Here is a 107,534-nt window from a genome sequence, read left to right as displayed (position 1 = left end):
CTGCTTTTGGCCATTTTCATCGCCGTGGTGTGTACCTCGCCGGTGCACTGGCTGCACCGCCACGGCGTCGGTATGCGCATGGCGGCGCTAATCACGCTGGTGGTGCTGGCCGCCTTCTTTTTGTTGCTCGGCGTACTGGTGGTCAATAGTTTCAGCACCTTCATCGAGGCACTGCCGGATATCGAGGCGCGTCTCTACGAGCACTACTGGAGTATGCTCAATTCGCTCGCCGCTCGCGGCGTGGCCATCGACCCGGATCAGTTGAGCAGTGCCCTGGCGATGGAGGACGATGGCTCTTGGGTGGCGGTGCTGGTCAGCGAGGTCGGGGCGATCATGATGCAGGGCAGTATCGTGTCGCTGCTGGTCATGTTCATGCTGTTCGAGACGCTCAACTTTCGCTCCAAGGTGGCCCGGGCGCTGGAGAACCCGGCCCCGAGTCTAAAGCGCTTCGCCGAATTCAGCGCCACCTTGAAGCGCTATCTGGCGATCAAGACCGTTATCAGCCTGGCCACCGGCGTGTTGGTCTGGCTTTCGTGTTTGATGATCGGGGTCGAGTTTCCGCTACTTTGGGGCGTACTGGCCTTTGCGCTCAACTTCATTCCCAACATCGGCTCGGCGTTGGCGGCGGTTCCGCCGGTGTTGCTGCTGCTGGTCGCTCAGGATGGGGGGGTGATACAGGCGTTGATGCTGGCCTCAGCGTATCTGGTGATCAACTTTGTCATGGGGAATTTGATCGAACCGCGGGTCATGGGGCAGGCGTTGGGGCTTTCCACCTTCGTGGCGTTTTTATCGCTGGTGGTGTGGGGCTGGATCTTTGGCGCGGCGGGGATGCTGTTGTCGGTGGTACTGACCATGACGCTCAAGATCGCGCTCGACAGCCACCCGCAAACGCGCTGGATCGCCCATCTACTGGGGCCGGGCACGCGCCAGCTGCGCCGCAGCGTCAATAACGGAGGCGATCCCCGAAAGCCGCCTTGGCGGCGCAAAAAGCCGGACCCTGAGCCGCTAATCAAGAAGCCGGAAACCAGCGAGTAATCAGATAAACAGCGAGGCGCTTGAAAGCAGGGCTCTTGAAAGCAGAGTTTTTAAAAAAAGAGCCCAAACGCAACACGGGGCTACCGCGAAAGCGGTAGCCCCGTGTTGTTCTAGCGCCTTGTGAGCGCCTAGCGCTTGACGTTAAACCTTAGGCGTTCTGGTCGATGAACTGCGTCAGCTGGGACTTGGACTGAGCGCCGACCAGTGAGGCGACCTTGGTGCCGGACTTGAACAGCATGACGGTCGGCACGCCGCGCACGCCCTGCTCAGCGGCGATCTCCGGGGCATCATCGACGTTGACGCTGACCACTTTCAGGCCGTCGCCGCGCTCGGAAGCTACTTCGTCGACCACCGGTGCCATGACCTTGCACGGGCCGCACCAGGGGGCCCAAAACTTCAGCAGCACCGGCTGCTCGGCGTTGAGAACTTCCTGCTCGAAATTGGCGTTGGTGACATCCACATTAGTAGCCATTTACATCTCCTGATTACGTTGCTCTTACGATTCGTTGCCTTCACTGAGCAACGGCTATTACGCGATAGAATAGCGCATGATTATCGCGCCAGGTGCCACGATGGTAGCGCCCGCCGCCTAAACTGGCAACTTTCACCCGGCGCTTGCAGCCTTTGGTGAATAAATTATAGGGTGCCAGGCGTTCCTATTTCTTATACTATAAGGGAATTAGCGGGATATTTTTTATTCAAATTTATGCGCTTAGCGGTTTGGCCCGGTTTGGTCGCCGCGCGCGAACGTATGGCAGGAAGGGGCGCTTTGAGCAGCTTCTTCGGGACGCAAGGTAGACCACATGAAGCTACAGCAACTTCGCTATATCTGGGAAGTGAACCGGCACAATCTCAACGTCTCGGCCACGGCTCAAAGCCTTTTTACGTCCCAACCCGGCATCTCCAAGCAGATTCGCCTTCTGGAAGACGAGTTGGGTGTTGAGATTTTTGCTCGAAGCGGCAAGCACCTCACCCGCGTCACGCCGGCGGGGGAGTCGATCATCGAGCTGGCAGGCCAGGTGCTGAAGCTCACCGAGAACATCAAGCAGGTAGCTCAGGAGCACAGCGACGAGCGCCGGGGGAGCCTGGCGATCGCCACCACCCACACCCAGGCCCGCTACGCGCTGCCGCCGGTGATCAGCGCCTTCACCCAGAAATATCCAGAAGTGGCGCTGCACATGCAGCAGGGTACGCCCAAGCAGATCGCCCAGATGGTCAGCGAAGGCCAAGCGGATTTCGCCATTGCCACGGAGTCGCTGGAGCTTTTCACCGATCTGATTTTGCTGCCCTGCTACCGCTGGAACCGTTGCGTGCTGGTGCCCAAGGGCCATCCGCTCGCTGAACTCGATGGGCCGCTGACTCTTGAGGCACTCGCCGAGCACCCGCTGGTGACCTACGTGTTCGGCTTCACCGGCCGCTCGCAGCTCGACGACGCTTTCAAGGCCCGGGGGCTCACGCCCAACGTGGTGCTCACCGCCGCAGATGCCGACGTCATCAAGACCTACGTGCGCTTGGGAATGGGGGTGGGCATCGTGGCTCACATGGCGGTGGATGACGCGCTGGATAGCGATTTGGTGGCGCTGGAGGCGGGCCACTTGTTTGCAAGTTCCACCACCAAGATCGGCATTCGCCGCGGCACCTTTATGCGCGGCTACATGTACGATTTTCTCGCCCGTTTTGCCCCGCATCTGACCCGCGAGCGCGTCGATGAAGCGCTCAACATCGGCCCGCGCCAGGAGCAGGGGCTGTTCGACGGCGTCGAGCTGCCCGAGTACTGAGTACTTTGGCGATCGATAAGCACTCGTCAATCAAAAAGGCGCCGCTAAGCGGCGCCTTTTCATTAGAAACGGTGCGAGTTAGCACCTAGTGCTGTAGGTGCAGGCCGCACTCACGCTTCTCTTCCACTTTGGTGGGGTCGAAGTAGTCGAAGTTGTTGGGCAGATCGTGCGCCTGCAGGTACTCGTACATATCCTTCGCGCTCCAGTGCAGAAGCGGCGCCACTTTCAATAGCCCGTCGGCGTTTTGGCTCAGCGGCTGCATTTTGGCGCGCTCCGGCGTGTCCTCGGCGCGCAGCGCGGTCAGCCATACGTCCGGGCGCATCTCCTTGAGCGCGCGCTCGAAGGGCTCGATTTTGACCTCTTGCGTGAAGGCGTCGTGGCGAGGGTCGTCGATACCCGGCACCAAACCCTCGAGCGCTTCGCGGTGGGCGCGGGTGCGTTTGGGCAAAAAGCTGACGATATTGAGCTTCAGCCGCTCGATGATCTCGTTGGCGCAGCGGTAGGTCGCCTCGGTATTGTAGCCGCTGTCCATCCAGACGATCGGAATGTCCGGGCGCGCCTGGGTCACCATGTGCAAAATGACCGCCTCAAAGGGGCGAAAGTTGGTAGTGCAGATGGGGCGCTCGCCCTGTTTCAACGCCCACTCGATCAAGGCGTGTGGATCGTTGGCGTGATCGCGGTTCATGGCTTCCAGTTCTGACGACATATGGCCTCCTGCGCTTTAAACGAAACGTTAGGCGCTAGGCTATCAAAGGAGATAGTCTGCGCCCCAATACCGTTTGGTTTGGCTTTTATATTACTTTCAGGTGCAAACGCCCGGCACTTATTCCAGCGCACCGATCAGATGGCAGATTTTATCCAGCGTCTCGGTGTACTCGTCATTCGCTTGGGAGTCTGCCACCAGCCCGCCGCCGCCCCACACGTGCAGCATGCTCTGGTCCGCGACCATGGTGCGAATCGCGATCGAGGTATCCATATGGCCACGAACATCGACGTAGCCAAGGCTTCCGCAGTAGACGCTGCGCTGGCAGGGCTCGAGCTCGTCGATGATCTGCATGGCGCGAAACTTGGGCGCGCCGGTGATCGAGCCGCCGGGAAACGCCGCCGCCAAAAGCGATAGCGCCGACTGGTTCTCGGCAAGCGTGCCCTGTACCACGCTGACCAGATGGTGCACGTTGGGGTAGCTTTCGAGCGCGCAGAGTTTGGGCACGTGAATGCTGCCCGGGCGACACACTCGCCCCAGGTCGTTGCGCAGAAGATCCACGATCATCACGTTCTCGGCCCGGTCCTTGACGCTTGCCAAAAGCGCCTCGGCCAGCGCCTGATCCTCTGCCGGCGTCTTGCCCCGGGCGCGGGTGCCCTTAATGGGCCGGGTTTCGACCTCGCCGCATTCCACCTTGATGAAGCGCTCCGGTGAGAGCGACATGACGGCCTGATCATGCCAGGCCATGAAGGCGGAAAACGGCGTGGGGGTGGCGCGGCGAAGCCGCTGGTAGGCCTGCCAGGCGTCGCCTTCGAAAGGCGCTGACAGCCGCTGCGCCAGGTTGATCTGGTAGCAGTCGCCGGCGCGAATGTAGCGCTGAACCGCCTCGAAGCGCTCGACGTAGGCGCGCTGGTCGAACTCTGCCTCGAACGCTCCGGTCAGCCGGAAGTCACGTGGTTCGGGCGCTGGCGCGTCGAGCCACGTGAGCACATCGTCGCGCCGCGCGGGGTAGGCGAACAGCCAGGCTTTGCCGGCGTGATGGTCGAGCGTGATGCACCAGTCGTAAAGCCCCAGCCGCGCCGCAGGAAGCGTCGTGGCACTTTCATGGCGGCTGTCGATGCCCTGCTGGGCAAGGCCGAACTCGTAGCTCCAGTAGCCCATCAGCCCACCCAGAAAGGGAAGCTCGCTCTTTTCGGCCGGCACGGGAAGCTGTTCGAGCAGCCAGGCCTTGAGCGCGAAAGGCTCATCCAGTAGCGCTTTAGGCGGTGCGAGCGTGTCGGATTCGAGCTTTACATCGCCCTGTGCATCGATCTCGAGCGTGGCGATAGGGTCGCTGACCAGAATGTCGAAACGCCCGCTTTCGGCCACTGGGCGGCCGCTGTCGAGCAGTATTGCGCCTGGACGGTGCTTGAGGCGGGCAAACAGCGCCAGCGGGTCCTGGGCGTAGGGAAGGGCGGTAGTGGTGATCGACGCGCTCATGACTCGTTGCCTTGCGGTTGGGCCGCTTATTCTAGTGAGCGCGCTCGCCGAGAGCCAGCCACGCACCGGCTTCTTTTCCACGCGCTGTGCATCTCGCTTTCATTTTTACCTTGCTCACATTGTAGACATTTCGATGCTGCGTTTTTAGCTTCTCCCACCAAAGTGCCATAATAAGCGCTTGGAGCGCGGTTGACGCTCGCTGGGTCGCGGGCTAAAGTGCCGGTAACTCTTTTTATTGTCGACAATTAGCCATGACTGCTATTAGCAAAGTGCCAAAGCCGCGCGTTGACAGCGCCCCGGACTCCGATACGCCAGAGGTGCGCACCCTGGCCGAGCGGGTGTTTCACCAGTTGCAAAGTGCCATCGTGCGCGGCGAGCTGCCGCCGGGCAGCAAGATCACCGAGCCCGGGCTCTCAAAAAGCTACGGCATCTCCCGCGGGCCGCTAAGAGAGGCGATGCGCCGGCTCGAAGCGCATCGACTGATCGAGCGTGTGCCCCACGTTGGCGCTCGGGTCGTCAAGCTCTCGATGAAGGAGCTCATCGAGCTGTTTGACGTGCGCGAGGCGCTCGAGAGCATGGCCGCCCGCTTGGCCGCCGAGCACATGGGCGCCCAAGAGATTCAGGGGCTGCGCGACGTGCTGGCGGTGCACGAAAGCCAGTCGGATCTGCAGCGCGGCGAGGCCTACTACCAGCGCGAAGGCGATTTGGATTTTCACTACCGCATCGTGCTGGGCAGCCATAACAAGATGCTGATGAACCTGCTCTGCGACGATCTTTACTATCTCGTGCGCCTCTACCGCACCCAGTTTAGCGCCAGCGGCGCCAGGCCCCAGCGCGCCTTCGTCGAGCACCACCGCATCGTCGACGCTATCGAAGCCGGCGACGCCGAGCTTGCGGAGCTTTTGATGCGCCGACACGTCAGCGCCTCCCGCGAAAACGTCGCCGACCGCTACGCCGCGATGCTGGCCGACGGCCAGACCGATTCATAACGACGATTTTATAACAATCCTTTTCAGAACAATTTTTTCAAAACAACGCCGACAGGAGAGACCATGTCCACGCACGCATCTTCCTCGCTCACCCCGGGCGCCCGGTTTCGCCAGGCGCTGCAGGATCAGCGCCCGCTACCCATTCTTGGCACCATCAACGCCTATACCGCGCTGATGGCTGAGCGGGTGGGGCACAAGGCAATTTATCTCTCCGGCGGCGGGGTGGCCAACGCCTCTTTCGGACTGCCGGATCTGGGTATGACCACCATGAACGACGTGGTCGAGGATGCCCACCGCATCTGCGGGGCGACCGAGCTGCCGCTGTTGGTGGACATCGATACCGGCTGGGGCGGGGCGTTCAACATCGCCCGCAGCGTAAGAGAGATGGAGCGCGCCGGCGTGGCTGCGGTGCACCTCGAGGACCAGGTGGCGCAAAAGCGCTGCGGGCACCGGCCGAACAAGGCGATCGTCTCCCAGAGTGAGATGGTCGATCGCATCAAGGCGGCGGCGGATGCCCGGCGTGACCCGGATTTCTACCTGATAGCGCGCACCGACGCCTTCCAGAAAGAGGGGCTGGATGCCGCCATCGAGCGCGCCAACGCCTGCATCGAGGCCGGCGCCGACGCCATCTTTGCCGAAGCCGTGCATACCCTCGACGACTACCGCGCGTTCTGCACCCGCGTCGACGCGCCGATTCTGGCCAACATCACCGAGTTCGGTGCCACGCCCCTGTTCACCCAAGCGGAGCTTGGCGAGGCCGGCTGCGCCATGGTGCTCTACCCGCTGTCGGCGTTTCGCGCCATGAACGCCGCGGCGCTCAAGGTCTACCAGAGCATCCTCGACAACGGCCATCAGCGTGAGGTGGTCGACACCATGCAGACTCGCGACGAGCTCTACGATTTTCTCAACTACCACGACTTCGAGCAGAAGCTCGACGCACTGTTCACCGAGCGAGAGAGCTGATCAAAACGACTCATAAAACGACGATACAAAAGCGCGCCCATATAAGCATTGATTGAAAGCACTTATAAAAACGTACCTGTAAAAAGTACCTATAAAAAGCACTTATAAAAACTCTGAGGAGACACACCATGGCTGACAAACCGCTAGCAGGCGCCGGACTTCGTGGACAGAGCGCGGGCAGCACCGCCCTTTGCACCGTAGGCAAGACCGGCTCCGGGCTCACCTACCGTGGCTTCGATATCAAGGAGCTGGCCGAGAAAGCCAAATTCGAGGAGGTTGCGTACCTGCTCTTGAAGGGCAAGCTGCCCAACCAGACCGAGCTCGATCACTACATCGACAAGCTCAAGGGCCTGCGTGGCCTGCCCGGACCGCTCAAGGCGGTGCTCGAAGAGATCCCCGCCGATGCCCACCCGATGGACGTGATGCGCACCGGCACCTCGATGCTCGGCAACCTGGAAACCGAGGAGAGCTTCGACGAGCAGCAGGACGTCGCCGACCGGCTGCTCGCCGTGCTGCCCTCGATCATCTGCTACTGGTACCGCTTCAGCCACGATGGCGTGCGCATCGATACCGAAACCGACGATATCTCCGTAGGCGGGCATTTTCTTAACATGCTGCGCGGCGAACCCGCCTCCGAGCTGCACGCCCGGGTGATGAACGTCTCGCTCATTCTTTACGCCGAGCACGAGTTCAACGCCTCGACCTTTACCGCCCGCGTCTGCGCCTCGACGCTTTCCGACATGCACTCCTGCGTGACCGGCGCGATCGGCTCACTTAGAGGCCCGCTGCACGGTGGCGCCAACGAGGCGGCGATGGCGATGATCGAAGACTGGACATCCCCGGACGAGGCGGAGCGCGAAATGCTCGGCAAGCTCGAGCGCAAGGAGAAAATCATGGGCTTTGGCCACGCGATCTACCGCGAGGTCGACCCGCGCAACGAGATCATCAAGCAGTGGTCCAAAAAACTGAGTGAGGACGTTGGCGACACCACGCTCTACGCGGTCTCCGAGCGCTGCGAGGAGGTGATGTGGCGCGAGAAGAAGCTCTTCTGCAACGCGGATTTCTTCCACGCCAGCGCCTACCACTTCATGGAGATTCCGACCAAGCTGTTTACGCCGATCTTCGTCATGTCGCGGCTGACCGGCTGGGCGGCGCACGTGTTCGAGCAGCGCGCCAACAACCGCATCATTCGCCCGAGCGCCGACTACACCGGCCCCGAGAAGAGCGAGTGGGTGCCGATCGAAGAGCGCGAATAGGAGGCCACCATGAACAGCGACTACCGCAAGACGCTGCCCGGCGCTCTAATGGGCGGTGAGCCGGTCGACTTCTTCGACGCCCGCCAGGCCGTCGAAGACATCGCTCCCGGCGCCTACGAAGCATTGCCCTACACCTCGCGGGTACTCGCCGAGCAGCTGGTGCGCCGCTGCGAGCCGGCGCTTTTGACCGACGCGCTTTCCCAGCTTATCGAGCGCCGGCGCGATCTCGACTTTCCCTGGTACCCGGCGCGGGTGGTGTGTCACGACATCCTGGGCCAGACCGCACTGGTCGATCTGGCCGGGCTTAGGGACGCTATCGCCGAGCGCGGCGGCGACCCGGCCCAGGTCAATCCGGTAGTGCCGACCCAGCTAATCGTCGACCACTCCCTGGCGGTCGAGCACAACGGCGACGACGACCAGGCGTTCGAGAAGAACCGCGCCGTCGAAGAGCGGCGTAACGACGATCGTTTTCACTTCATCAACTGGAGCAAGCTGGCGTTCGAGAACGTCGACGTGATTCCGCCGGGCAATGGCATCATGCACCAGATCAATCTGGAGAAGATGTCGCCGGTGGTGCAGTGTCGCCAAATCGATTCCGGTGCGCAGGTCGCTTTCCCGGATACCTGCGTGGGCACCGACAGCCACACGCCGATGGTGGACGCGCTCGGGGTGATCTCGGTGGGCGTGGGCGGGCTCGAGGCGGAGAGCGTAATGCTCGGGCGCGCTTCGATGATGCGCCTGCCGGATATCGTCGGCGTGGAGCTTTCAGGCAAACTCGGCGCCGGCGTCACCGGTACCGACATGGTGCTGGCGATCACCGAATTTTTGCGCAAGGAGCGCGTGGTCGGCGCCTATCTCGAGTTCTTTGGCGAAGGGGCGGACGCGCTCAGCGTCGGCGACCGGGCGACGATCTCCAACATGACGCCGGAGTACGGGGCGAGCGCGGCGATGTTCTACATCGACGATCAGACCATCGACTACCTCAAGCTCACCGGGCGCGACGACGAGCAGGTCGCGCTGGTAGAAACCTTCGCTAAAGAGACCGGCCTTTGGGCCAGTGATCTTAAAACCGCCAAGTACGAACGCACGCTGCGCTTCGATCTTTCGAGCGTGGCGCGCACCCTGGCCGGGCCGTCGAACCCGCACGCCCATTTGCCGACCTCGGAGCTCGCCAGCCGCGGCATCGCGGTCAACTATGAGGCTGCGCAACAGGACGAGCTCGACGGCCGGCTTCCCGACGGCGCGGTGATCATCGCCGCCATCACCAGCTGCACCAACACCTCCAACCCGCGCAACATGGTGGCGGCAGGGCTCATTGCTCGCAACGCCAACCGGCTAGGGCTTTTGCGCAAGCCTTGGGTGAAGTCATCGCTGGCGCCGGGTTCGAAAACCGTGACGATGTACCTGGAAGACGCCGGGCTGATGAACGAGCTCGAAGCGCTCGGCTTTGGCGTGGTGGGCTACGCCTGCACCACCTGCAACGGTATGTCCGGCTCCCTGGACCCTGACATTCAGCAGGAGATCAAGGAGCGCGACCTTTACGCCACGGCGGTGCTCTCGGGTAACCGCAACTTCGACGGGCGCATCCACCCTTACGCCAAGCAGGCGTTTCTCGCCTCGCCGCCGCTGGTGGTGGCTTACGCCATCGCCGGCACCATCCGCTTCGATATCGAGAAGGACGTGCTGGGTGTGGATGACCGTGGCCACCCGGTCACGCTCAAGGATATCTGGCCCGACGACAGCGAGATCGACGCCATCGTCAAGGCCTCGGTCAAGCCCGAGCAGTTTCGCCAGACCTACATCCCGATGTTCGATATCGACAAGAGCCAGCGTACTCAGGTCGAGCCGCTCTACGACTGGCGCCCACAGAGCACCTACATTCGTCGCCCGCCTTACTGGGAGGGCAACATGGCGGCCGCCCGAGCGCTCAAGGGCATGCGGCCGCTGGCGATTTTGCCGGACAACATCACCACCGACCACCTGTCGCCCTCCAACGCCATTTTGCCGGACAGCGCGGCCGGCGAGTACCTTTTGAAAATGGGCCTACCGGAGGAGGACTTCAACTCCTACGCTACCCACCGGGGCGATCACCTCACCGCTCAGCGGGCGACCTTCGCCAACCCCAAACTCTACAACGAGATGGCGTTGGGCGACGACGGCCATGTGCGCCAGGGCTCGCTTGCGCGTCTGGAGCCAGAGGGCAAAGTGGTGCGCATGTGGGAGGCGATCGAAGCCTACATGGCCCGCAAGCAGCCGTTGATCATCATCGCCGGCAACGACTACGGCCAGGGCTCCTCTCGAGACTGGGCGGCCAAGGGCGTGGCGCTGGCCGGGGTGGAGGCGATCGTCGCCGAAGGCTTCGAGCGCATCCACCGTACCAACCTGGTGGGCATGGGCGTGATGCCGCTGCAGTTCGAACCCGGCACCACGCGCAAGACCCTGGCGCTGGACGGCACCGAGGTGTTCGATGTGGAAGGCGAGACAGCGCCGGGCGCGAAGCTAACGCTTTTGATCCACCGCGCCGGCGGCGTCGAGCGCGTGCCGGTGATCTGCCGGCTCGATACCGCCGAGGAGGTCACCATCTACGCCGCCGGCGGCGTACTTCAGCGCTTCGCTCAGGACTTTCTGGAGGCGACGCCGGCCTGATCTGGCATCGTTTGACACTCTTCACCCACGCCCGGCCCCGCGCCGGGCGTTTCAGGAGCACGCCATGACCACCAGCCCCCAGGTCGAGATTCCCGCCACCTACATGCGTGGCGGCACCAGCAAGGGCGTATTCTGCACGCTCGACGCCCTACCCGAGGCGGCAAGAGCGCCGGGCCCCGCTCGTGATCGCTTTCTGCTGCGCTTGATGGGGAGCCCCGACCCCTATGGAAAGCAGATCGACGGCATGGGCGGGGCGACGTCGAGCACCAGCAAGGCGGTGATTCTCTCAAAGAGCGCCTCAAGGGATCACGACGTCGACTATCTGTTCGGCCAGGTGTCCATCGACCGGCCCTTCGTCGACTGGAGCGGCAACTGTGGCAACCTGTCCGCCGCCGTTGGGCCGTTCGCGATTCGCGCCGGGCTCATCGACCCGGCGCGCATTCCGGATGACGGCGTGGTCGAGGTGCGCATCTGGCAGGCGAATATCAAAAAGACGATCATCAGCTGGGTGCCGATGACCGGCGGCCGGGTGCAGGAAACCGGCGATTTCGAACTCGACGGCGTAACCTTTCCCGCCGCCGAAATCCCGGTGGCCTTCGTCGACCCCGCCGACGGCGAAGGGGCGATCTTCCCCACGGGAAACGTGGTAGACGCCCTCGAGGTGCCGGGCATCGGCACGCTCGAGGCGACGATGATCAATGCCGGTATCCCGACGGTGTTCGTCAACGCCCGGGACATCGGCTACACCGGCACGGAGCTTCAGGAGGCGATCAACGGTGACGCCCAGGCGCTTGCCCGGTTCGAGGCGATTCGCACCCATGCCTCGCTCAAAATGGGGCTGGCCGAGAGCCTCGAAGCGGCGGCGGGGCGCCTGCACACGCCGAAGGTGGCGTTCGTGGCGCCTCCGGCGGATTACACCGCATCGAGCGGGCGAGCCGTGGCGGCGAATGAGCTCGACCTGGTCGTACGGGCGCTATCGATGGGTAAGCTCCACCACGCCATGATGGGCACCGCAGCGGTGGCGATTGCCTCGGCGGCGGCGATCGAGGGCACGCTGGTGAACCTTGCCGCCGGCGGCGGCGAGCGCGAGGCGGTCACGTTTGGTCACCCGTCCGGTACGCTGCACGTTGGCGCCAAGGCGAGCCTGGTAGAAGGCCGCTGGCAGATCGACCGAGCGTTGATGAGCCGCAGCGCCCGGGTGCTGATGGAGGGCCGAGTATTCGTCCCCAGCGATAGCCTGACAGCCGACTGAAGAAGGAGGTCATCATGAGTTTTGAGAGCAACGAACGCCCTGATTACGACGAAGAGCTTCAGCGGCTGGCCGACTACGTGCTGACCTTTACGTTGCCGAGCGAGGAGGCGCTGTCCACCGCGCGTTGCTGCCTGCTTGATACGCTCGGCTGCGGCCTACTCGCGCTCGGCTTTCCCGCCTGCACCAAGCTGCTGGGGCCGCGGGTGCCGGGCACCGTGGTACCGTTTGGCGCCCGGGTGCCCGGTACCGCGCTACGGCTGGACCCGGTCAAGGCGGCCTGGGACATCGGCGCTTTGGTTCGCTGGCTCGACTACAACGATACCTGGCTGGCAGCGGAGTGGGGCCACCCATCGGATAACCTGGGGGCGATTCTCGCGGTGGCGGACCACCTTTCACAGCAGCGCGTGGCCCGGGGTGAGGCGCCGCTTTACATGCGCGACGTGCTGCACGCGATGGTCATGGCGCACGAAATTCAGGGCGTGCTGGCGCTCGAGAACAGCTTCAATCGGGTCGGGCTCGATCATGTGGTGCTGGTCAAGGTTGCCTCCACCGCGGTGGCAGCACACCTTCAGGGCGCGAGCCGCGACGAGCTTCTTTCGGCGCTCTCCCACGCCTTCGTGGATGGGCAAAGTTTGCGCACCTATCGCCACGCGCCCAACGCCGGTTCACGAAAGAGCTGGGCCGCGGGCGATGCGACTTCGCGCGGGGTGTTTCTGGCGGATATCGCCCTGCGCGGCGAAATGGGTATCCCGAGCGCGCTGAGCGCCCCGCAGTGGGGCTTTTACGATGTCTTATTCAGCCACGCCAATCGCGATTTGAGCCTGAAACCCGAGGCCGAGCGTCGGTTTCGTTTTCAGCGCGAACTCGGCTCGTACGTCATGGAGCACGTGCTCTTCAAGGTGGCCTACCCTGCAGAGTTCCATGCCCAAACCGCCTGCGAAGCGGCGGTGGCGCTACACCCACAGGTCAAGGGCCGGCTAGAGGAGATCGAGCGCATCGAGCTGACGACTCACGAGGCGGCGATTCGTATCATTTCCAAGACCGGCCCTCTGGCCAATCCGGCTGACCGCGACCACTGCCTGCAGTACATGGTCGCGGTACCGCTGATGCAAGGCGCGCTTGCCGCCGAACACTACGAGGATGATTTTCACGCCGCGCATCCGATGATTGACGCGCTGCGCGCCAACATGGTGGTCAAGGAGGACCCGACGTTTTCCGCGGCGTATCTGGACCCCGAGCGGCGCTCGATCGCCAACGCGGTACAGGTGTTTTTTAAGGGTGGTTCGCATACCGAGCGGGTAACGGTGGAGTATCCGCTCGGCCATCAGCGGCGCCGCCATGAGGCGATGCCGCTGCTGATGGCGAAGTTCGAGCGCCACCTAAAGACGCGCTTTCCCGCCAAACGCTGTCAGCGATTGCTGGCGGTTTGTAACGACCAGGCAGGTCTCGAGGCGTTGCCGGTGGATCGTTTTATGGATTTGTGGGAGATGACGCCCTGACAGAACGCTCGTCAGGGCGGCGAGCGACGGTTCAGGAGTCGCTTTCGAAGGTGATTTGATCCTGCATGCCTTCGACCGTGGCGGGGCCGATGCCGCTGACGCGCGTCAGGTCATCGGCGTTTTCGAAGTCCCCGTTGGCGCTGCGCTCCTCGATAATGGCCGCCGCGCGGCTGGGGCCGACGCCGGGCAGCTCGGCGAGCAGCTCCTCGTCGGCGGTGTTGACGTTGATCGGCGCCATGGATTGCGCCAGTGCCGCGCCGCTCACGCCGATGCCCAATACCGCCGCTGCCAGTAATCCCTTGATCATCCGCTTCATGGTAAGTCCCCTTGAGATATCGATGGATTCTTTGCCGTCCGCCCGGTCCCCGCCGGCACGGCTCCTGATCAACCTGGCAAGGCTTTTGTCACCCCGCCGTCATCTCAAAGCGACGGCTTCTGTAAGCAGATGCCCAGGTTCGGTCCTGAGATCGCTTACACGAAAGCGCGGGGCAAGGCTGGTATAATGGCGCGGTTCAAACAAGGAGCGCGCCCGTGGCAACCGATTCTCCCCTCATCATCGCCCTCGATTACCCCTCGCTGGACCAGGCCCTGTGCATGGCCGACCAGCTCGACCCTGCCCGCTGCCGGGTTAAAGTGGGTAAAGAGCTTTTCACCCGCAGCGGCCCGGCGGTGCTCGAGGCGCTTCACGGGCGCGGCTTCGAGATTTTTCTCGATCTCAAATTCCACGATATTCCCAACACCGTGGCCAGCGCCGTGCAGGCGGCGGCGGAGCAGGGCGTGTGGATGGTGAACGTGCATGCCAGTGGCGGCCGGGCGATGATGGAGACTGCGGCCGAGCGACTGCGCCAGAGCGGTCTGAAAACCCACCTGATCGCTGTGACCGTGCTGACCAGCATGAGCGGCGAGGCGCTTAATGATATCGGCGTGAACGGGGCGCTCGACGAGCAGGTGATGCGGCTGGCAAGGCTGACCCATGAAAGCGGTCTGGCCGGGGTGGTCTGCTCTGCTCAGGAGGCTTCGGCGGTCGAGAGCATCTGCGGCGAGGCGTTCTTGAAAGTGACGCCGGGCATTCGCCCGCGCTCTGCCGCCCTCGATGATCAGTCGCGCGTCATGACCCCGAGCGCGGCGTTGGCCGCGGGCAGTACCCATATGGTCATCGGGCGCCCGGTCACCCAGGCCGAGGAGCCCATGGCGGCGCTCAAGGCTATCGAGGCCGACATCGCTGGCGCTACTCGCCCTCGATCCCGGTAATCGGTTTGATCGTGCCCCAGCGTCGGCAGCTGGGGCACTGCCACACCAGATGATCGCTCGTGAAACCGCAGTGGCGACAGCGCTGGCGCGGCCGGCCCTCGAGCAACGCGCCGGTGTGGTGTTTCAGCAGCAGCAGCCGGGTATCCGGCGAGGTCTTGCCGTTTAGCCGCTCGCTTTCCAGATACAAATCGATCAGGTAGTCGAGACCGCCCAGGCTCGGCGCCTCGCGCAGCCACTCGCCGGTGCGCTCGATGGCGCTGTCGACGCCGTCGCGGCGATGGACGAGTTCGCCCAGCGCCACGATCACGCTGGTGTAAGGCGCCTGACCCAGCAGCCGGTAAAGATGCGCCTCGAAGCCTGCCAGGTTTTCCAGGCGCTCGTAGGCGCGCTTTAAGGCAGTCAGCATGGTGGGTATATGCGCTATATCCTGATGGGGGATGCGCTCGAGCCAGTCGATCGCCCGCTGATAGTGGCCGTTTTCCATTTCGAGCTCGGCATAAAGCAGCGTTGCGCGCACGCAGTTCTCGTCCATCTGCAGCGCTTTTTTGAGATGTTTTCGAGCAAGTGCGCGGCTCGATTCGCCAATCCCCTCGATGGCAAGCTCGCACAGCCAGTGGGCGGCCGGGCGGCGCAGGGCGGGCTGCTGCTTGAGGATGGGGCCAACGGTCTCCAGCGCTTCCTGCCATTCGCGTTCACGGTCGAGCAAATCGAGCAGCAGGCGCTTGGCGTTCAGCCGGTAGGTGTCGTCGGTGGTGTGGTTGAGCAGCGTTTTCAAAAGCCGCTGGGCACGGTCGTGTACGCCGAGTGCGATGAAATCCTGGGCGAGTTCGAGCTGGATATGATCGTTGGTCGCGACTGAAAGGGCGGGGCGGGCGAGCAGGTTCTGGTGAATGCTGACGGCCTTGTCCGCTTCGCCCCGGGCGCGGAAGAGCTTGCCCAGGGCAATGTGCGTCTCTACGGTGTCGCTATTGACGTCCAGCGCGTTGATGAAGGTGTTGATCGCCTCATCGGGCTGCTCATTGAGCAAATAGTTGAGCCCGACAAAATACTCTTTCGACAGCGCCGGCGCTTTGGGTGCCGGTCGGGTGAGACGCTTGCCGGCGCGATGGCGTACGCCAAGCCCGAAGCCAATGGCCAAGGCAGCGAAAAGCACGCCGAGCAGCGCGACATCCTGCATTTAAGCCAGTTCCTTGAACTCCTGAGTGCGAAGGCGATCAAGCTCTTTTTGCTGGTGCTTGCTGTGTCGCTCACTGCGCGCCAAACGGGCTTTCAGTCGAACGTAAACACCCAGCATTGCCAGCATCCCCAGCACGACGCCGAGTGTCAGCGTGGCCAGAAGCCATACCGATAGCGAAATCGGGGGGAGTTCGGTCCAGATCAGATTCAGGGCAATCGCCTGCTGGTTGTTCACGGCAAACAGGATGCCGACCAGCAGCACCACGAGTAATACGATGGCTAGTAAAAGCCCTTTGATCCAGCGCATGAGAAGTTCCTGGTTTTAACGTGCAAGTTTTTACGTGCAGAGGGCTCTATTGTGTATGAGTCAGGGCGCGGCGTCATCCCCGACAATGCTCTCGGCCCGTCTCGAGTGGTTTGGCTTCAATACCCCAGCGCACGGCTAGCGTCGACCTGCTCGCGCAGCTCCTTGCCCGGTTTGAAGTGGGGGACGTACTTGCCCTCGAGATCCACCGGGTCGCCGGTTTTGGGGTTGCGGCCAACCCGCGGCTCGCGGTAGTGCAGCGAAAAGCTGCCAAAGCCACGAATTTCGACGCGGCCGCCGCTGGAGAGGGCGTCGGTCATGTCGTCGAGGATAATACGCACCGCCGTTTCGACTTCCCTGGCGGACAGCTCCGGTTGACGCATCGCGATTTGTTCGATTAATTCAGATTTGGTCATCGGTTGGCTCCCTGCAAACGTTAAAGGTCGTATGCGCTTACGGCCGCAATAACATCTACTTCAGCATACTGCGCATCGGGTGATAAAACAATTCGGGCAAAACAAGGTACTTTAGTTAAAACAAGGTTCTAGGTCGAATAACAGCATAGGCGAAGCCGGCCCCTGGCGCGACCCTTTGGCTCAGGTATACTGGCTTTCCATTCAAGACTTGATAGAGGTCCACGTTGAGCGATGACACTTCCCCGGAGGCCATCCTCCGTAAACGGCTTTATTGGCATTCGCGTCGCGGCATGTGGGAGCTGGATCTGCTGCTGATTCCTTTTCTCGAAAAGCGCTTCGATTCGCTTTCCAAAGAGGACCGGTTGGTTTATCAGCGTCTGATCGAGGAGGAGGACCAGGATCTCTTCGTTTGGCTGATGCACCGCGAGTGGCCCACCGACCCGGACCTGCGCCGGCTGGTACAGATGATCGTCGAGCATGCCGAAACCACCGATAACAGTGCCTATCGCACGCTCTAACTACCCGCCAGCGATCCATGCGCTGCTGGCATCGGGGCTTGCGGGCGTGGGGCTGACGTTCGCCCCGCCGCCTCTGGTGCTTGCCGTTTGGCTTTTACTGCTGGGAGTGGTCGCCTTGTACGCGGGCGCCCAGCCTGCGGGTGCGCTTTCGATTCAAGCGCTCGATGAGATGCTTTATGCGCGCTGGATAAAAGCGTGCGGCGAGCCCAGTGAAGCCGTTTTGCTTCGCTGTCACTATCTCGGGCCCTGGCTTTTGGGGCTGGACGTGGGCGGCGCGCGACTCTGGCTCTGGCCGGATAGCGTGTCGGCTAGCGATCATCGTGCGCTTCGCCGGCTGCTGCACCGCCCTGGCCACTAGCTCGGCTAACGGCCACGCGGATGAAAAGAGGTCAGGGTTTTGAAAATCGGGGGGGGGGTTGCGCAAACAGGTCGGACGATCATGAGGTGATACGTAAAGCAAGGCTTCGAGATCGTTCAATAGAAGGGGATAATGGATGGTGCCCGGAGCCGGACTTGAACCGGCACGGGGTTACCCCCGAGAGATTTTAAGTTCGTTTCTATAATTAACTGGGCTGCGCTTGCACTGCGGTTTCTTTATAAATCAATAATTTATAGTTACGCCATGCTGGCAATAACCGATATTGCCGCAGATACCGTGCGACCAAAATGCGACCACCAGTCTAAAGCGCTATGCTAGCCATAGCAGTTTGGATTGATAACGCCGATACGGCAGAGGAGTGGTGATGGATATGGATTCAGTTTTCCCGGCAATATTAGATAATGACAGCGATGAAATTAGAGCTGAGAAGTACCAAAAGCAGTCCGAAACATTTGATACCGAAATTTCGCCGCATATTTTTAACTGGATGTCAGATATTGCTGAATCGGCACACCGCGATGGAGAGAGGCGTGCGATAGAGAAGGTTGCGCGCCTCTTAATGACTGAATTGCCAAGCCCAGAATGGAGTGAAGACGAAGTAATCGAATGGCTAGAAGAAAATGTAGATAAGGAGGATCAATGACCATCGACACCACGATTGATCAATACCGCTCGACCAAAGGCGCGATGGAATCCATCATCGACCAGCACATGAATGCCGCGTTTGACGAGATACGCGCAGAGTTTGGCGACACGCCAACGTCGGTATCGCTGCATATTATTGAGCATCACGAGCTAGGGCAGAAATACCCTACAGGGCACTATTCAGGCTGCGACGTTAGCCTAGATGGAGAATGATCCGCTGCATCATCGCCGGAGGCCGCGCATTCAACGACTACGCGCTCATGAAGCGCAAGCTCGATGCGATATTTGCGAATCAGTCGTGCGTCGAGATCGTGAGCGGCGGGGCGAGCGGGGCGGATTCCTTAGGCGAGCGATATGCGCAAGAGCGCGGCTGGCCAATGAAGCGATTCCCGGCAGATTGGGATTTAGGGCGCAGGGCAGGGCCGCTCAGAAACGCGCAAATGGTCGCGTATGCAACGCATCTGGTGGCATTTCCGGGCGGTAGAGGGACGGCTGATTGCGTCAATCAGGCACGAGGGGCGGGATTGTTGGTGCGGGTGATACGTGAGCTATGAGGCGATCCAGTGGCGCAAAGCCATGGAACGGCGCGGCTGGCGGAAATTCACTGATGCCAGCTTGCCGCGCCGCGTCATCGAGTACCACATCATCCGGGGCGACCGACTCTATAGCGGGCGCTGCGATGCGTACAATCCGATCGGCAACGTCGCGGATCCCGGCTCCCAGGCCAACATACTGCGGCGGCGCGACCAGAATCGCGTCGGCGTGTGGCGCTTAGCACAGCGGCCCGCTGGCGAGCGCGGTCAGACCGTGCGTCCAGCGCCCTTATAGTCGGTCAGCTGCACCTGCTGATACCCCACCCGGCGCTCGACGCCGGTCTCGGTGTTTTTCACCAGCACCTGGGCGTGGCTGTACCGCGGTTACTCGAGCGCCTCGTATCGGCCCACGAACTCGGGCCCCGGCTTAGCGGCCACGAGAGTCCCTGGCGGGATGGCCTGCTGTACGGCAGGCGTCCATTTTCTCCCGGGCGGACCGGGCAGCATCGTTGAGTTTGTCGATCTGGGGGGGGGGATTGGGAAATGGCTTGGCTCCTGGTTTTTGGGCACAAAAAAACCGCTCTAGGCGGCGTCGGCGGCGAGCAGCGAGTAGCGAGCAGCGAGGCTAAACGCTCCAGTCCAATCCCTCGACGCTCGTTAGCTCGCCTGATTCAATCTGCGCGGCGTATTCCGCCTCCCGCGCAATCAGCTTGCCGCGCCTGTCACCAATTACGCGCAGCCCGTTTTCAACGCATGATAAAGGGTAGTCGCGGTGGAATTTCCCGGCTGAGTCCTTCCACTTCTCGAACGCCTCCCGGCCCTCCTCGCGGGCGAATTGTACCGACTCAAGCAGCGCTGCCCGATTTGCTGGATCACCAAAAAACGGTACGCCATTGATCACGACGCCCTCCAATTCGGCGAATTTCCTGCGAGACTCGAGATCTTGATAGAGCTTTGTCTTATTTGACTCAGCCGCCTCACCAGGGCTTACCATCCAGTCAGCCATTGCTATTGTCTCCTTTATCAACTAACCGAACCGTCCATCGTCCATCTGCCGGATCTCGCCAATATTCAGCATCGCCAGCAGACAGCATAGCTGACACCTCAGGATCAGTTGCAACAACATAACACTGCTCAGGGTCATAATCAGAAGCGTCAATCCAATCACCTTCCCACCAGTCCGAACAGCACCCAGGTATCTGATATCCCTTAGTCATCTGCCCTAGTATTACGTGCAAGACGCCGTTTTCCCAGAGCATCCCGTAAATGCCCGCGATATAAGTATCTTCATTGCCTACAAATACGGAACCCTCTGTAAACAAAGAAGTGTCAACGCCATTTATTAAGCTTCCGTTGATGTTGTAGGAAACCGGAGTAAGGCCTTTTGCTAAAAACTTGATCTTCATTTGTATATCCTCAATACCAGTAACCGAAAGCGATAGCGCTGTACGTTTGCCCCGTCTTTTTCCCGCTAAAACTAATTGCACCAATAATACAGCTACTATTGTTAGGGGCTTTTGCAACCCCCAATATATCTAAGTCAAGCCTTATTTGAACATGACAAACCGGCTCACTGAAAAATGGTAGCGGGTAATTCCATGCTGTTGCAGAGTTTGACCTGTAGGTGTTCCCATCCACCTGAATAGTGGCGTCTATAGTTCTACCAGCTGAGGAGGAAAGTCTGCAAACTAGCGTCCCGTCTGCATATTTTGTGTAATCGCCATCGCTATTACTACCTCGCTCAATTATCGCACCCGTAGGTAATCCCGATGACTGAGAAACTGTACCCAGGATATTTCTATTACTGTACATCCGCTGATCAGGATATACAGTTAATCCCTCCATTGTTCTGAGAGTCATTCCGTCATTTGAAAGAGCTAGTATTGAGGATTTGTTTGATGACGCCCTGTGCACAACAACTCCGGGCCAAAATGGGGCCAATGGTGTTGGCTCATTGCTGCTAGACAACCCAGCTCCTGCATAAAAATAGCTCTTTTCAGCCGGTGAGTTAAAATTTTCTAGCAATATACCGCTGCCGCCAAGCCCGTATGCCCCCCCCGCCATCAGGTCGCCACTACCACCAACAACGCCTCGGCTATATGCCTCACCAGCCTCATTCGCCAACCCGCTCCCTGGCGCATGAACAATATTCGCCGGGTCTATGCCTTGGCGATAACTATCTATGTCTTGAACGTCCTTATTAATGCTATCGACCGTGGTGTTAATATCGCGGCCTAGTTTTTCAAGCGCGGAATTCTGGCCGTTCTGTTTTGTGACTACTTCCGTAGTGTCGCCAACTTGGAAATTGTACTGCCGAAAATCAGGAACCGGATTAATAAGCGTGGCCATCATGCCTCCTCGAATACGTGAGAGTTTGCCCAGTTGTTGAAGTAGTTGTTTGTTTGCGAAAAGTTAGAGCGTCGTTTGGCGACAAAGGCGTAAATCGCTTCGGTAACGCCGCCCTGTTCGGGGCACATATTGACGTACACCTCTTTTCGCTTGCTGTTTGTCATTAAGTTGAGTGCTAGATCCTCCATGCCGGTTTTTTTCAGCATGTCGAGGTCAAACGAAATGACGCGGGCCGAGCCTTCGCCGACCGAGCGAAGTGATTTACCTGCTGTTCGCACTTGCTCGACGAATTCTTCAAGCTCGAAACCAAGCCCATAGGTCGCATTGTTCTCGGGGGAGTAATACTGGCCCGCGAAAATGCGCCCAATCTGCATATAGCCGTCCGGATTTTGCGGATCCTGAATCGTGATACGGTAGCTGTCGCAGAGCGTGATTTCCGGCAGCCAGATAACGAATTGGCGAACGGGTAGCATCGCTAGATTGCTCGTGCCCCAAGGGTCGACACCGACGACCCACTCGCCCAGCGGTTTGATCTCGGATGGCAAGCGAAACCCGGTATCAGCCACGACTGAGCCGCCCAAAAGCCCCTCAAACCTGACTCGGGCCGCAACGCTCAGGTTGTGTTGATAGATGACCAGCGAATTGAGGTAGGTCGCAGGCATCAGCGTTGCGGTAATGACCTGCTGGTTGAGATTGGCGGAACGCCACACGTAGCTACGCCCCGACCGCTGGGTGTATGCCGCCGGCAACGCGGCGCTCGTTGCTGTTAGCGCAGCTCGATCATGCACATTATCGAATATGATGCGCAGGTTTTGGCTCATAGCCAGACCTCCAGATTGGTTGAGCCGCCGCGCCGGGTGGGGGAGCGGGAGACAGCGATTAGTCGGCACGCGCGGGCGTTTAGCGGGGGCATGTCGATGGCGAGCGTCATGCCAACGTCAACGGGCGGTGTAAACGCCTCGATGCTGTACGTGTCGCGGCGGACACTGTGTAAACCAAGCAGTCGGTTTGTCTCGGTCACAATATCTGATTGACGCTGTATACATGTGTCCCGAGATACTTTTTCGACTAAAGGGTATCCACTGACCGATTGAGATGCCTTATGCTCACTCCATTCGCGCGTCAGCCGAGCGCGTTCGTCAGCGCTGACCACGCCCGCCACGTTGCTCAGCGTCTGATAGTTGCGCCGCCAGCGCAGTGTGAGCGATTGCCATGGCTGCTCAGTGCTGGAGAGCTGGATAGCGGCATCGACGATATCGTCACCCACCATCGTGAGCGTGGCTGACCCGGGAGCTTTGTGCTGCCGGACAATCAGCCGGCCGGTAGCATCCAGGAACCAGTAGGCACCCATGCCATCGCAAAGATCATCAAGGATCTGCCGGCCTGACACCTCGCTGTTGTAGTAGAGTCCCACGCGGTAGCCGGGCATTTCGATCTGCCCGACCGTGATGCCGTACTGCATAGCAACCCACTGAGCGACGCGAGCAGGGGTGTTCGTCTGCTCTTCGATGTCGACTGTCAGCGTTGCGTTATCGAGCCCTGCGCCGAGTACGAACGAGCCGTTTTGCAGGTTTGCCGTGTACGACACGCTGGCGTTGCCATTGGATTTTGGGCGCAGCGACGTGACCGGCAAAAAAGATGCTTTCCACTCATACGGATCAGGTTGCAGCAGATACGCCGGGGCGTTGTAGATGCTGCCGAGCGCGAGCGGTACAGGGCCACCATCGTTGGGTAACTGCCCGGTGTCTATAGGCTCATCCAGCCGAGCCGATTGGTCGTTCATCGCAAACCGTAGCTCACCCTGACGAGCGGTGATGATGCCACCGTTCACACCCTGGGCGAGCAGGCGGAAATCATCACGCGGCCAGTCCGGGCCGCCCAGATACAGACGTATCGGGTGACCCTGCCAGCGTAGCGGTATCCAGTCCGTGAGTGAGCCATCATCGACCATGGCAACCTCACCAAATCCGATCAGGCCATCTATCCGCGTTGATATGTCTATCGCCGCGTCGAGACAGTCGTCATAGATTCGATTAGGGTCGCTGTCGGTGGGTTTTGAGATAAAAGGCGCCGTGGCCACGTACTGCGTGCCGCCAGAATGGTCGAGCTCCGCGAGCAGTACTCGCGGGGCGTCGAGGTCCGACAGCCAAAGATCGTATTCAGCTGTCGTCATGCCAAAGCTCCTCTTTTCTGCAGCCGCATGGTACGGCTCTGATTCTCGGTTTCGCGTAGCTGAGCGTCGCGCTGGCGACGCGCTTCTTGAGCTGCTTTTGCTGTAGCGTTGGCAGTGTCCCGGGTGTTCTGGTTACCTTCGCCCAGCAGTCTCGCTAGCTGCTGGCCCTGTCGCTCAATCGTGCGCTGCATGTCGCGCATCACCTGCGTGACATCGCTGAAATTGAGCAAAGGAAATGCATGAAGCGCCGGGGCTACATCGGCGCGCAAGGCGCCCATTTCACCCATCAGCTCGGCGTGATAGTTGCCCGATGCATATGCACGGAACTCGTCAGCAATACCTCCGGCGCTCGGGGCGATGAACTCGCCTTGGTGCACTTGGGCTAGATGATCTCCAGGCAGGTCCCACGCGCCTGTGGCGTATGCTGGAATCTTGATTCCTGCATCCCTGATAAGACGCTCAGCCTCCGCGATGCGGTTGTCGGCTTTAAAATGCTCCATCCATTCCCGATTGGTCTTGCTCATCGACGCATCGGCCACGCGATCCCAGAACGGGCGAGGCTTTTTTCCGCCAGAGCTGCTGGAGCCACTATTTTTACCGCCGGGGTCCCTGCCTACGTGCTGCTGAATTGACTGCTCAATCGTGCTGAGCGATGCGCCAGACGACCACTGATTGATCCAGTATTGCAGCCCAGGAAGATCAGGAGCGCGACCGAGCGCCCTTTCATACATCTTGGTGATGTCAGAAATTGCGCTTTGACTGCTAGCAGGTTGCTGCTTAGCCCAGAGCTGAACGAGCGTGCTGCTGCTCGACGCGATAGCCTCCAGATAGCTCAGCTGCCCATCGCCGTTAGCATCAATCAAGCCGAATATTTGGCTCAGCGTTTCATCGGTGGCCATCCCATCAAATGCCCGGCTGAATTCGCCGTAATCAATGAGTCCGCTGGCATCAAGGTCAATCTCACTGAATAGCGGCAGAAGCGATTTGGCGATACCGCCGCCGAGCGCATCAAGCCGTGCATTGGTCAGCTCCTGGCGACTTATGAGGCCATCGCCATTGCGGTCAACCCTGGCAATGAGACGATTGATTTCAGCGTCAGTCGCATGCGGCCGCAGAGCAGCACGCACTTGGCTTTCAGTCAGAACCGTAGTACCAAGACGGCGCATTTCCTGATGAATGACGCTGTTTAAACGATCAGTAGCGCTCCACTCCGCTGTTGTAGAGCGTTCAATCGCTGATACAACGCCATCGCTATTCAGATCGAGAATGTTGGTTAACCGCTCGGTTTGCTCATCAATTGCTTTGCGGAACTCATCGGCCAGAAAATCTTCCGGCGTCAGCTGCTCGGGCAAGCGCAATAGCGCATCGCGAATCTCATCAATCCCATTAACAGCGCCAGTGCCGCTAGCGTACATTTCGCGCAGATTTTCGGCATAGCGGTCAGCGTACTGCGTGATCGACTGCTGGGCATTGCGGTCGCCGCCCAGCGCCTTTTCGTACTGCGCCCAGAAAGCAGAATCGGCAGCATCGAGCTGTTCACGCGGGGTTCCTAGGCCCGCATCCGAAGCATTCAGGCCGTCAATCCACCCTTGGATGCTATTACCTAACGACTGCCACTGCTCGCGAGCGCGGGCCATGGCATCGCGCTCTTGATTGATGGTGCGGATGCGCTCTTCTTGCTGACGATGCAGGCCATCCAGATAATCGCGTTCATCTTGAATGGCGTACAGTCGCTCCTGAATAGCTCTATTGCTGGGATCCAGCGCAGCTAATTCGCGACGACGCAACTCTTCTGTATCGCCTAGCGCTGTCAGCAACTGACGCTCCAGCTGCTCGCGCTCACGTAGGATATTGGCGGCATTATCGATAGCGCTGCCAGTTCCGTTAGCGGCATCAGTCGCTTTGTCGCTACTCGCAGCAATGTTGTCCAGCGCGCCACGTAGGGATAGTGCGCCGTTCGTTATTTGGCTGAACCAATAGGCCAGGCCAACAGCATCAGCCTCGCGCCCCAGCGCTGACTGATACTGCTGACGAATCGCGTCTTTAACAGCCTCGTTGCTCTGAGCGAGTGCGGGCGCAAGAGCCATCAGGTCATAAGCCAGCCGCTGGCCAGCCTCGCTGTTCAGGTTCTGCGCCTCTACTAGCCGACGAAGATGCTCAACGCTGGTGATGTTCTCGCTCGTCAACGCATTCAATGAACCTCGCACGTCCTCGAGGCTGTGCTGCATGCGCTCGTTATCGCTGAATACTGCCTGGTAGTAGGCCTGCTGAATGTTTGCCAGGTTCTCGACACCGCCTGCGTATTGCGCGAGTGCATCGGCCAGGCTGAGCGCGTTCTGCGCGCTGGCGTCGTATTGCAGATTGAGTCGGCCGCTGGCTGACTCAACGAGGCGCATGGCCTCGGTCGCTGTCACGACTCGGCTAGTCACTTCCTCGGCGCTCAGACCTAAACCGCGAAGAGACCCCGCAAACTGGTTATCAATTACGCCCGCAATGTGCAGCGTCCGGTTGGACAGCATGTCAGTGGCAGATTGCGCGTTGCCAGCGGTGACGATGAAGTGGTTTGCTGCCTGCGTCATCGCATCCAGCTGCTCAGGTGAGCGCGCCACACTGGCCAGCATGTCGTCCATAGCTGCGACGCTGGCCAGCCATTCGCGCTCCTGTTCGATACCGCCGAACAGTTCGTCGCTTCGACGGGTGCCTCGGCTGAATCCGACGGCGCCGAACGCGCCTTGGGCGTAGGAATCATGGCCGAATTGATCGGCGCTGCCGTAGGTGCTGACATTGAGGCGCGGCTTCGTTTCGCTACCGAACAATCCGCTGATCGCGCCAGTTATTTTACCGCCGAGCAGAGAGTCGATAGCCAGCCCGCCCGCAATCCACGGCATAGCCGCGCTGACGCCTGCGGTGATCGACGACATGATTCCCGCCGAGCCAATGGCACTGCCGGTCGCGGCATTGGCGTACAGGCCACCCGCAGAGGCGCCAGAGCCCATCAGAGAGGATCCGGCACTGAACACACCATGGGCCGCGCCGATGGTGTTACCGAAACCGCCGCGCCCGCCCTGCATTAGCCCCTGAATATCCTGGGTGAATCCGACCACAATCGGCTTCAGCGTGGCCTGGTAGGCCAGCTCAGAGAGTAGACGCTTAAATCCATCAAGAAGCTGATCGGCAAACGAATCGAACGAGTCGAAAGCGCCTGCAAAGGCATCGGCAAATGTCTCGTCGATGCGATTGGATGCCTCTTCCCACGCCCGGGCCATTTCCTGCGCGGCCGGGTCGGCCTCGAGCGCGAGCTGCTGCATCTCGTCGCGCACGTTGCCGATCATGCGGGTGTACTGCTCGCCGGTCACGTCGCCCCGGCGGTAGGCCGCGTTGATGTCGTCGATGGCTTTGGTGAGCTGCTGACCACGAGCGAAGGCTCGGTCGTACTGGTTGCTCAGATCCTCGACGCGCTTGATATTCGGATCAGCCGCGCGCACGGCTTCGTTGTAGTTCCGTGCAGCCTGGCCGATAGCAGCGTAGTATTCGAGTGCACTCTTGGTGCCGGCCTCATACGCCACCGTCAAACGTGCAACGGTGTCGTTGTAGTCCGCCATCGCAGCGCCGGCAGGGGATAGCTGCTTGTTCAGGTCAGCGTAGGCGCTGATCGAGTCGTCGAGCACGCGCTGGCGTTCGCGCTCGGCTTCGTTGGCGGCTTTGGTGGCGTCAGACAGTTTGTTGGTGGCCTCGCTCGCAAGGCGCGTTTGGTCGGCTGTCGTTTCGACGCGCTCGCCGTAGACCACCATGGCATTAGCGCTTTGCTCAATGCGGCTGGCTACTTCGCCCTTGGCGGCGGCGAGCCGCTGATTGATCTGGATAATGCGGCCTTCTGCCTGCTCAACAGCGCGTAAGCCGTTCAGCTCCGCTTCATACCCGCCGCGCTCCAGTGTCTGGAACATGGCCCGAGCGCCTTCACCCTGGGTACGCTCGGCGCGCAAAGCCGCCAGTTCTTCGCGAGCGTGCGCTGCCTTGAGCGTCGCTGCGTCCAGTTCGGCATGTAGATCGCTCAGAATGCCGGTAAAGCTATCGTTGGCTAATCCGCTCAGCTCGCTGCGGAAGTCCATAACCTGTTCTTCGGTCAGGCCCACGCGCTGGCTGGTGATGTTTAGCTCGTCGCGGAAGGCGTAGAGCAGTCCGCCAGCCCCGATGAGAAGGCCGAGGGGGCCGCCTACAAGGGTCAGCGCACTGGTCGCCGCTCGACCTGCCACAGCGAGGCCTCGGGCGGCTACGGATGCGCGGTTCATGGCCGCTGCCTCAGCGTTGATCGCCACCGTGTTGGCTGCGGATGCCTGAATAGAACGCTGACGCTGAATGTTCAGCGCATTCAAAGCGGCAGTATGCGCAGCCGTGCCTTGTGTCGCCCGCGCTTCAGCCATGGCTCGACCGAGCAAACGTTTTTCAGCCAGCGCTTCTGCGGCTGTCCTGCGAGCCACTGCGGACGCCGCAGACGCTTCGGCAGTAAGGCGCGCTTGTGCAGCGGTGACGCCTTGCATTTGCGCCCCGGCGGCGGACAGTAAGGCGGTCGTAAGACGTGCGCCCCCTACAATGGCTAGCACCTCAAGCGTCGATACCAGCGATTGAGCTGTAGCGAGGAATTTTTCGCCATCTTGGGTGCCGGCTGCCCACTCGTCACCCATACCGTTGAAGATTTGAACGACCCCGGTGCCGGTCTTGATCATAGCATCCAGCGTTTTGGTCAAACCTGAATCACCGAGCTGCAGGTTTGATTCAGCGATAGCAGAACCCAAGCCCTTGAAGGCGCCGCCAAGGTTGTTGGTCATGGTCTCGGCTGCCTGTTGGGCGAGACCATCAACCTCTTGAAGAGCTGCTATTTGTTCTCGGTAAGCTGGCAGCCCCTTAATCAGGGCATTAGCGCCTGCGGCTGCCGTTTCACCAAAGAGTTTTTGGCTTTCTGTTGCGCTTAGGTTCGCTCCTGCAAGCGTCTCAAGCACCGGGATGAAGCCGCGAGCTTCAATATCCAAGTCTGAGATAGCGATGCCTTGCCTCTTAAGCATTTCCACAGATTCGCTGGATATATTGCTGAGTCGTGCAAAGACCGCAACTAGACTTGTGCCCGCACGACTTCCTTTTGCGCCTGTGCCAGAGATTCTTCCTAGTGCCGCAACCGTTTCTTCGAGTGAAAGTCCGAAGTTAGCTGATTGGCCCGCTGAGTACGAAAGAGCTTCGCCCAGCGCAGATACATCGGTTGTTGCCGCCTGGCTTGTTGCTACAAGCACGTTACCTATGCGGCCAATGTCAGAAATCCGTAAAGACATTGCCTCTAGTACGTCTGTCGCAAGATCCGCCGCTTCACCCAAGCCCAGCATACCCGCTTGAGCAAGGCGCATTACTTCAGGCGTTGCGCCAAGAATTTCGTTAACTTCCAGACCGCCCTGAGCGAGAAACTTTTGCGCTTGCGCGGCTTGGTTGGCACCGTAAGCGGTTGTCGCACCCAGAAGGCGGGCCTGCTGCTCTAGACGCGCCAGATCCTCAACCGAGGCGCGAGCCACTGCCTGCAATCCCGATACTTCGGTCTGGAAGTCTACGATCGTGCTGATCGTGCTCTTGAAAGCGGCACCCGCACCGATAGCAGCAAAAGCCGCACCAAAAGCCATTGCTCCTTTCTGAAGCCCCGAGAAAGCTTTTTCGCCCGCAGCCTGCGTTCTTCCTAAATCGCTTTCCAGCCGCTTTAGTGAGCCTTGGGCGCTGCGGCTGTCAATTACTATGCTCAGCCTCGATTCGTAAGACATGCCGCCTCCAGAAACGAAAAAGCCCGCTCAAATGGCGGGCAATAAAAAACCGCCCGGAGGCGGCTGTGGGTCATTGTGTCGCTTTAGCTATTCTGCGCTCTTAGCTTTTCTCTGCATTGGACGCGGTAATCAATTTGCTCTTGCGTGATACCAGGTACTTTGTCGCTCGAAACATATAGCACTCCGTAATCTTCTGTATCTATTGTTGTCATATAGCGGAGGTGGCAGCCAGAGCCCCCCTCTAATACCGGTCCTGTTTCAACCACTCTATAGGGGAGGTTTTCGGTGTTTTCGGGCAGGCAATGGCCTTTGTCATAGGCTTCCCATAGGGAAGCCATTGCCTCGTCAGTAGCCTCGCCTATGCCAATCTCATAAAGCTCTACTGAGTCGCATATGTAGCTCGCGTATCTTAATACCCCTTCATCCCCAGCGGTAATAGATGTATCTGGCTGGGGAGGGTTGGGCGTGTATGCTTCATCACTGCATCCAATCAGCATCAGCGTGCTCAAAAAAAGCGCGACAACCCTCATCATTTGCCACCCGTTTTGCGGAAGTGGTAGGACAAGCGCGACCGGCGAAGAATGTCGGCAGATAGATCCATGTCTGTCTTGAGTAGCTGCCTGGCAGCCTCTTTCGAGAAAGGGATAGCGACGGTGTTGCCGTGCTGATCCTTGCCATCGACTTGTTGCCAGTCCTTCATGACCTCGTTAGCCAAAACGTCGCACTGCTTCCATACGATGTCCGTTTGGGCTTCACCTCTGGCTTTGCCGTCGCGCTCGATCTTCTCGATTCGCTCGGCAGCGCTATCGCTCAGATAGGCAATCTTGAACATGCCGCCACGGATATCGTGCCAGACACCGCCTTTTACCTTGGCCATGTCGTAGGCTGTCATGTCTAGGCTCATGCTTCCCCCTTGTTATTCGTATATCGACGGATCAAGCACGCCCATGATGACTGCCGTCATGGCCTCATAAACATCATTAACTTCGGAAGCATCCCTGAGCCTCGCCTCGACGCAATCAACATCTTGCCGATCTGCGGGGCAAATGCTGGCCAAATAAGAGCCATCTACTCGCTTTAAGCTGATCACTACCAGCACCCAAGCGCTAGAAAGTGAACTCTTGGACTCTTTGATTTTGACGCCTATAGAGGCTGACATAACATCGCCTACGAGGCTTGCCTGCTTATCCTGTGGTGATCGCTCAAACTTGTCGTAGCCTTTATATCCATAGGCCACTTCTGGCTTTTCATTCAAAGGCGCGCCGCCGGACACGTGATCCGCATATCCGCTTACCACCACATCAAGAATGCGTTTTAGATCAGAGAAGTAGGAATACTGGGCGTCCCTTTGATTCTTAAACGCTTGCTGCATATCTTGATACGACGCCATCGCGGAGGCCTCTTTTTCATAAAGTAGAGCTGTCATGTTATGCACACCTCGGGATGGCGTCTAGTTTTGCTGAGCAAAAGACTAAGGGCAGGGGAGGCCTAGGTGGGGTTTGGCGGGCTACTTAACCACTTCAAGCCCTCGGCTCTTGGCGGTGAGTCGTGCCTGTACTTGGTCGAAATCCTCGCCGGTTTCCATCGACGTAATGAGGACTTGCGCCATTGAGTGGCCATGCTTCTCCTCATAAGCCCTGGAGGCGGCTATAGACACCTTGGCAGCCACTGACGCCATTGCGCTAGATACAGTACTTACGCATGGGTTATGGGGCCGCCAGTCGGGGATAATATCAGCCTCAATATTGATACCCATCAGCACCTCAATGCGGGCCATCCAGTCGGCGTAATGAAGGTATACCGCTGTAGGCAACTGGAAGCGGTCATCGCCACCTACCGCCTGAGTACAACCCGCCTCCTGAAGAGGCGGGGTAATAACTTCACTCCAGACGCGCTGAATTTCTATGTGGTGACCATCTCTTTCAAGCGCTTCGTGTATCAGTCCAACCAGAAAGGGAAGGTTGATCATGGCGGTCATAACATCCTCGCCAAGCATGAAGCGCTCTATGGCTTGTTCTTTGGTCAGCCAGTCCATTACGCCACCTCGCTGATAGAGTAAGGCGCATCAAGGAAGGGGATGGGAAGCTGCCCCTCCTGCTCCACGATTTCAATTTGTTCTTCGAGGTCTCGCTTGTCTTGCTTCCAGCGGCTTAGCCCGCGCCCGCACAGGCTAGCGGAGTGCTGACCGGCTTTGTAGAGCGCCGTCAGTTCATTGCGGCGGTGATCATAGGAGCGCAATCGATCTGCCATCCAGTTGAAGGCATTGATATACGCTTCCTTAATCACATCAGCCTTCTCTCCAGTGAAGCCGAAGGCCAAGAAAAAGAACCCGTCACGCGTTATTTTGTAGACTGGCGTTCTCTTTCCGTTCTGCAACTTATTGATATGAAAGCAAAGCGCAAAATTGCGCTCCGCGAACTCCTTGGAGCATCTCAACGTCTTGATGCGCCTCAGCACATCTTTATGCCGCTTACCGAAATACTCAGCGATTTTCATTGAGGTAGTGACAGCAGCGCCATTATCGGCAGCTACCATGTGGGCATATTCTGATTCAGAGATGATGTGTTGCATCGTTAATACCTCTTAGCGATAGAGCCTGTTGCCCAAGAGATGCCAGCCCAAGAGAGGCCCGATGCAGCCACCGGCACTCCTCCAAGCTCCATCCTGAGAGACTCTTGGTTGATCGCGCCGGGCATGGCGCATACGAAAAAGCCGCCCGGTCAGGCGGCCTTGTTCTCGTCTTTCGGCTGATTGATTTCCCGAAAGGCGTCATCCATGGCGATTACCACAGATAGCGCCTCGTCGGGATCACACGGCCACTCCAGCCGCTCGGCTAGGTCAAGCACCGTAACCGGGTTGATCGGCGTGATACCGCTCATACCCGGCTGCCGTGTGCGGTGAAGTATGGAGAACGCATTCATCCAGAATGACGTGCGCTCATCCAACTCCGGGGCGTCCGGTTCGACGCCCAAGAACTCGCAGTCTGTTGCGTATTCCTCCTGCGCCTCTAGGAGGCTTTGGCCTTCGCGCTGGAACTGGCTTTGCCAGCGGAGGAAGCTCGAGGCTTTTTTGCTTGGTTATCGGTTTCTTCGCGGTCGAAGCGCTCGAGGTCGACGGCCTTTTGTGCGATGTACGGCACCACGTCCGGGCGGTTTTGCAGCAGGTCAGCCACGGCTTCGATGGAGTAGGCCACCGGCTCTTCTTCGCCGTCTGCGTTCAGCGCTGTTACATCGCGCCAATCGCGAATTAGGCCTTCGGCGACAAGTTGGGCCTCCTTGCGGTCCTCCTGCTCGGCGGTCAGCTCGCGCCCAAAATCCTTCTCGTAGCGCTTGTCCAGCTTGCGCTTCACGTCGCGATAGACAGCGTTGTGCATCCGGGCAATCTTGAACTCGCCGCCCAGAATTTCGCACCACTCGCCGTCTTCAAATTTGGATGCGTCGTATTTGTCAATGCGGAATGCCATGGGTATTTCCTCTATCCGTTAGAAGTATCAGTCCGTTAGAAAAGAGGCCCCGCGCCACGGACAAGCAGCGGCGGGGCCAAAGAGTTACGCGCCGGCTTCGGCGGGCACGGTGCGGGTTACGGTGATCATTTCGCCATTCTCGGCAACAGCCGCCGTACCCTCGATGCTCATGTCCAGAATGGCGTCGAGTGCGCCAGAAGGCGGCTCGGTGGACAGATCAACGTGACCCAGCGCGAAGTCGTAGGTGTAGCCGTTCGCGCCCATCATGAACGACATTTCGATGGGTTCGTTGGCGATGGAGCGGCGCCAGAGGTCGAGCGAGGACGAAGCCATGCGGACGGTGCCTGTGGTTGTGATATCCGAGCTACCTAGGAAGTGGTTCTGGAACTGCGAGCCGATGCACTGATCGGTTTGCAGGTTGGCGTTGATCGTCAGGCCCAACGATTTGAAGCAGGTATTGACCAGCGGCGCACCATCGACCAGCACGCCATTCAGGTTGCTCGATGCGTCGAAAATGATCGTGGTGGTTTCGTCGAGGAACGTATCGCTGCTCGGGTCGTAGTCAGCATCAACTGCGCGGCCCATGAATGTGATCTGACCGGTGATCTTCTGGCCGGAGTCGGCAGAAATCGAGAACTGACCCACTTCCATGTCGGTGAACATGATGTGCTCGTCGCTATCCATGTAGCTCTTGAGTACGTCGAAGCGCACCGGCGTAGTGCCGACGGTCAGCACGTTGTCGACCCAGCTCGTGCATAGAGCAGCGGCCAGAAAATCGTCGTATGAGCCAGCGCTCAGCTCTACGTCCAGGGTGCCGCCGGCGGTGATCGTCGTGACTTTTTGCCCCGAGCGCTGGCGATCCGAGCGAATCTCGTCTGAGCGCTGAACCTCAGTGCCCGCTGTCAGTGCGTCGTTGGTCCGGCGCAGGATTTGCCAGGGGCCGCTACTGCCGGCGGCGCGGTAGGCGATGCGCACCAAATTGGATGCTGCCATATCGTGTTACCTCGTGGTGGTGATACAAAAAAACCGCCACGAAGGCGGTTGGTGGTGGTGCTGGGTGGGCGCTATCCAGCCCGGAAGGGGCAGGTCACGTTGTATTGGTACCAGCCGTCAGTCGGTCCGACACGTTGAGCCGATGCTGCAAGCGTTTCGAAGTTGCCGTCCTGGTGGTACTCGAAGTGCTGGGCGAGCGAATCTGCTAGTAGGGCGGCTGGATGAGAACCCTGATGCTCGGGCGTAAAAATCTGAAAACTGATGAGCCCCGTTCGGCGAACGCAGGGAGCGCTACCGACGCCGGCGGTGAAGCTGCTGCCATGCTGGATCGTACAGCGCACCCATGCCGTGCTATTCCTGATGGCATTGGTAACGTCACGCGTGTCTCTCGCGTCCTGCGTGTTAGGTGATCGCGATCCGTCATAGAGCACCGGCACGCCATCCCACGACGCCAAGCGGGACTCAATGGCGATTCGGATGGATTCAAATGAGGGATTCATCAGCCAAATTTCTCGTTGAGGTCGTTAGCAGTCAGGCCGTATATACCCTGCGGCGCCTGCGTCGAGCTGCCGCTTTCCAGCACCTCGCCATAGGGAGTGGTATTCACGGCATAAAACACGTCGCCGGGGCGCAGGGCGGCAATAGCTCGCCGGGCATTGGCCAGAATCTCGCTGCGGCTAGGGTTTCGCCGCTCGGGGTCGTAGGTTTCGTCAGGCTCGTTGACCGAGAAGTTGTTGTTCGCCAGAAAGCGGCTCGTGTCCTTGGGCGACCGGTAGATAACGCCGCGCGCGGCTTCTTCTGATGCCGATGTCATCGTCACCATCATCTGCGCTCGAGACTGATCGGCAAACCCGCTGAGCGGGCGACTCCATCCTCTAGCCATCGTCTACCTCCGGTTCGTCGGGAATGAGCGATAGACCAAGCCGCTGCAAATGCTCGTTTGCCGATTCAAGACGGCCGCCCAGCGCAACCGCGATGATATCCGGCCCTGCCGGCTGATCATTGATCGACAGCATGGCCTGGCCGGCACGGGCTTTATCAAGGTCGGCATCAGGCGCGAAGCCGGGCGCTACTAACTCACTGCCGGCGCCGTCCGTGAATGCCTGCTTAACGACTGTCGAGGCCACGCTGTAGCGGTTTCCATCTGCGTCCTGGTAATCCACTGAGTCGAACGTGTTTCGATCTGCCGGAGACTCGCCCAGAACGAGCGCGAGCGCGTTGCCCAGCGCTATATGCTACTCAGGCACCGCAATCGTTGCGCGATAGATGTATTCCGTACTCATTGGCGTAACCCCGCTAGGTAATCAAGAATACGCTGCTCTTGAGACGCAGAAACCTTCACCTCCATCAACATGATCCCGTAAAAGTCCATGTCGACAGACGATCCGCCATCCGGGTAAGCAAAGATGGAGTTCACACCATCAAAGCCTGCCGTATTGGCTGCGGCGCTGTTGGTGTACTCCTGTAGCACGTCATTGGTTCTGATGCTGACTTGACCGCCGCTCACATTCACACGCTGAGAAGGCGATGCATTGATACTGATTCGCGCTGGGGTGTCGATGTACGTGAAACCCTTTCGCCAGTTGTGGTCACGGAAGTGGAAATATCCCGCCCCATTGCCTGACAGAAAGATCGATGTGCCAGACGTTGATTTGCTCACCGACGCTACAAAAAAGGCCCCGTTGTTCAGGTTTAGCGCGGGAATCCTGTAATAAGCACCGCCTGCCGCATCGATCCAGTGCAAGCCATTGCTCGTGCGGTAAACCCCGCGATTGGCGCTGACATCCTGAGTAGCGTGTCGATTGTTGCCACTAAGGTCGTCTATTCGCCCAACCGGGTCGCCATCCGCAATGACCGGGATCGTTGCTGCCGAGTCCTGCCAAAGCGCCTGCTGGCCAAGCACTGTTGGGCGAGGAATGTAGACCGAGCCAACCTGGCCGGCGCCGAATGAGTCAGCGATTATTGCAGACAGCTCGACATCACCATTATCGGGCGGCTGGGCGCTCCAGACGATCTGCCCACCCAGCCGGGCCTCGAGCGCGTCCTGCCCGCCGATGCGCAGAGCCTGAGCGTCGGCGAGCCTCATGCTGACACCAGCACGTAGAGGGTATTTGGATCTTCCTCGGCTGGGTATTCGGTCACCACTGCAATGGTGGTGAAGCCCACTGCCTGAGCCGCCGTATCGGCTTTCTGGCCTTGCTCAGCGGTTGCGAAGTCGCCGGTATCGGCGGCAGCGGCTGTGCCTAACGACGGCGTGCCTACCAAGTCATCGTATTGGCCGCTCGTTGCCACTGTCGCCAGTTCACCCGGCTGGACAGCGGTTTCTGCTATTTCGCCTTGAGCTTGGGTGGCGTAGTCCGTCGCTTCGGTGAATGCGGCATTGCCGAATACAGGCAGGCCCGACAAGTCGCTGTAGGCGCCCGATGTAGCCACTGGCGCTGCACTGGCGGCAGGTAGAGCGGCGTTCGCCGTGGCAATCAGGCCGTCAATATCAATCTGCCGGGTATCAAAATCAGCCATCAGGCGGCCTCCACTAGTACGTTGCCGTTCAGATCGGTCAAAACGACGTTATTTCTGTCCACCAGAACCAGCTCCATGAGCGGCGGCGTGCGCGTCCCGCGACATTGCAGCGACCACGTAACCCGCGCCGGGTCTTGCTGCACGTCGATGACTTTAAGCCCGTCGATGTAGTCGTCCACGGCGGGGGTGATGGGCTGACCATCAGCGCCAACCAGCTCGCTTTGCAGAATCGTGACTTTGACATCCGTCGATAGGATCAGCGATTGATCGACGATCTGCTGGCTGAAAGAGCCGAATACGCCGCGTCCACGGTAGGTCAGCGTTTCTTCCGCGTAACCCCCTACGTCCACGTCATAGTCATCGGTCGAGATAGTCCGACGCCCGCGCAACGGCTCGACGGCATCAGCCAGCCCGTCCTCGTCATCGAACGCCTCGGCGATGTCGGCCTGGATCTCGTCGCGTAGGCCCATGGCTACACCGTCCGTTCTTCAAACTCGATGCTAAAAACGCCCTCGAGGGCCATGCTTTCCAGCGATTCGATTTGAACGAAATACTCGCCAGCGGCGGCGACCAGCTCATCGGTCACGGTTTTGCCGATGGAAACCGCTGTTTTGTTGCTACTGCTCGAGCGTGCGCGTGTCACCAGGCTGACGATGCCGCCAATGGTGTCTACTGAACCGTCTCCACCCAGCTCTACCGTCGCGCTAGGCTGTCCACCAGCGCCGCCCGAATTGTTGCTGGCGAACAGGCCGCTGAGAGGCGACTCCATTGCCGACCAAGGACCGATACCGGTAGCGCCACGCCATGCGCGAAGTCGCGCCACGCCCAGGTCATTGTCGAGAATCATCGACGTAACCGTTACGTCGGATGGGAAGTTGAGGCGAATCCAGCGGCTCTCGCCAGCAGGCACGCTGTACTCGTAGAACGCCCGGTAGCGGACGCTGAGACCGGATGAACCAACGTCAACTTGCAACCGGCCCTCGGGAGTAATGATCTGCCGCAACAGTTTCAATATCGGGTAGCTCATGCGGGCACCTCTGTCGGGTCGCTGTCGTGGATCTCGACCGTCACGCCACCGGTGCGCTCAACCTGAACGCGCGCTTTAGCGCCGGGTGGGATCATGAACGAATCGACAGCAGGCATCCGATAAGCATGTCCGGCCACGTCGACCCATTCGCCGCTCTCTGCCAGGCACTGAACCTGCGCGGTGCCGTAGCTCGAACTCGACGCCGACGGCGCAAACTGGCCGCTCAGCACGATAAAGAACGGCTGGCTGTAGGCCGTAAACTCCTGCGTCACGCCGCTGGCGATCGGGTCGGACGTAAAAATAAGCATCAGTGGGCTCCATATCCGACGATGATCGACATTTTGGGGGCGACGTAGGGTTGGATGAGCGCTAGGGCAAACTGCAGTCGCTGGGGTAGCGATGCATTATCACCGAACGTCGCCGAGGCATCCGCGAACTTCTTCTGGCTTTCGACTTCGCCCGCCTTGACGCGCTTCTCAGTCACCGCGCCCTGGGCATGCTCGACGTAGAGCTGGCCCTCGGCGGCGGCAGCGGCCACTTCGCAGCCTGCGGTAACAATCTCAGCCGGTATGGGCTGGGCATCGCTCACACCCTTAGCGGTCAACCATGCGTTGGCCATGGCGACGTAGCGCGGCTTGCTGGCTGTTTCGGCCCACGTCTCGCCCAGATAGGCGTCAACGTCAGCAATCGTGATGTAGGTCGCCATGGCGCTCACTCATACTTGTCTTTGAGGTAGGCCAGCACTGCTCGTTCGTCACTTTCAGCCAGGTCGGTACCGATGCAATGAAAGTGCGCTGCATCGGTATTGATCTCGAATGGCTCTGCGCGATACTCGACCTCGATTTGGGCAAACTCATCATCCGCGATGCGGAAGTTGACGCTTCGCACATGCTCTACCTGCATGCCATCACGCTTCAATCGTGTTCCCGGTCCTGAGCCATCGCTCTCGATAGTGAATTGCGACATGCTGGCATCCTCGAATCTGGGAGGGGCGTTAAGCCCCTCGGGTTACTCGCCGGACTTCGCGTCCTGCTTGGTTTCCTGCTTGGCCGCTTTGGTGCGGCCATCCACCTTGCTCAGCACGCCGCGCTTGATCATGCGCTTGATGCCCGGATGACTTTCGTCAGCGGCCAGGGTCTTGCCGGGGGCGATCATCTCGCCCCCGTAGTTGATGACACCCACTGAATCGTTCTTGAACTCGGCCATTGGTTACGCTCCCACGCCTTTGGTGATGGACAGCGGACGGTAGATGTTCACGCCCGAGATTTTGGCGATACAGGCGATCACCATTTCCAGGTTGCGCTTTTCGGCCGGCAGCTGCTCGAACGCGCGCGGCACCTCGATAGAGAGGTTGTCCTCGTCGCGCTCATACATCAGCACCACAGAGTCATCAGCGCCTGACGCGCTGGGCTCGAGCTCGTAGGCGTCGATCATTTCAACGCCCGGATACTGCGCGCTGAACCGCGTCCAGACCGACTCGAAATTTCCGTTCTCGCCGTTGACGCTCTTGCGTGACAGCACGGTCTGGCGAGTCGGCGCGATGCCCAGCGTATTGGGAATGTGGTAGCCGTAGGACTGGATACGCACGGCGTCGTACATGGCGAACAGGTCGTCGAGGATCTGCAAGCCGGTGGTGGCCGGGTCGGTCCAGTTACCGGTGATGACGGTTTCGCCCACGTTCGGGTGGTTGGTGATGCCGTAGAAGCCGTGATCAGCATCGCCGACGAGGCAAACGCGGTTAATCAGCTCGTCGATAGCGCGACGGGCAGCGCGACCCTTACGCTCAGAAAGGGCGACACCCAGCGCCTGCGCTGTACGCATTTCGTCCAGGCTGTAGCCGTAGGCGTCACCCAGGCTTTTGAGCTTGGCGGTCGCTTCTTTACCAGAAACGTCAGCGCGGGGCAGATCGTCGGCGTAGTTCGAGATAAACACCGCCATGCCGACCATATCCCAGATGCGGTAGGTGAACGACTCGGCGTGCTCCGGCACCTCGGTGGACATGGGCACTAGGCGCAGGCCGCGCAGGGGCGCGGTATTTACGTCATAGATGCGAGACTTCACGTAGTCGAGCTGGCGGGCAAGGAAGATGCCCTGATCCTCGCGGATGCCAAGGAGGTCCGATGCCGACATGATGACCGCAAGGTCTGCCGCATCGTAGTTCATGTGGGTCTTGAAGCTCATGATTCGGGTTCCTTATGCGGTTGCGAACGGCGCGGCCAGTTCGATCTTGGCGATGACAGTGCCGTCCTGGAGGGTCTCAGCTTCGGAGCGGAATACGGCGTTGGGCAGGGCGGTACCGGAAGCGTCACCCACGGTGCCATCGGCGGCATACTGGACGGCGCCACCGTTGGTCACGGCGCCTTCGTCAGTTACCTGCGCCCATGCGAGGCCCTTGGTCAGCGTGGATACCATGTCGTACTGGCTGTAGCCGCCCAGCTTGGTGTGATCGTGCAGCGCAAGGCCCGCCAAACGGGTGCCGCCACCGGGGGCAACATTTCCATCAGCACCAACGCCGATCACCAGCCCGAAACCGATATCACCAGCCGCACAGAACGACTCAACGCGGTCGAAACCGGCGTCGGCTTTCATGCCAGCGAACGCCTTTTGCATTTGCGGGATCATTTCGCGTCTCCTTCAACTTTTTCGCCGCGTTGGCGGGCGATCATGCGTTCGCGGGCTGTCATGGCGCCGCTCTGGTCTTGCGCGCCGTCTTGGCGGGCGTTCAGGTTGCCGGTAACGGTCCGGCGCTGATCGGCGGCGTCGTTGCGGCGCTGCCCGGCATCCTTGGTCACGATGTCAAAGGTCGCATCGACGTAGGCGTCTGACTTGTCCGTCAGGTCGGCGTCAGCGCGCAATTTGGTAATGACCTGCTCCTTGATAGCGCGGTCGGTGGCGTCCTGCTTGATCTCGACGCCGTGCTCTTTGGCAGCGGCTTCCAGCTCGACGCGGGCGCGCGCCTCTTTCACTGCATCCTGCTTGAGCTGCTCGATCTCCTTGTCCTTGGCAGCCAGCTTGGCGTCGGCATCATCAGCGCGGGCTTTCTCGGTATCGCGCTGCTTCTCGGCGTCCAGAGCGTCAGCACGCGCCTTCGAGTACGCTTGTGCCACCTCGGGTGCGGCGTCGTACTCGAGACCGTTGTCGAGTCGTACTTTGTTCATAACGGGATCATCCTCGTCAGTGGGTGGTTCGGCATCGTTGCCAATGGTAGTCACGGCATCCGCCGCATCCAGGTTGAGGCGGGCGTTACCGGCCCGGCCCGCTGGCACAACCGCGAGGTGGTTAACGCGGATGTTCGTTTGGATCGCGTCGTAGCGCTCTCCGTTGTATTCGCCGGGGGTCTCGTCGAGGTCGACCGAGTAGCCGACAGATAGCTCTTTCCAGCCGTCTTGCTTTATCACCCGGGGATCATGGATCACGATGTCGCTGACGACGTTATCGCCGTCTTGACGACCCACCGTGGTCACTGTGCCTATCTGGTGCTGCTTAACGTTGGCGGCGTTCACCTTACCCGGGTGCCCCTTGGTGATGGGCTTGTTCCGGTAGCTGGCCAGCGAGTCGGCGTGAAACACGTCATCGGCCCGGCGCAGCTCGCGGCGGATCGTGCCGTTCGGCTGGCGGTAAACGAAAACGCCCGTTCGGGTAAGAACGGGCGCATCTTCGAGATAGTCGTCTTCGGTGTAGCGGGCCTTGAGCGGCACGCGATCATGGCGGTTGACTGTTGTCATTCAGTCGCGCCTCCTCTCTAGTGGGCCAGACACCTTCGGCACGGCACCGGCAATGAATGGGCATACCAGGGTGGCCATCGGGCGGCGGGTGAGACCACCGGAACACCTTGCCATTTCTGGCTCGGTGCTCAGGGCGCTCACGGCCGTCATCGATGCCGCGCCAGATGTACTCCTTGATGCCCACCGCCTTCTGCCTGTACTCGGTGATCTGGGCATTGAGTTTACCAATTTGATCCTCAGCTATGAGGTCAGCCCGATTCATGGGGTGCTTGTACTGCGCCCGGATCTCGTCTTTGACAGCGCTAGTGGGCAGACCCTGCGATATGGCACGAGTAACCACGCCTTGAAGCCGCTCGACGTACTGCTCAGGGATTGAGCGAATCAGCTTGAGGTTCTCCAGCTCCCAGGCGCGCATCAGGCCATCCAGCCACGGCTCGCGGCGGCTGTATCGCTCGCCATAGACGCGCTCAACCTGACGCTGGAGCTGCCGCTTGTTGAACGCCTCGACCCGGGCGCCGTAGTCGCGCACGCCCACGTCGTCAGCCGTGCCCGGCCCACGCATGTTCGCGAATATGCCGAGCTGGCCGATGCCGGTAAGCGCCGCTAGTATCCGCTTGAGCATGTCGGCCAGCCGGTCGGCCCAAGATGACTCATTTGTCGGCTGGTCACCCAGGGCGTCGCCGCGCAATCCCGCCTGAACCACTAGCGCGTCAATCTCAGGCATCAGCAGCTCATTGGTAGCGCGCTGGCATCGGCGGGCGTAATGGCGCAACGTGGTAACGTACTCGGACTCGATGGCCTGCGGGTGCGCCCATTTAGGTTTAGCCATCTTTCACCCCCAGGCCGTAGCGGCCATCGTTGACAGCATCGGCGCGCAGCTCGACCTCGCTCACCAGGCCAATATCGAAGTCCACCTGCCGGGCGTCGGCTTCGGCCTTGTCCGCTTGGGCATTCTTGAACCGCGTTTCAGCCTGCTGGGCGTCAGTCGGCGTCCAGAGTGACGGCCACTTGATCTTCCAGTCGCCCGGCCAAGACGTGCCGCGCTGAGTGCAAATCGCCTTGATCAGCCGATGAATAGCAGGCTGGGCCGATGTGCGTTGCAGCCCCTCGCATAGGTCGTACAGGCCTTCAAGGTCGTTCTCGCCGGTGCTATTGAGCCCCGATGCCGAGCGCCCAAACAACGCCGTGACCGGGATGCCTGTGTCAGCACTTACCGCCACCTGAAACTCGCCCAGCAGCTCCTTAAGGCCAGACACACTCTGATCGTAGACGTTGTAATCGTCATCACTATCGACGGCCACGCCATTCATCAGCGAGCGCACCTCGTCGACCAAGTCAACGCGCTTACGCACCTGCTTCTCGCCGTCGTCCGTTTGAAGCATCTGCACTAGGCCTTTCATCTTGTGCACGGCTTGTTGCTTGCGTTTCAGCACCTCAAGCGACAGCACCAAGGCGCGCTCATAATTGGCGATGGTGGCGAAGGGCTTATCCGCCGCTGAGCGGCCCGCCCAAGGCACAGTCAGCGTGGTGCGGATGCGCTGAGGCAGCGGGTCGCCATAGACAGGAAAAAGGCGCGATTCATGGACGTTGAAGAAGCTCGCTCGGCCACCGGTAAACGCATTAGGTGTGATTTGGTAAATCTCCGGCTCACCGTAGTTGTCCAGGTTCGGGTCGCTGTAGTATCCGCCCGGCGCCACGCTGATCTGGTTCAGCTCGATAACACGAATCTCGGTTATACGGCTAATCTCATCAGGCAGCGGCTCGAATAACTGGCCATCTTCGGTCATCAGCAGCAGGGCGGAGCCGCCATCCAGCCGCGACCAGCGCAGGGCATCAGACATATTGCCCACGAGATCCAGCCGTTTGAGCTCTGCATCGATCACATCTTCGTGATCGTTTTCAACCTCTATGCCACGCGACATTGAGACATCGGCAGGCATGTCAATGACGCGAGCAGGCAGGCCACCCCGGCCATAAATCTCGGCATGATCCACGACACGCCCGCGCCGATTGCGCGCACGGTCGCCGATGAGAGCAGACTGATAGCCGTCCTCGTTGAATGTCGGCATGCTGCCTCCGGGTTAACTGGAAAATACTGCGAATCGAGCCGCGAAATTGTCAGATGCGATCTTATTGAAGGCGCCGCCGCTGGCGTCCACCTGGTCCTTGTACTTGCCGACAGGGAAGGTTTTCACCTCGTCTACATAGGCCTGATTCCACTCTCCGCGAACCAGATAGACGTTGCTTGCTTCGACCTGAACTGAGAATGGTTCTGCACGAACGGTCTTGTCACCAGTAGGGCGCTCAGCGTGGATGTTGTAGCCAGCCAAGTTGCGCACTGTAGCCTCAGCAGACTCCTTGCCACCTGATCCGGGCTCCTGCTCGATCCATATTTCTACGCCATGGCCATCCAGCTCAGCGGTAGCCCTGATAGTGCGCTCACGATCAGCAGCGCCCCATTGCCCGCGCACAACGTCAAGCACATAGAAGTTGCCATCCTGGCCAACGCCCATCTTGACGCCAGCCGTAAACGCGCCACCGCCATCAGTGCCAGCCTTATCCCAGAAGCGAACGACCTTTTGTAGGCGTGGCGCGGTATCGACAAAGCCCAGCTTCTGCCACTCAAAGAAGCCGCCGCCACGCGGGGCAGGCCGCTGCTGGAATTGTCCAGCCACCGCCATGGCACCCATGATTTTCTTGTCACGGTCTACCGTTTCACGGCTAAAGCGCTCAGGAAACAGCAGCTCGCCGTCTTCGGTACGCGGGTCGGTAAAGCCCAGGGTGGTCGTGCATCGGCGCTCAGGCTCGAACTCCATCGGTAGGCACAGATGCTCGTATCCGTAGTCGTCCTCGAGGATAAACCCTGATACGTCTGCTTCATGCAGTCGCTGCATGACAATGACGATGGCCGACGTGTCCGGGTTGTTCAGTCGGGTGGGTAGCGTTTCCTGAAATACCCGCAGAGCCGTTTCGCGGTGAGCGGCAGAAAGGGCGGCCTCGACGCTGTGCGGGTCATCCCACACTACGCGGTCGCCACGCTTACCGGTCATGCTCGCCACCGCACAGGCCTGACGCCAGCCCGTCGCCTCGTTCTCGTAGAACGTCTTCTGGTTCTGGTCACTCGTCAGCGCCGTCGGCCAACGCTCCTGGAACCATGTCGAGTTGATCAGGTTGCGCATCTTGCGCGTGTCGCGAACGGCCAGGCCTTGCTCATGCGACGCGCCAATCATGCGGACGTGGGGCATCGCCTTCGGGCCCCATTCCCATGCAGGCCAAAATACGCTGGTCAGCGTGGACTTCATGGTGCCGGGTGGAATGTTGATCAGTAGGCGGTTAAGGTCACCGTTGGTGATAGCTTCCAGATGCTCGCAGATAGCGTCAACGTGCCAGCCGTGGATGTAGGGCTGGCCAGGCTCTAGCACATGCCACGCCTCGCGAACAAAGTTGGCCAGCGAGCGGGCGCAGTATTCTCGCTCTATAGCAAGCCAATCTTCACTGCTTAGGCTCAGCGCGGCGGGCATTCATTAACTCCTGCAGCGTTTCGTCTGAAAGCGTGTTGGTCTGGATAGTGGATGGTGACTCAGAGGGCGGACCAGCTTCGTCCATACTGTACGCCTGACGCTCACCCTTGATCACCTTGAGCTGCGCATCGACGCCAGCATTGAGAGAGCGGGCGAAGTCGCCATGGTTCGACTCATCGACTTCCATAGCCCCCAGGGCGCGTAGCAGCTTTGCAGATATGCCTCGCCATTGAGCAAGGTCGTTCCGATGAGCCAGCACAACCGACGCCGCTTCGGTAGACGCCTCCTCAACAATCTCCGCATCAGTTCGCGCTGGTTCTTGCGAACCCGATTCGCGAACCTTCTCGCGAACCAGTTTATCGCGAGCTGCCTTCCTGACCTGTTCTGTAAGGTCGCGCTGCCATCCATGCTTGGCGGCGTGCTTACGAATCGCTGTGTCACTTACGCCGTGCTTTTCGGCGATATTGCGGATAGACAAAGAGCCAGCCCGGTAGGCCGACTCAATGGCCTCCCAATCGGGTTTCTTTGCCATATCGTTACCTTTGATCGTTTGTTACCGCATCGGTGGAACACTCTGTGCGCTAACGCCGGGCTCTCCCAGCATTCAGAGCGCTCCCCGATGCAGGCTGCTGGAGCCCGTCGTTTTCGTCAGCCATCACACAGCTCCTCAATCATCGCCCGCTGCTCGTCATGCAATGCTATTTATTTAATGTCACTTAGTTGCTCGGGCGGTCTATATAACCATTTTCAAGCCGAGCTTTGGCGGCAATAGCTGCCGCCTCTTCGGCTGTCCTAAAATACCCAAGCGAATGCTGTTTATTCCCTGCTTTAAAATATGCTGCATACGCTTTATCCCTTGAGTTCCACGAAACACCCGGATAACCGCTAGTATTCCGATTGCTCAATCTTTTGTTTTTACAGTTAACTGCTTGAGGCACATCTCTTAGATTTGATATTGAGTTGTTAAGACTATTGCCATCAATATGGTCAATACCGTTAATTGGAAATTCTCCATATACATATAGCCAAGCCAATCTGTGCGCTTTGTATAGCTTGGTTTTTCCGTTAATACTTATTCCAATTTGAACGTAGGAATACTTACCGTTATGGTTAGTTAATACACACCCAGCTTTCTTGCCTGCACATCGTGCATTAGAGGCATTGCAACCTCTGTTTGAAATAAAATGATTCCTGGGCCTGACGTTCCACGTGAAATCGCCTGTTAACGGGTTATAAGTTAAGCACTCTTTCAGAAAAGATTGACTAATATTCATAACATCGCCTCATGTTATCGCCTCGAAGGAGTGCGGCAGGGGTAGGCGTTACCCTTTTCGACTGGCCGGTCTAGCCGCACGGTTTAATTATATCATCTATTTACTACAGATCGCTTCAATTATAGCGTTTTGCTCATCCACTAACGCCCATAAGTTGTTCACATAAGTCTCGATATCACGAAACAGACCGTCACCCGCTGAGTCCCACACCTCGCCCATATCAACCAGCGGCATGACCGGGTGAGGCGGTACCGTGCATTGCGGCGTGACCGGGACATACTCGACCGTCGAGCACCCACTAACGGCGAAAATGGCCATCGGGCCGAGTAGTAGCAGGGCGGCTATCCGACTCATGCTGCGTCTCCGCTGATTGCTGCCGAGCCTGCGCCCGGGCGTTGTCGATGGCCCGCTCTGCGTCTAGCACGGCGCTTTTGCTCTGCGCCTCGGCTCTCGCTCGTGTAGCTGCCTCTCGCGCTCGATCACGTTGTCCGCCTGTGTAGAGCAGGGCAGCCCCCATTAATCCAGCCAGCAGGGCAAAAAATCCAGCGATCTTGGCCCATACGCTACTGAGCATTGCCGTGCCCTCGCTTGATCCCCGGCTGCTTGATGTTGCGCAGAACAAACGCCGCGCTAGCCAGTGCGGCACCTGCGAGCTGGAACCACTCACTCGGAACCACGCCCTCCCAGAATGGCAGCAGGCCTTGTAGCAGCGTCACGGCAGCGAGTAGTGCCGCTTGGTTCGACCAGAGCTTGTACCAGACCGGCGCTTCGTCAACGAGCTGTATTCGTTTCATCGCTCTACCCCTATCTCGCTCGTCCAGTTGTTGCGTAGTCGCTCTACGTCACTCTCCAGCGCGTTGACCTGACGCCGTAGCGGGCCGAGTCGTCCGTTGGCCGCGTGCATGCTTTGCTCGTTGTCGTCTGCACGGGTCTTTTCGTGCTGCCACGCGCCGATGATGATTGCGTTAGCTGCCATGAGCCCGACACTTACACGTTGAGCCTCGGCGATGGCCTCTTGTTGCTGCTGAATGCGCATCAGGTAAAAATCGCGATGCTCGAGCCGCCGCTGGTGAGCCGCCGCCCATCCTGTTGCCATGACCGTCGTGGCCACCAGCATTAGCGCAACAACCCACAACGGAATGCGGTAGCTCTTGAGTAGCCGTCTCATCGCTTGCCTCGAATTGCATCGACAACGCTCGACGCCAGTGTTTTGAGTTTGAGACCCTGAACGCGATCGCGCATGCCATGAACGCCCATGAGGGCCATCCCAGCGCCTACGCCAGCAGCTGCTTCGACGGGCAGCTTGTACGCGCCGCCGGCAGGAATCCCGCTGAGCCAGATAATCAGGTTGATCGTGCAGAACGCGATGACAGCGCAGACCAGCGCAGTGTTGCGGTTACCGATCAGCCAACTCACGACAAACGCGGGCGTCGCGGCGGCAATGCGTGGATCGTGGAACGGGAATGTCCCGAGCGCCCATAGTTGCGCCAGTAGTTCGGCCATGGGCTACCCCTATTGGTTTTGTCCGGGGTGATCCCTCAACGCTACGTAGGCAACGAGAACAACGAGTTGATAGAGCGTCTGGACTGCCATCCCGCCAGCCGCGCGGTAGCCGGGGGCGATGACATCGGAGATGGTACCCAACCGCCAGGCGACCATGCCGCATGAGATAGCGGCAATAGCGAGCCACACCTGCGAGCGTAGCCATTCGCGGCGCCGATGCCGCGCATACGGGACAGGCCCATGCAGTCGATACTGGCGCCCGTACAGGATCGCCGTCACAGCGGCGAGCGGTAGCTGTATGAGTGCGAAAATGGAGTCGGGGGTCATAGGCTAGGCCGCATCGGCATAAAACACCTTGCGGGCATTCTCGGGGCGGAATCCCTCGAGGTACACGGCGCGCACTTTGGCTGCCACCTCCGCTTTGGTTATCTTGCCGTCCTCGTTAGCGTCGAGCCCTCGGTTTTGCGTGTACGCCCGGGTGCCATCATTGAACAGCACGGCGCCCAGCGGGCTCGAGATGTATTTGGGCATCAGGATCGCCATGTACATGTCCTCAAGACACTTCACGCGGCGATGCCACTGGTACTTGGTGAAATACCGGTAAACGTACTCGAGCTGATCAACGGCGGACATGCGGGCGAGGGCGTCTGTAGTTGTGCCTAGGTCGCGGGCAGTCGCGGGCATGAACTGGATCAAGCCAGTGGCGCCGCTACCAGCCGCATTGCGAATATCAGGCCGGAACGTGCGCCCGGATTCGAACGCCATGCAGCCCATTAGCTCATCAGCCAGGTCAGGCCCCCAGCCCATGCGCTCGCAAATTTCAAATACCTTGTCGATGAACTCGGCGCTGACTTTGGCACCCCATGGCAGCATGAACGGCTGCGGGGTATACGTGGCCGTGCCTTTTTGCGGCACTTCTCGCATGAATAAGAGTGCCATGGCAGACCTCAGTGGAATAAAAAAGCCGCGAAGAAGAGCGGCAAAGCCTCGGGAGAGGCTGCAAGGAGAAGGGTGGGCTGACCGGCGAGAGCAAAAGGGGATGCTTGGATGATTCCCGGTCGCCCTAACGTGAAAGCCCCGCACAGTGGCGAGGCTTTGAAGTAGAGCTGAATTGGCGTAGCTGTCACAGCTTAAGAGTTATTCTAAGCTATCCACTCGCTTTTGCAATTCTTTTTTTGGCGTACAGTGCCTTACGCGGCTTTTTGGAACTCATTTTGCTCAATCCATGCACGGAGTAGGCTCCGAGCCTTAAACGCGCAATCCTGCAAAGCTTTTACGGTATGGAATGGGCGGATAGCTGTTGGCGGCGTAAAGTGCTCCATCTCTTCTTTGCTCATCGAAGCCACTTCTTCGCAAAGTTCTTTCAACTCCTCTCCTTCAGGCATAGCCGTCTTAGTACGAAATCCAATCCGCCTCAAAAGCAGATCCTGGCGCTCAACCATTTGGCGAGCTGTTACCATGAAATCACTATCACCCAGCTTCTCAGGGCGTATGCGCGCAGCTTGCAAAAGCATTGCAGCAGCTTGCCGCTTTGGCAGCCTGTCCAGTAATACTGCGCAAGCACGGTGCCAAGCGCTTTCGGGGTGGTATCGCATGGCGGCAATCATTGCCTGGTCTGACCGACCGCCACCGCCCATTACTTCGCCCGCCATTGCCGCGACACTAAAGGGCTGAAACCCGATGTTTTCGTGCCGCATATCAAGCTGAAGCTCTAACATCGTATCGATGATTCTCTTCACAGCAGCATCGCGGGCAGAGCTGCTCGTTTGCGCCGCGTCCAAAACAGCCCAAGGGCTCGATACGTTCAACCAGTCGTCATACATCATGCCACCACCCCCTTGCTCTTATGCCGTTCCGCCACTCGCCGCGCCTCGTTGCCACTGTCCGCGCTGCCGATCTCGTCGTTTCCGTGGTAGATCAGGAATAGATCAACGCCGCCGCAGGTGTAGCGGCTGATACGATACGCGCCGCAATCGGAGACGATACAGCGGTCGTTCGTCTTGTCTTTGAGTTTCCACTTCACGCCGCCACCTCGCTTACCGGGATAATCTCAACCCACACGCCGGTATCTCCCTTGCGATTGATCACGGCAGGCGTGTTCGTTACGTTGCGCACGTACTCGTCGGTGTCGTCGTGCAACACCTTGGCCTTCACTAGCGCATCCTCGACCAGCTTGGCCGTCATGCTGTTGTTGCTGGTGTCGCGTTTGCGGATGCCCTTGCCGAGCTGCGGCGTGAATACGAGGTCAACGCGGGTCGATATCGGTATTTCGATATCCAGCTGGCCGACCACAGCCTTGACTGCCTTTAGCGCACCATCCTTGGCGCGCTTGCGTACCGACCAGTGCACGCCTGCATAGATGGCGTTGGTGCTTGGGCCGTAGAAGGGAATGAATAGGCGCATCAATCCCCCTCCGGCTTTCCCAGCTCCGCCAGTTTGTCTGGCCTGAACCCGCTCCAGTGGTCATCCCCGGTTACGACAATCGGCATTTGACGATGACCGTATTCCAGAGCCTCACTACGCGCCTGCTCGCTGTCATCGACGTTTTTCTCAACGTACTCGACGCCCATTGAATCGAGCTGAACTTTAGTGAGGCGGCAGGGCTGGCAGTTGGGTTTTGAATAGACAGTGATCATTGCTCCAGCTCCTTCGCCCGCTTCGCACTGGCGATTATGTCGTCCATGTCGGTCATTAGGTCTTTGTGCCCACGCTGGCCGGGCGCCAAGGCTTTCTTGATGAGGTGCTGTAGCGCGCTATTTCGCACATCCCATGCTTGCAATATGTCGTAAACATCGACCCAGACGCCCGGCTTGATCTCGCGGTGGTATTTGCTGTGCGTCGGCATGTTGTCGAGAAACTGATTTGGGCATTCGGCGCAGTAGCGGTCGTCGCCAAGCGAGGGTGGCATGCCGCACTTCTGTCCATCGCTGCAACGCCCGGTAGCTAGAGCGGCAGTGAGCGCTTGGTCAGTGGTTTGATATTGATTCTGCGCATTTATCGTTCTGCCGCTCATAGATCGACTCCCTTGATCTTGATAACGCCCAGCTCAATCAGGCGGCGTAGCGTGCGCGTCTGACCACGACGCATCATGAAACCCAGCCCCAGTTGTCTCCTGATAGCACTCTCGCAACCTGCGATCCGCTTACGCCATATCTCTCAGCAATTGACTTATGCGTTACTCCTGGCCGGTATTCTTGGCGAATTTTTCGAACATCTTCACCTGTTAGTTTTGCCATGTTGTTTTTAGCGCCAAGGCAGCTCCTTTCGCGCAAAGCCATATCTGAAAGATTGCCCTGAGTATCGGTCCACCTGAGATGCCCTGGGTTAATGCAGGCAGGGTTATCACATGAGTGAGCCGCCACATCCCCATATGTACCCGTGATAATAAAAAGCGCATGCCTATGGGCGTACTGAAGAACCCCCTCTACCCTCACCTTTCCATAGCCTGTAGGGGTTTTTGAAAAAGGCCAGACAAAGCATTCGTTATCGCCTACTGCGTGCATTCTTTTCACTTCTCGCTGTAGGTAATCAACTTTTTTCATAGCTTCTTCCCTTTTATTGTGATAACGCCTTTATCAACCAGCCTCCGCCAAGTCCGGACCATAGCTCTCCTGTAATACCACTCACGCGGGCCAGCATCGCCGTGCGGCCACTTAGTGCGCCCATCAATGCAGTCATGGCATGAGTGGCACGCAAATACGGCGGAAATATCGTCACTCTTGCGGCTCAGGCCGTGAGACTCATCCGGCAGGTGAGCGAGCACCGTTGTCTCGGGATTGCCGTTGCAGACGCCAATGATGCCGAGCGTGCATTGCTCACCACGGGCGGCGTTGCGGATATGCTTTGATTCGATACGGGTTGCTTTAGGGATCATGCAGCCACCCCCGGCATTGCCTGAGCCATGGATTCAATCTCCTCGGGTGTGCATTGCGGCCAGTAGGTGCTGGCGATGTGCGTGCAGATACCGCGCACGAACTCGTAAAACTGACCCTGCTCCATGCAGTCAAACGCCAGCGAGCGGGGCTGCTTGTTTTCCAGCACCATGCCGAACTCGGGAAGTTCGGTGCGGGTAACGTCACACTCGATGCCCGACTCAAACTGCAGCTTCTTGAGCACGGCGTGATGGCTCATGCCCGCGAACTGGTCGACGTTCTCAGCCATCAGGCCGCCCAGGGCGTGAGCGAGGCGGTGAAATTGGATGTTGCGCGGGCGTGTCAGGTCGGCGCGGAGCAAATTGCCGATCTTGATGCCGCGCTCCTGCGCCGTGGCCATGTCAGCGGCTCCAGCGGGAACGAACGCGGATACTTCAGCGCCGCTTGTCGGGTCGATGAGCTTCACGGCGCGCAGATAGATGGGCTGACGCTTGGCCTTACCCATGCTCCACCTCCCGCTTTTTCTCTTGCTTCTTTGCGCTCTTGTCGTGCGGGCAATACGCGCAATAACCCCACTTACCGCATGGATTGCTGCCGTCTGGGCAGAGGAATGGCGGGTGTTTGAATCTAGGCATCGGTGACCTCCCGCTGTTGCTTGGTCGCGTCGGCGTTCGCGTCGCCGCCATCAATGCGCATCAGGTTGTTTTCTGCGACCACCCACGCGCACTCTGGGTCACTCGCCATTTCGATTTCCCATGCGTCGCAGTTAAACCGCCATGTGCTTGGCAGGTGTTGCATGCGATCAGGATGCCGCTCTATGCCCTGCTGGGCAGGCACACGCTCAACAGCGACGGCAACGTTGTTAGCCAAGTTTCCGCGCAGCACGACCACCAAGCATCCGGGCTCAATAGGTTTCATGCTGCACCTCCGAACATATCGGCCTGATCAGCGCTCGATTCCTGCGCCGCTTCCAACAGCTCAAGACGAAAACTGGTCGGCCTTTTCCATAGCGCCAAGGCGAGATGGCTTTTTTGCCCGGATAGCGGGCGCTGCCAGTAAACAGCTCGCTCGGTCACCTGGGTGATCGTCAGAGGCTCCGGTAGGCGGTTACAGATTCGCGGGATAATCTGAACACGGTCGCCGACACGCGGATCTCGATAGATGTCTCTCATGCGCTCACCCTCCTTCCAATCCACGCCGTAAACCGGTCACAAAAGCCCGGCTTGGCCAGCTCCACCAGATCCTCGATGCAGTACTTGCGGCGCCCGGAGCGAGTCATGCAGGTGCACAGACCGTCGCCACGCTCGATAAGGACGGTAATGCCCTGGCGCTTTAGTGAGGTGCGTTGTTGTAGGGATAGGGTCATGCGGCAGCCTCCTGACGGTTCGACCAGCTAACAAGCGGAGTAGGGCGGTGCGTTGGCTTTCCGAGGTACTGGTTACTCATGGGGTCGAACCACAGCGCCACGCTTCCCTCTTGGCCAGTAGCGCGCTGCTTGGTCACGATCATCCGAACGTCGCCTTGCTCTTGATACTTGGGTTCGATTTCCTCGCCGTGGTGGAGCTTCTCGGCTTCGCGTTCCTTTGGCTTGTTGCGCCATACCGTCACCACGTTGTCAGCCATGTCAGTCAGGGCGGCACCGCCTCGAACGTCGAGCTTATTGGGCGGGCGATCTTCATCCATTCCCTTGCGGGGGTGGGCCACGAGGTGAATGTGGACTTCCATCTCATGGGCAAATGAGGTTAGTCGGTCGATAGCGCGCTTCTGGGCGTCATAGTCCTCTTCGCCCAGCCCGCACTTGGAGAGCGAATCAACAATGAAGTGGCCGACCCCGTAGCGCTTGGCGGCGTACTTGAAAGCAGCCAGCATTTCATCGAGGTTGGCGCTACCCATCTGGTCATAGATCCAGAGTTTGCTGGTCAGCGCATCCAGGATGCCGTCGATGTATCCACTCGCTGGAGAGTTTGTTCCGGCGGCTTGGCGAACGATGCGGGAAAGCGTGCGCTTGGCCGGCATCTCCATCGAAGCGATGCAAAATTTCTGGCCTTCCTTGACCATGCCGGTCAGACCGATAAAGCCGAGCAGCTGGGACTTGCCGTGGCCATTCCAGCCTGTCCATACGGTGGTTTCGGTCGGGCGAAAACGCAGCAGGTCGCGCGCCTTGTCCCACGGCAGCGGCATTCCAGCGACCTCCACCGGGTTGGCAAACTCGTTTTGAACGTCATCGCGGAATGCATCGACGCTGACCAGTTTTTCAGGGTCGAGAGATTTGGCGTTCTTGTAGCAGCGCTCAATATCGTCGTCAGGAATCATCCCAGTCAGAACTTCGTTCCAGTCCTTGCTGGGCAGCTCGACGATAGAGCAACGTTCGCGACCCAGGCGCTTGATGATCTCCTTGGTGGCAGCGCGCCCCTGATCATCGCTATCCAGCGCGAGGTAAATCATGTCGAATCGGTCGAGGTTATCGAACTCGTACTCGATCCAGCGCTGTTTCTCGCCCTCACCACCACCAAATGGCACCGATAGCGCAGGGTAGCCAGCTTGTGACGCGCTCATGGCGTCAATTTCGCCTTCGGTGATCGTGACGGTGCGAGCGGTCGCTGGGATAGCCTGCCAGCCAAAAAGACATGGCTCTGACTCGGCACTGGCACGGATCTTTTTCTTACCGTCCTTGCGGTCGAGCCCGATCCACTTCATGAAAACCAGCTCAGAATCGCGCAGGTAGGGGAACACCATGTCCCGCCCATCCTCTGCCACACGGAACGCCTGAATAGTCTGGTCTGTCAGACCACGGCTACGCAGGTACTCCATTACCGGACTGGATGCCTGGGGCTTCTTGACGCTAGCCGGGCGCTCTGGACGCTTGTAGGACTTTTGACGCTTGGGCTCAGATAGCTTCACGTCACGAATACCCAGCCAGTCCTTGGCATCGTCCATCGCAGTCTTGAGGTCGCAACCCTTCACGGCACACCATAAGTCCAGCAGGTCGCCGCCCTGGTCGGCGCTAAAATCGCACCACACGCCAGCCTTATCGCCGGTCAGGTGGACGCCCAAGCTTTTTCCTACCGCGCCGTGAACATCGCCAGCGCGCCATTCGTGGCCCTCTTTTTTGCCGTTAGGTAGTAGGTAGGTAGCGACCGTTTCCGCCCTCTGGGCGAGGCGATCCTTGAGTTCTGAGGGCGTCATGCTTGATTCCCCCATGTCACGGTGCCTGCATCCCATTCGTCGATGTGGCACCGGGTTCCGTCGGGAAGAGTCAGATTTCCGTCATCATCAGGCTGGTCGCATCCAGCAGGCAGGGCACGGCCACGGCTGGGCGTGTACTTGATATCCACGTCCAACGCTTCGGTGCGGTTACGATGATCTTCTAGCTTGTGGACTTTGGCGGTGCCGGCGAACTCGCGCCAATGTTCATCAGGGCCGAAAAAAGTGGCGGCGAGCTTCACGTACCGCGTGCCAGCAATTCCCTCTTGCTCGCAATCTCTGGCATAACGGGTCGCACTCTGGATCAGGGTTTCTGCCTTCACGCCTTCGGTGATGCGAGCCTGCCATTTCTTGAACGCGGACTTTTTATTGTCCGGCTTGTGGCGCTTCGGGTACGCCTTCCAACACGACTCAAATTCAGCCGTGTATCCACTCGTGGCATCGCCAGATGCTACATGTGGTTTTAATAACGGTTCTTCTAACGGATCAATAACGGTTTGGGTGTCATGGGTGCTACCCGTCTCCGCGCATCCATGCGACCCGTCTCGCGCACCCATGCGACCCCTCGCATCTGCGCTACCCCTTGCACCAGTGCTACCCGTCTCGGTTTCGTATTCGGGCATTTCGGCGACCATTTTCACGTTCAAATGATACTGCCGAGTCGAGCCCGGTGCGCCGCCATTGGCATTACCGACAACGCGGATAAAGCCCTTGGCGATGAGGTTGTGCATGACCCGGCGAGCTTGGGATTCGCTAACGCGCATTTTCTTGGCGAGCGCCTTCATGGACGGGTAGAGTGATCCGCCTTCGTCGTTGCACCAGTCCGCCAGAGCCAACATGCAGAGCATTTCAGACCCGCCATTTGGCCATTTCTCCCAGACCATTGAGGAAACCTTGATGCTCATAACTTCAGCTCCTGCCAGACGCGATTCTGGTACTCGTCGAACGATTCAGTGATGGGGTATTCAAGCGATTCGATAACCTGGCGCTCCATGAGCGCGTCATCGAAAGCGGCCAGTCGATCCCGGCGAGGTAAATTGCAGAGGTGCCGGTAAACTGTCTGGACATGCGGCGTCACCCGCGCTATATTCTGTTTATTCATTTCGTAAGTCCTCAGAAGGCCCGGAACCTGCTCCCCAGCTGGCCGGGCTTTTTGCTGTCTGGGCGTTTGCCCGATTGCCCTGTAAATCCGAACAGGGCGTTCTTGCCTCGTTAAAAAACGCCAATCAGGCGGTACACTTGTCCTCAGAGTTTGCGCACCGGCCAATAGAGCGGGTTTCGTAAGCACCCAAGATTTTTCCAGCGTCATCGAGTCTCACAAAAATCTCTCGCGTACTGCGGAGCATTTGAGACAAGCCGCTCTGCGTGACGCCGATCTGTCGTGCAACCACGTCCTGGGTGCGGTCCTTCACGTACTCACGGATAGGAACTTCACGCATGTTGAATACCTGTGGCTCATTCATTAACAGAGATAGTAGCACTGCTAATTTATATCAGCAAGTGAGCAAGCGACGTGCTGTTTGCGCCCTTAGTAGCGATGCTTATAAATTACCGGTTATGAAAAAGCCCATACGCACCCCGTTAACGCCGGAGCAAGACGCCGAGGCGATCCGATTAAAGTCCATCTTTGCAGCGCGCAAGGATGCCGCCCGCGCTCGTGGTCAGAAATTGACCCAAGAGGATGTAGCGGCATTGTGCGGATGGGGAGGACAAAGCGCCGTCAGTCAGTACATGAATGGCAAGATCGCCCTGAACCTTGAGGCATTACACAAGCTGGCTAAGGCGCTGGACTTTGAGCCCTCAGAGGTGAGTCCGAGACTTGCTGGAGAGCCCACAAGGAAATCTAACGTCAGCCAGTTAAAACAAGAATCAAATGTCGCACCGGCGCCGCGACTGGAGGGGTATGTGCCTGTTATTTCTTGGGTCCAGGCAGGTGCTTGGACAGAGGTATGCAACTTCGATGATCTTAGCGATGAGCAAGTGCCCCGTCCGCCTGCATGTTCTGAGTCGACCTTCGCCTTGCGTGTGAAAGGGCAGTCTATGGCACCTCGCTACGAGCCTGGATTGATTATCTACGTTGATCCAGATGTAGTTCCGTTTGATGGCGATGACGTGGTAGCGCTACTTGTTGATGATAATGAGGCCACGTTCAAACAGTATGTCGAAGAGCCCGGCGGGAGCCGTATGCTTAAGGCTCGCAATCCCGGTTGGCCTGAGCCATGGGTACCAATTAACGGAAACTGCCAGATTGTTGGCGTGGTCATTGCCACCATGTGGCTGAGGGCGCCTAGGGCGGGGTGATCTGATGAATTCTTTCATGGGCAGGTTTTAAAACCATAACGGAGCAACTTCTTATAATGACAAATGTGATACAGCAACCACCTTCGCCCTTTGCTAAATTCAGAGGAGAGCTTCAGCTAGGGGATAGCTCCGTTGACTGCTATGTCTTGGATACTGGAGAAAGGGTTATAAACCTAAGGTCGGTGGTAAGGTCTATAGCCGATGCTGATAGCGGCGACCTGGCCAAATTCATAGGTGTAAGCAGTTTAAAGCCTTATATAAACAAAGACTTAATCCTGGCCGAACTTGTCGAGTTCTCAATACCCGGAACGCAATTCAAGGGATATGGATTATCTACTTCTAACTTTGAGCTAATCATACGAGGGTATGTTCAAGCGCTTTACCAAAACGCAGAATTGACTGAGCGACAAAGATCTATAGCGATTAAATGCGCCGTCATCAGCTCTGGTCTCACGCGCACCGGCTTGGATGCGCTGGTTGATGAGGCCACAGGGTATCAGTACGAGCGCGATGCAAACGCGCTTCAGCTCAAATTAAAAGCTTTTATTGCTGAGGAATTGCGGGCTTGGGAAAAAACTTTCCCTGATGAGCTTTGGCAGGAGTTCGGTCGGCTAACGGGCTGGACAGGACCATTGCATAGCCGGCCACAATGGTGGGGTAAGCTTGTAATAGAGCTAATTTATGACACCCTTGATCCAGATGTTGCTCAATACCTTCGGGAAAATAGACCTGAAAAAGGTATCCACTGGCATCGTCAGCTTACTGACAATGTAGGAGTTCGGGCTTTAGTATCCCGCTGCTGGGAGGTTGTAGGCTTAGCTAAGAGTTGCGACAACATTAGAGAGCTTAGGGAGCGAGTCGCTCATCATTATGGCCACAATACAGTGCAGCTACCTTTAAATGTGCCACCCAGCCGATAGATAGATAAAATCCATAACCCGCCCGCGAGGCGGGTTTTTTGTGCCTGCAATTCCAGCAAACCGCAGATTATTCATTAGCAGAAAATTTTTTTAAGCCGTCCTCTACTTTTAAAACATAGGTTTATCAGCACGTCGATTAAAATTAGTAGCAATGCTGTTGCAATAATAAATAAGCACTGCTAATTTTACATCCATCGAACAGCGCAACACACCAAGGACAAGGCAATGGAGATCATGCACGACGGTTGGACAGCAGAGGTAAGCGATGAGCGGGGCAAAGGCCTGACGCTATCCGAAGCAAAAGCTTTGATCCGACTAGCCAGCGGCATGACTCAGAAGGAAATCGCCAAATCCGTTGCGCTGAGCCCCAGAACGGTACGCGGCTCACTAGAGCGAGCCTACTACCGCCTAGGCGTCACCAAAGCGGCAGCCGCCGTATCAGTCGCACAGGCAAGGGGCTGGATTCGGTACGCAGGGAAGGTGGCGGTGTGCGGGCTCCTAGCCCTATCGCTGGCCACAGGCACCAACGACGCCATGCGCCGACGCAGCCAGCCCCATCGGCTGACGAAGCGCGAGGTTGAGGTGCAGATGTACGGATGCTGACCGGTTAACAGCAATCGCTCTTTAACAACACATCGACGCCTCCCCGGCTATACAGGGGCGACTACCGGCCAATGCCGCGTAAGCGATCACAGCGCACCCTAGCGGGGCGTCAGGCCATGCCGAGAGGCTAGCCCCTGACGTAGCGCAAGACGCGGGTAGAGCCCGCTGAGCGTTGGCAGAGAGCGATGCTGCGCTGTGAGAGAGGTTAGCGCCTTGATGTATCAGGGCGCCTTCCTGAGCTGATTCATGGGGAGTCGGCTGAGGTTGGGAGAGGAAAATGAATATACGTGTAGTTGGAATTGCTTCGATTGGCGCAGTAGTGATTTTGCCGCTGGTTATCATTCTGTGGGGCGTTCCGCAATATCGAGTTTACAAGCAAGAAATGCGCGGCGCCGCTGCGCTGGCCGAAGCTCGCCAAGAGCGTCAGATATTAGTTGAGCAGGCTCGAGCAGAAGTAGAAGCGGCAGAGCAGCGGGCTGAAGCCATCCGCATTGTTGGTGAGGCTGCACAGCAATTTCCTGAATACCGAAACCAGGAGTTCATCGGCGCGTTTGCTGAAGCACTGAAGCGTGGCGACATCGAAAAGATCATCTACGTGCCGACTGAGGCGAATATACCGATCATCGAAGCACGTAATTAAGTGAACAGCCCATTCTCACGAGTGGGCATTCGGAAGGGTGAAGCCAGTAATTAGCGCCTGGAGCAAGAAGCCAACCCGCAGGGAATACAAGGCGGCCACCCGAAGTGCGGCAGCGACCTTGGGAGAAATGCGACGGCGACAGTGGTTGAAAGCCGTTGGGCAAAGCTAAGCCGGTTAGCGACCGGCCACCCTTCACGAATAATAAGGAGTCTTCAGTATGAGAAAAAGAAGAGTTATAGAAAAGTCGGTAGCTCATTCTCTTTTGAATTATGACGCTGAAACCGGAAGCTTTGTATGGAAAGAAAGGCCTCGGTCTATGTTTAGCGGAGATCGGCGCTTCGAGTCATGGAATAGAAAATATGCAAACAAGCCAGCAGGCAATATTTTCTCCCCCAAAAGGGCAAGAACATCTTATCTAGTAATTCCAGTATTAGGCATTACTTACCGTGCGCATGTGATTGCCTGGGTGCTTCATTATGGAGTTATGCCTAAAGGCGTAATAGATCACATTAACGGGGATGGGCTTGATAATAGAATTTCAAATCTTAGAGATTGTGATCTCTCAACTAACGCTTCAAACGCAAGAATGTATCGAAACAATAAGTCCGGTGTTTGCGGTGTTCACTGGAGGGATTACAGGAATAAGTGGGTTTCGATTATTCAAAAAGACGGGGCCCGCCAATGCCTTGGCTCTTTCGACACGCTGCTAGACGCAGCTTGCGCTAGAAAGTCCGCAGAAAACGCGCTTGGATTTTCCTCAAGGCACGGCAAGTAAAGGCATTCGAATTACACAGGAGAGCGTTATGGCAATTAACGAGCAGTATCGCGAAGAATTTGAGCAGTGGTATGCCGACCAGATGAGCGCAGATACTGGCCGCAATCAAACGGCTAAAGAGATCGCCAAGATGCGTAAAAAAGATGGCTTCTACGGCGGCCAGCGGCATTACCTAAATGGCTGTTGGATGGGGTTCTGTGCAGCCAAAGCCCGAGGTGAGCCATGCGACACCGCTGGATAGTCCGTGAGAAGCGAGACGAGATTAAGACGCCCCACATTGAGCTGGGCCTTTTTTATGGCCGTCGCTCAGCGCGAGTCAGCGCCAAGCGGCATGGCTACCCGCCCAATTTGATCAAGAAGGTGAGCCGATGATCCCTGTTAAAGACGGCGCCGTAACGCGCCTGATCCCCGAAAGCACCCGCGTCGTTGACCTGCTGCGCGAGTACGGCTGTATGCCGGTATTCAAACGCTCGGCGGCACGGCGTGGGTGCGATGACAAACCCGCGACATTCAGCGATCGGATGAATGATAAGCGGCGCGCTGCATACAGTCAGCGCGCTAACGGGCAGCGGCCCGCGCATCTGCAACTCTGGACGGTGTGACGTGCCGGCCAGCCTCATCATTCTGCTATCAACATCATTCAGCGTCGGCGTGTTCGGCTATTGCTGGCTCGCTACGGCGCGATAGGAGGTTTTATGGGATCGCTATACGCAGTACCCGATCAGAACGCGGTGCGCTATCCGCAGCATCTGGCCGAGCGTCAACCCACGCCGAAAGAGCTATTCGAGGAAGGCGACTACGCCATGACCGACTCGCTCATGCGCTGGGTGCGTCAAGAGCACAACGAGTGCCACATGATCGACCTTTTTTGCGAGCGCAACGCAGCGTTTCAGCGTGACGAGATTATTGAGCGCTGGGATCGCGAGGTTCGCGCTGGCAAGTGGGCATAAGAAAGCCCGCTCCTGGGCGAACAGGTAGCGGGCCGGGTCTAACGAGATCAGGAGAAAGGCTATGACATTTTTCGATGCCAAGCAACAACTGGCAATGATGTTGCGTAACGGTCAGCTATCGCTGGATGAATACGAATTCGAGCTGGAGGCGCTGAAATACGCGCACGGCGAACGCATGAACAGCGCCGATGAGCGCAGCGGGGTAGCAGCATGAGTATTGCAACGCTGGTTCTGGGTCAGTCAGGCACCGGGAAAACGGCGAGCCTGCGCAATCTCGATCCGGCGCAGACAGCGCTAATAAAAGCGGTGGAGAAACCGTTATCGTTTCGCGCCACTGGTTGGAATCAATACACCACGGATTCGTGGGAGCAAATGATCAAGGCGGCTCGCAAGGCGGTCGGCAACGGCAAGACCGTCGTGGTGATCGACGACTTTCAGTACGTGATGGCCAACGAGTTCATGCGACGCAGTGACGAAAAGGGTTTTGACAAGTTTACCGAAATCGCCCGGCACGCATGGGAGGTCATAAGCGCGTTGTCAAGCCTGCCAGAAAACGTTCGCGTCTACATCCTGAGCCATACACAGGACGACGACTACGGACGAACCAAGATCAAAACCATCGGCAAGATGCTGGACGAGAAGATCACGCTAGAGGGTCTTTTCACGATGGTACTGCGTACGCAGGTGCAGGACGGCGCCTACCAATTCCGCACCGCTAACAACGGCAGCGATACCGTTAAAGCCCCGATGGGCATGTTCGATGACGAGATCATCGAGAACGACCTAGCCGCCGTCGATCAGGCGGTGTGCGAGTACTACGGAATCAACCAACAGCAGGAGCAAACAGCATGAGTGCAGTTTTCAGCTACAACGAAGATCAGGCCGTCGCCGCCGACTCAGGCGGCGGTGAGTACATCACCGAGTCGTGCGTGGTGCGCGGCTTTATTGAGCAAGCCAAGTGGGTAGAGGCTCAGAGCGGCGCAAAGGGGCTGGAATTGTCGTTCGAGAGCGAGAAGGGGCAGAAGGCCAACTACCTGACGCTCTACTATCAGAAGCGCGACGGCAGCCAGAACGAGGTCGGGCATCAGCAGATTCAGAGCATGATGGGCGTGACCGGCGCGCAGTCGCTCAGCCAGGCGCAAGGCAAGGATGGATTGATCGCCCCCGAGCTGACGCGAAAGCCGGTGCAGATCGCCTTGGAGCGTGAGAACTACATCAAGAGCAACGGCGATGAAGGGTTCCGCTTTCAGATCAAGTGCTTCATGTCGGCCAAGTCAGGGCTGACTATCGCGGAGCACAAGGCTGGGAAACAGGCAGAGTCGGCAGGGTATTGGGTTCAGCGCTTTGCTGAAAACCCGAAGGGCAAGCCGCCAAAGCAGCAAGCGCAGAACAATCAGAGCTATGGCGGCGATCCGCGACAGCAAGGTGACGGATTTAGTTATGGTGCTCCAGGCAGCGACCAGATGGATGATGAAATCCCGTTCTGATTCAATAACTTAGCAGCATACCAAGCCGCCATAGTGCGGCTTTATTTTTGCGAGGTCAATATGCAATCACTATACGCACTGACTAACGAGTTCCAGCAGCTCATCGATATGGACGCCGACAACGATGCTGAATTTGCCGAAGCGCTGGCTGAGACACTGGGCGCTACCACGGAGCAAATTGAAGACAAGATCGAGGCGACGATCATCGTAGCCCGACAGCTCGATGCCGAAGCCGAACAGATCGACAACGAGATCAAGCGATTGTCTGCACGCAAGAAAAGCGTTGAGCGTAATGCTCAGGCGTGCCGTGACCGCGTTTTGTGGGCGATGGAGAGCACCGGACGCGACAAGATCAAGCGTCAGCTATTCACCATCACCCGCTCTAAGCCCAGGCAGGTCGTCAACATCGAAAATGCAGACGCGGTGCCTGAGCAGTACACGAAGCTAATTCCAGCCAGCCGCCAAGCCGTCAAAGCCGACATTCTCAAGGCGCTCAAGGCTGGCGAGGTCGTGCCCGGATGCTCGCTGGCAGATGGCAAGGCATCGCTACGGGTCAGCTAGCCAACGAGCAGCGTAGAGCCTAACGCCCCGTATGGGGCTTTTTCTATCTGGGGGTTGATATGAAGACACGCCCAAGCGTTACCGAAGAAATGATTCGAGAGGCCATTCAGGGGCTCGTTGATAAGCACGATATTGGCGACCCGGATTTGCTCGTCGAGCACTACCGATACCCGATGAACGGCAACGAGCTGGCAATCACGTTAGCCCGGCGCGAGGGGTGGGATTACGGTTGCGAGATCACAGACGAGTTTATCGATGATCTGGATTGCATCGATTCGAATGTTCGTCGATTGCATGAGGCGGCGCAAAAGCGGTGGTTCGAAGAGAACGACATTAAGCCGCCGTTACCCATCGGCGCTCAAGTGAAGCAAGGGCGCATCGACGGCATCTCGGAGCATTGCGTAGGCTGCTATCTGATTAAGCGGCCAGAAGACGAGGGGGTCAAGCGCTGGTTGCTACTCAAGTTTGAGGATGCGGAGGCCGTATGACCACTCAACTATGGACGGTAGTCAAATTCCCCAACGGCTCATGGAGCTACGGCGGGCCAGTGTTATCGCCCGAGTATGCCGACTGCGAGGTCTACTGCATCGAAGCGCCGGGGCCGAAAACGGCGGTGAAGAAAGCACAGACGATCCGGGCACGGTTAAAACGCCAGGGCAAGCCGATGCCAACGCAGGCTAAGCCGCACTATGCGCGGGCGAAGGTGGCGGTGTGAGCCTACTAACCGCAATCGCCAGCGCCTTCGGAATGCCATGGCAACCCATCCACTCCCCGCCGCCCATCATCCAAGGCTCCGGCCTCACAAAACCCCACCAGCGTCAGGCCAAGCGCAAACGCGCACAGCGCCGAGCCAAGCGACTGAAACACTTCTAGCCCTGCCTGTGCGGGGCTTCTTTTTGGGAGAGCGGCATTGACCACCTACGAAGAGATCAGCACAAGCCGAAGGCTCAACCGCGCCTTCTGGAATCAGGATTGCCGCTTTGTCATCGCTCAGGTTAGAGAGGCGCGTCGGGTAAACGATGCGCGGATGGAGTCCAATCATCGGCGATGCCTGAAAAGCGCCCTAAAGCACCGGGCAGAGCACACCTACCTCAATGCCGGACTATGAAACCCACCACCAAACACTGCCCACGATGCGGCTGCACCCGTTTACGCCTGTTCCGCTCGCTGAATATCAAGCAGTGCGACGCCTGCCTGCATAAATTCGACTGGCACCTCGACCACGGCCAGCAGCCGCTCGTCGGGCCGAGCCGGGATCGCTACATAATCACTGGAGATAAACGATGATCGCAGAACGAGACGCGACGTATGACCAGCTAGCTGAGCGCAATAGCGAGTTGCTGGATGAGCGCGATAAGGCGCTGAATGAAGCGGCGGAGCTGCGCGATGAAGTGGAGTTGATGAAAGCCGCCGAGCAAATGAACCTCGGGATGCTGCGGAAGGCGTGCAAGGAGCGGGATGCGCTGGCGGCGCATGCAGAGCGCCTAAAGCCAGCATTAGAAGACTTTTCCAGAGGGTTGGGCACTTGCTGCTGTGGTGACGATATGCAGAGGCACCCTAGCCCGATGAATGCAGGGCATATGCCTGTTGATAGTGGATGGTATGTTCTTGAGATGTACATGCGAGAAACGCCCGCCGTGAGTCTATCTCAACGCGACGCGCTCAAGCAGGCGGAGGCGCTGGAGGATATGGCTAAACAGGTCAAAGCGATGGATCGCAATATGAGCATTGCCGGAATTGTCGCCCACATCCGACACGACGCGGCGGTTATTCGAGAGCAAGCCGAGGCCCAGCCATGACACACCAGCCCAAGGGCTCACTCTGCATGCATTGCCGCTACGCAGTATCGGATTGCAGCCACCTATCGTTTGCCGACATGCCCGCGCTGAGCCAGCATCAGGGCCGCGTCATCGTTCGCTGCACGGAGTTCGTATCCAATGCTGTTGACGGATTTGGAAAACGCTCGGCGCATCGCCGCGCTGGTGGTGCGTAGGCGCATACCGGATACGCCGCAGTGGCGGCTTTCGACACGACTGTTTAAGGGCTATGGCCGCCGCTGAGCGGTTTTTTTACGTCTGGAGGTTTTATGAGTGAGCGAGAACCGGGTTTTTATTTTGTGCAGCATCCGGCGCACGACGGCTGGCTTGCCGGGATGCTGGATGATGAAGGGCGCTGGATGGTTGTCGGCTACGGAAAATACCTGAGCGAAGGGTCATTTGAAGCTATCGGCCCGCGCATCCCGTCACCGGACGAGCCGTGGCAGTGCGTGCCGAAGGAGCCGACAGGCGATCAGGTTGACGCTGGATGCCAAGCTATTGGCGACTGCGAGCGATTGGGCGAGTGTCACGGCGACTGCGATTGCAGCCCGGCGCCGAAGGTTTATCGCGCCATGCTCGCCGCCGCACCGAAGCCGGAGGATGTATGAGCACTGCAATGGTAATTATCGCCGGCTTTGTCACGGCCAGCTGGCTGCTTGTTTTCTACTGGCTTTACCGTTGGGCGTTCGCAATTCACCAGACAGGCAAGCGCTGTCGCTACACCGAGACAAGTCCAACAGAGATATACAAAACGTCATGTGGTCACGAATTTTATAATGCCGCTGACGATGGCTGCCCTGTTACTGATTGGCTGAGCTTTTGCCCTTACTGCGGAAAACCGGCTGAGCTAAAGGAGGATGCATGACTGATCAAGAGCTACTGGAGAGAGCGGCGCGGGCGGCGGGGTATGAAATTCAGCTCTATACGGGTGAAGGACCGTTTCATGGCTGTTTCATGCGCCGCGTTGTGCCGGAGCCGCCCGCGCCCTTCTCAAAATGGGTGCCTTGGAAACCGCTGGATGATGACAGCGATGCGTTTCGGTTGATGGTAGAGGCAGGGATAAACGTGGAGATTGGACTAGCCGACGTGAACACATGCGCCGGCTACTTTCCATACTATGGCGTCACTGACGCTTATGAAACCGTGCGGCGAGCGATTGTCGAGACAGTGGTTGCGCACGCAGGAGGTTAGTGCTGCGCAAACACAGCACCGATAACCGCCGCCGATTGGGCGGCTTTTTTGTGAATGGAGATAATAATGACCATCGAGATTCAGCCCGTAAATGACGACGCCGGCGTGCTTGGCATGCCCAACGGCTTCTGGCCGGCATTCTGTGTAGAGACGCCGGTAGCTAAGATCATCGATTGCCACTACAAACACGCTGACCGTAGCGTGATTGTGTATGAGCACGATGGGTATGTGGGCGAATGGTTTAGCGAGGCCGAGGCGCTAGAAATGCATCGCTTACTTGTTGAGTACGTCAAGACCGAAGGATTCATGAATCATCGCTATTTCAGCGAACGCAAGAGTCAGATGAATTCGATGCTTGAGTTTTTGCCGCAATGCGGTGGATTTCGAATGAACCACTAATAGCCGCCCACGAGGCGGCTTTGTTTTGCGCGGGAGGTGAGGATGGATAGCGACGATGTAGGTATGCGCCGATTCACGATGCATGTAGTGCGCAGCAAGGAAGAGAAGATCGACGCAGCTCGGCAATGCATCAAGGCTTTCTATGACGAAAACGGGCCTTGCTGCGCTGGATGCGATCATTGGGACCCGATAGGCGCAAGCGTGGGCGAGTGTACGCGAACGGCGCCAGTAGCAGGTGCTGACCGTATCTCAGTGCTGGGCTGGGATAACGTCACGATGCGCATCGACTCAGGCCAGATTGTCACGCCGCGTGAGCATTGGTGCGGGGAGTTTATCGAAACCGAGACTTGGTAGGGAGAGAGTAATGGGCAGATTCATGACAGCCGCCGAGTTGTCGGCGGAGCTATCAATTAGCCAGCGCAAGGCGTATTCGCTCAAGCACGTCATCGGCTACGTCGAGATTGAGGGCAACGTTAGGTTTGATCGGGCGGCGGTTGAGGCATACATTGACAGCCGCAAGCGCAGCCCCTTGCATAAGGGGAAGGGTAAATGGGAGTCACGGTCAGGTACCGAGCGACCCGCAAGCGATGGGTCGTCACGGAAACGGGTGAGCGCGGCAGACATCAGCGAACTTTTGGAGCAGAAGCGGAAGCTGAAGAGTACGCCACAAAGCGGCGCGCTGAATTGAATGAGGAGAAGTTCAACGGTGTCATGGGTCGAGTCGAGCGGAAGCGGTTTATTGATGGCCTGCTTCGCTGGATCGAGGAATACGACGCTGAAAGCCAAGCGTTGAGTATCAATTGGGTGGCGCGCTGGATGGAGGTCAACGCGCCGGGAGTGCTGATAGGACAAGAGACGCTGGACGCAGCACGCAAGATGCAGAAGGAAATGCGTCAGAAAAAACTCAGCCAGAGCACCATCAACAACCGAACGCAGGTAGTCAAGCGAGTGCTGTCGTTGGCATACCGGGAATGGGACTGGATAGAGCAGCCGCTGGATGCAAAGCTTAGAAAGCCGGCTCCAAAGAACGAACGGCATGTTTATTTGACTGCCGAGCAGATACGTCAGCTGGTGTTGGCGGTACCGGAAGGCCGGGAGGTAGAGCGCAAGGTCATACTGCTAGCTTGCCTGACCGGGCTTAGAAAATCGGAGCTGCTAGCACTGGCCGCTGACAATATTCACGGTGGTCGCATCGTGCTGCGACCAGGACAGACGAAGAGCGGCAAAGCCAGGGTGGTGCCGCTGCCCAACGATGCAGACGAATTGATAGCAAGCCTGCCGTTCGATACGACGGTGCATAAATTGCGCGTGGCATTCGAGAGCGCGAGAAAGGCCGTCGGGAGAAAGGATTTACGGTTTCACGATCTACGTCACACCTACGCATCACTGCTCGCAGAAGCAGGCGAGGTTATGACAACGGTACAAGCGCTTTTGGGACACAGTAGTTTGATCGTAACGAGTCGATACGCGCACATGTTCGATTCGAGATTGGATCAGGTGGCAGGTAGGCTGCCGCAGCTTTGCGACCAAAATGCGACCAAGGCAAGAGGACTCAAGGGACTAATCGATGTAACTCATTGATATTGGTGCCCGGAGCCGGGATCGAACCGGCACGGTGGGATTACCACCGAGAGATTTTAAGTCTCTTGCGTCTACCGATTTCGCCATCCGGGCGTATAGCAGCAGGTGATGGAGGGCATCAGGTCGCTGCTATCGAAAATATGGAGGCTGGAGTCGGAATCGAACCGGCGTACACGGAGTTGCAGTCCGCTGCATAACCACTCTGCCATCCAGCCTTACAAGTCGTTGGAGCGGGAAAAGAGATTCGAACTCTCGACCCTCGCCTTGGCAAGGCGATGCTCTACCACTGAGCTATTCCCGCTCGACTCGAGGGCGAATTATACGCACTAACGCGGGCTTGTCAATCGCTGAAATGATCAATGCGACCAATAAGATATCGCGCGTTCAGCAAACGCTTACATCGAGCGGCTCAGGTGCGGCCAGGCCGCCCGCAGGTACTGAAACATCGACCACAGCGTCAGCACCGCCGCCACGTACAAAATGGCAATGCCGACCATTGCCAGCGCGTGGCCGGAGGGGAAGGCGAGCAGCACCAGCAGCGCCACCATCTGCAGCGTGGTCTTGAGCTTGCCGATCCAGGAGACCGCGACCATGCCGCGCTTGCCCATTTCCGCCATCCACTCGCGCAGCGCCGAGATCACGATCTCACGCCCGATGATGACCAGTGCCGGCAGCGTCAAAAGCGCGGTGTCGAAGCGCTCGATCAAAAGCGCCAGCGCCACCGCGACCATCAACTTATCCGCCACCGGATCCAGAAAGGCGCCAAAGGGCGTCGACTGATTCCACCGCCGCGCCAGATAGCCGTCCAGCCAATCGGTGATCGAGGCGAGCGCAAACAGACCCGCCGCTAGCGGCATGCTCCAGCTGTAAGGCAGGTAGAAGAGCACGACCATAAGGGGAATGAAAACGATTCTTGCCAGAGTCAATATGTTGGGTATGTTCATCGCAGGGCGCGATCCTTGCCGGAGAATCAGAAAATCAAACGTATGTAGGGCTATTCTATCCGCCTTGGGGCGTGGCATCCATGCCGCAAAGACCTTTATCCGTTGAGCGCCTGGTAGATCGACGCGGCCATGGTCGCGCTGATGCCCGGCACGCGAGCAAGCTCGTCTTGACTTGCCTTCTGTACGCCTTGAAGTCCGCCGAAAAAGCGTAGCAGTTCGCGCCGGCGCTTGGGCCCAACGCCTGGAATGTCCTGCAGGGTCGAGGTGCGCCGCGCCTTGTCGCGCTGGGCGCGGTGGCCGGCAATGGCAAAGCGGTGCGACTCGTCGCGAATGTGCTGAATCAGATGCAGCCCTGGTGAGGCCGGGTCCATCGGCAGCGGGTTGTCGCTGCTTTCCAGAAATAGCGTCTCGAGTCCTGCCTTGCGCGTGGTGCCCTTGGCAACGCCCAACAGCGTGATGCCTTCAACGCCGAGCTCCTGGATCACTCCGCGCGCCATGTTGAGCTGGCCCTTCCCGCCATCGACGATCAGGATGTCCGGCGCGATCGCTTCGCCGCTTTTGACCCGCTTCAAACGCCTTGTCAGCGCCTGCTGCATGGCGGCGTAGTCGTCGCCGGCGGCCACGCCTTCGATGCGAAAGTGGCGGTAGTCGCTTTTACGCGGGCCCTGCTGGTCGAACACCACACACGACGCCACGGTCGCCTCGCCCTGGCTGTGGCTGATGTCGAAACACTCCAGTCGCGCTGGCGTATTCTCGAGCCCCATCGCCTTTTGCAGCGACTCGAAGCGGGCCATGAGCTGGGTCTTGTTGGCCAATTGCGAGGCGAGCTGCTGCTCGGCGTTGGTCATGGCGAGTTTTTGCCACTGGGCGCGGTGGCCGCGCACCTGGTGGGCCACGCGTACCTTCTTGCCGGCCTGCTCGCTGAGCGCATCGGCGATCAGTTGGCTGTCGTCTAAAGCGTGGCTGGTGATCACCTCGGCGGGTACGTTGTGGGGCTGGCCGAAGTAGTACTGGCTGACCACCTCGGTCAACAGCATCTCATCAGAGAGCTCGAGATCGTTTTTCGGCGTATGGTGACGCGCGCCGAGCAGTCTTCCATCGCGGATGCTCATGATGGAAACGCCCTGAGCGCCGGGGCGGTGGGCGAGAGCGAAGATGTCCGCGTCGCCGCTTTCGTTGTCGACGAACTGGCGCTGCTGAAGCTGCCTGAGCTTCGAAATCTGGTCGCGAAGCCGCCCGGCCTCCTCGAAGTCGAGCGCCTGGCTCGCCGTTTCCATGTCCCGGCCGAGCGCCTCGGTGACGCTGTCGCTTTTACCCTCCAGGCACATAACCGCGTGCTCGACGTCGCGCTGATACTCCTCTTGTGAGATATAGCCCACGCAAGGCGCGCTGCAGCGGTCGATCTGGTACTGCAGGCAGGGCCGGCTGCGGTGGGCGAAAACGCTGTCCTCGCAGTTGCGGATGCGAAAGATCTTTTGCATCAGCGTCAGGCTCTCTTTCACCGCGCCGCTGCTGGGGTAGGGACCCAGATAGCGGCCGTCGCCGCGGCGCTGGCGAGCGCGCTTGTACTCGAGCGCCGGATAAGCGTGGCGGTCGGTGACGAACACGAACGGGTAGGATTTGTCGTCGCGCAGCAGGATGTTATAGGGCGGGCGCAGCTCCTTGATCAGCGTTTGCTCGAGCAGCAGCGCCTCGGTTTCTGTGCGCGTGACGGTGACCTGGACGTCGGCGATCCGCGCCACCATCGCCTGGGTCTTGGCGTTGAGCTGGCCACGAAAATAGCTCGCCAGGCGCGCCTTGAGCCGTTTCGCCTTACCGACGTAGAGCGTGTTTTGCTGATCGTCGAGCATGCGGTAAACGCCGGGGGAGGTGCTTACCGAGCTCAAAAATTGCTTGGCATCGAAAGTCATGGAACCTGGATCTGCGTGAGCGAGCAGTGGATGTTAGGCCTAACCCTCGCGCGCGTCAAAGCCCTCGACCAGCCCGTGGCGAAGCGCCAGATGGGTCAGCTCCACGTCGCTGGTCACCGCCAGCTTGTCGAACAGACGATAGCGGTAGGTGTTCACCGTTTTAGGGCTCAAATGCAGTCGTTCGGAGATGTCCTGGACCCGCTGACAGTTGACGATCATCAGCGCGATTTGAAGCTCGCGCGGCGAGAGCTGGCGAAACGGGCTGCGCTCTTCAGTGAAGTGGGCAAGCGCCAACCGCTGGGCGATCTCCTGGCTTACGTAGCGCCCGCCGCTGTGTACCTCGCGGATTGCTTTGGTCATCTCCTGGGTGTTGGCGCTCTTGCTCAGAAAGCCTGAGGCGCCGGCTTCCAGCATGCGCCTTAAAATGCTGTCTTCCATGTAGGCCGTTAGAATCAGCACGCGCACGTTTTTCATGCTGCGACAGATGCGCCGGGTCGCTTCCAACCCGCCGATGCCGGGCATTCGGATATCCATCAACACCAGATCCGGCTTGACCTGACGACAAAGCGTGACCGCGTTTTCGCCGTCGACGGCTTCGCCTGCAATCGTGATATCGCGCTCCTCGTTCAAAAGGTGCGCGATACTGCTTCTTACCAGATGGTGGTCGTCGGCGATGAGAACGTTAATCACGTGGTCGCTCCTGCATACATGCACTCACACGTTGTGTTATTCGACGTTTTTTCTGCCGTCGGTGGCCTGGGGCTCGGTCCTAGGGTTCGAGCCTAGGGTGCCATAGCTTTTGCCAAAGGAGAATTAGTAAATATAAAACCCGCGCAAGCCTTGACTGAAGGCAATTTCTTGCTTAGTATTCGCCGCGCACTCGGCAACAAAACGCCGGTTGTTCTGGGGCCTTAGCTCAGCTGGGAGAGCGCAACACTGGCAGTGTTGAGGTCAGCGGTTCGATCCCGCTAGGCTCCACCAGATTTAAAAGCCCCGCTCGTCGAGCGGGGCTTTTTCGTGTGCGCTACTTAAGCCCAGGGTTAAAGGCTCAGGGCTTCAAGCAGCGTCCGGCACGGTGACCGGACGCACCAAAACCTAGCCGATGCGGCCCAGCAGCAAAAACTCCATCAGCGCTTTTTGCGCGTGAAGCCGGTTGCCGGCCTCTTGCCAAACCACTGCACGAGGGTCGTCGAGCAGCGTCTCGCTGATCTCTTCGCCGCGGTGAGCGGGCAGGCAGTGCAAGAAGAGTACGTCATTGGCGGCGGCGTCCAGCATCGCCTCGGTGACCTGGAAGCCGGCGAAGTCGGCTTCGCGTTTGGCCTGCTCCTCTTCCTGGCCCATGGAGGCCCATACATCAGTGGTGATCAAATCGACGCCACGGGTCGCCTCGACCGGGTCGTGGAACAGCGTCACGCGATCGCCTGCGGCTTCGAGGATGTCGGCGCGCGGCTCGTAGCCTTTCGGGCAGCAAACGTGCAGGTTGAAGCCGAACTGGCGCGCGGCGTTGATCCAGGAGTGGCACATGTTGTTGCCATCGCCTACCCACACCGCCGTGCGGCCTTCGACGCTGCCGCGGTGCTCTTTCCAGGTCATTACGTCGGCGAGCAGCTGGCAGGGGTGGTAATCGTCGCTCAGAGCGTTGATCACGGGCACCGAGCTTGCGCCGGCGAAGGTTTCGATACCTTTGTGCGAGAAGGTGCGAATCATCACCGCGTCGACCATTTCCGAGAGCACTCGCGCGGTGTCCTCGATCGGCTCGCCGCGACCAAGCTGGCTATCGCGAGGCGAGAGGAACAGCGCGTGGCCACCGAACTGGGTCATGCCGGTCTCGAACGAGACGCGCGTACGGGTCGAGGATTTTTCGAAAATCATCGCCAGCGTCCGGTTCTTGAACGGCGTGTAAACCGGGCCTTCGGCCTTGAGCTCGGTCTTGATGGTGATGGCGCGGTCGATCAGGTAGTCGAGCTCGTCCGGGCTCAGATCCAGCAGGGTCAGAAAATGGCGGGTCGCCATGATAACGTCTCTCCGGGTAAATACCCCATCCTAGCGACGGCGCGGGGGATGCGCAACGCCACCTGCATGCGTAGAATAGGGCGCTTGATAAAGCCGAGCAGTTTACTCAGGTACCGCTTTATGGCGGTACTCTTTAAAGACGTGATGAGTTGCGTACACTAGATGAACGCGCCACCGATCGAAGGAGCACTCCATGAGCACAACGGTTGAGAACATCCAGCGCCAAATCAGCGAAAACCCGATTCTGATCTACATGAAGGGGACGCCCCAACTGCCCCAGTGCGGCTTTTCCGCCCAAACCGTTCAGGCGCTGATGAGCTGCGGCGAGCGTTTCGCGTTCGTTAACGTGCTGGACAACCCGGATATCCGCAGCGAACTGCCCAAAGTCGCCAACTGGCCGACGTTCCCGCAGCTGTGGGTCGAAGGCGAGCTGGTCGGCGGCTGCGACATCGTGATGGAAATGCATCAAAGCGGTGAGCTCGAGAAGCTGATCAAGGAGGCCGGCCAGCGCGCCAGCGCATCTGAAGGCAGCGACGCGCCGAGCGAGTAACCCGCACACCGGCCCGCGGTTGGCGGGCTCCCTCCCAGCCGCTAGAATGGCCGCTCGCCATTCGACAGATCGTTTGAAGTGGCCTCCCCGGCGCAAGCAGCCGGGGGCGTCAGCCCGCCAAAGGAAATAGTGCTCAATGAGCTATCAGGTTCTGGCCCGCAAGTGGCGCCCGCGTACGTTTCACGAGCTGGTGGGGCAGACCCATGTTCAGCGCGCGCTGGTCAACGCCCTCGACCAGGGGCGCCTTCATCACGCCTACCTGTTCACCGGCACCCGCGGGGTCGGCAAGACGACGCTGGCGCGCATTCTGGCCAAGTGCTTAAACTGCACCGCCAATGGCGAAGGCGACGACGGCGTTACCTCGACACCCTGCGGGCAGTGCGATAGCTGCCGCGCCATCGATGAAGGCCGCTTCGTCGATTTGATCGAGGTCGACGCCGCCTCGCGCACCAAGGTCGAGGACACGCGCGAGCTTCTGGATAACGTGCAGTACGCGCCTACCCAGGGCCGCTACAAGGTGTACCTCATCGATGAGGTGCACATGCTCTCGACGAGCAGTTTCAACGCGCTGCTCAAAACCCTGGAAGAGCCGCCGCCGCACGTTAAATTCCTGCTCGCCACCACCGACCCGCAAAAGCTTCCGCCGACGGTGCTGTCGCGCTGTTTGCAGTTCACCCTCAAACACATGCCGCCGGAGCGGGTGGTCGAACACCTGACCTTCGTGCTGGGCCAGGAAGGCGTGGCCTTCGACGAAAGCGCGCTGTGGCTGTTGGGTAAAGCCGCCGAAGGCTCGATGCGCGACGCCATGAGCCTGACCGACCAGGCGATCGCCTTTGGCCAGGGCGCGGTGCGCCACGCCGATGTCGCCGCGATGCTGGGCACGCTCGATCACCGTCATATCCTGGCGCTGGCGAAGGCGCTGGCCGAGGTCGATGTACAGGCGGTTCTTGCCGAGATCGCCACGCTTTCCGAGCAGGGGCCGGACTTCGCCGCGGTGCTCGACGACCTGACCGGTATTTTGCACCGGCTAGCCGTTGCCCAGATGGTGCCCGGCGCGGTGGATAACAGCCACGGCGACCGCGAGACCATTCTCGAGCTTGCGGGCCACTTCACCGCCGAGGATATCCAGCTCTACTATCAGATCGGTATTCAGGGCCGCGGTGACATGGAGTACGCTCCGGATCTGCGCAGCGCGCTGGAAATGACGCTCTTGCGCATGCTGGCGTTTCGCCCCCAGGGCGTGCCCAGGCCGCCGAAAACGCCGCTGCCGCTGCGCTCGGAACCCATGGCGCAAGCAACGACGTCCACGCCCGCCAATGACGAGCCGGCGGCCGACGCGCCAAAAAAGCCTGATCCTGCACCGGCGGCGCTCGAGCCCTCGCCCGAAAGCGGCCCGGCGCAGGAAACTTACGACCCAGTCGATCAAACGCCGCCCCCCTGGGCGATGGACGACACCGCCGCGCATACTGAAGCTCCCGAGCCCGAGCCCGAGCCCGAGCCCGAGCCCGAGCCCGCCGCGCCGGCGTTCGTGCCGGATACTCCAATCGCGGTTGACGCCGACGTGCCCGACTTCGATGAGCAGGACGTGCCTGTACAGGACGTGCCGTCCGAGAACGCCTTTGCAGAAAGCGCGTCTGACCATGAGACGCCTGAACCGGATGCGCCCGTCGAGAACGCTCAGACACAAGCTCGTCCGGCCGAAGAGTTAGCCAACGAGCAGGCGCCGAGCGACGCAGCGGCGGCTAAAGCCACGGCGGTTGAGAGTACGCCGGCGCCCGGCGGGCGGCTCGACCACGCCGGGTGGCTTGCGCTGTTCGACGCGCTCGGCCTTGGAGGCCTGACCCGCAGCCTGGCTGCGCACTGTCAACTGGCAAGCGACGATGGGCGCACGCTGGTGCTGACCCTGGACCCGAGCCAGTCGGCGATGCAGGCCGACGTACACCAGCAGCGCCTGGAGAAGGCGCTCGCCGGTCAGGGCTTTTCGCGCGTGGTGAGCTTCGAGGTAAGCGAGCTCGACACCCGGCTCGAAACCCCACGCGACCAGTCGCTGCGCTTTCAGCGCGAGCGCCACGCCAGCGCCGTTGATCTATTGCAGCGCGACCCCAATATACAGAAGCTACGTCAGGCCTTTGGCGCAACGCTCAACGAAGAGAGCGTCAAGCCAAAAACCTCGACGTCGCCATGACAGCCCGGCGTTTGCAGCTTACGCTAAGCTTTCAAGCCGCACCGATTGACCACCAGGGAGTAGACACCATGTTTAAAGGCGGAATGGGCAACCTGATGAAGCAGGCCCAGGAAATGCAGGAAAAGATGCAGCAGGTCCAGGAAGAAGCGGCGAAAGCCGAAGTCTTCGGCGAGGCCGGTGCGGGCATGGTGAAAGTCACCATGAACGGTCGCCACGATGTGAGCGACGTCACCATCGACCCGAGCGTGCTGGAAGAGGATAAGGAGCTGCTCGAAGACCTCTTGGCCGCGGCGGTCAACGACGCCGTGCGCAAGGTCGAAGCCAACTCCAAGGCGCGTATGGAAGAGGCCACCCAGGGCCTGAATCTGCCGCCCGGCTTCAAGATGCCGTTTTAAGCGATGCGTTTTTCCCCGCTCATCGAACAGCTCATCGAAGCGTTTCGGGTGCTGCCAGGCGTTGGGCCGAAGACCGCCCAACGCATGGCCATGCATCTGCTCGAGCGTGAGCGCGAGGGCGGCCAGCGTCTGTCCCAGGTGATCGAGCGCGCCATTAGCGAGGTAGGCTACTGCCAGCGCTGTCGCACGCTCACCGAAGCCGAGGTGTGCGCGCTGTGCGAAAGCCCGCGGCGCGACGACAGCGTGCTTTGCGTAGTGGAGTCTCCGGCGGATCAGCTCGCCATCGAAGAGGCGGGCGGCTTTGGCGGGCGCTACTTCGTGCTTCACGGCCATTTGTCGCCGCTCGACGGTATCGGTCCGGAAGCGATCGGGCTCGATCTGCTCGAGGAGCGCGTCAGCGCCGGCAATATCCGCGAGATCGTGCTGGCGACCAACCCCACCGTCGAAGGCGAGGCGACCGCGCACTACATCGCCTCGCAGCTCGCCCAGTATGGCGTCGCCTTCTCCAGGCTCGCCTACGGCGTACCCATGGGCGGCGAGCTCGAGTACGTCGATGGCGGCACGCTCAGCCGCGCGTTCAATGGCCGCCTGCCTTTCGGTCTCGAATAGCCACATTACGCTCGAAGGTCTGCCTTGCGCCCGCGGCGAGCCTGCTGTGAGGCGCCGTTTACCGTTACCACCCAGGCCGCTTTTGGCGCCACCACAGGGAAGTCTACCGTGTCCGTTTTAACTCAACCGTCCTATCGATGGATCGAGACCGCCGAGCAGCTCGACGCCGCCTGTCAGGAGGTCGAGACCGCCAGCGTGATCGCACTCGATACGGAGTTTTTCCGCGAAAACACCTTTTTTCCGATTCCGGCGCTGATTCAGTTTTGCGCCGGCGATCTTGCCTACCTGATCGACCCGGTCGCCACACCCTGCACTCAAGCGTTCAGGGCGCTATTGCAAAACCAGGCGCTCAAACTGCTGCACGCGGGCAGCGAGGATCTGGAGATTTTCCAGCTTTGGGCGGGCGTGCTGCCGACGCCGCTGGTGGATACCCAGATCGCTCAGGCGCTTTTGAGCGAGGTGCCCGCCATGGGGTATCAAAAACTGGTCGAGCACTGGGTCGGCGAGACGCTGCCGAAAGAGGAGACGCGCTCGAACTGGCTGCTCCGGCCGCTGACGCCGAGCCAGTGCGACTACGCCGCCCTCGACGTCATCTATCTGCTGCGGGTTTGGGAACTACAGGCGGGCAAGCTCGAAAGCCTGGGCCGCCGGGAGTGGCTAACAGAGGAGTGCGCAGCGGTACTGGAGCAGGCCGAGCGCAGCAGCGAAAGCGACGCGCTCTGGTACACTCGCCAGCGCCAGCTCTGGCGCCTGCCGCCCCGGGCGATCGAGGCCTACCAGCGAATGACGGCCTGGCGTGAAGGCGAAACCCGCCGGCGTGACTTGCCGCGCAACTGGCTCGCCAGCGACAAGCTTCTGTTTGCCGTGGCCGAGGCGATGCCCAAAAACCGCTTCGAACTAGCGGGCGTCGAAGGCGTAAAGCCGGCTTTCGTCAAGAAAGAGGGCGATACGCTGCTCGAGTTCGTCAAGCAGGCCCGCCACTGCCCGGAAGAGGCGCTGCCCGCGCCCTGGCCGGACCCGGCGCAGCCGGCTTTCAAGCGTCGCTTCAAGGCGCTCAAGAAAGTCATCAGCGCGAAGGCGGCGGCGCTGGAAATCGCCCCGGAAGTGCTGCTCAGGCGACGCGACATCGAGGCGCTGGTAATGCAGGACATGGCCGGTGAAACGCCGACGCTTCCCGGCGGCTGGCGGGGCGAGTGTTTGAACGATGCGCTGTCTCAAGCGCTACAGGAGAGCGGAGCATGAGCGACAAGCTGGTCTGCGAGATATTCAAAAGCTCGCGCAAGGAAGAAATGTATCTCTACGTGGACAAGCGTCAGGGACTTGCACCAGTGCCCGAGGCGCTGATGGAAACCTTTGGCAAGCCCATCGCGGTGCTGACCATGATTCTGACCGCGGATAAAAAACTCGCTCGGGTCGATGTCGGCGATGTGCTAGAGGCGATCAAGACCCAAGGCTTTTACCTGCAGATGCCGCCGGCAAAAGAGGAGTATCTGCTGGACGTCCACCGCGCGCACGTCGATCGCCATTCATGAACTTTCTGGCCCACGCCTGGCTTGCCCGCCAGGGCAGCGACGGCTTTTTGCTGGGCAACGTGATCGCCGATGGCGTCAAGGGAAGCGACCTTGCCCCTTGGCCGTCGGCGGTGGCGGCGGGTATTCGTCACCATAGGCGGGTCGACGCCTTTGTCGATAGCCACGCGCGGGTCAAGCGGGTCAAGGCAGTGGCGCCGGCGGGCCATCGCCGCGTTGCCGGCATCGCGCTGGATGTTCTTTGGGATCACTTTTTAGCGCGTGAGCTGATCGGAACCACTGAGTTCGAAGCGCTGGTGACGCGCCTCTATACGCTGCTCGAGCGTGAAGGCGCCCCCAACCGGCTAGCTGCGATGATGCCGGCGCTGATAAAGCAGGATTGGCTGCATCGCTACGCCGATTTCGACTTCACCTGCCGCGCCATTGCGGGGATTGGACAGCGGCTTTCGGGACCCAATCGGCTAGCCGAGCTGACGCCCTGGCTTGCCCATCATTACCGCTGGCTCAACGCGGAGTTTGAGCCGCTGTGGAGTGATTGTCTCGAAGAGCTCGCCTCGACTGGCAAGGGCTTTTCAAGCGAAATGGGCTTGCCCCACTAAATGAACGAGGATGACATGCGCGAACGCTTCTGGGAAAAGTACACCCTCGAGGAGCTGACCGACGACGAGTGGGAGGCGCTTTGTGACGGCTGCGGGCAGTGCTGCCTTTTAAAGTTTCACGACGACGACACTAACGAACTCGCCGTGTTGAACGTGGCGTGTCGTTTGCTCGACACGCACAGCTGCCAGTGCAGCGACTACGAGAACCGCTTCGACACCGTGCCGGACTGTACCCAGCTAACGCCGGCGCTGGTGCGTGAATTCAACTGGCTACCGGCGACCTGCGGCTACCGCCGGGTGGCAGAAGGGCGCAAGCTGGCCGGCTGGCACCCGCTTTTAAGCAACGACGCCGAGCGCGTTCATCGCAAGGGCATCAGTGTGCGCGGCTTCGCGGTTTCCGAGCTCGACGTGCCGGAGCGCGATTATGATGAGCACATCATTGCCGTGCTGCCGATCGGCTAGCGCTTGAGCGCCACCAGCATCAGCGAAAGGCTCTTGAAAAGCGAGACGCGCGGTTTGGCGGCTTTTGCCTGGCGGTTGGTCTGCGCTGCCGGGGTGTCCCAAATGGTCAGAAACTGTTCCTGATACTTCATGCTGCTCTCCTGCGCCGAGGCGCCGTTAAGTTGTAAAACTTTCGTCTATGCGACTAACGGCTATTATGGCGCACTCCTGTTCGCCTGAAAAGCATTTTTGGAAAACGTTTCCATATAATTATTGGCGCTCGATAAAAAGCGCTCGCGGAGAACCGCGAGCGCTTTTTTGAATCCTGCAATGAACGTTGTTGTACGGGCTTACTCGGTGAGGCCCAGCGCCCACAGGATAAACGCGTCCTGGCGGGCGCCATCCTTCCACGCCTTGAAGCGCCCGGAAGCGCCGCCATGGCCGCTCTCTCTGTCGGTATAGAGCAGTACCGGGGCATCGGCCTGCTGAGCTTTGCTCACATGGGCATAGAACTTGGCTGGCTCCCAGTAGCTGACGCGGGTATCGAACCAGCTGCCTTCGATCCAGAGCGCCGGGTAAGCCTGGGGCGTGACGTTATCGACCGGCGAGTAGCCCTGGATGCGCGCGTACACCTCGGGCTCTGCCGGGTTACCCCACTCGCTGTACTCGGCGGTGGTCAGCGGAAGCTCCGGGTTTTGCATGGTGCGCAGCACGTCGAGAAAAGGCACGTCCAGCACGGCGGCGCAGAACGCCTCGGGCGCGCGATTGATACAGGTGCCGACTAACAACCCACCGGCGCTGGCGCCACAGGCAACGATCCTGCCCTCAATACTCGCGCCTTGGTCGACCAGCGCCTGACGCGCCGCGAGAAAGTCTGTGAAGCTGTTCTCCTTGTGCGCCATCTTGCCGTCCAAATACCAGGGTTCGCCACGTTCGCCGCCCCCACGCACGTGGGCAACGGCGAACGCCACGCCGCGCTCCAAAAGCGAAAGCCGGGCGATCGAGAACCAGGGGTCCAGCGGCTCGCCGTAGGCGCCGTAGCCATAAATCAGGGTAGGCATCGGGGCGTCGATCAGATCCGCCCGCGCCACGATCGATACCGGTACGCGCTCGCCGTCAGAGGCCGTGGCCCAAAGGCGGCGGCTAGCAAGCTGTTCGGGGTTAAGGCTTCCATGTACCGCCAGAGTTTTAAGCAGCGTGCGCTCGCCGCTGTCCAGGTCCAGCGCGTACCAGCTTGCCGGGCGGGTGAAGGACTCTTCGCGCAGATGCACCACGGTGGTGTCGAAGTGCGGGGCGTCTTCCATCAGCTGAGAGCAGGGCAGCTCGACCAGCTCGATCAGCTCGTCGCTGGTGACGACGCCGTTGCCTTCGAGCACCAGCCGGCGCAGCCGCGTCTGCGCCTGATGATGGTCGCGCTCGGCTACGATCAGCCCCCAAGCGAAAGCGTCCACGCCTTCGAGGGTTTGATCAATCCGGTGGGCAAGCAGGGTTTGCCACTCGGCGCTTTCTGCGCCTTCATCGATCAGCGCGTTCTCGTCGAGTACGTCCAGGGCAAAGTGGGGGCCGGCCTGGTTTTGCAACCGGTAGAAGGCGCCGGGGCGGTGGTCGATGCTCACCTCGACGCCTTTCACGCGCCGATGCAGCAGGGTGGGCGGCGTGGCCGGGGCGTCGGCGGGCACGGCGAGGATCTCGCTAGTGTCCTTGGCGCTGGTTTCGATCAAAAGCCAGGCCTTCGAGCGCGTCTTGCCCACGCCCAGCCAGAACTCGGCGTCGTCTTCTCGCAGCACCAGCGTGGCCGGGGCATCCTGGGTGGGGTTGACGAAATCTACCGCGCAGCGCCACAGGCTGTCCGGGCGCTGGGTGGCATCGAAGCGGGTGAACAGCAGCGTAGCGCTGCGCGGGGTTTGATCCTCTGCCCAGCAAAGCGCCGGGCCGATGTCGCTTGCAAGCTTGTGCGGCTCGCCGTTGGGCAGCACTTTCAGCCAAAGGGTGTAACGCTCGTCGCCCTGGGTGTCCTCCGTCCAGGCAAGCCACTGCTCGTCCGGGGTGAGCGCCATGTCGCCGATCTCGAAAAAGGCGTGCCCCTCTGCGCGCGCCACCACGTCGAAAAAGCACTCCGGGGCGCTGGGATTATCGAGCGGGGCGCGCCACCAGCGCGGGTAGTCGTCGTCTTCGCCGGTTTCACTCCAGAACGTAAATACGTCGAGTGCGGTCTCAAGGCTTTTGACGGCGAGCTCGCGCCGGGCAAGATTCTCCTGGTAGAGCGTGTCGGCAAGCCCCTCGAGCGGGCGAAACCAGCGCTGGTGCTCCTCGTTGGCCGCAGTCAGAAAGGCGTCGACCTCACTCGCGTCGCGCTGCTCCAGCCAGTGCCAGTGGGGGTCGTCGGCGCGATAGTAGCGCGCCACGGGCGAGTCTTTGCGCATGCCAGGCTGTGCTTTCATAAATTGACAGGTACCATAACGGGAAATCAACTGCGGGTGCGTTCACCCACACGAGGGTATTATGCTGTTTACAAGCTCAATGTCACTGCTCTGGCTAAGTTATTACGGGGTTTCGCTGGTAGTGCTATTGGCGGTGTACTTTGCGTTTTCGTTTTTACCGCGCCTGCCGCGGCTGGTGCTCACCTGGGGGGTGGCCGGTGCGATGTGGATACCGGCGCGCTTTAGCCTGCCGCTGATCGAGGAGAACGAGTTCTACACCGGTTGGGCACCGGCGGCGATGGTGTCGGCGGTTGGCTTTCTCGAACACAGCGCCTCGGCTCTGTGGGGCGGGCTGGTCTGGCTGCTGGTCGGTATCGCCTTGGGCGCCTTGATAGGCGTGGCGCTTTGGTGGGTTCGCCGTCCGGCCGCTCGCGCCTCGACCAAGCGTGGCACGGCTAAAAGAGGCCCGACCGGCCGAGACGATGGCGATGACGATCAACCGCGCACGCCGCGAAGCGCCGGCACCAAACGTGCTGCGCCCAGGACGCGAAACGCGGGTGGCGATACCAAGCGCCGCGAGCCGGTGATCAACTAGGCTAAAAACCTGGCAAGGAGAGCCCCATGTGCGAGCTTTTGGGCATGAGCGCCAACGTGCCGACGGATATCTGCTTTAGCTTCTCGGGCTTTCTGCACCGCGGGGGCGGTACCGGCCCCCATCGTGACGGCTGGGGCATTGCTTTCTACGAAGAGGGCGGCTACCGCGAATTTCGCGACCCGCACCCGTCGGTGGATTCGCCCATCGCACGGCTGATCTGCGACTACCCGATCAAATCCAACGTAGTGATCAGCCACATCCGCCAGGCCAACGTGGGCGGCGTGCGCCTGGCCAACACCCATCCATTCACCCGCGAAATGTGGGGCCGCCCCTGGTGCTACGCCCACAACGGCCAGCTCGAGGGGTGGCAGGAGCTTGCGCTCGACGTCTACACTCCCGTCGGCTCGACGGACAGCGAGCACGCCTTTTGCTGGCTCTTAAGTGAGCTTCGCCGCGCGTTCCCTACGCCGCCAGCGTCCTTCGAGCCGGTAGCGGCGCTTTTACACACGCTCTGCGAACGCCTGAGAGGGCTTGGCGTCTTCAACCTGCTGCTCTCCGACGGTGAGTCGCTTTATAGCTACTGCTCGACCAAACTCGCCCACATTACCCGCCGCGCTCCCTTTGGCGAAGCGGAGCTTTCGGATGCCGAAATGACGGTCAATTTCAGCGAGCACACCACCGCGGATGACGTGGTCTCGGTGATCGCCACCGCGCCGCTGACGCATAACGAGGTGTGGACGACCATGCTGCCTGGTGAGCTTCTGGTGTGGCGAGAGGGAAGCATAAAAGCGCGTTACGCACCATAATGAGCTCACTGCGCCAGTTTTGAGCAAAGCGTAGGGTCGCCGTGAAACGGTAGTTTCAATCGAGCGTTTTACAGCCCTGCGCCCCTGGTATATCTTGGAGCGACGTCAACACCCGGGATCGCCAAAGCGGTCACTAAAACGGTCAGCAAAAAAGTCTAAAAAACAATAAGTTCGGTCCATTTATCGACACGGATAGCGGAGATTGCACCATGAGCGAACACGCCGATGCGCCCATTTTAAATGGCCCCACGCTTGAAGGGCTGGACAAGTTCGATTCCGTCGTCGACGTTTTCGACAATGCCGTCAAGCGTTACGGCGACCGGCCCGCGTTTAGCTGCATGGGGCAAACTCTGAGCTTCGACGAGCTCGACCGCGACGCCGGGCGCTTTGCCAGCTGGGTACAACATCATACCGACCTAAAACCCGGCGATCGCATCGCCATTCAGCTGCCCAACGTGCTGCAGTTTCCCGTGGCGGTGTTCGGTGCGCTGCGCGCGGGGCTGGTGGTGGTCAATACCAACCCGCTCTATACCGAGCGTGAAATGGCCCACCAGTTCAAGGACGCCGGCGCGAAGGCGATCGTGATTCTGGCGAACATGGCGCACAAGCTCGATAAAGTGCTCGATAAAACCGATATCAAACACGTGGTGGTCACCGAGCTCGCCGATCTTAACGGCGTGCCGAAACGCTGGCTGATCAACGCCGCGGTCAAGTACGTCAAGAAGATGGTGCCGACCTACCGGCTGCCCGGCGCTACCGGCTTTCGCCAGGTGATGAAAGCCGGCGGCGCGAAAGCGTTCACCCCGGTCAAGCGCACCCCGGACGACGTGGCCGCGCTCCAGTACACCGGCGGCACCACCGGCCGGCCCAAGGGCGCAATGCTGACTAACACCAACCTGATCGCCAACATGCTCCAGGCGCGCGCGGCGATCGGCAAGCACCTAAAGGATGGCAGCGAAACCATCGTGGCACCGCTGCCGGTCTATCATATCTACACCTTCACGGTGAACTGCCTGTTTTTGATGGACACCGGTAATCACTCGGCGCTGATCACCAACCCGCGCGATCTGCCCGGCTTCGTCAAGGAGCTCAAAAAGCTCAAGTTCTCCGGCTTCATCGGCCTCAATACGCTGTTCAACGCGCTGTGCCAGCGCGACGATTTCAAATCCCTCGACTTCTCGCACTTGAAGCTCACCATTTCCGGCGGCATGGCGCTGACCAAACCCGTTGCTCAGCGATGGGAAGAGGTGACCGGCTGCCCGGTGGCAGAAGGCTACGGGCTGACCGAGACCTCGCCGGTGGTGAGCTTCAACCCCACCGACGCCATCAAGCTTGGCACCATCGGTAAGCCCGTGGCGGGCACCTCGGTCAAGACCGTGGACGCCGACGGCAACGACGTCGCCTTGGGCGAGCCGGGCGAGCTCTGCATCAAGGGCCCCCAGGTGATGAAGGGGTACTGGAACCAGGATGACGAGACGAAAAAGTCGATCGACGAAGGCGGCTGGTTTCACAGTGGCGATATCGCCGTGCTCCAGGACGATGGTTACATCCGCATCGTGGACCGTAAAAAGGACATGATTCTGATCTCCGGTTTCAACGTCTACCCCAACGAGATCGAGGACGTGGTGGCCGGCCACCCGGACGTCGTCGAAGCGGCAGCGGTGGGTGTGCCGGACGAAGGCGCGGGTGAGGCGATCAAGCTCTTCGTGGTTTCGAAAAATCCAAGCCTCGACGCCGAAACGCTGCGTGCCTGGTGCAAGAAAGAGTTGACCGCTTACAAGGTGCCCAAGTATGTCGAGTTCCGCGACGAGCTGCCCAAGACCAACGTGGGCAAGGTGCTGCGTCGCGAGCTTCGCGACGAGCAAAAAAGTGAAGAGCAGGGCGAGGAGCAGGCGAACGCCTAAAAAAGCAGGGCACCCGTTGGGTTCGCCCTGTCGCGAGTGAAAGCGCTATACTGTTCGGCCCGCTTTTTCAGGCGGGCCGAATTTTTGTTTCTTCAGATGGAATTTGAGCCTAACGTGACCACCGAGACGCCCTCCTTGACCAGCGCCGACCAGGTAACGCAGCTCGAGCGCACCCTCGACGAGTTGACCCTTCGCGACCGCCACCGCTTGGCGCGGCGGGTCGACGGGCTCAAGCGGCGTCTGCGTGAGGACAAACCCATCGACCGCGGCCTTGCCGAGCTAAGCCGCGAAATCGACAAGGCCCAGCGCCATTTCGAGCGCCGCGCCTCGACCCACGTATCTGTCAGCTACCCGCCCAACCTTCCCGTGGTCGAGCGCCGCGAGGACATTCTGGAGGCGATACGCGATCACCAGGTCGTCGTCGTGGCCGGTGAAACCGGCTCGGGCAAGACCACCCAACTACCCAAGATTTGCCTGGAGCTCGGCCGCGGCCGCCGGGGCCTGATTGGCCACACCCAGCCGCGGCGTCTTGCTGCGCGCAGCGTCGCCACGCGTATCTCCGAAGAGCTTGAGGTGAACCTTGGCGAGCAGGTGGGCTACCAGGTACGCTTTACGGATCAAAGCGCGCCGAATACCTTGGTCAAGCTGATGACTGACGGGATCCTGCTGGCCGAAACCCAGCACGACCCGATGCTCTGGCGCTACGACACCATCATCATCGACGAGGCCCACGAGCGCAGTCTCAACATCGATTTTTTGCTGGGGTATCTCAAGCGGCTGCTGCCAAAGCGCCCGGATCTCAAGGTGATCATTACCTCCGCGACCATCGATGTCGAACGCTTCGCCGCCCACTTTAGCGACGGCAAAAAGCCCGCGCCGGTGGTCGAAGTCTCCGGGCGAGCCTATGACGTCGATGTGCTCTACCGTCCGCTGGTGCGAAGCGATGATGACGAAGAGGATCGCACGCTCCAGGAGGGGATACTTCAGGCGGTCGGCGAGATCGAAACTTTGGAGCGTGAGCGCGGCTGGCTGCACGGCCCGCGAGACGTGCTGATTTTCCTTCCCGGCGAGCGCGAGATTCGTGAAACCGCCGACACCCTGCGCCGGGCGGACTTCAAGGGCACCGAGGTGCTGCCGCTCTACGCAAGGCTCTCCAACGAAGAGCAGAACCGGGTGTTCGCTCCGCACCGCGGCCGGCGCATTGTGCTTGCCACCAACGTGGCGGAAACCTCGCTCACCGTGCCTGGCATTCGCTACGTCATCGACCCGGGCCTTGTACGCATCAGCCGCTACAGCTACCGGGCGAAGATTCAGCGCCTGCCCATCGAGCCGATTAGCCAGGCCAGCGCCAATCAGCGCAAGGGCCGCTGCGGGCGAGTTGCTGAAGGCGCGTGTATTCGCCTCTATGACGAGGAAGATTTCCTCTCGCGCCCGGCGTTCACCGATCCGGAGATCCAGCGCACCAATCTCGCCTCGGTGATTTTGTCGATGCTGTCGTTGAAGCTTGGCAACATCGAGGCGTTTCCCTTCGTCGATCCGCCAGATAGCCGCTTCGTCAAGGACGGCTTTCGGCTTTTGTTCGAGCTCGGCGCGGTGGATCACAAGGAGCAGATCAGTGCGCTCGGGCGCAAGCTTGCAAGACTTCCCATCGACCCGCGGCTTGCGCGCATGGTGCTCGAAGGCGCCGAGCGCCAGAGCCTTCGCGACGTGCTGGTGGTGGTCTCGGCGCTGGCGATTCAGGACCCGCGCGAGCGCCCGGCGGACAAGCGCCAGGCCGCCGACCAGGCCCATCAGAAATGGCACGACCCGGACTCCGACTTCGTGGCGCTGCTGAATTTGTGGCACGGCATCGAAAACGCCCGCGCCTCGCTCTCCAGCAGCCAGCTGCGCCGCTGGTGTCGCGATCATTTCATCAACTATCTGCGTATGCGCGAGTGGCACGACACCTTCCGCCAGCTCAGGCAGCTCTTGCGCGACATGGACATCGAGGTGCCGGGGCCGCTGCCCGCCAACGAAGACGAAAGCGAGGAGCAAGCGCGCCAGGCGCGGCGCAAGACGTCGGCCAGGCTGCATCAGTCGCTGCTCTCGGGGCTATTGTCGAATCTGGGTAATCTGCTCGAGAACCGCGAATACTTGGGCGCGCGTAACCGCAAGTTCTTCATCCACCCGGGCTCCGGGCTTGCCAAAAAGACGCCCAAGTGGGTGATGGCGTTCGAGCTGGTCGAGACTACCAAACTCTACGCCCGCACCGTGGCGAAGATCGACCCGGCGTGGATCGAGCCCCAGGCCGGGCACCTGGTCAAGCGAAGCTATAGCGAGCCGCACTGGGAAATGAAGCGCGCTCAGGTCGTGGCCTTCGAGCAGGTGACGCTGTTTGGTCTTGCGATCGTCTCGCGCCGGCGGGTCAATTTTGGTGCCATCGATCCTAAAGAGTCCCGCGAGATCTTCATCCGCCGGGCGCTGGTCGAAGGCGAGTTTCAGACCCAGGGCGCGTTTTTCGCCCACAACCGCGCATTGATCGATGAGGTAGAGGCGCTCGAGGACCGGGCGCGGCGACGCGACATTCTGGTCGATGAAGAGACGCTGTTTGCCTTTTACGATGAGCGCATTCCGTCTGATGTGGTCAACGGCAAGGGTTTCGAGCACTGGCGCAAGCAGGCCGAGCGCGAAACACCCGAGCTTTTGCATTTCGATATCGCCTCGCTCAAGGCGCGCGATGCCGAAGACGTTACCCGCGCTCAGTATCCGGACTATCTGACCCTGGGCGGCGTTGCCTACCCTGTGAGCTACCACTTCGCCCCCGGTGCCGAGGACGACGGCGTGACGCTCACCGTCCCTGCGGCGATGCTCTCGCAGTTGCCAACCCAAGCGCTTGAGTGGCTGGTGCCGGGGCTCTTGCGCGAAAAGTGCATCGCGCTGTTGAAGTCCTTGCCCAAGAGCATTCGCCGCCAGGTGGTGCCGATTCCCGACTGGGTCGACGCTGCGCTGCAAACGCTCGTGCCTTACGAGCGACCGCTTGTCGAGGCGCTGGGCGAGTTTCTGCGCCAGCGTACCGGCACCCGCGTTCATCCGGACGACTGGCGTTTGGATCAGCTCGACGCGCACCTGATCATGAACGTGCGCGTGGTCGACCACGCAGGTGAGACGCTCGGCCAGGGGCGCGACCTGCGCGCGCTCGAAAAGCGCTTCGAGCAGGCGGCCACCCTGGGCGCTCAGGCGCTGGCCAAAGAGGCCACCCAGGCGCCGGCGCTGAACGAGCTTCCCTCGTCGCCGCTGCCCGAGTCGCGGGTGACCACCCAGGCCGGCATCCGCGTTGAGGCTTACCCGGCGTTGACCGTCGACGGCGAGACCTTCAAGGTGGCGCTGTTCGACCATCCGGCCAAGGCCTTGGCCGCGCACCGTGAAGGCGTGGCGCGGCTTGCCATTACCAAGCGCGGCGAGCGGGTCAAGGCCATCCGCGCGCTGGCGCGTCTTGAAAAGTGCGCGCTGCTGTTCACCAACGTGGGCGCGAAGTCCGCGTTCATCGACGACGTGCTGCTGGCGGTGTTTACTCAGGTGGTGGCCATCGACCCGCTCCCGCGCTCGGCGGGGGAATTGGAGGCGCGCCTCGATGAGGTGGAACATGAGCTGCCCGAGCGCGCAGAAAAGCTTTTAAAAGAGGTCGAGGCGGCGCTTAAAGGGCATCTCGAACTCGCCAAGCGGCTCAAGGGCAATCTCGACTTCTCTCAGGCGCTCGTCTACAGCGATGTGCGGGCGCAAATGCAGCGTTTGGTCTATCCTGGCTTCATCCGTGATGCGGGGGAGTGGCTTTCGGAGTACCCTCGGTACTTCGATGCCGCGCTGATTCGCCTTGAAAAGGCGGGGCGCGAGCGGGGGCGCGACCAGATGATGATGAAGGAGATCCAGGCGCTGGAGGCGAAGTTCGACGCCCGGCGTGAAAGCGAGCGCCGCGGCCAGGTCGAGGACCCGGTGCTGGTCGCCTTCGGCTGGTGGATTCAGGAGCTTCGCGTGTCGCTGTTCGCCCAGCAGCTCGGCACGCTCATGCCGGTGTCGGTCAAGCGCCTCGAAAAACAGTGGGAAGAGATCACGCGCCCTTGAGGCGCCAACGCGCCCTGACACCGCAGGGCGACGATTAAGCTCGATGCACCAGGGCCGAAGGCTTGGGTGGTTGGGAAATACGTCAGGGAGAACACGCATGAACGACGTGGTGATTACCGGCACGGGCCTTTTTACCCCGGAACACGCCATCGACAACGAGGCACTGGTCGCGACGTTCAACGCCTATGTTGATCGTCACAACGAGCGCTTTAGCGCCGAGATTGCCGCCGGCGAGCAGGCCGCACTCGCCTATTCGAGCAGCGAGTTCATCGAAAAGGCCTCCGGCATCAAGAGCCGTTATGTGCTCGACGCCGAGGGTATTCTCGACCCGGCGCGCATGTGCCCAAGCCTGCCTCAGCGTTCTGATGACGAGCCGTCGATTCAGTGCGAGATGGCCGTTAAGGCCGCAGGCCAGGCGCTGGAAAACGCCGGCGTCGAGGCCGAGGGGATCGAGCTTGTCATCGTTGCCTGTTCGAATCTGGAGCGCGCCTATCCGGCGGTGGCGGTCGAGATCCAGCAGGCGCTCGGCACCGCGGGCTACGGCTTCGACATGAACGTCGCCTGCAGCTCGGCCACCTTTGCCATCGAAACCGCGGCCAACGCCATCGCGTCAGGAAGCGTCAAGCGCGCGCTGGTGGTGAGCCCGGAGATTTGTTCGGCGCACTTGAATTTCACCGACCGCGATAGCCACTTCATCTTCGGCGACGCGTGCACGGCGGTGGTGCTCGAGCGCAGCGACCTTGCCGTGGCGAGCCAGCGCTTCGAGGTGCTGGGCACGCGCCTGGTGACCCGGTTCTCCAACGCCATTCGCAACAACGCCGGCTTTTTGAACCGCGTGACCGACAGCGACCCGCTCGGCGTCGACAAGCTGTTCGTGCAGCAGGGGCGCCAAGTGTTCAAGGAGGTGTGCCCGATGGTGGCAAGCCTGATCACTTCGCACCTGGCCTCGCTCGAACTCCAGGGCGCAGACGTCAAGCGGTTGTGGCTACACCAAGCGAATCGGCACATGAACGATCTGATCGCGCGCAAGGTGCTCGGGTTCGACCCCGACGAAAGTCAGGCGCCGATCATTCTCGATCGCTACGCTAATACAAGCTCCGCAGGATCGATCATCGCGTTTCACTTGCACCGCGACGATTTCAAGGCTGGCGACACCGGCCTGATCTGCTCCTTTGGGGCAGGCTATAGCGCCGGCAGCGTCGTGCTTCGCTGCCAGTAGGCGCTTGCATTAAATAAAGCAGGGACACACCAAAAACGAGGGAATCATCATGCCATGGTTACTAGCCGCCTCAAGGGCCAATCGACTCAACGCCGGCGCGCTCAAGAGCGCTTTGCCGGTCGTGCTGCTGGCCACCATGGGGCTGTCCGGCTGTGCCAGCACCCAAACGACGGCGCAGCAGGCGCACCCGGACGACCCTTGGGAAAGCTTCAACCGACGCGTGTTCGCCTTCAATGACGTGCTCGACCGCTACGCGTTGAAGCCGGTGGCCACCGGCTATCGCAACGTCACCCCGGACCCGGTGCAAACCGGCGTGGGCAACTTTTTCTCCAACCTCGGCGAGATCCGCACCGCGCTCAATAGCCTCTTGCAGGGCAAACCGGCCAACGCTGGGCTTGCGACGTCGCGGTTTTTGATCAACTCGACGGTCGGTATCGGTGGTCTTCTGGACTACGCGACCCACATGGAGATCACCGCGGACGAGGAAGATTTCGGCCAGACTCTGGCGCGCTGGGGCTGGAGCGACTCGCGCTATCTGGTGCTGCCGCTGCTCGGCCCGAGCACGCTGCGCGACACCACGGGCCTGCCGGCGGATCTGGCCGCGTATCCCAATACCTACGTCGAGGATGACGCGGTACGTATCAGCCTGACCGCGCTCAACGTCATCGACACCCGGGCGGGGCTGCTCGACCAGGAGTCGCTGATCAGCGGCGACCGCTATCAGTTCATTCGCGACGCCTATCTGCAGCGCCGCCAGTTCATGATCAACGACGGCGAGCTCGGAGACGACCCCTTCGCCATGGACAGCTTCGAATTCGACGATGCAGATTTTGGTGACGATAACGTCGCCGACTGAGGCCTGATATGGATTCCTCCAAGTATCTGATCGCGGTCATCGATGCCCCCGGCGATGAGCGCGATGCGCTTACTCGCGCCATCACCTGCCGCGACATGGCGGTGCTGGCTGCCAGCGACATCGAGCGTTTGCCCGACAACGTCGCGCTGGTCGTGGCGCGGGTCGGCGTGGTGCCCCGCGAGCAGTGGGCGCTGTTGGCCGCCCGGGTGCCGACCCTGGTGGTCAGCGACTCCCGTGAGGACACCGAGCTCTTTCAGGCGGTGGAGAGCGGGCTTCTGGATCACGTGGTCGACCCCTTGCGCCATAGCGAGCTTTTACGGCGCATGATTCGCAAGGCGGTCGAGCTCAGTGCGCTGGCCCGCGAACGCGAGCGCGACCGGGCGCGCCTCGAGGAGCTCAACGAAAGCCTGGAGACGCATCTGGCGCTTCTGCGCATGGATCAGCAAAGCGGCGGGCACATCCAGCGCCGGCTGCTGCCTGTGAACGCGCGCACCATCAACGGCGCTCGATTCGATTACTGGTTCGCGCCGTCGCTTTATTTATCCGGCGATTTTCTCGACTACCAGCCCTACAATGAGCGCTTCAGCGCCTTCTACTTTGCCGATGTATCTGGCCACGGCGCGTCGTCGGCCTTCGTCACGGTGCTGCTCAAGTACCTGTTTATTCGATGGCTTAACGAGTGGGACGGCCAGGCGCCGGAGCGTTTGGCCGCCAAATGGCTCAAGGCGCTCAACCGCGAGCTTCAGGATACCGACATCGGCAAGCACGCCACCCTTTTCGTTGGGGTGATTGACCACGAGGCCAAGACCCTTCACTATTCGCTCGGTGCACAGCTACCGATGCCGATACTAGTGACCGATCAGGGCCTGACGCGCCTTGAAGGCGAGGGCATGCCGGTCGGGCTTTTCCCCGATATCGAGTATCCTTCCCTTAGCTGTGACCTTCCGCCTGACTTTCGCCTGTGGCTCTGTTCAGACGGCGTATTGGAATGCTTGCCGGGTAAGACGCTCGACACGCGGCTCATGGAGCTTGAGCAATTAGTAAGCGAGAGTGACACACTCGAGCGGTTGCGCGACCGGCTGGTTCAGACCAACGCCCTGCTGATGGAGGGGGAGGCGGCTGACGAAGAGGGCCAGGACCGCAACGCTTTGCCCGACGATCTGACAATCATGATGGTGAGCGGATTTGGTCATGCTGATTGAGGAAGGCCGTATCAAAGCGGCATTCGATTCCGGGGTTTTCATCCTGAAACTCTGTGGCGACGTGCGCTTGACGCTCTGCGCCACGCTCGACGTCCAGGCCCAGCGTCTTGCCGACACCCCCGGGCTTCGTTCGGTGATGATCGACCTGCGCGAGGCGAGCAACGTCGATTCCAGCGCCCTGGGCTTTCTGGCCAAGGTCGCCATGGCGGTGAAAGGGCGTCTCGAGCATCCGCCGACGATCATCGCCGACAACCCCGACATTCAGAAAATGCTGGATGTGATGGGATTCGCGCGTTTTTTTACCCTGGTCGAGGCGCCGCTTCAAAACGTTGGCGGCATTGATCCGACGCTGACCGAGCTGCCCGAAGTGCCCTCGGACGAGGAGGGGTTGCGTGACCGAATCCTGGAGGCGCACCGCATCCTCATGCACATGAACGAGCACAACCGCGAACAGTTCCAGCCGCTGGTCGACATGCTGGAATCCCAGGACTCGCCGGTGCACTAGGGCATTGCTCGATGCCCCATCGCTAGACATCAAAGGCCCCGGGGAGCAAACCCTCGGGGCCTTTTCGTTTTGCCCGCTCGCGTGGCACGGCTCATCCAGCAGTGGCGATCACTGGCGCAGTTTGGCCAGCAGCTCCTCGAGCTTTTTCTGATCCGCCATGAACTTGCGAATGCCTTCGGCAAGCTTGTCGTGGGCCATCTCGTCGTCGTTCATCGCCCAGCGGAACTCCTGCTCGCTCAGGGCGTCGTCGGCGTTTGCCTGCGCGCTTTTCGCGCTCAGCTTGCGCTCAAGCGTACCGTGCTCTTCATCGAGCTCGTTCAACAGCGCCGGGGAGATGGTCAGGCGGTCACAGCCGGCGAGCGACTTGATCTCGTCGACGTTGCGAAAGCTTGCGCCCATCACGATGGTGGCGTAGTTCTGCGCCTTGTAGTACTCAAAAATGCGCTTGACCGAGGCCACGCCCGGGTCGTTGTCGCCGCTGAAGTCGCCGTCCGGGTTTTGTGCTTTGTGCCAGTCGAGAATACGCCCGACGAACGGCGAGATCAGCGTCGCACCGGCGTCGGCGCAGGCTTTGGCCTGGGCGAAGCCGAACAAGAGCGTAAGGTTGGTGCGAATCCCGTCGCGCTCAAGCTGGCGTGCGGCCTGAATGCCCTCCCAGGTGGAGGCGGTCTTGATCAGGATGCGCTCGGCGGGCACGCCGTTTTTGGCGTAGCGCTCGATCAGCGAGTGCGCCTTTTTGATCGTCGCCTCGCGATCAAAAGAGAGCCGCGAGCTGACCTCGGTTGACACAAAACCCGGCACCAGCTCGCTGATCTCGGAGCCAATCTCTACCGCGACTCGATCCACTGCCTCGTCGATATCCGCGCTTTCGCGGGCGATGACGGCCAGGCGCTCGCGGCGATCCTCCTGCTGGGCGGCCTGCAGGATGAGCGACGGATTGGTGGTGGCGTCCTCCGGGCGAAAGCGGCGGATCGTTTCCAGATCGCCGGTGTCGGCGACGACCTTGGTCATCTTTTTTAGCTGCGCGAGTAGGCTCGTGCTCATGTAAGGCTCCTCCCTGTTGAGTCCAACCCTACTCTAGCAAGGCTTCCGGCCTGTGGATATTGCCTCGCGCGGATTGCATTAACGCCTGGTCTGGGCGCCAGCTAAAGCCGGCCGGCGGAGCGTCGTCGATTTGAAAAGCGTCGGCGGCTTCGCTGAGCGCCTCGGCGATCTGTTCGAGCGCAAGCGCATCCCGGGCGCTTTGTTCGACCCGCTCGGCGCTGGCCCGGTGGGTTTGGGTCTGTTCGGCAAGCGTGGCGTTGAGCCGCTCGATATGGCGATGCTGCTCCTGGGCGGCGCTGGCGATGTGTGCCATCAGGCGGTTGGCCTGCTCGCCGGTGTCGGCGATGTCGTGCATGGTGTCGCTTGCCTGGCGCGAGCGCGCGTAGCCCTGCTCGATCTGACGAGCCGACTCCGCCAGAAGCGCTCTGATCTCACCGGCGGCGTCGGCGCTTCGCGTGGCCAGCGTTCTGACCTCATCGGCCACCACCGCGAACCCCTTGCCCTCGGTGCCGGCGCGCGCCGCTTCCACCGAGGCGTTGAGCGCGAGAATGTTGGTCTGAAACGCGATAGCATCGATAGTCTCAACGATCCCGTCCACTTCGCGGGCGCGCGCCTGGATGCGCTCCATGGTGGCGAGAAAGTCGTTCATTACGTCGCTGCCTTCGGCGGTGCGCGTCCGAGCCGAGGCGGTCAGGTTTGCCGCCTCGGCGGCAAAGCCGGCGGTGGAGGCTGTGTGGGTGGTGAGCTCGTCGAGCGTGGTGGTCGTGGCCGCGTGAAAGGTCTGCTGTTCACGACTCTGAGCGGTCAGCTCTTCGCTTCCCAGCGCCAAACGCTGGGCGCTTTCGAACATCGAGCGGCTCTGAATATGAAGCTCCGTGACGGTGTCGACAAAGGCTCGGCGCATGGTGTCGAGCTCAGCGTAGAGCTGGCCGATCTCATTGCGCCCCGGGCTCTCGACCTCCCGGCTCAAATCACCTCTGGCGAGGGTGCGAAGATGGCCCACCAGGGTTTTGATTGGGCGCAGAAAGTAGCGCTGCCCGATCACGGCAATCATCAGCAGAATGCCGAGCGTTGCCAGCACGCCCGCGATCAGCGCCTGGCCGAGCGTGGCGGCTTGGCGCTCGGCGCGCGAGAGCAGGGTAGAGCCCTGTTGGTCGGCCAGGGCGTAGAAGGCGCGCGCCTGCTCGCTGAACGCCTGGCTTAGCGTGAGTGCTTGGGCGGTAAGCTCGCGATACCCGCCGCGGTCGCCGGCGCGAACCGCCGCAAGCTGCTGCTCCATCGCGGCGATCAGTGCCCGGGCCGACTTTTCGAGCGCGTCGCGGCCGGCGTAGTCGGCGCTGGCGGCGAGAAATCGCGCCAGGGCGCTGTCCATCTCTTCGATTTCGCGCTCGACCGCTTCGAGCGCCTCGACCGGGTCGCCAAGCGAAGGTCTGAGCTGGCGCTCGAGCGCCCGGTCGAGGCGATGAAGCCCTTCAAGACTCGCGATATGCAGCCGGTTGAGTGAAGACGCCTGCTGGACGTTGACCCGCTCGAGCAGCGCCAGATCGTGTTGCCCCCGTTCGATCACGCTCCAGGCGAGCAGGGCGAGGGCCACGACGCAAAGCGTAACCAGCGAGAGCGCGGCCACGGCCAGCGTGCGAAGCGAAATATGGTGAAGCGCTTTGAGGGTCATGGGCATTTAGGCTCGCGTAGTAAAATAGCACTAGACTAAGCGCGATTTGTTGCCGTTTTTTGAACCGAGCGTTCAAGGGTGAACAAGTGCAGTATCATGAAGGCACGCCCGCCGAGCCGTTTCGGTTCGGGGGCCAGGACCAGGATAGTGATGCGATAGGGAGATCCATGCAGCTCAACTCACGCCGGGTGGCGCTTTTGGTCGCCGCCAACACCGCGCTTGCGCCCTTTGCCATCGACGCGTATCTGCCGGCGATCGGCATTCTGGCCCAGGCGATCGATGAGAGCATTCATCGCACCGAGCTTTCGATCAGCATGTTTTTGTTCGGCTTCGCGTTGGGTCAGCTCTGCTTTGGGCCGCTCTCCGATCGAGTCGGGCGCAAGCCGGTGTTGATGGGCGGGCTGGTGGTCTTTTTGCTGGCCAGCCTGTTGATCAGCACCGTGGACAGCCTCGGCGCGCTGCTGGCCTGGCGCTTCGTGCAGGCGCTGGGCGGCGGGGCGTGCGTGGTGAACTCGGCGGCAATCGTGCGCGACTGCTTCAGCGGGCGCGAGGCGGCGAGGGTGATGTCGACCATGGCGATGATCATGATGCTGGCGCCGCTGGTGGCTCCGGCGGTGGGGAGTCTTCTGCTGCGTGTCGGCGACTGGTGGCTGATATTTTGGTTTCTGGCGGTCTATGCCGGATTCTTGCTATGGCTTCTGGGGACGAAGCTTCCGGAAACGCGTGACATGAGCCTGCCGGCCGCTTCGCCGCGCCAGGTACTGCGGAATTACGCAAGCGTGCTGCGCCACCGCGAGGCGATGGGGTATATCTGCGCGGTCGCCGCCTCCTTCGCCGGGCTGTTCGCCTTCGTCACCGCCTCACCGTTTCTCTATCTGGACTACTTCTCGCTCTCTCCCCATATCTACCCGGCGGTGTTCGGGGTCAACGTGGTGGTCATCGCGCTCTCCAACCGGGTCAATATTTATCTTTTGCGCCACCGCACGCCGCAGCAAAACCTGCGTTTGGGGTTGGGCGTTCAGCTGGTGGCGGCGCTGGCGCTGGTACTCGTCAACGCCCTGGGGCTGGCCACGTTGTACGTGGTGGTGCCGCTGATTATGCTGTTCACCGGCATGATCGGACTGATCACGCCCAACGCCATCTCGTCGCTGCTGGATCACTTTGGCCATATCAGCGCCACGGCAACGGCGCTTCTGGGCGGTATTCAGTTCACCTGTGGAGCGCTTGCCGGGGTGGTGGTCGGGCTATTCGAGGTCGATCACCTGTGGCCGATGCTGCTCACCATGCTAACGGTGGCGCTGATGGGTAACCTGGGCGTGCGCTGGCTGACGCCGCGCCCGGCAACGCTGCCTTGATGTGCGTTGGGGCGCGTTAAAAAAAGTCGGTGAGCGCGGCGCTGTCATATAATTGCAATCAAAGCGCGGCAGACTCCTCGGTGTCGAAGGCCAGAAGGCCACCTTTTCCAGCGGCGCGCTGGATTTCACACCAAGGGGAACGCAACGATGAATGTAACCAAAAAGACGCTAAGTGTTGCCGTAGTCGCCGCCCTGGGCGCCGGCGTATCCAGCGTAGCCATGGCTCGCGACACCATTCAGATTGCGGGCTCTTCGACCGTACTGCCGTTTGCCAGTATCGTCGCAGAAGAGTTTGGCAACACCTATTCCCAGTTCAACACGCCGGTCGTGGGCTCCGGCGGCTCCAGCGGCGGTCTGCGTCAGTTCTGCCAGGGCGTGGGTGAAAACACCATCGACATCGCCAACGCCTCGCGCCCGATTCGTCAAAGCGAAGTCGAAAGCTGCGGCGAGAACGGCGTTAACGACATCCTCGAGGTGAAATTCGGCTACGACGGTATCGTCTTCGCCTCGCGCCTGGATCAAAACTCGTTCGAGCTGACGCCGGAATTCGTCTTCAAGGCCGCCGCTGCCCAACTGCCCCAGGATGGCGAGCTGGTCGACAACCCCTACACCAACTGGTCCGACATCGACGATAGCCTGCCGGACCAGGAAATCACGCTGGTCATTCCGGCTTCCAACCACGGTACACGTGAAGTATTCGAAGAGCGCGTACTGCACGCCGGCTGCGATACTGTCGCGGAAGTGGAAGAGGACGCCTGCAACAATCTGCGCGGTGACGGCCGTATCGTCGAAATCGCCGGCGACTACACCGAAACCCTGGCCCGCCTGGACGCCCAGCAGAACGCCGTTGGCGTATTCGGCCTGAGCTTCTACGACCAGAACCGTGACCGTCTGCAAGTGGCGACCATGGACGGCGTCGAGCCGAGCCTCGAAACCATCGGCTCCGGCGAATACCCGGTATCTCGCCCGCTGTTCTTCTACGTCAAAGGCGAGCACCTGGACGTCATCCCCGGCCTTGCCGAGTACACCGAGTTCTTCCTCAATGATATGACCTCCGGCTACGGAAGCCCGCTGGAAGACGCAGGCCTCATCCCGATGGACGAAGGCGAGCGTCAGGAGCAGCTCGAGCAGTTCGAGTCGCGCACTGTGGTCAGCGCCGAGTAACGTCTGGCCCGCCTTGCAACAGGCGCCGTGCCTGATAACGCAAGGCAGGTGAGAAAGTGATTGCGCCGGCATCGAGGCATTCGATGCCGGCGTTTAAACGTAGAAAGTAAAAGGCGAAGACATACCATGAGCAATTTTGCCTTGATCGCCACGCTTTTGATGCTGATGGCCTTGGCATATCACCTGGGGCTGACGCGCAGCCGCGCAGTAGCGTCAAGCCGCGACGTGCGTCTGCACTCGCGCCCGGGTTATTACGGCACGCTGGTCGCCCTGTGGTGCGGGCTGCCGGCGCTGGTCATTTTTCTTCTCTGGTCGTTTCTGGCGCCCCAGCTCATCGATACGTTGGTCACCGGCCAACTGCCGCCGGAGCTTGTGAGCGGGCTGGGCGACCGGGAAATGCAGACCCTGATGCGCCGCATCTCGGCGCTGGCCGACGGGCGCGGCGTCGCCGGCGGCGGAAGCCCGGAGGAGCTTGCCGCGGCGAGTCACATGGCGCGGCTACAAACGCTTGAAAACATCGCCTTGATCGCGGTGATGGCGGTGCTGGCAGTGGCCGGGCTGGTGCTGGCGCGTCGGCGCATCTCGCCGACCTGGCGGGCGCGTAACCAGGTCGAGCGGGTCATTACCTTTGCGCTGGCCGCAAGCTCGGCGGTGGCCATTTTGACCACCGTCGGCATCGTGCTGTCGATGCTTGGCGAGGCGCTGCGCTTTTTCAGCTTTATCCACCCGGCGGACTTCTTCTTCGGCACGGTGTGGAACCCGCGTTTCAGCACCGCAGGCTCGAGCGGGCAGGGTGAGTTCGGTTTGCTACCGCTTTTGTGGGGCACCCTGATGGTCAGCGCCATCGCGCTGTTGGTTGCCATCCCCGTGGGGCTGATGACCGCGATCTACATGTCGGAGTACGCCTCGCCCTGGCTTCGAAGCATCGCCAAGCCGATCATCGAGATTCTGGCGGGCATTCCCACCATCGTGTACGGCTTTTTCGCGCTGACGGTCATCGGCCCGTTTCTGTCGATGCTCGGTGATCTGGTGGGCATCAATATCCGCACCACCAGCGCCATGACCGCCGGTATCGCCATGGGCATCATGATCATTCCGTTTGTCTCGTCGCTATCCGATGACATCATCACGCAGGTGCCCAAATCGCTGCGTGACGGCGCGCTGGGCCTTGGCGCGACCAAATCGGAAACCATTCGCCAAGTGGTACTGCCCGCCGCACTCCCCGGCATCGTCGGGGCGTTTTTGCTCGCGGCGAGCCGAGCGATCGGCGAGACCATGATCGTTGTGCTGGCGGCAGGCAACAACCCGGTGCTGCACGCCAACCCGTTCGAGGCGGTCTCCACGATCACCGTGACCATCGTCAACCAGCTCACCGGCGATATGGATTTCGCCAGCCCGCAGTCGCTGGTCGCCTTCGCGCTTGGCTTGACGCTGTTCGTGATCACGCTGGGCTTGAACGTCATCGCACTGGTCGTGGTGCGCAAATATCGTCAGCAATACGAGTAGATGCCCATGTCCCTAACGATTGAGCAGCGCCGCCAGCATCGCCTCGAAACGATCGAGAAGTCGCTTTCCAAGCGCCACCGCAAAGAAAACACGTTCCGCCGGCTGGGGCTGGTGGCGGTGCTGACCGGGCTGACCCTGGTCGCCATCCTGTTTGCCAGCATTTTGAGCAAGGGCGTTCCCGCTTTCTGGCAGGCCACGCTCTACACCGAGGTGACGTTCGATCCGGACGTCATCGATATTGCGCCCAAACCCGAGCGCCAGGAGGGCGAAACCCAGTACGCGTATGATGAGCGCATGACCCAGTGGCTGACCCAGGCGGGGCTGGTGAACTGGCAGTCGCTTATCGATGCCTCGCTCGAGCAGGCCCTGGGCGAAGAGGTCGAGCCGCGCCAGCTGCGCGATCTGCGCGCGCTGGTCGCCTCCGGCGAACGCTACGCGCTGCGCGACCGCTTCACCGAGGACCCGTCGCTTTTAGGTGAAACCGTGTCGCTCAAGATGCTCGCCAGCGCCGATGTCGACGTGTGGGTGAAGGGCAACATCGATCGGGACCTGCCGGACGCGCGGCTGCAGTTAAGCCCGCAGTCCCGCGCCTGGGTCGATGTGCTGCAAGAACAGGACGTGCTGCGTCAGTCCTTTAGCACGTCGCTATTCATGAATACCGACTCGCGCAGCTCGCTCGCCTCGGCGGGGCTGGCCGGTGCCTTCATGGGATCGCTGTTCATGATGATGGTGGTCATTTCGCTGTCGGTGCCGCTGGGGGTGTCGAGCGCAATCTACCTCGAGGAGTTCGCGCCCAAAAATCGCCTGACCGATCTCATCGAGATCAACATCAACAACCTGGCCGCGGTGCCGTCGATCGTCTTCGGCCTGTTGGGCGCCTCGATCTTCATCGGCTACCTGCGCCTGCCGCTGTCGGCGCCGCTAGTCGGCGGCTTGGTACTTACGCTAATGACACTGCCGACGATCATCATCGCCACCCGCGCATCGCTGCGCTCGATTCCGCCGTCGATTCGCCAAGCCGCGCTCGGTATCGGCGCCTCGCGCGTGCAAACCGTGTTTCACCACGTGCTGCCGCTGGCGCTGCCGGGCATTCTCACCGGCTCGATTCTGGGTGTGGCCCAGGCGCTGGGCGAAACGGCGCCGCTTTTGTTGATCGGCATGAACGCATTCGTGGCCAACGTGCCGGGCTCGCCGATGGATCAGTCCACGGCGCTACCGGTGCAAATCTATCTGTGGCAGGGTAACGAGCTGCGCAACTTCTTCGAGGCGCGCACGTCCGCGGCGATCATCGTGCTGTTGGGCCTGATGCTCAGCCTGAACGCGCTGGCCATCTGGCTGCGTAAAAAATTCGAAACGAGGTGGTAAGTGGATACTTCTACGCACTCTTCTGCGAGCTCTTCTGCGAATTCCGAGTCTACGAACGCCCGCGAACGCGCGCCTTCCGGCGCCATGTCCAGCGTCAGCGTCGGCAATGGTGAAAACCGCGTCAGCAAGGCCACGGACAAGGTCAAGCTCAAGGCCGAAGGCGTCAACGTCTTCTACGGCGATACCCAAGCGATCAACGGCATCGATCTGGATATCTATGAAAACGAAGTGCTGGCCTTTATCGGCCCCTCGGGCTGCGGCAAGTCGACCTTTCTGCGCTGTTTGAACCGCATGAACGACACCATCGATATCTGTCGTGTCGAGGGCAAGATCACCCTCGACGAGCGCGATATCTACGCGCCGGATCGCGACGTAGTGCTGCTACGCGCTCAGGTGGGCATCGTGTTCCAAAAGCCCAACCCGTTTCCCAAGTCGATCTACGAAAACATCGCCTACGGGCCGCGCCTGCACGGGCTTGCCAAGCGCAAGGCGGAGCTCGATGACATCGTTGAGAGCAGCCTGCGCCGCGCCGGGCTCTGGGACGAGGTCAAGGATCGTTTGGATAAGCCTGGCACCGGGCTCTCCGGCGGCCAGCAGCAGCGTCTTTGCATCGCGCGCACCGTGGCGGTGAGCCCGGACGTGATTCTGATGGACGAGCCGTGTTCGGCGCTCGACCCCATCGCCACGGCGAAGGTGGAGCAGCTGATCGACGAGCTCAGCGAGAGCTACACCATCGTCATGGTGACCCACAACATGCAGCAGGCCGCTCGCGTGGCCGACCGCACCGCGTTTTTCCACATGGGCGATCTTGCCGAGGTCGATACCACCGACAACATCTTTACCAACCCGCAGGATCAGCGCACCCACGACTACATCACCGGGCGCTTTGGCTAAACGCTATTCGTTTTTGGCGTAAATAAAAACCCGCATCGAGTCGATGCGGGTTTTTTCATGCAAGCCGCCGGGGGATCAATCGATCAGTTCGACCGCCACCGCCGTTGCTTCGCCGCCGCCGATACACAGACTCGCCACCCCACGCTTGCCGCCGGTCGTGCGCAGCGCGTGAATCAGGGTCGCGATGATGCGCGAGCCCGTCGAGCCCACCGGATGGCCCTGGGCGCAGGCGCCGCCGAAGACGTTTACCCTGGCGTGATCCAGTCCTAGATCGTCGATGGCCATCAGCGTGACCACCGCAAACGCCTCGTTGATCTCGAAGAGATCGACGTCATTGACGCTCCATCCGACCTTTTTCAACAGCGACTCGATCGCACCCACTGGTGCGATAGTGAACTCGCTCGGGTGGCGCGAGTGGGTGGCGTGGCCGAGCATGCGCGCCAGAGGTTTCACTTTCATGCGCTCGGCGCCTTCGCGGCTGGCCATGATCAGCGCCGAGGCCCCGTCGGAGATTGAGCTTGCGTTCGCTGCGGTGATGGTGCCGTCCTTGGCAAACGCCGGGCGCAGGGTGCGGATCTTGTCGAGTCGGGCTTGGAAGGGCTGCTCGTCCTTATCGATCACGCTCTCGCCCTGGCGGGTGGTGACCGTCACTGGCGCCATCTCGGCATCCAGGGAGCCGTCTTCATTGGCTTTCATCGCCCGCTCGAGCGAGGCGATGGCGAAGTCGTCGAGGCGCTCGCGGGTATAGCCACGCTCGCTTGCGATTTCCTGGGCGAACACACCCATCAGCTTGCCGGTTTCGGCGTCTTCCAAGCCGTCATAAAACATGTGGTCCTTAAGCTCGCCGTGGCCCAGCCGGTAGCCGCTGCGCGCTTTGGTGAGCAGGTGCGGGGCGTTGGACATCGACTCCATACCGCCGGCCAGCATCACCGAGTTGGTGCCCGCCTTGATCAGATCATGACAGAGCATCGCCGCCTTCATCCCCGAGCCGCACAGCTTGTTGATGGTGGTAGCGCCGATCGCATCGGGAATGCCGGCTTGGCGCATGGCCTGACGGGCAGGGCCCTGCTTGACGCCGGCAGGCAGCACGCAGCCAAGAATGCCTTCCTCGATGGCGTCCGGGGCAATGGCGCCACGCTCTAACGCGGCGCGAATGGCGACCGCCGCCAGCTCCGGGGCGCTTTGGCTTGCAAGGCTGCCGCTCATCGCGCCCATGGGCGTGCGGGTGGCGGATAGAAAGACGATATCGTTGGCGCTGCTCATGGGGAGTCTCCTAATGGCATTGTTATCAAGACGCTTCCAAAACGCATGTCACGGCTGTTGTCGTAATGGTCGTAGTGAAGTTCGTGGCGATAGTGGTCGTTGAAAAGTGTAGCGAGGAACAGGTGGCCGCTGCGCGCAGCCACTGTCGGGCGCGACCAACGTCTAACGCCGTTGAGGCGCCGCTCGCTTGCGCTGGCCCGGCAATCCTTTTAGCGTTAGCCAAAGGGCAAGTTTCCGTTAACGTAAACCAATGCCCGCGGAATGCAAGTCTCTTGTTGCACGCTCGACCCAATAGCTCGATCCAATAACAAAAGAGAGCCGCCATGACTCACACTGCTTCACTTCCCACCCATGCCGACTATCTCGAGCGCTTCTCGGCTGACGCCGTGATCGAAGCCCTCGATACTCACAAGGATGGCAAGCTCAACGCGTTCGAGGCGTGCTGCGCGCGCCACCTTGAACAGGGGCGCGGCGAGACGCTGGCGCTGGTACACGAAGATACTCACCAGCAGGTGCACACGCTCACCTATCGTGAGCTCGACGCCGAAAGTGCGCGCTTGGCCGGCTGGCTACTCGACCAGGGCTTGAAAGAGGGCGACCGCATCGCCTGTATGCTACCGCGCTCAAAAGCGCTGCTGGTGGCCGTGGTAGCGACCTGGCGCATCGGCGCGGTGTATCAGCCGCTTTTTACCGCTTTTGGGCCGGATGCGGTGGAATACCGCCTTAGCCGCGCCGATACGCAGCTGGTCATCACCGATCACGCCAACCGGCACAAGTTCGACGGTATCGAGCGCTGCCCACCGGTACTGGCCATTGGCGGGCCAAGCGACGAGCACTCGGCGGATCTCGACTGGCAGGCCGCACTCGAGCATGAGCCCATGAGCGACGCGCCGCCGCGCCTCGACCCGGAGGCGCCGTTTCTACAGATGTTTACCTCCGGCACCGTGGGCAAGCCCAAGGGCGTGGCGGTGCCGCTCAAGGCGATGGCGGCGTTCGCGCTTTACATGGAACTGGCGGTGGATCTCAAGCGCGAGGACCGTTTCTGGAACATGGCCGACCCGGGCTGGGCTTACGGGCTTTATTACGCCATCGCTGGGCCGCTGCTACTGGGGGCAACCACGCACTTCTGCGAGGCGGGCTTTAGCGCCGAAGGGGCGCTTGCGTTCATGAAGCGCCACGACATCACGAACTTCGCCGCCGCACCCACCGCCTATCGGCTGATGAAGGCATCAAGCCTGTTCGACGACGCTCACCAAAAGCTCAACTTGCGCGCGGCGAGCTCGGCGGGGGAGCCGCTCAATACCGAGGTCGTCAACTGGGTCGTCAAATCCCTGGGCTGTGAGGTGATGGACCACTACGGCCAGACCGAAACCGGCATGACCTGCAACTGCCATCATGGCCTCGATCACCCCAAACACGTGGGCGGCATGGGCGTGCCGCTGCCGGGCTACCGGCTGGCGATTCTCGACGCCGAGTACAACGAACTTCCGCCGGGTGAGCCCGGGGTGCTCGCGGTGGATATCGCCAGCTCCCCCGTGCACTTCTTCCAGGGCTACACCTGGCAGGAGAAGGACCCGTTCGTGAACGGCTACTACCTGACCGGCGACGTGGTGATCAAAAACGAGGACGGCAGCTTCCAGTTCGCCGGGCGCGACGACGACATCATCACCACCGCGGGCTATCGGGTCGGCCCAACCGATGTCGAAAACAGCGTCATGACGCATCCGGGCGTGGCGGAGTCGGCGGCGGTAGGCAAGCCTGACGAGATACGCGGTGAGATCATCAAATCCTTCGTTGTACTGCGCGAAGGCTTCGAGCCGACCGAAGCGCTGGCCGAAGAGATCCGCACGCTGGTACGCGAGCGCCTGTCGACCCACGCCTTCCCGCGCGAGATCGAGTTCGTCGACGAGCTGCCGAAAACCCCCAGCGGCAAGATTCAACGTTTCAAGCTGCGCGCCCAGGCGGGTGCCGCCTCAATGAACCCCAGTAAAGGGCAGTGATATGGAAATAAACCAGCGCGCATTTTTGATCACCGGTGCCGCCTCCGGGCTCGGCGCGGCGACCGCCGAGAGGCTTTTGAGCCTTGGCGCGAGCGTGTTGCTGTGCGATGTAAGCGAGCGCGTACATGAGCAGGCTAAAGCGCTCGGCGAGCGCGCCCGCGCCATGACCGCGGACATTACTTCAAACGAGCAGATGGAAAAGGTCGTCGAGGCAGCGGTCGCCCTCGGCGGCGAGCAGCGGTTGGCCGGCGTTGTTCACTGCGCGGGGGTGGTGAGCGTGGCCAAGTTGATTGACCGCGAAGGCCAGCCGGCGGATCTCGACGCCTACGCCAAAACGGTTCAGATCAACCTGATCGGCACTTTCAACGTCATGCGCCTGGCCGCCGCGGCGATGGCGAAGAATGCACCAGCGGCGTCTGGCGAGCGCGGGGTGATCGTCAATACCGCCTCCGTGGCCGCCTTCGACGGCCAGGTGGGGCAGTGCGCCTACAGCGCCTCGAAAGCCGGGGTGGTCGGCATGAGCCTGCCCGCTGCCCGCGAGCTTTCGCGCCACGCGGTGCGCGTCATGGCCATCGCCCCTGGGGTGTTCGAAACGCCGATGATGAGCGAGATTCCGCGTGATGCCTATGACGCCTTGGTGGCCGCCGTGCCGTTTCCCAAGCGTCTCGGTCGCGCCGAAGAGTTTGCCCAGCTCGCCGAGCAAATCATCACTAACCCGATGCTCAATGGCGAAGTGATTCGCCTGGACGGCGGTATTCGCATGCAGTGAGAAGGGCGCTTGCGCCCGAGTCGTCTCAAAGCAACAAGGTGAGCGTTCACTATTCGACTAAAGAGTGCGTGCGCATGGCGGCTAAATTCAAACGCCCGCTTGACGAATATGAGGTGTCGCGCTAATTTCAAACAATCGTTTGAAAGCCGCGTTTTCCTGTGGCTTTCGGCCACGGTTGAGGAGACCCGCGATGCCCAGTTACCAAGCCCCCCTGCGTGATCTGCGTTTCGTCATGGACGAAATGCTCGACTACCCCGCGCACTACGCCGCGATCGGTAAAGGCGACGACGCCTCGCCGGACGTAGTCGGTGCCATTCTGGAGGAGGGTGGGCGCTTCGCCCGCGAGGTGCTGCTACCGCTCAACCAGATCGGGGACGCCCAAGGCTGTAAGCGGCTGGAAAACGGCGACGTCAAAGCGCCGGACGGCTTTCGTGCGGCGTACCTGCAGTACGTCGAAGGCGGCTGGCCCGGCCTCTCCGCCGAGGTCGACCACGGCGGCCAGGGTCTTCCGCCGTCGCTTGCCATGGCGCTTTCGGAAATGATCTGTGCCAGCAACCTGGCTTGGGGGATGTATCCCGGGCTTTCTCACGGCGCCGTCGACGCACTGCGCCACCACGGCACCGAAGAGCAAAAAGCCACCTACCTCAGCAAGCTGGTCGAGGGCGTCTGGACCGGCACGATGTGTCTGACCGAGCCCCACTGCGGCACGGATCTTGGTTTAATAAAGACCCGCGCCGTGCCGACGGAGGACGGCGCCTATACCGTTACCGGCACCAAAATCTTCATCTCTGCCGGCGAGCACGACCTTGCCGAGAACATCGTGCATCTCGTGCTCGCGAAACTGCCGGATGCCCCGGAAGGCTCGAAAGGTATTTCGCTGTTTTTGGTGCCGAAGTTCTTGCCAAACGCCGAGGGCGACGCCGGCGAGCGTAACGGCGTGGTGTGTGGCTCGCTCGAGCACAAGATGGGCATTCACGGCAACGCCACCTGCGTGATGAACTTTGACGGCGCCACCGGCTACCTGGTCGGCCCGCCGCACAAGGGCCTTGCCTGCATGTTCACAATGATGAACGCCGCGCGGCTCGGCGTTGGTATTCAGGGCCTTGGATTGATCGAGGCGAGCTTTCAGAACTCGCTTGCCTACGCCCGTGACCGGCTGCAGATGCGCGGGCTCTCCGGCAAAAAAGCCCCGGAAAAACCCGCCGATCCGATCATCGTTCACCCCGACGTGCGTCGCATGCTGCTGACTCAGAAAGCCTTCGCCGAAGGTGGTCGCATGCTGGTGCTGTACGCGGCGCAGTTGCTCGACCAGGTGGAGCACGGGGCAGCGGGCGAAGAGCGTGAGCGCGCCGACACGCTGCTTGGGCTTTTAACACCTATCGTCAAGGCGTTCTTGACCGAGGTGGGGTTCGAAAGCACCAACGAAGGCGTTCAGGTCTTTGGCGGTCACGGCTTCATCAAGGAGTGGGGCATGGAGCAGCTGGTGCGCGATGCGCGCATCACGCGCCTTTATGAAGGCACCACCGGCATCCAGGCCCTCGATTTGCTGGGCCGCAAGGTGCTGATGAGCCAGGGCGAGTCGCTGAAGGTCTTTACCAAGGAGATTCACAAGTTCTGCAAGACCGAGGCCGATAACCCAGCGCTCAAGGACTTCATCGAGCCGCTGGCTATGCTCAACGCCGAGTGGGGCGAGCTCACCATGGGCGTGGGCATGAAAGCGATGCAGGACCGCGAAGAAGTGGGGGCTGCGAGCGTCGACTATTTGATGTACTCGGGCTACGTGGCGCTGGCTTATCTGTTTGCCCGCGCCGTTAAGAGCGCGGCGACCGGGCTCGACGGTGACGACAAGGCGTTCTACCAGGCGAAGATCGACACCGCGCGCTTTTACTATCAGCGCCTTTTACCGCGCACCCGGGCTCATGCCCAAATGATTCAGGCCGGAGCGGGAAGCCTGATGGCGATATCAAGCGATGACTTCGGTCTGGGCTTTGAAATCTAGCGCCGCCTGCTTGATATAACCGTTTACCTCCTTACCGGCAGTTTGATCTGCCGGTTTTTTTGTTTTTAGCCTTCTTACTAGCGTTTCGTTTGGCCTGCTTAACTTTTTGCACAAACCGCTTGCACTCGCCCGGCCAAATCCGTAAAGTACGCATCCGCTGCCGGGGACGCACAGCGTTTCAGGCGGTGAATGAAGGTGAAAACCTTCGGTTTGTCAGGAAGTTAGCGCAGCTTTGATCGCTTGCTTCACGCGCTGAA

At 60.1% G+C, this 107,534-nt stretch carries 130 protein-coding genes and 4 tRNA genes (1 of these 134 running past the window's edge); 62 read left to right on the top strand and 72 right to left on the bottom strand.

The genetic code is table 11. From position 1 onward, the window contains the following. Nucleotides 1-1,035, top strand: the 3' portion of a protein-coding gene (locus MQW23_RS15075) for an AI-2E family transporter (protein ID WP_252109030.1). It extends 117 nt beyond the left edge of the window; only the last 1,035 of its 1,152 coding nucleotides appear in the window; its start codon lies off the left edge, out of view; the stop codon is at nt 1,033-1,035. Between the two features lie 148 nt (nt 1,036-1,183). Here MQW23_RS15075 and trxA read toward each other — a convergent pair whose 3' ends face one another. After that, on the bottom strand, nt 1,184-1,507 hold the full coding sequence (gene trxA / locus MQW23_RS15070) for a thioredoxin (protein ID WP_252109029.1): 324 nt from the start codon (nt 1,505-1,507) through the stop codon (nt 1,184-1,186). 331 nt (nt 1,508-1,838) lie between these two features. Between trxA and cysB the strand changes: the two genes are divergently transcribed. Beyond that, entirely contained in the window at nt 1,839-2,813 is a 975-nt protein-coding gene (cysB, locus tag MQW23_RS15065; protein ID WP_252109028.1) for an HTH-type transcriptional regulator CysB, read from the top strand. A gap of 85 nt (nt 2,814-2,898) precedes the next feature. Here cysB and MQW23_RS15060 read toward each other — a convergent pair whose 3' ends face one another. Both MQW23_RS15060 and pabB read right to left on the bottom strand, forming a co-directional pair. Continuing rightward, nucleotides 2,899-3,519: a phosphoadenosine phosphosulfate reductase domain-containing protein gene (locus MQW23_RS15060; protein WP_252109027.1), complete on the bottom strand. Its 621-nt coding sequence runs from the start codon at nt 3,517-3,519 to the stop codon at nt 2,899-2,901. Between the two features lie 117 nt (nt 3,520-3,636). Then, a complete protein-coding gene (gene pabB, locus MQW23_RS15055) occupies nt 3,637-4,995 on the bottom strand; it encodes an aminodeoxychorismate synthase component I (RefSeq protein ID WP_252109026.1) in 1,359 nt (452 codons plus the stop codon). A gap of 251 nt (nt 4,996-5,246) precedes the next feature. On the opposite strand from pabB, the gene MQW23_RS15050 reads away from it, so the two are divergent. The 6 genes from MQW23_RS15050 to MQW23_RS15025 all read left to right on the top strand — a co-directional run bounded on the left by MQW23_RS15050 (nt 5,247) and on the right by MQW23_RS15025 (nt 13,600). Next, on the top strand, nt 5,247-5,984 hold the full coding sequence (locus MQW23_RS15050; protein WP_252109025.1) for a GntR family transcriptional regulator: 738 nt from the start codon (nt 5,247-5,249) through the stop codon (nt 5,982-5,984). Nucleotides 5,985-6,047: 63 nt separating this feature from the next. Further along, nucleotides 6,048-6,947, top strand: a complete 900-nt coding sequence (prpB, locus tag MQW23_RS15045; RefSeq protein ID WP_252109024.1) for a methylisocitrate lyase — start codon at nt 6,048-6,050, stop codon at nt 6,945-6,947. Between the two features lie 128 nt (nt 6,948-7,075). Further along, entirely contained in the window at nt 7,076-8,203 is a 1,128-nt protein-coding gene (prpC, locus tag MQW23_RS15040) for a bifunctional 2-methylcitrate synthase/citrate synthase (RefSeq protein ID WP_252109023.1), read from the top strand. 9 nt (nt 8,204-8,212) lie between these two features. Further along, nucleotides 8,213-10,849, top strand: coding sequence for a Fe/S-dependent 2-methylisocitrate dehydratase AcnD (acnD, locus tag MQW23_RS15035; RefSeq protein WP_252109022.1), 2,637 nt, complete (start codon nt 8,213-8,215; stop codon nt 10,847-10,849). Between the two features lie 64 nt (nt 10,850-10,913). Then, nucleotides 10,914-12,101 (top strand): 2-methylaconitate cis-trans isomerase PrpF, encoded by a 1,188-nt coding sequence (gene prpF / locus MQW23_RS15030; protein WP_252109021.1) that lies wholly within the window; start codon nt 10,914-10,916, stop codon nt 12,099-12,101. Nucleotides 12,102-12,115: 14 nt separating this feature from the next. Further along, on the top strand, nt 12,116-13,600 hold the full coding sequence (locus MQW23_RS15025; RefSeq protein ID WP_286087008.1) for a bifunctional 2-methylcitrate dehydratase/aconitate hydratase: 1,485 nt from the start codon (nt 12,116-12,118) through the stop codon (nt 13,598-13,600). 31 nt (nt 13,601-13,631) lie between these two features. On the opposite strand, the gene MQW23_RS15020 is transcribed toward MQW23_RS15025, so the two are convergent. Next, a complete protein-coding gene (locus tag MQW23_RS15020) occupies nt 13,632-13,916 on the bottom strand; it encodes a ComEA family DNA-binding protein (RefSeq protein ID WP_252109020.1) in 285 nt (94 codons plus the stop codon). Between the two features lie 215 nt (nt 13,917-14,131). Here MQW23_RS15020 and pyrF point away from each other — a divergent pair, with 215 nt between their 5' ends. Continuing rightward, a complete protein-coding gene (gene pyrF / locus MQW23_RS15015; protein WP_252109019.1) occupies nt 14,132-14,851 on the top strand; it encodes an orotidine-5'-phosphate decarboxylase in 720 nt (239 codons plus the stop codon). Here the strand turns inward: pyrF and lapB are convergent. From lapB to MQW23_RS15000, 3 genes are all read right to left on the bottom strand, one after another. Then, nucleotides 14,829-16,028 carry a lipopolysaccharide assembly protein LapB gene (lapB, locus tag MQW23_RS15010; RefSeq protein ID WP_252109018.1) on the bottom strand — a complete coding sequence of 400 codons (1,200 nt, stop codon included), beginning with the start codon at nt 16,026-16,028 and terminating at the stop codon, nt 14,829-14,831. The two genes, pyrF and lapB, sit on opposite strands and share 23 nt — an antisense overlap. Then, a complete protein-coding gene (locus MQW23_RS15005) occupies nt 16,029-16,334 on the bottom strand; it encodes a lipopolysaccharide assembly protein LapA domain-containing protein (RefSeq protein ID WP_252109017.1) in 306 nt (101 codons plus the stop codon). 116 nt (nt 16,335-16,450) lie between these two features. After that, nucleotides 16,451-16,747, bottom strand: coding sequence for an integration host factor subunit beta (locus tag MQW23_RS15000; RefSeq protein ID WP_252109016.1), 297 nt, complete (start codon nt 16,745-16,747; stop codon nt 16,451-16,453). Nucleotides 16,748-16,971: 224 nt separating this feature from the next. Between MQW23_RS15000 and MQW23_RS14995 the strand changes: the two genes are divergently transcribed. From MQW23_RS14995 to MQW23_RS19545, 5 genes are all read left to right on the top strand, one after another. Further along, nucleotides 16,972-17,265 carry an FAD assembly factor SdhE gene (locus MQW23_RS14995; protein WP_252109015.1) on the top strand — a complete coding sequence of 98 codons (294 nt, stop codon included), beginning with the start codon at nt 16,972-16,974 and terminating at the stop codon, nt 17,263-17,265. Continuing rightward, complete coding sequence (locus MQW23_RS14990; RefSeq protein WP_252109014.1) at nt 17,246-17,623, top strand: hypothetical protein; 378 nt, start codon at nt 17,246-17,248, stop codon at nt 17,621-17,623. Before MQW23_RS14995 ends, MQW23_RS14990 begins: the two co-directional genes overlap by 20 nt. 385 nt (nt 17,624-18,008) lie before the next feature. Next, on the top strand, nt 18,009-18,287 hold the full coding sequence (locus MQW23_RS14985; RefSeq protein ID WP_252109013.1) for a hypothetical protein: 279 nt from the start codon (nt 18,009-18,011) through the stop codon (nt 18,285-18,287). After that, nucleotides 18,284-18,502, top strand: a complete 219-nt coding sequence (locus MQW23_RS14980) for a hypothetical protein (protein ID WP_252109012.1) — start codon at nt 18,284-18,286, stop codon at nt 18,500-18,502. The genes MQW23_RS14985 and MQW23_RS14980 overlap by 4 nt, the downstream gene beginning before the upstream one ends. Further along, the gene (locus tag MQW23_RS19545) at nt 18,499-18,843 is read left to right on the top strand and encodes a DUF2493 domain-containing protein (protein WP_353653849.1); all 345 of its coding nucleotides are present in this window, start codon (nt 18,499-18,501) and stop codon (nt 18,841-18,843) included. The genes MQW23_RS14980 and MQW23_RS19545 overlap by 4 nt, the downstream gene beginning before the upstream one ends. A 604-nt stretch (nt 18,844-19,447) precedes the next feature. Here MQW23_RS19545 and MQW23_RS14975 read toward each other — a convergent pair. The 53 genes from MQW23_RS14975 to MQW23_RS19575 form a co-directional block, all read right to left on the bottom strand. Next, nucleotides 19,448-19,828 (bottom strand): DUF4376 domain-containing protein, encoded by a 381-nt coding sequence (locus tag MQW23_RS14975; RefSeq protein ID WP_252109011.1) that lies wholly within the window; start codon nt 19,826-19,828, stop codon nt 19,448-19,450. After that, nucleotides 19,821-20,228, bottom strand: coding sequence for a hypothetical protein (locus tag MQW23_RS14970; protein ID WP_252109010.1), 408 nt, complete (start codon nt 20,226-20,228; stop codon nt 19,821-19,823). Before MQW23_RS14970 ends, MQW23_RS14975 begins: the two co-directional genes overlap by 8 nt. Before the next feature lie 10 nt (nt 20,229-20,238). Next, entirely contained in the window at nt 20,239-21,171 is a 933-nt protein-coding gene (locus MQW23_RS14965) for a hypothetical protein (RefSeq protein ID WP_252109009.1), read from the bottom strand. After that, complete coding sequence (locus MQW23_RS14960) at nt 21,171-21,992, bottom strand: hypothetical protein (protein WP_252109008.1); 822 nt, start codon at nt 21,990-21,992, stop codon at nt 21,171-21,173. Before MQW23_RS14960 ends, MQW23_RS14965 begins: the two co-directional genes overlap by 1 nt. Beyond that, on the bottom strand, nt 21,989-23,344 hold the full coding sequence (locus MQW23_RS14955; protein WP_252109007.1) for a hypothetical protein: 1,356 nt from the start codon (nt 23,342-23,344) through the stop codon (nt 21,989-21,991). Before MQW23_RS14955 ends, MQW23_RS14960 begins: the two co-directional genes overlap by 4 nt. After that, nucleotides 23,341-29,139, bottom strand: coding sequence for a phage tail tape measure protein (locus MQW23_RS14950; RefSeq protein ID WP_252109006.1), 5,799 nt, complete (start codon nt 29,137-29,139; stop codon nt 23,341-23,343). Before MQW23_RS14950 ends, MQW23_RS14955 begins: the two co-directional genes overlap by 4 nt. Nucleotides 29,140-29,222: 83 nt before the next feature. After that, complete coding sequence (locus MQW23_RS14945; RefSeq protein WP_252109005.1) at nt 29,223-29,672, bottom strand: hypothetical protein; 450 nt, start codon at nt 29,670-29,672, stop codon at nt 29,223-29,225. After that, nucleotides 29,669-30,031 (bottom strand): phage-derived protein YdaY family protein, encoded by a 363-nt coding sequence (locus tag MQW23_RS14940; protein WP_252109004.1) that lies wholly within the window; start codon nt 30,029-30,031, stop codon nt 29,669-29,671. Before MQW23_RS14940 ends, MQW23_RS14945 begins: the two co-directional genes overlap by 4 nt. 24 nt (nt 30,032-30,055) lie before the next feature. Further along, nucleotides 30,056-30,565 carry a hypothetical protein gene (locus tag MQW23_RS14935; RefSeq protein ID WP_252109003.1) on the bottom strand — a complete coding sequence of 170 codons (510 nt, stop codon included), beginning with the start codon at nt 30,563-30,565 and terminating at the stop codon, nt 30,056-30,058. Nucleotides 30,566-30,646: 81 nt separating this feature from the next. Next, nucleotides 30,647-31,174, bottom strand: coding sequence for a hypothetical protein (locus tag MQW23_RS14930; protein WP_252109002.1), 528 nt, complete (start codon nt 31,172-31,174; stop codon nt 30,647-30,649). Then, nucleotides 31,174-31,710: a Rha family transcriptional regulator gene (locus MQW23_RS14925; protein ID WP_252109001.1), complete on the bottom strand. Its 537-nt coding sequence runs from the start codon at nt 31,708-31,710 to the stop codon at nt 31,174-31,176. The genes MQW23_RS14930 and MQW23_RS14925 overlap by 1 nt, the downstream gene beginning before the upstream one ends. A 149-nt stretch (nt 31,711-31,859) precedes the next feature. Continuing rightward, a complete protein-coding gene (locus MQW23_RS14920) occupies nt 31,860-32,018 on the bottom strand; it encodes a hypothetical protein (RefSeq protein WP_252109000.1) in 159 nt (52 codons plus the stop codon). Between the two features lie 128 nt (nt 32,019-32,146). Then, nucleotides 32,147-32,602 (bottom strand): phage-derived protein YdaY family protein, encoded by a 456-nt coding sequence (locus tag MQW23_RS14915; RefSeq protein WP_252108999.1) that lies wholly within the window; start codon nt 32,600-32,602, stop codon nt 32,147-32,149. Nucleotides 32,603-32,686: 84 nt separating this feature from the next. Beyond that, nucleotides 32,687-33,595, bottom strand: coding sequence for a phage tail tube protein (locus MQW23_RS14910; RefSeq protein ID WP_252108998.1), 909 nt, complete (start codon nt 33,593-33,595; stop codon nt 32,687-32,689). A gap of 71 nt (nt 33,596-33,666) precedes the next feature. Beyond that, complete coding sequence (locus MQW23_RS14905; protein WP_252108997.1) at nt 33,667-34,095, bottom strand: phage tail terminator-like protein; 429 nt, start codon at nt 34,093-34,095, stop codon at nt 33,667-33,669. Beyond that, nucleotides 34,095-34,421 carry a hypothetical protein gene (locus tag MQW23_RS14900; protein ID WP_252108996.1) on the bottom strand — a complete coding sequence of 109 codons (327 nt, stop codon included), beginning with the start codon at nt 34,419-34,421 and terminating at the stop codon, nt 34,095-34,097. Before MQW23_RS14900 ends, MQW23_RS14905 begins: the two co-directional genes overlap by 1 nt. A 49-nt stretch (nt 34,422-34,470) precedes the next feature. Beyond that, the gene (locus MQW23_RS14895) at nt 34,471-34,758 is read right to left on the bottom strand and encodes a hypothetical protein (RefSeq protein ID WP_252108995.1); all 288 of its coding nucleotides are present in this window, start codon (nt 34,756-34,758) and stop codon (nt 34,471-34,473) included. A 116-nt stretch (nt 34,759-34,874) separates the two neighbouring features. Continuing rightward, nucleotides 34,875-35,681 carry a hypothetical protein gene (locus MQW23_RS14890; protein ID WP_252108994.1) on the bottom strand — a complete coding sequence of 269 codons (807 nt, stop codon included), beginning with the start codon at nt 35,679-35,681 and terminating at the stop codon, nt 34,875-34,877. Further along, entirely contained in the window at nt 35,678-36,115 is a 438-nt protein-coding gene (locus MQW23_RS14885; RefSeq protein WP_252108993.1) for a hypothetical protein, read from the bottom strand. The genes MQW23_RS14890 and MQW23_RS14885 overlap by 4 nt, the downstream gene beginning before the upstream one ends. Beyond that, entirely contained in the window at nt 36,115-36,585 is a 471-nt protein-coding gene (locus MQW23_RS14880; protein ID WP_252108992.1) for a glutamate 5-kinase, read from the bottom strand. Before MQW23_RS14880 ends, MQW23_RS14885 begins: the two co-directional genes overlap by 1 nt. A 2-nt stretch (nt 36,586-36,587) precedes the next feature. Further along, nucleotides 36,588-37,142 carry a hypothetical protein gene (locus MQW23_RS14875; protein ID WP_252108991.1) on the bottom strand — a complete coding sequence of 185 codons (555 nt, stop codon included), beginning with the start codon at nt 37,140-37,142 and terminating at the stop codon, nt 36,588-36,590. Then, nucleotides 37,139-37,450, bottom strand: a complete 312-nt coding sequence (locus MQW23_RS14870) for a hypothetical protein (RefSeq protein ID WP_252108990.1) — start codon at nt 37,448-37,450, stop codon at nt 37,139-37,141. The genes MQW23_RS14875 and MQW23_RS14870 overlap by 4 nt, the downstream gene beginning before the upstream one ends. Further along, nucleotides 37,450-37,848, bottom strand: a complete 399-nt coding sequence (locus MQW23_RS14865; RefSeq protein WP_252108989.1) for a DnaT-like ssDNA-binding protein — start codon at nt 37,846-37,848, stop codon at nt 37,450-37,452. The genes MQW23_RS14870 and MQW23_RS14865 overlap by 1 nt, the downstream gene beginning before the upstream one ends. A 5-nt stretch (nt 37,849-37,853) precedes the next feature. Next, nucleotides 37,854-38,108, bottom strand: a complete 255-nt coding sequence (locus MQW23_RS14860; RefSeq protein WP_252108988.1) for a hypothetical protein — start codon at nt 38,106-38,108, stop codon at nt 37,854-37,856. A 42-nt stretch (nt 38,109-38,150) separates the two neighbouring features. Next, a complete protein-coding gene (locus MQW23_RS14855; RefSeq protein ID WP_252108987.1) occupies nt 38,151-38,348 on the bottom strand; it encodes a hypothetical protein in 198 nt (65 codons plus the stop codon). A 3-nt stretch (nt 38,349-38,351) separates the two neighbouring features. After that, nucleotides 38,352-39,323 carry a DUF2184 domain-containing protein gene (locus MQW23_RS14850; RefSeq protein ID WP_252108986.1) on the bottom strand — a complete coding sequence of 324 codons (972 nt, stop codon included), beginning with the start codon at nt 39,321-39,323 and terminating at the stop codon, nt 38,352-38,354. Nucleotides 39,324-39,335: 12 nt separating this feature from the next. Further along, complete coding sequence (locus tag MQW23_RS14845) at nt 39,336-39,764, bottom strand: structural cement protein Gp24 (protein WP_252108985.1); 429 nt, start codon at nt 39,762-39,764, stop codon at nt 39,336-39,338. Beyond that, nucleotides 39,761-40,867, bottom strand: coding sequence for a DUF2213 domain-containing protein (locus tag MQW23_RS14840; protein WP_252108984.1), 1,107 nt, complete (start codon nt 40,865-40,867; stop codon nt 39,761-39,763). The genes MQW23_RS14845 and MQW23_RS14840 overlap by 4 nt, the downstream gene beginning before the upstream one ends. Continuing rightward, the gene (locus tag MQW23_RS14835; RefSeq protein ID WP_252108983.1) at nt 40,845-41,696 is read right to left on the bottom strand and encodes a phage head morphogenesis protein; all 852 of its coding nucleotides are present in this window, start codon (nt 41,694-41,696) and stop codon (nt 40,845-40,847) included. The genes MQW23_RS14840 and MQW23_RS14835 overlap by 23 nt, the downstream gene beginning before the upstream one ends. Continuing rightward, the gene (locus MQW23_RS14830) at nt 41,689-42,936 is read right to left on the bottom strand and encodes a phage portal protein (RefSeq protein WP_252108982.1); all 1,248 of its coding nucleotides are present in this window, start codon (nt 42,934-42,936) and stop codon (nt 41,689-41,691) included. The genes MQW23_RS14835 and MQW23_RS14830 overlap by 8 nt, the downstream gene beginning before the upstream one ends. 12 nt (nt 42,937-42,948) lie before the next feature. After that, entirely contained in the window at nt 42,949-44,388 is a 1,440-nt protein-coding gene (gene terL / locus MQW23_RS14825) for a phage terminase large subunit (protein ID WP_252108981.1), read from the bottom strand. Then, nucleotides 44,360-44,920 carry a hypothetical protein gene (locus tag MQW23_RS14820; RefSeq protein WP_252108980.1) on the bottom strand — a complete coding sequence of 187 codons (561 nt, stop codon included), beginning with the start codon at nt 44,918-44,920 and terminating at the stop codon, nt 44,360-44,362. Before MQW23_RS14820 ends, terL begins: the two co-directional genes overlap by 29 nt. Nucleotides 44,921-45,104: 184 nt before the next feature. Further along, nucleotides 45,105-45,662 (bottom strand): HNH endonuclease signature motif containing protein, encoded by a 558-nt coding sequence (locus MQW23_RS14815; RefSeq protein ID WP_252108979.1) that lies wholly within the window; start codon nt 45,660-45,662, stop codon nt 45,105-45,107. A 96-nt stretch (nt 45,663-45,758) separates the two neighbouring features. Next, complete coding sequence (locus MQW23_RS14810; RefSeq protein ID WP_252108978.1) at nt 45,759-46,016, bottom strand: hypothetical protein; 258 nt, start codon at nt 46,014-46,016, stop codon at nt 45,759-45,761. Nucleotides 46,017-46,225: 209 nt separating this feature from the next. Continuing rightward, complete coding sequence (locus tag MQW23_RS14805) at nt 46,226-46,456, bottom strand: DUF7940 domain-containing protein (RefSeq protein WP_252108977.1); 231 nt, start codon at nt 46,454-46,456, stop codon at nt 46,226-46,228. Then, the gene (locus MQW23_RS14800; protein WP_252108976.1) at nt 46,453-46,830 is read right to left on the bottom strand and encodes a hypothetical protein; all 378 of its coding nucleotides are present in this window, start codon (nt 46,828-46,830) and stop codon (nt 46,453-46,455) included. The genes MQW23_RS14805 and MQW23_RS14800 overlap by 4 nt, the downstream gene beginning before the upstream one ends. Then, a complete protein-coding gene (locus MQW23_RS14795; RefSeq protein WP_252108975.1) occupies nt 46,827-47,165 on the bottom strand; it encodes a hypothetical protein in 339 nt (112 codons plus the stop codon). The genes MQW23_RS14800 and MQW23_RS14795 overlap by 4 nt, the downstream gene beginning before the upstream one ends. A 330-nt stretch (nt 47,166-47,495) precedes the next feature. Then, nucleotides 47,496-48,104 (bottom strand): lysozyme family protein, encoded by a 609-nt coding sequence (locus tag MQW23_RS14790; protein ID WP_252108974.1) that lies wholly within the window; start codon nt 48,102-48,104, stop codon nt 47,496-47,498. 251 nt (nt 48,105-48,355) lie between these two features. Further along, on the bottom strand, nt 48,356-48,991 hold the full coding sequence (locus MQW23_RS14785; protein WP_252108973.1) for a hypothetical protein: 636 nt from the start codon (nt 48,989-48,991) through the stop codon (nt 48,356-48,358). Beyond that, complete coding sequence (locus MQW23_RS14780) at nt 48,988-49,188, bottom strand: hypothetical protein (RefSeq protein ID WP_252108972.1); 201 nt, start codon at nt 49,186-49,188, stop codon at nt 48,988-48,990. Before MQW23_RS14780 ends, MQW23_RS14785 begins: the two co-directional genes overlap by 4 nt. Further along, on the bottom strand, nt 49,185-49,568 hold the full coding sequence (locus tag MQW23_RS14775; protein WP_252108971.1) for a RusA family crossover junction endodeoxyribonuclease: 384 nt from the start codon (nt 49,566-49,568) through the stop codon (nt 49,185-49,187). The genes MQW23_RS14780 and MQW23_RS14775 overlap by 4 nt, the downstream gene beginning before the upstream one ends. Continuing rightward, a complete protein-coding gene (locus MQW23_RS14770; RefSeq protein WP_252108970.1) occupies nt 49,568-49,801 on the bottom strand; it encodes a glutaredoxin family protein in 234 nt (77 codons plus the stop codon). Before MQW23_RS14770 ends, MQW23_RS14775 begins: the two co-directional genes overlap by 1 nt. Further along, entirely contained in the window at nt 49,798-50,178 is a 381-nt protein-coding gene (locus tag MQW23_RS14765) for a hypothetical protein (protein WP_252108969.1), read from the bottom strand. Before MQW23_RS14765 ends, MQW23_RS14770 begins: the two co-directional genes overlap by 4 nt. Nucleotides 50,179-50,251: 73 nt before the next feature. Further along, entirely contained in the window at nt 50,252-50,707 is a 456-nt protein-coding gene (locus MQW23_RS14760; protein WP_252108968.1) for a helix-turn-helix domain-containing protein, read from the bottom strand. Then, a complete protein-coding gene (locus MQW23_RS14755; protein WP_252108967.1) occupies nt 50,704-51,039 on the bottom strand; it encodes a nuclease domain-containing protein in 336 nt (111 codons plus the stop codon). Before MQW23_RS14755 ends, MQW23_RS14760 begins: the two co-directional genes overlap by 4 nt. After that, nucleotides 51,036-51,542: a DUF1367 family protein gene (locus MQW23_RS14750; RefSeq protein ID WP_252108966.1), complete on the bottom strand. Its 507-nt coding sequence runs from the start codon at nt 51,540-51,542 to the stop codon at nt 51,036-51,038. The genes MQW23_RS14755 and MQW23_RS14750 overlap by 4 nt, the downstream gene beginning before the upstream one ends. A gap of 122 nt (nt 51,543-51,664) precedes the next feature. After that, the gene (locus MQW23_RS14745; protein WP_252108965.1) at nt 51,665-51,955 is read right to left on the bottom strand and encodes a hypothetical protein; all 291 of its coding nucleotides are present in this window, start codon (nt 51,953-51,955) and stop codon (nt 51,665-51,667) included. Next, on the bottom strand, nt 51,952-52,209 hold the full coding sequence (locus MQW23_RS14740) for a hypothetical protein (protein ID WP_252108964.1): 258 nt from the start codon (nt 52,207-52,209) through the stop codon (nt 51,952-51,954). Before MQW23_RS14740 ends, MQW23_RS14745 begins: the two co-directional genes overlap by 4 nt. Further along, complete coding sequence (locus tag MQW23_RS14735; RefSeq protein WP_252108963.1) at nt 52,206-52,403, bottom strand: hypothetical protein; 198 nt, start codon at nt 52,401-52,403, stop codon at nt 52,206-52,208. Before MQW23_RS14735 ends, MQW23_RS14740 begins: the two co-directional genes overlap by 4 nt. Continuing rightward, on the bottom strand, nt 52,400-54,223 hold the full coding sequence (locus tag MQW23_RS14730) for a toprim domain-containing protein (protein ID WP_252108962.1): 1,824 nt from the start codon (nt 54,221-54,223) through the stop codon (nt 52,400-52,402). The genes MQW23_RS14735 and MQW23_RS14730 overlap by 4 nt, the downstream gene beginning before the upstream one ends. After that, nucleotides 54,220-55,146, bottom strand: coding sequence for a helix-turn-helix domain-containing protein (locus MQW23_RS14725; RefSeq protein ID WP_252108961.1), 927 nt, complete (start codon nt 55,144-55,146; stop codon nt 54,220-54,222). Before MQW23_RS14725 ends, MQW23_RS14730 begins: the two co-directional genes overlap by 4 nt. Next, nucleotides 55,143-55,343 (bottom strand): hypothetical protein, encoded by a 201-nt coding sequence (locus tag MQW23_RS14720; RefSeq protein WP_252108960.1) that lies wholly within the window; start codon nt 55,341-55,343, stop codon nt 55,143-55,145. Before MQW23_RS14720 ends, MQW23_RS14725 begins: the two co-directional genes overlap by 4 nt. Nucleotides 55,344-55,467: 124 nt before the next feature. Next, complete coding sequence (locus MQW23_RS19575) at nt 55,468-55,680, bottom strand: Cro/CI family transcriptional regulator (protein WP_502800956.1); 213 nt, start codon at nt 55,678-55,680, stop codon at nt 55,468-55,470. Between MQW23_RS19575 and MQW23_RS14715 the strand changes: the two genes are divergently transcribed. The 23 genes from MQW23_RS14715 (at nt 55,679) to MQW23_RS14610 (ending at nt 67,466) form a co-directional block, all read left to right on the top strand. Then, a complete protein-coding gene (locus tag MQW23_RS14715; protein WP_252108959.1) occupies nt 55,679-56,542 on the top strand; it encodes a LexA family transcriptional regulator in 864 nt (287 codons plus the stop codon). The genes MQW23_RS19575 and MQW23_RS14715 overlap by 2 nt on opposite strands. Before the next feature lie 56 nt (nt 56,543-56,598). Then, complete coding sequence (locus MQW23_RS14710; RefSeq protein ID WP_252108958.1) at nt 56,599-57,462, top strand: P63C domain-containing protein; 864 nt, start codon at nt 56,599-56,601, stop codon at nt 57,460-57,462. Nucleotides 57,463-57,687: 225 nt separating this feature from the next. Then, nucleotides 57,688-58,065 carry a helix-turn-helix transcriptional regulator gene (locus MQW23_RS14705; protein WP_252108957.1) on the top strand — a complete coding sequence of 126 codons (378 nt, stop codon included), beginning with the start codon at nt 57,688-57,690 and terminating at the stop codon, nt 58,063-58,065. A 277-nt stretch (nt 58,066-58,342) separates the two neighbouring features. Continuing rightward, on the top strand, nt 58,343-58,705 hold the full coding sequence (locus MQW23_RS14700; protein ID WP_252108956.1) for an SPFH domain-containing protein: 363 nt from the start codon (nt 58,343-58,345) through the stop codon (nt 58,703-58,705). 217 nt (nt 58,706-58,922) lie between these two features. Further along, the gene (locus tag MQW23_RS14695) at nt 58,923-59,480 is read left to right on the top strand and encodes an HNH endonuclease (protein ID WP_252108955.1); all 558 of its coding nucleotides are present in this window, start codon (nt 58,923-58,925) and stop codon (nt 59,478-59,480) included. A gap of 28 nt (nt 59,481-59,508) precedes the next feature. Then, on the top strand, nt 59,509-59,721 hold the full coding sequence (locus tag MQW23_RS14690) for a hypothetical protein (RefSeq protein ID WP_252108954.1): 213 nt from the start codon (nt 59,509-59,511) through the stop codon (nt 59,719-59,721). Nucleotides 59,722-59,848: 127 nt separating this feature from the next. Continuing rightward, complete coding sequence (locus MQW23_RS14685) at nt 59,849-60,082, top strand: hypothetical protein (RefSeq protein WP_252108953.1); 234 nt, start codon at nt 59,849-59,851, stop codon at nt 60,080-60,082. A gap of 93 nt (nt 60,083-60,175) precedes the next feature. Beyond that, nucleotides 60,176-60,430 (top strand): hypothetical protein, encoded by a 255-nt coding sequence (locus MQW23_RS14680; protein ID WP_252108952.1) that lies wholly within the window; start codon nt 60,176-60,178, stop codon nt 60,428-60,430. A 61-nt stretch (nt 60,431-60,491) separates the two neighbouring features. Then, on the top strand, nt 60,492-60,644 hold the full coding sequence (locus MQW23_RS14675; protein ID WP_252108951.1) for a hypothetical protein: 153 nt from the start codon (nt 60,492-60,494) through the stop codon (nt 60,642-60,644). Then, on the top strand, nt 60,641-61,282 hold the full coding sequence (locus MQW23_RS14670) for an AAA family ATPase (protein ID WP_252108950.1): 642 nt from the start codon (nt 60,641-60,643) through the stop codon (nt 61,280-61,282). Before MQW23_RS14675 ends, MQW23_RS14670 begins: the two co-directional genes overlap by 4 nt. After that, complete coding sequence (locus MQW23_RS14665; protein ID WP_252108949.1) at nt 61,279-61,917, top strand: single stranded DNA-binding domain-containing protein; 639 nt, start codon at nt 61,279-61,281, stop codon at nt 61,915-61,917. Before MQW23_RS14670 ends, MQW23_RS14665 begins: the two co-directional genes overlap by 4 nt. Before the next feature lie 60 nt (nt 61,918-61,977). Next, nucleotides 61,978-62,478, top strand: coding sequence for a siphovirus Gp157 family protein (locus MQW23_RS14660; RefSeq protein ID WP_252108948.1), 501 nt, complete (start codon nt 61,978-61,980; stop codon nt 62,476-62,478). 59 nt (nt 62,479-62,537) lie between these two features. Continuing rightward, on the top strand, nt 62,538-62,966 hold the full coding sequence (locus tag MQW23_RS14655) for a hypothetical protein (RefSeq protein ID WP_252108947.1): 429 nt from the start codon (nt 62,538-62,540) through the stop codon (nt 62,964-62,966). After that, entirely contained in the window at nt 62,963-63,193 is a 231-nt protein-coding gene (locus MQW23_RS14650; RefSeq protein ID WP_252108946.1) for a hypothetical protein, read from the top strand. The genes MQW23_RS14655 and MQW23_RS14650 overlap by 4 nt, the downstream gene beginning before the upstream one ends. A 195-nt stretch (nt 63,194-63,388) precedes the next feature. Beyond that, nucleotides 63,389-63,586 (top strand): hypothetical protein, encoded by a 198-nt coding sequence (locus MQW23_RS14645; protein ID WP_252108945.1) that lies wholly within the window; start codon nt 63,389-63,391, stop codon nt 63,584-63,586. Between the two features lie 175 nt (nt 63,587-63,761). Further along, a complete protein-coding gene (locus MQW23_RS14640; RefSeq protein WP_252108944.1) occupies nt 63,762-64,277 on the top strand; it encodes a hypothetical protein in 516 nt (171 codons plus the stop codon). 138 nt (nt 64,278-64,415) lie between these two features. Then, nucleotides 64,416-64,538, top strand: a complete 123-nt coding sequence (locus tag MQW23_RS19475) for a hypothetical protein (protein ID WP_264297498.1) — start codon at nt 64,416-64,418, stop codon at nt 64,536-64,538. Nucleotides 64,539-64,564: 26 nt separating this feature from the next. Further along, nucleotides 64,565-64,903 (top strand): hypothetical protein, encoded by a 339-nt coding sequence (locus MQW23_RS14635; RefSeq protein ID WP_252108943.1) that lies wholly within the window; start codon nt 64,565-64,567, stop codon nt 64,901-64,903. Next, nucleotides 64,900-65,160 (top strand): hypothetical protein, encoded by a 261-nt coding sequence (locus MQW23_RS14630; RefSeq protein WP_252108942.1) that lies wholly within the window; start codon nt 64,900-64,902, stop codon nt 65,158-65,160. The genes MQW23_RS14635 and MQW23_RS14630 overlap by 4 nt, the downstream gene beginning before the upstream one ends. Continuing rightward, nucleotides 65,157-65,486 (top strand): hypothetical protein, encoded by a 330-nt coding sequence (locus tag MQW23_RS14625; RefSeq protein WP_252108941.1) that lies wholly within the window; start codon nt 65,157-65,159, stop codon nt 65,484-65,486. The genes MQW23_RS14630 and MQW23_RS14625 overlap by 4 nt, the downstream gene beginning before the upstream one ends. Before the next feature lie 66 nt (nt 65,487-65,552). Beyond that, the gene (locus MQW23_RS14620) at nt 65,553-65,885 is read left to right on the top strand and encodes a hypothetical protein (RefSeq protein ID WP_252108940.1); all 333 of its coding nucleotides are present in this window, start codon (nt 65,553-65,555) and stop codon (nt 65,883-65,885) included. A 42-nt stretch (nt 65,886-65,927) separates the two neighbouring features. Then, nucleotides 65,928-66,239, top strand: coding sequence for a hypothetical protein (locus tag MQW23_RS14615; protein WP_252108939.1), 312 nt, complete (start codon nt 65,928-65,930; stop codon nt 66,237-66,239). A 195-nt stretch (nt 66,240-66,434) separates the two neighbouring features. Continuing rightward, nucleotides 66,435-67,466, top strand: a complete 1,032-nt coding sequence (locus tag MQW23_RS14610; protein ID WP_252108938.1) for a tyrosine-type recombinase/integrase — start codon at nt 66,435-66,437, stop codon at nt 67,464-67,466. 3 nt (nt 67,467-67,469) lie between these two features. Here MQW23_RS14610 and MQW23_RS14605 read toward each other — a convergent pair. The 6 genes from MQW23_RS14605 to uvrY form a co-directional block, all read right to left on the bottom strand. Next, nucleotides 67,470-67,559, bottom strand: a tRNA-Leu gene (locus MQW23_RS14605). A gap of 48 nt (nt 67,560-67,607) precedes the next feature. After that, a tRNA-Cys gene (locus tag MQW23_RS14600) sits at nt 67,608-67,681 on the bottom strand. A gap of 11 nt (nt 67,682-67,692) precedes the next feature. After that, nucleotides 67,693-67,767, bottom strand: a tRNA-Gly gene (locus tag MQW23_RS14595). Nucleotides 67,768-67,861: 94 nt separating this feature from the next. After that, entirely contained in the window at nt 67,862-68,410 is a 549-nt protein-coding gene (gene pgsA, locus MQW23_RS14590) for a CDP-diacylglycerol--glycerol-3-phosphate 3-phosphatidyltransferase (protein ID WP_252108937.1), read from the bottom strand. 95 nt (nt 68,411-68,505) lie between these two features. Continuing rightward, the gene (uvrC, locus tag MQW23_RS14585; RefSeq protein WP_252108936.1) at nt 68,506-70,320 is read right to left on the bottom strand and encodes an excinuclease ABC subunit UvrC; all 1,815 of its coding nucleotides are present in this window, start codon (nt 70,318-70,320) and stop codon (nt 68,506-68,508) included. A gap of 39 nt (nt 70,321-70,359) precedes the next feature. After that, entirely contained in the window at nt 70,360-71,010 is a 651-nt protein-coding gene (gene uvrY / locus MQW23_RS14580; RefSeq protein ID WP_252108935.1) for a UvrY/SirA/GacA family response regulator transcription factor, read from the bottom strand. 215 nt (nt 71,011-71,225) lie between these two features. Between uvrY and MQW23_RS14575 the strand changes: the two genes are divergently transcribed. Continuing rightward, nucleotides 71,226-71,301: transfer RNA gene (locus MQW23_RS14575), tRNA-Ala, on the top strand. 114 nt (nt 71,302-71,415) lie between these two features. On the opposite strand, the gene argF is transcribed toward MQW23_RS14575, so the two are convergent. Continuing rightward, complete coding sequence (gene argF / locus MQW23_RS14570; protein WP_252108934.1) at nt 71,416-72,333, bottom strand: ornithine carbamoyltransferase; 918 nt, start codon at nt 72,331-72,333, stop codon at nt 71,416-71,418. Between the two features lie 193 nt (nt 72,334-72,526). Here argF and grxD point away from each other — a divergent pair, with 193 nt between their 5' ends. From grxD to MQW23_RS14530, 8 genes are all read left to right on the top strand, one after another. After that, entirely contained in the window at nt 72,527-72,883 is a 357-nt protein-coding gene (gene grxD, locus MQW23_RS14565) for a Grx4 family monothiol glutaredoxin (RefSeq protein WP_252108933.1), read from the top strand. 136 nt (nt 72,884-73,019) lie between these two features. Next, entirely contained in the window at nt 73,020-75,068 is a 2,049-nt protein-coding gene (gene dnaX, locus MQW23_RS14560) for a DNA polymerase III subunit gamma/tau (RefSeq protein WP_252108932.1), read from the top strand. A 68-nt stretch (nt 75,069-75,136) separates the two neighbouring features. Beyond that, the gene (locus MQW23_RS14555; RefSeq protein WP_252108931.1) at nt 75,137-75,463 is read left to right on the top strand and encodes a YbaB/EbfC family nucleoid-associated protein; all 327 of its coding nucleotides are present in this window, start codon (nt 75,137-75,139) and stop codon (nt 75,461-75,463) included. Between the two features lie 3 nt (nt 75,464-75,466). Next, a complete protein-coding gene (gene recR, locus MQW23_RS14550) occupies nt 75,467-76,072 on the top strand; it encodes a recombination mediator RecR (RefSeq protein ID WP_252108930.1) in 606 nt (201 codons plus the stop codon). A gap of 108 nt (nt 76,073-76,180) precedes the next feature. Then, nucleotides 76,181-77,314, top strand: coding sequence for a ribonuclease D (rnd, locus tag MQW23_RS14545; protein ID WP_252108929.1), 1,134 nt, complete (start codon nt 76,181-76,183; stop codon nt 77,312-77,314). Continuing rightward, a complete protein-coding gene (locus MQW23_RS14540; protein WP_252108928.1) occupies nt 77,311-77,604 on the top strand; it encodes a YcgL domain-containing protein in 294 nt (97 codons plus the stop codon). The genes rnd and MQW23_RS14540 overlap by 4 nt, the downstream gene beginning before the upstream one ends. Continuing rightward, nucleotides 77,601-78,200 (top strand): acyl carrier protein phosphodiesterase, encoded by a 600-nt coding sequence (locus MQW23_RS14535; protein WP_252108927.1) that lies wholly within the window; start codon nt 77,601-77,603, stop codon nt 78,198-78,200. The genes MQW23_RS14540 and MQW23_RS14535 overlap by 4 nt, the downstream gene beginning before the upstream one ends. A gap of 15 nt (nt 78,201-78,215) precedes the next feature. Beyond that, nucleotides 78,216-78,662 (top strand): YcgN family cysteine cluster protein, encoded by a 447-nt coding sequence (locus MQW23_RS14530; RefSeq protein WP_252108926.1) that lies wholly within the window; start codon nt 78,216-78,218, stop codon nt 78,660-78,662. Here MQW23_RS14530 and MQW23_RS19470 read toward each other — a convergent pair. Together MQW23_RS19470 and MQW23_RS14525 are read right to left on the bottom strand one after the other, a co-directional pair. Then, nucleotides 78,659-78,793 (bottom strand): hypothetical protein, encoded by a 135-nt coding sequence (locus MQW23_RS19470; protein WP_264297499.1) that lies wholly within the window; start codon nt 78,791-78,793, stop codon nt 78,659-78,661. The genes MQW23_RS14530 and MQW23_RS19470 overlap by 4 nt on opposite strands. A gap of 198 nt (nt 78,794-78,991) precedes the next feature. Continuing rightward, nucleotides 78,992-81,082 carry a S9 family peptidase gene (locus MQW23_RS14525; RefSeq protein ID WP_442908615.1) on the bottom strand — a complete coding sequence of 697 codons (2,091 nt, stop codon included), beginning with the start codon at nt 81,080-81,082 and terminating at the stop codon, nt 78,992-78,994. A gap of 61 nt (nt 81,083-81,143) precedes the next feature. On the opposite strand from MQW23_RS14525, the gene MQW23_RS14520 reads away from it, so the two are divergent. The 8 genes from MQW23_RS14520 (at nt 81,144) to MQW23_RS14485 (ending at nt 92,246) form a co-directional block, all read left to right on the top strand. Further along, the gene (locus MQW23_RS14520) at nt 81,144-81,656 is read left to right on the top strand and encodes a hypothetical protein (protein ID WP_252108924.1); all 513 of its coding nucleotides are present in this window, start codon (nt 81,144-81,146) and stop codon (nt 81,654-81,656) included. 26 nt (nt 81,657-81,682) lie between these two features. Beyond that, a complete protein-coding gene (locus MQW23_RS14515) occupies nt 81,683-82,462 on the top strand; it encodes a class II glutamine amidotransferase (protein ID WP_252108923.1) in 780 nt (259 codons plus the stop codon). A 209-nt stretch (nt 82,463-82,671) separates the two neighbouring features. Continuing rightward, nucleotides 82,672-84,366 (top strand): AMP-binding protein, encoded by a 1,695-nt coding sequence (locus tag MQW23_RS14510; protein ID WP_252108922.1) that lies wholly within the window; start codon nt 82,672-82,674, stop codon nt 84,364-84,366. Nucleotides 84,367-84,462: 96 nt separating this feature from the next. After that, nucleotides 84,463-88,464 (top strand): ATP-dependent RNA helicase HrpA, encoded by a 4,002-nt coding sequence (hrpA, locus tag MQW23_RS14505; RefSeq protein WP_252108921.1) that lies wholly within the window; start codon nt 84,463-84,465, stop codon nt 88,462-88,464. 97 nt (nt 88,465-88,561) lie between these two features. Next, on the top strand, nt 88,562-89,683 hold the full coding sequence (locus MQW23_RS14500) for a beta-ketoacyl-ACP synthase III (RefSeq protein ID WP_252108920.1): 1,122 nt from the start codon (nt 88,562-88,564) through the stop codon (nt 89,681-89,683). A gap of 136 nt (nt 89,684-89,819) precedes the next feature. After that, nucleotides 89,820-90,539 carry an MlaA family lipoprotein gene (locus MQW23_RS14495; protein ID WP_252109182.1) on the top strand — a complete coding sequence of 240 codons (720 nt, stop codon included), beginning with the start codon at nt 89,820-89,822 and terminating at the stop codon, nt 90,537-90,539. A gap of 8 nt (nt 90,540-90,547) precedes the next feature. After that, on the top strand, nt 90,548-91,741 hold the full coding sequence (locus tag MQW23_RS14490) for a PP2C family protein-serine/threonine phosphatase (RefSeq protein WP_252108919.1): 1,194 nt from the start codon (nt 90,548-90,550) through the stop codon (nt 91,739-91,741). Next, on the top strand, nt 91,731-92,246 hold the full coding sequence (locus MQW23_RS14485) for an STAS domain-containing protein (RefSeq protein WP_252108918.1): 516 nt from the start codon (nt 91,731-91,733) through the stop codon (nt 92,244-92,246). Before MQW23_RS14490 ends, MQW23_RS14485 begins: the two co-directional genes overlap by 11 nt. Before the next feature lie 108 nt (nt 92,247-92,354). Here MQW23_RS14485 and tal read toward each other — a convergent pair whose 3' ends face one another. Both tal and MQW23_RS14475 read right to left on the bottom strand, forming a co-directional pair. Beyond that, entirely contained in the window at nt 92,355-93,290 is a 936-nt protein-coding gene (gene tal / locus MQW23_RS14480) for a transaldolase (protein ID WP_252108917.1), read from the bottom strand. Between the two features lie 28 nt (nt 93,291-93,318). Further along, nucleotides 93,319-94,968, bottom strand: coding sequence for a methyl-accepting chemotaxis protein (locus MQW23_RS14475; protein ID WP_252108916.1), 1,650 nt, complete (start codon nt 94,966-94,968; stop codon nt 93,319-93,321). A gap of 161 nt (nt 94,969-95,129) precedes the next feature. Here MQW23_RS14475 and MQW23_RS14470 point away from each other — a divergent pair, with 161 nt between their 5' ends. The 5 genes from MQW23_RS14470 (at nt 95,130) to pstB (ending at nt 101,246) form a co-directional block, all read left to right on the top strand. Next, nucleotides 95,130-96,317, top strand: a complete 1,188-nt coding sequence (locus MQW23_RS14470; RefSeq protein ID WP_252108915.1) for a multidrug effflux MFS transporter — start codon at nt 95,130-95,132, stop codon at nt 96,315-96,317. Nucleotides 96,318-96,464: 147 nt separating this feature from the next. Continuing rightward, nucleotides 96,465-97,481, top strand: a complete 1,017-nt coding sequence (locus tag MQW23_RS14465; protein WP_252108914.1) for a substrate-binding domain-containing protein — start codon at nt 96,465-96,467, stop codon at nt 97,479-97,481. Between the two features lie 126 nt (nt 97,482-97,607). Further along, a complete protein-coding gene (gene pstC / locus MQW23_RS14460; RefSeq protein ID WP_252108913.1) occupies nt 97,608-98,987 on the top strand; it encodes a phosphate ABC transporter permease subunit PstC in 1,380 nt (459 codons plus the stop codon). 6 nt (nt 98,988-98,993) lie between these two features. Then, nucleotides 98,994-100,352 (top strand): phosphate ABC transporter permease PstA, encoded by a 1,359-nt coding sequence (pstA, locus tag MQW23_RS14455; protein WP_252108912.1) that lies wholly within the window; start codon nt 98,994-98,996, stop codon nt 100,350-100,352. An 84-nt stretch (nt 100,353-100,436) separates the two neighbouring features. After that, nucleotides 100,437-101,246, top strand: coding sequence for a phosphate ABC transporter ATP-binding protein PstB (pstB, locus tag MQW23_RS14450; protein WP_252109181.1), 810 nt, complete (start codon nt 100,437-100,439; stop codon nt 101,244-101,246). Between the two features lie 75 nt (nt 101,247-101,321). On the opposite strand, the gene MQW23_RS14445 is transcribed toward pstB, so the two are convergent. Further along, nucleotides 101,322-102,509 (bottom strand): acetyl-CoA C-acyltransferase, encoded by a 1,188-nt coding sequence (locus MQW23_RS14445; RefSeq protein WP_252108911.1) that lies wholly within the window; start codon nt 102,507-102,509, stop codon nt 101,322-101,324. 323 nt (nt 102,510-102,832) lie between these two features. Here MQW23_RS14445 and MQW23_RS14440 point away from each other — a divergent pair, with 323 nt between their 5' ends. From MQW23_RS14440 to MQW23_RS14430, 3 genes are all read left to right on the top strand, one after another. Next, a complete protein-coding gene (locus MQW23_RS14440; RefSeq protein ID WP_252108910.1) occupies nt 102,833-104,509 on the top strand; it encodes an AMP-binding protein in 1,677 nt (558 codons plus the stop codon). Nucleotide 104,510: 1 nt separating this feature from the next. Next, nucleotides 104,511-105,278: an SDR family NAD(P)-dependent oxidoreductase gene (locus MQW23_RS14435; RefSeq protein WP_252108909.1), complete on the top strand. Its 768-nt coding sequence runs from the start codon at nt 104,511-104,513 to the stop codon at nt 105,276-105,278. Between the two features lie 190 nt (nt 105,279-105,468). Then, complete coding sequence (locus MQW23_RS14430) at nt 105,469-107,277, top strand: acyl-CoA dehydrogenase C-terminal domain-containing protein (RefSeq protein WP_252108908.1); 1,809 nt, start codon at nt 105,469-105,471, stop codon at nt 107,275-107,277. Nucleotides 107,278-107,534 lie beyond the last annotated feature (257 nt).

Source organism: Halomonas sp. S3-1-1 (assembly GCF_023757625.1).
Taxonomy (GTDB): Bacteria; Pseudomonadota; Gammaproteobacteria; order Pseudomonadales; family Halomonadaceae; genus Vreelandella.
The sequence above is the reverse complement of the archived record's forward strand: the minus strand, read 5'-3'. Positions and strand labels throughout refer to the sequence as shown.

Coding starts and splice junctions, on each gene's coding strand:
- trxA (WP_252109029.1), bottom strand. CDS start 1,507: ATGGCTACTAATGTGGATGTCACCAACGCCAATTTCGAGCAGGAAGTT.
- cysB (WP_252109028.1), top strand. CDS start 1,839: ATGAAGCTACAGCAACTTCGCTATATCTGGGAAGTGAACCGGCACAAT.
- MQW23_RS15060 (WP_252109027.1), bottom strand. CDS start 3,519: ATGTCGTCAGAACTGGAAGCCATGAACCGCGATCACGCCAACGATCCA.
- pabB (WP_252109026.1), bottom strand. CDS start 4,995: ATGAGCGCGTCGATCACCACTACCGCCCTTCCCTACGCCCAGGACCCG.
- MQW23_RS15050 (WP_252109025.1), top strand. CDS start 5,247: ATGACTGCTATTAGCAAAGTGCCAAAGCCGCGCGTTGACAGCGCCCCG.
- prpB (WP_252109024.1), top strand. CDS start 6,048: ATGTCCACGCACGCATCTTCCTCGCTCACCCCGGGCGCCCGGTTTCGC.
- prpC (WP_252109023.1), top strand. CDS start 7,076: ATGGCTGACAAACCGCTAGCAGGCGCCGGACTTCGTGGACAGAGCGCG.
- acnD (WP_252109022.1), top strand. CDS start 8,213: ATGAACAGCGACTACCGCAAGACGCTGCCCGGCGCTCTAATGGGCGGT.
- prpF (WP_252109021.1), top strand. CDS start 10,914: ATGACCACCAGCCCCCAGGTCGAGATTCCCGCCACCTACATGCGTGGC.
- MQW23_RS15025 (WP_286087008.1), top strand. CDS start 12,116: ATGAGTTTTGAGAGCAACGAACGCCCTGATTACGACGAAGAGCTTCAG.
- MQW23_RS15020 (WP_252109020.1), bottom strand. CDS start 13,916: ATGAAGCGGATGATCAAGGGATTACTGGCAGCGGCGGTATTGGGCATC.
- lapB (WP_252109018.1), bottom strand. CDS start 16,028: ATGCAGGATGTCGCGCTGCTCGGCGTGCTTTTCGCTGCCTTGGCCATT.
- MQW23_RS15005 (WP_252109017.1), bottom strand. CDS start 16,334: ATGCGCTGGATCAAAGGGCTTTTACTAGCCATCGTATTACTCGTGGTG.
- MQW23_RS15000 (WP_252109016.1), bottom strand. CDS start 16,747: ATGACCAAATCTGAATTAATCGAACAAATCGCGATGCGTCAACCGGAG.
- MQW23_RS14985 (WP_252109013.1), top strand. CDS start 18,009: ATGGATATGGATTCAGTTTTCCCGGCAATATTAGATAATGACAGCGAT.
- MQW23_RS14980 (WP_252109012.1), top strand. CDS start 18,284: ATGACCATCGACACCACGATTGATCAATACCGCTCGACCAAAGGCGCG.
- MQW23_RS19545 (WP_353653849.1), top strand. CDS start 18,499: ATGATCCGCTGCATCATCGCCGGAGGCCGCGCATTCAACGACTACGCG.
- MQW23_RS14975 (WP_252109011.1), bottom strand. CDS start 19,828: ATGGCTGACTGGATGGTAAGCCCTGGTGAGGCGGCTGAGTCAAATAAG.
- MQW23_RS14970 (WP_252109010.1), bottom strand. CDS start 20,228: ATGAAGATCAAGTTTTTAGCAAAAGGCCTTACTCCGGTTTCCTACAAC.
- MQW23_RS14965 (WP_252109009.1), bottom strand. CDS start 21,171: ATGGCCACGCTTATTAATCCGGTTCCTGATTTTCGGCAGTACAATTTC.
- MQW23_RS14960 (WP_252109008.1), bottom strand. CDS start 21,992: ATGAGCCAAAACCTGCGCATCATATTCGATAATGTGCATGATCGAGCT.
- MQW23_RS14955 (WP_252109007.1), bottom strand. CDS start 23,344: ATGACGACAGCTGAATACGATCTTTGGCTGTCGGACCTCGACGCCCCG.
- MQW23_RS14950 (WP_252109006.1), bottom strand. CDS start 29,139: ATGTCTTACGAATCGAGGCTGAGCATAGTAATTGACAGCCGCAGCGCC.
- MQW23_RS14945 (WP_252109005.1), bottom strand. CDS start 29,672: ATGATGAGGGTTGTCGCGCTTTTTTTGAGCACGCTGATGCTGATTGGA.
- MQW23_RS14940 (WP_252109004.1), bottom strand. CDS start 30,031: ATGACAGCCTACGACATGGCCAAGGTAAAAGGCGGTGTCTGGCACGAT.
- MQW23_RS14935 (WP_252109003.1), bottom strand. CDS start 30,565: ATGACAGCTCTACTTTATGAAAAAGAGGCCTCCGCGATGGCGTCGTAT.
- MQW23_RS14930 (WP_252109002.1), bottom strand. CDS start 31,174: ATGGACTGGCTGACCAAAGAACAAGCCATAGAGCGCTTCATGCTTGGC.
- MQW23_RS14925 (WP_252109001.1), bottom strand. CDS start 31,710: ATGCAACACATCATCTCTGAATCAGAATATGCCCACATGGTAGCTGCC.
- MQW23_RS14920 (WP_252109000.1), bottom strand. CDS start 32,018: ATGAGCGGTATCACGCCGATCAACCCGGTTACGGTGCTTGACCTAGCC.
- MQW23_RS14915 (WP_252108999.1), bottom strand. CDS start 32,602: ATGGCATTCCGCATTGACAAATACGACGCATCCAAATTTGAAGACGGC.
- MQW23_RS14910 (WP_252108998.1), bottom strand. CDS start 33,595: ATGGCAGCATCCAATTTGGTGCGCATCGCCTACCGCGCCGCCGGCAGT.
- MQW23_RS14905 (WP_252108997.1), bottom strand. CDS start 34,095: ATGAATCCCTCATTTGAATCCATCCGAATCGCCATTGAGTCCCGCTTG.
- MQW23_RS14900 (WP_252108996.1), bottom strand. CDS start 34,421: ATGATGGTGACGATGACATCGGCATCAGAAGAAGCCGCGCGCGGCGTT.
- MQW23_RS14890 (WP_252108994.1), bottom strand. CDS start 35,681: ATGAGGCTCGCCGACGCTCAGGCTCTGCGCATCGGCGGGCAGGACGCG.
- MQW23_RS14885 (WP_252108993.1), bottom strand. CDS start 36,115: ATGGCTGATTTTGATACCCGGCAGATTGATATTGACGGCCTGATTGCC.
- MQW23_RS14880 (WP_252108992.1), bottom strand. CDS start 36,585: ATGGGCCTACGCGACGAGATCCAGGCCGACATCGCCGAGGCGTTCGAT.
- MQW23_RS14875 (WP_252108991.1), bottom strand. CDS start 37,142: ATGAGCTACCCGATATTGAAACTGTTGCGGCAGATCATTACTCCCGAG.
- MQW23_RS14870 (WP_252108990.1), bottom strand. CDS start 37,450: ATGCTTATTTTTACGTCCGACCCGATCGCCAGCGGCGTGACGCAGGAG.
- MQW23_RS14865 (WP_252108989.1), bottom strand. CDS start 37,848: ATGGCGACCTACATCACGATTGCTGACGTTGACGCCTATCTGGGCGAG.
- MQW23_RS14860 (WP_252108988.1), bottom strand. CDS start 38,108: ATGTCGCAATTCACTATCGAGAGCGATGGCTCAGGACCGGGAACACGA.
- MQW23_RS14855 (WP_252108987.1), bottom strand. CDS start 38,348: ATGGCCGAGTTCAAGAACGATTCAGTGGGTGTCATCAACTACGGGGGC.
- MQW23_RS14850 (WP_252108986.1), bottom strand. CDS start 39,323: ATGAGCTTCAAGACCCACATGAACTACGATGCGGCAGACCTTGCGGTC.
- MQW23_RS14845 (WP_252108985.1), bottom strand. CDS start 39,764: ATGATCCCGCAAATGCAAAAGGCGTTCGCTGGCATGAAAGCCGACGCC.
- MQW23_RS14840 (WP_252108984.1), bottom strand. CDS start 40,867: ATGACAACAGTCAACCGCCATGATCGCGTGCCGCTCAAGGCCCGCTAC.
- MQW23_RS14835 (WP_252108983.1), bottom strand. CDS start 41,696: ATGGCTAAACCTAAATGGGCGCACCCGCAGGCCATCGAGTCCGAGTAC.
- MQW23_RS14830 (WP_252108982.1), bottom strand. CDS start 42,936: ATGCCGACATTCAACGAGGACGGCTATCAGTCTGCTCTCATCGGCGAC.
- terL (WP_252108981.1), bottom strand. CDS start 44,388: ATGCCCGCCGCGCTGAGCCTAAGCAGTGAAGATTGGCTTGCTATAGAG.
- MQW23_RS14820 (WP_252108980.1), bottom strand. CDS start 44,920: ATGGCAAAGAAACCCGATTGGGAGGCCATTGAGTCGGCCTACCGGGCT.
- MQW23_RS14815 (WP_252108979.1), bottom strand. CDS start 45,662: ATGAATATTAGTCAATCTTTTCTGAAAGAGTGCTTAACTTATAACCCG.
- MQW23_RS14810 (WP_252108978.1), bottom strand. CDS start 46,016: ATGAGTCGGATAGCCGCCCTGCTACTACTCGGCCCGATGGCCATTTTC.
- MQW23_RS14805 (WP_252108977.1), bottom strand. CDS start 46,456: ATGAAACGAATACAGCTCGTTGACGAAGCGCCGGTCTGGTACAAGCTC.
- MQW23_RS14800 (WP_252108976.1), bottom strand. CDS start 46,830: ATGAGACGGCTACTCAAGAGCTACCGCATTCCGTTGTGGGTTGTTGCG.
- MQW23_RS14795 (WP_252108975.1), bottom strand. CDS start 47,165: ATGGCCGAACTACTGGCGCAACTATGGGCGCTCGGGACATTCCCGTTC.
- MQW23_RS14790 (WP_252108974.1), bottom strand. CDS start 48,104: ATGGCACTCTTATTCATGCGAGAAGTGCCGCAAAAAGGCACGGCCACG.
- MQW23_RS14785 (WP_252108973.1), bottom strand. CDS start 48,991: ATGATGTATGACGACTGGTTGAACGTATCGAGCCCTTGGGCTGTTTTG.
- MQW23_RS14775 (WP_252108971.1), bottom strand. CDS start 49,568: ATGCGCCTATTCATTCCCTTCTACGGCCCAAGCACCAACGCCATCTAT.
- MQW23_RS14770 (WP_252108970.1), bottom strand. CDS start 49,801: ATGATCACTGTCTATTCAAAACCCAACTGCCAGCCCTGCCGCCTCACT.
- MQW23_RS14765 (WP_252108969.1), bottom strand. CDS start 50,178: ATGAGCGGCAGAACGATAAATGCGCAGAATCAATATCAAACCACTGAC.
- MQW23_RS14760 (WP_252108968.1), bottom strand. CDS start 50,707: ATGAAAAAAGTTGATTACCTACAGCGAGAAGTGAAAAGAATGCACGCA.
- MQW23_RS14755 (WP_252108967.1), bottom strand. CDS start 51,039: ATGATCCCTAAAGCAACCCGTATCGAATCAAAGCATATCCGCAACGCC.
- MQW23_RS14750 (WP_252108966.1), bottom strand. CDS start 51,542: ATGGGTAAGGCCAAGCGTCAGCCCATCTATCTGCGCGCCGTGAAGCTC.
- MQW23_RS14745 (WP_252108965.1), bottom strand. CDS start 51,955: ATGAAACCTATTGAGCCCGGATGCTTGGTGGTCGTGCTGCGCGGAAAC.
- MQW23_RS14740 (WP_252108964.1), bottom strand. CDS start 52,209: ATGAGAGACATCTATCGAGATCCGCGTGTCGGCGACCGTGTTCAGATT.
- MQW23_RS14735 (WP_252108963.1), bottom strand. CDS start 52,403: ATGACCCTATCCCTACAACAACGCACCTCACTAAAGCGCCAGGGCATT.
- MQW23_RS14730 (WP_252108962.1), bottom strand. CDS start 54,223: ATGACGCCCTCAGAACTCAAGGATCGCCTCGCCCAGAGGGCGGAAACG.
- MQW23_RS14725 (WP_252108961.1), bottom strand. CDS start 55,146: ATGAGCATCAAGGTTTCCTCAATGGTCTGGGAGAAATGGCCAAATGGC.
- MQW23_RS14720 (WP_252108960.1), bottom strand. CDS start 55,343: ATGAATAAACAGAATATAGCGCGGGTGACGCCGCATGTCCAGACAGTT.
- MQW23_RS14715 (WP_252108959.1), top strand. CDS start 55,679: ATGTTGAATACCTGTGGCTCATTCATTAACAGAGATAGTAGCACTGCT.
- MQW23_RS19575 (WP_502800956.1), bottom strand. CDS start 55,680: ATGCGTGAAGTTCCTATCCGTGAGTACGTGAAGGACCGCACCCAGGAC.
- MQW23_RS14710 (WP_252108958.1), top strand. CDS start 56,599: ATGACAAATGTGATACAGCAACCACCTTCGCCCTTTGCTAAATTCAGA.
- MQW23_RS14705 (WP_252108957.1), top strand. CDS start 57,688: ATGGAGATCATGCACGACGGTTGGACAGCAGAGGTAAGCGATGAGCGG.
- MQW23_RS14700 (WP_252108956.1), top strand. CDS start 58,343: ATGAATATACGTGTAGTTGGAATTGCTTCGATTGGCGCAGTAGTGATT.
- MQW23_RS14695 (WP_252108955.1), top strand. CDS start 58,923: ATGAGAAAAAGAAGAGTTATAGAAAAGTCGGTAGCTCATTCTCTTTTG.
- MQW23_RS14690 (WP_252108954.1), top strand. CDS start 59,509: ATGGCAATTAACGAGCAGTATCGCGAAGAATTTGAGCAGTGGTATGCC.
- MQW23_RS14685 (WP_252108953.1), top strand. CDS start 59,849: ATGATCCCTGTTAAAGACGGCGCCGTAACGCGCCTGATCCCCGAAAGC.
- MQW23_RS14680 (WP_252108952.1), top strand. CDS start 60,176: ATGGGATCGCTATACGCAGTACCCGATCAGAACGCGGTGCGCTATCCG.
- MQW23_RS14675 (WP_252108951.1), top strand. CDS start 60,492: ATGACATTTTTCGATGCCAAGCAACAACTGGCAATGATGTTGCGTAAC.
- MQW23_RS14670 (WP_252108950.1), top strand. CDS start 60,641: ATGAGTATTGCAACGCTGGTTCTGGGTCAGTCAGGCACCGGGAAAACG.
- MQW23_RS14665 (WP_252108949.1), top strand. CDS start 61,279: ATGAGTGCAGTTTTCAGCTACAACGAAGATCAGGCCGTCGCCGCCGAC.
- MQW23_RS14660 (WP_252108948.1), top strand. CDS start 61,978: ATGCAATCACTATACGCACTGACTAACGAGTTCCAGCAGCTCATCGAT.
- MQW23_RS14655 (WP_252108947.1), top strand. CDS start 62,538: ATGAAGACACGCCCAAGCGTTACCGAAGAAATGATTCGAGAGGCCATT.
- MQW23_RS14650 (WP_252108946.1), top strand. CDS start 62,963: ATGACCACTCAACTATGGACGGTAGTCAAATTCCCCAACGGCTCATGG.
- MQW23_RS14640 (WP_252108944.1), top strand. CDS start 63,762: ATGATCGCAGAACGAGACGCGACGTATGACCAGCTAGCTGAGCGCAAT.
- MQW23_RS19475 (WP_264297498.1), top strand. CDS start 64,416: ATGCTGTTGACGGATTTGGAAAACGCTCGGCGCATCGCCGCGCTGGTG.
- MQW23_RS14635 (WP_252108943.1), top strand. CDS start 64,565: ATGAGTGAGCGAGAACCGGGTTTTTATTTTGTGCAGCATCCGGCGCAC.
- MQW23_RS14630 (WP_252108942.1), top strand. CDS start 64,900: ATGAGCACTGCAATGGTAATTATCGCCGGCTTTGTCACGGCCAGCTGG.
- MQW23_RS14625 (WP_252108941.1), top strand. CDS start 65,157: ATGACTGATCAAGAGCTACTGGAGAGAGCGGCGCGGGCGGCGGGGTAT.
- MQW23_RS14620 (WP_252108940.1), top strand. CDS start 65,553: ATGACCATCGAGATTCAGCCCGTAAATGACGACGCCGGCGTGCTTGGC.
- MQW23_RS14615 (WP_252108939.1), top strand. CDS start 65,928: ATGGATAGCGACGATGTAGGTATGCGCCGATTCACGATGCATGTAGTG.
- MQW23_RS14610 (WP_252108938.1), top strand. CDS start 66,435: ATGGGAGTCACGGTCAGGTACCGAGCGACCCGCAAGCGATGGGTCGTC.
- pgsA (WP_252108937.1), bottom strand. CDS start 68,410: ATGAACATACCCAACATATTGACTCTGGCAAGAATCGTTTTCATTCCC.
- uvrC (WP_252108936.1), bottom strand. CDS start 70,320: ATGACTTTCGATGCCAAGCAATTTTTGAGCTCGGTAAGCACCTCCCCC.
- argF (WP_252108934.1), bottom strand. CDS start 72,333: ATGGCGACCCGCCATTTTCTGACCCTGCTGGATCTGAGCCCGGACGAG.
- grxD (WP_252108933.1), top strand. CDS start 72,527: ATGAGCACAACGGTTGAGAACATCCAGCGCCAAATCAGCGAAAACCCG.
- dnaX (WP_252108932.1), top strand. CDS start 73,020: ATGAGCTATCAGGTTCTGGCCCGCAAGTGGCGCCCGCGTACGTTTCAC.
- MQW23_RS14555 (WP_252108931.1), top strand. CDS start 75,137: ATGTTTAAAGGCGGAATGGGCAACCTGATGAAGCAGGCCCAGGAAATG.
- recR (WP_252108930.1), top strand. CDS start 75,467: ATGCGTTTTTCCCCGCTCATCGAACAGCTCATCGAAGCGTTTCGGGTG.
- MQW23_RS14540 (WP_252108928.1), top strand. CDS start 77,311: ATGAGCGACAAGCTGGTCTGCGAGATATTCAAAAGCTCGCGCAAGGAA.
- MQW23_RS14535 (WP_252108927.1), top strand. CDS start 77,601: ATGAACTTTCTGGCCCACGCCTGGCTTGCCCGCCAGGGCAGCGACGGC.
- MQW23_RS14530 (WP_252108926.1), top strand. CDS start 78,216: ATGCGCGAACGCTTCTGGGAAAAGTACACCCTCGAGGAGCTGACCGAC.
- MQW23_RS19470 (WP_264297499.1), bottom strand. CDS start 78,793: ATGAAGTATCAGGAACAGTTTCTGACCATTTGGGACACCCCGGCAGCG.
- MQW23_RS14525 (WP_442908615.1), bottom strand. CDS start 81,082: ATGAAAGCACAGCCTGGCATGCGCAAAGACTCGCCCGTGGCGCGCTAC.
- MQW23_RS14520 (WP_252108924.1), top strand. CDS start 81,144: ATGCTGTTTACAAGCTCAATGTCACTGCTCTGGCTAAGTTATTACGGG.
- MQW23_RS14515 (WP_252108923.1), top strand. CDS start 81,683: ATGTGCGAGCTTTTGGGCATGAGCGCCAACGTGCCGACGGATATCTGC.
- MQW23_RS14510 (WP_252108922.1), top strand. CDS start 82,672: ATGAGCGAACACGCCGATGCGCCCATTTTAAATGGCCCCACGCTTGAA.
- hrpA (WP_252108921.1), top strand. CDS start 84,463: ATGGAATTTGAGCCTAACGTGACCACCGAGACGCCCTCCTTGACCAGC.
- MQW23_RS14500 (WP_252108920.1), top strand. CDS start 88,562: ATGAACGACGTGGTGATTACCGGCACGGGCCTTTTTACCCCGGAACAC.
- MQW23_RS14495 (WP_252109182.1), top strand. CDS start 89,820: ATGGGGCTGTCCGGCTGTGCCAGCACCCAAACGACGGCGCAGCAGGCG.
- MQW23_RS14490 (WP_252108919.1), top strand. CDS start 90,548: ATGGATTCCTCCAAGTATCTGATCGCGGTCATCGATGCCCCCGGCGAT.
- MQW23_RS14485 (WP_252108918.1), top strand. CDS start 91,731: ATGCTGATTGAGGAAGGCCGTATCAAAGCGGCATTCGATTCCGGGGTT.
- tal (WP_252108917.1), bottom strand. CDS start 93,290: ATGAGCACGAGCCTACTCGCGCAGCTAAAAAAGATGACCAAGGTCGTC.
- MQW23_RS14475 (WP_252108916.1), bottom strand. CDS start 94,968: ATGCCCATGACCCTCAAAGCGCTTCACCATATTTCGCTTCGCACGCTG.
- MQW23_RS14470 (WP_252108915.1), top strand. CDS start 95,130: ATGCAGCTCAACTCACGCCGGGTGGCGCTTTTGGTCGCCGCCAACACC.
- MQW23_RS14465 (WP_252108914.1), top strand. CDS start 96,465: ATGAATGTAACCAAAAAGACGCTAAGTGTTGCCGTAGTCGCCGCCCTG.
- pstC (WP_252108913.1), top strand. CDS start 97,608: ATGAGCAATTTTGCCTTGATCGCCACGCTTTTGATGCTGATGGCCTTG.
- pstA (WP_252108912.1), top strand. CDS start 98,994: ATGTCCCTAACGATTGAGCAGCGCCGCCAGCATCGCCTCGAAACGATC.
- pstB (WP_252109181.1), top strand. CDS start 100,437: ATGTCCAGCGTCAGCGTCGGCAATGGTGAAAACCGCGTCAGCAAGGCC.
- MQW23_RS14445 (WP_252108911.1), bottom strand. CDS start 102,509: ATGAGCAGCGCCAACGATATCGTCTTTCTATCCGCCACCCGCACGCCC.
- MQW23_RS14440 (WP_252108910.1), top strand. CDS start 102,833: ATGACTCACACTGCTTCACTTCCCACCCATGCCGACTATCTCGAGCGC.
- MQW23_RS14435 (WP_252108909.1), top strand. CDS start 104,511: ATGGAAATAAACCAGCGCGCATTTTTGATCACCGGTGCCGCCTCCGGG.
- MQW23_RS14430 (WP_252108908.1), top strand. CDS start 105,469: ATGCCCAGTTACCAAGCCCCCCTGCGTGATCTGCGTTTCGTCATGGAC.